Origin of the sequence: Lichenifustis flavocetrariae (assembly GCF_026130545.1) — a bacterium.
GTDB classification, from domain to species: Bacteria; Pseudomonadota; Alphaproteobacteria; order Rhizobiales; family Beijerinckiaceae; genus Lichenihabitans; species Lichenihabitans flavocetrariae.
On the sequence record NZ_JAMOIM010000001.1, the window covers coordinates 56736 to 171545 of the forward strand.

Sequence of the window (114810 nt, forward strand, 5' to 3'; positions counted from 1 at the left end):
CGACTGTACCGTGACGATCGCCCATTCGCGCACGGTCGACCTTCCGGCGGTCTGCCGCATGGCCGATATCCTGGTTGCCGCAGTGGGGCGGCCGGAATTGATCCGCGGCGATTGGATCAAGCCGGGGGCCGTGGTCATCGATGTCGGCATCAATCGTGTGCCGGCGGGTCCAGGTGATCCCAAAACGCGGCTCGTTGGCGACGTCGCGACCGCGGAGGCCATGGAGCGGGCTGCGGCCATCACCCCCGTGCCCGGCGGTGTGGGCCCGATGACCATCGCGCTTCTGATGCTGAACACGCTGACCTCAGCGTGCCGGCATGCGGGCGTCAGCGTTTGAGGGCAGGGGCGGTTCGCCGCTGCAGGGTTCGCGGCCGGGATGCCGTGCCGGAGCTAGCGGGTTCCCGCCGTGGCGTCGAAGGCGATACGTGCACGGTTGATCTCGGCAAACCGGTTTTCAGCCCAATCGACAAGGCTCGACAATGGATCGAGCACCGAGATGCCCAGGGGCGAAAGACGGTACTCGACACTGGGGGGCTTGGTCGGGAAGACATGACGGGTCGCCATGCCGTCTCGCTCCAGGTGACGCAGCGTCTGGGTCAACATGCGTTTGGAAATATCCGGCACGGTGCGACGGATCTCGTTGAACCGAAGGGGCCGACCGGCGAGCGCGATCAGGACGAGCGTCGTCCAGCGATCGCCAAGACGATCAAGCACATTGCGGATCGGGCAGCGGGTCGCGTCGAAACCGGTTTCTTGCCAATCCGAGAAACGCGCCGTCAGTGTGGTCGCGGACGTGACCAGCGGTTCCTTCCGCGTAACCTGGACTGCCACACGTGCCTCCTTCCGGGATAAAGCCAGGTCTCATAAATAGACCTGGCCCCCATTTGAGGACAAGCGAGGATCACGCCATGCCGGACCATCACCCTCTCATTCTCGTCACTGCGGCCAACGGCCAGCTCGGCCGTCTCGTGGTCGAAGCTCTGCTCGACAAACATCCTGCCGACCGCATCGCCGTCACGGTCCGCAGGAAGGATCTCGCGGAGGAATTCGCGACACGCGGCATCCGGGCCCACGTCGCCGACTACGCGCAGCCCGACACGCTCGACGCGGCCTTCGAGGGCGTCGACCGGCTCCTGTTGATTTCGTCGAGCGCGCTCGGCCAGCGTATCGAACAGCACCGCAACGCGATCGAGGCCGCCAAGCGGGCGCAGGTGAAGCTTCTCGCCTATACCAGCGTCTTGCATGCGGACGCGTCCACGCTCGGTCTCGCCGCCGAGCACCGGCAAACCGAAGCGGACCTCAACACCTCCGCCATCCCGTTCGCGCTGCTGCGTAACGGCTGGTACACGGAAAACTACACGGCCTCTATTCCGCCGGCCCTCGCGCACGGTGTCTTTCTGGGCAGCGCGGGACATGGCCGGATCGCTTCGGCCGCTCGGGCCGATTACGCGGCCGCGGCCGTCGCCGTGCTGACAGCATCCGACGATCAAGCGGGCGGCGTCTATGAACTCGCGGGCGATACCGGTTACACCCTGTCGCAATTTGCCGGTGAGGTCGCGCGGCTATCGGGCAAGCCGGTCGTCTACAAGGATCTGCCGGCGGCGGACTATAAGGCCGTTCTGGTCGGTGCCGGCTTGCCCGAACCTATAGCGGCGCTCCTTGCCGATTCCGATCTGCAAGCCTCCAAAGGCGCCCTCGACGACCGGTCGGGAACACTCGCCAAACTCATCGGGCGGCCGACCACGCCCATGGCGGAGACCATCTCGGCAGCCCTCAAGGGCTGACACGCGCATCCGTCGCCCTGCTCAAACCATCCGGAGCGTGGCGACGTTCGACACGGCACCCGCCACCGGGTGCCGCTCAAACCCAGGAGCACTTATGACAACAGCCAACCATCGCACCTCGGATTATGCCGTCGACCCGCAGTTTCTCGAACGCTGGTCGCCACGCGCTTTCTCGAGTGAAACCATGCCGGAGGCCGATCTTCTCGCCATGATCGATGCCGGGCACTGGGCAGCCTCATCCTACAATTCGCAGCCCTGGTCTTTCATCTATGCACTGCGGGATACCGAAGCCTGGCCGAAACTGCTCGGCCTGCTCAACGAATTCAATCGCAGCTGGGCCCAGCGCGCGTCCGCTTTGGTCGTCGTCGTGTCGAACTCGCTGATGTTGCCGCCCGGCAAGGATAAGCCCGTGCCCTCGCACAGCCACTCCTTCGACACCGGCATGGCGGCGGCGCAATTCATTCTGCAAGGCATGAAGCTCGGCTATCATTCCCATGGGATGGTCGGCTTCGATCTCGATCGGGCCTTCACCGAGTTGAACGTTCCCGTCGGGCATCGGGTCGAGGCGGCTTTCGCGGTCGGCCGTATCGCCGACAAGTCGATCCTGCCCGAAGCCATCCAGGCGCGGGAGCAGCCGAGCGGCCGCAGATCCGTCAAGGAAGTGGCGATTTCCGGTGCCTTCCCGGCCACGGCGGCGCCGAAGGCCTGACGCCCACGCGTTAGGAACTTTACGACGCGCGGTCACGTTCGCTCGCATGATGATTTGGAGATCCAACATGCGAACTTTTCTCATTCCGCTCATCGGCGCCACCGCATTGGCGGGCTCAACCTTGTCCACCCTCGCGCAAAACTCGACCGCCGCCGGGGCCGCGGACGGCGCGGCCGCTGGGTCCGCAGCCGCCGGACCGATCGGCGGCCTCGTCGGAGGTGTGACCGGCGCGGCCGTTGGAACAGCCGCTGGGGTGACTGGTGCCGTGCTTGGCGCACCAGCGGCTGTCGCCCCGCCCACGACGGTTCGACGCTCCACATGTGTCACAGAGCCCGATGGATCGCAGCGATGCGACTCGGTCGAGACCACGAATTAGGTGCTGGAACTCCATTACTGAATCGAGGTCATGAGTTGATCTCATAGCCTCGGTTCAGATCGATTCCGGTCCTCTCGATGTGACCGACCTTCTGCAGCCAATTGTCAGGTTTGGCCTGGCTTCAACTTGTAGAAAATGTGCCGGCCGATCTTGTCCATCTTGACGAGCCGGCGTGCCCAGCCAGGCTGCACATAGTTCGCGTGGTAATGCGTGGCGACGCCGACGTCCGAGACATAGGTTGCCCCGTCGAGAACCTCGCGTGCAACACGGGCCGCTTGGGTCCACGCGTCCGATTCGTTGACGTGGAGCGCATGTCCCTCGCAGGCAAACGAAAACTGACACGCATTGCGGCGCTGCTGGTTCTGGAACACGACGCCACAGATCGTGGTTGGATAGAGACCGCTCATGACGCGGTTCAGGACGACCTGTGCGACGGCCGCCTGTCCTTCCTCAGGTTCGCTGCGCGCCTCGAAGTAGACGGCTTCGGCAAGGCATCTCAGTTCGCTCGCAGAATTTGCCTGATCGATCAGGCCCGCGAAAGCGGGCGCCTGGTCGACGATACCCATCACCATCGTGGTCCCGGTCGCGACCTCGCCGTTCGGACCGCGCGAGAACTTGGGCAACGGTGCGATCTGCACGGGCGTCGAGCCGGCTTCGACCGGCGTCGCCGAGGCAAGCGCGACGGCGCGAGCAACGACCGGCGTGGCGCCGTCCTCATTCGGTGATGTGGTCGTACCGGCACCCGCGCCGGCCGGTGAGGCTGCGGCAAAGGACTGCCGGGTGGTGAGCGCCAAGCCGCCGGGTATCGGCTCGAAGCGCGAGACGCTATCGGGTCCAGGCACATCGGCCGTGGGAGGAAGAAGCTCGTTCGGAGGGGCGCCGAAATCGCTTTCACCGAAGGCGATCGTCGACTGCAGATACCCTGGCAGCGAGCCACGCCGGCGCAGTTTCACGTCGAAGGTCGGTCGGAGCCCGATGGCCGGATCGCCTTTCTTGCTGCGATCGACCGCGGGATACTCATGGCTCCCGGCTTTCACCACGGCCTTCGGGTCGAGTTCATCGGGGGCCGTCTCGATATCGGCTTGATCGCCGACGATGAGCCTTGCCTCCTGCACCACGGCATCGCTGCGCGGCAACACGAGATCGCGCGGCACGGCGTCGCCCGCGAGAGATCCGGGCACCAGAACGGCCGGCAGGCCTGGAACGGCGCTGTTGAGGACCATCCGGGTGGCCCCGATGGTCGGATCCTGGCCGGCATCGGCCACAAATGACACGAGAAGGCCGGCGGCCAGGCACCAGGGCGCCACGGTCCAACCAGCCCAGAACAGCTTGCTTCTCGAGCGCACCCGCAACCGGACAGCAACGCGCCTGCGGACCATTCTGCCCCTCGACTTCGAGTCGCGATGTCACCGCCCGGGCGCACCGGCAGCGACAACACGCGCCACGTTTATCGAGCCGCAGCCTTGATGAAAGGTTAACGCGCGAAGGCTTGGGCGTTCCGACACGTCACGCCGTCGTGCCCGCTTCGGGCCGTGGTGACGTTGTCGAGGAACTGGCGTGCGCTTTCCCGCCATGTGAACCGCAACGCATGGGCGCGCGCACAAGCATTCGGGATTTTCAGGGCGGCATGACAGGCGGTGAACAGATCCGCGTCCAAAACACCCGCGCCGCTCGTCGCGATCACGTCTTTAGGCCCCGGTACCGGATAGGCGGCGACCGGCAGTCCACTCGCCAAAGCTTCGAGCAGGACGATACCGAACGTGTCCGTCCGGCTCGGAAAGACAAACACATCGGCGCTTGCATAGGTGCGCGCCAGCAGTTCGCCGGTGCGGTTTCCCAGGAAATGGGCTTTTGGATAGCGAGCCTGTAGGCCGGCGCGGGCCGGACCGTCACCGACGATCACGGTGGAGCCCGGCAAGTCGAGTTCGAGCAGTGCCTCGACGTTCTTTTCCACAGCGACGCGGCCCACATAGAGGAAGATGGGACGCGGCAGGTCGAGAATGCTGGCGGCTCTCGGATGGAACAGCGTGGCGTCCACGCCGCGGGACCACCGCATCAAGCGCCGGAAACCACGTTTGCCGAGATCCTCGGTGAGGCTTTCGGTCGCCACCATCGTGCCGCAGCCCGCATTGTGGAACCAGCGCAGCGCCGCGTAGACGAGATCGCGCGGCACAGGCAACCGGGCCGCGAGATAATCGGGAAATTGCGTGTGATAGCTCGTCGTGAACGGGCGCCCTTCTCGCAGGCAGGCGGCACGTGCCGCAAGCCCGATCGGACCCTCGGTGGCGATATGCACGTGGTCGGGCCGCAGGGCCGCCAGACGGGCGGACAGCGCCCTTCGACCCGCCAAAGCAAGCCGTATCCCCGGGTAGGTCGGGAGCGCGACGGATCGAAAGCCCTGAGGCGTTATCATCTCCACCTCGACTCCGAGCGCACGGAGTTCGGCGATGGTGGCCTCCAGCGAGCGAACGACGCCGTTCACCTGCGGATGCCAAGCATCCGTCGCAACGAGAATGCGCATCAGGCGAACTCGGGCTCTGCCATCTCGGCAGCCTCGACAGCCGGTTCCAACTGCGGGCCGATCGCCATCCAGGTCAGGATTTCCAACTTGCCGTCGAAATGTTCGCCCACCGCGGTGCAGCTTTCGACGAAATCGCCGATATTGACGTAAGTAATGCCCTTGATGTCGCGAATCGTCGCATGGTGGATGTGACCGCAAATCACGCCGTCGAATTCATGCCGCGCGGCATTTTCCGCCAGCGCCTCTTCGAACGAGCCGATGAAGTTGACGGCATTCTTCACCTTGAGCTTGGCCCAGGCCGAAAAGGACCAGTAGGGAAGCCCGAGCTTGCGTCTCACACGGTTGAAATGGGTGTTGGTGAAGAGGGCGGTCTCGTAGGCCCAATCACCCAGGAACGCGAGCCACCGGGCGTGTCGGATGACGATGTCGTATTCATCCCCATGCGTCACGTGGAACCGTCGTCCGTCCGCGGTCACATGCGTGGCGTTGCGCATCATTTCGACGCCGCCCATCGTCAGACCGACGTAGTCACGCGCGAATTCGTCGTGGTTGCCGGGAATGAAGATGATCCGCGTGCCTTTGCGGGTTTTCCGCAACAGCTTCTGCACGATTGTATTGTGGGTTTCGGGCCAGTACCAGCCAGACCGTAATCGCCAACCATCGACGATATCGCCGACAAGATAAATCGTCTCGGCATCGTGGTGGCGAAGGAAGTCGAGGAATAGTTCGGCTTGGCAGCCTTTTGTGCCGAGATGCAGGTCAGAAATGAACAGCGTTCGGTATCGCGACTGAGGCTTCATGACGTTGTTTGGCCTGTCATCGATCGAGGTGAACTTATCATGATCAGCACCGCGTGGCATGTGTGTGACAATTGTCTCTGTTTGAGGAAGTCAAGCCCTTACGTGCCTTGAATGTCACAGCTGCTAGGCTCGATCCTTAAAGGAGTCCAAAGCTGGAGAAGTTGCCTTCCGTCACCGGCCAGGTAGGCAGATTTGTTCGATATTCCAAACAAAATCGTCTACTATGCAGGAACAGCACGAGATCGCGCCGACGGGGTGGTTGATGGGAGTCGAAGGCAAGGACAAGGCGCGCGCGCTCGAAGCAGGCGCGATGGCCGTGTCGGGCCAACTGGGCAAAACCGTACAACGGCTGCGCAAGGCCTATAACCTCTCCCTGTCCGAACTCGCCGACCAGTCGGGCGTCGCAAAATCGATCATCAGCCAGATCGAGCGCAACGAGACCAATCCGACGCTCGCCACCATCTGGCGTTTGGCGCAGGCGCTCGACGTTTCCATCGACCGGGTGTTGCAGGGTACCGAGGACGATGCCTTCGTGGGCAAGAGCAGCAAGGCCGAGACGCCGATGCTGGTGTCCGATGACGGGCGCTGCCGCCTTGGGATCATCGGTTGGATCAAGACCGTCGATTGGCTGCAATGGTATGACTTCTCGGCGGATCCGGGCGGCGTACTCGAATCGGAGGCGCATCAGCGGGGCTCGATCGAGTGCCTTTCCGTGCTCGAGGGTGAGCTGGAAGTCGAGGTTGCTGGAACGATCGATCGCGCCAAGGCAGGCGAAACATTGCGCTACCGGTGCGACCGACCCCATGTGATCCGCAATCGGAGCGACGAGACCGCCCATGCCACAATGGTCTGCATTCTCAAGGCGGCCGTGATGGAGTGAAGCTCGCGGCGCGGCCGGGTTGGCTCTATCCCCACAAGTCAGCGTCGGCCGGCCACACGGTCGATCCCTCGTAGCGCAGGCCGGGCTGCCGGTCCTGGGCCAGAAGCAGTGGTCCGTCGAGGTCGACGAAGCGGGCGCGCGGCGTGAGCAGCAGCGCCGGGGCCATCGCAAGTGAGGAACCGACCATACAGCCGACGAAAATGCCGAACTCGAGCGCAGCCGCAGCCTCAGCCAGGGCGAAGGCCTCGGTCAGGCCACCCGTCTTATCGAGTTTGATGTTGATCAGGTCGTAGCGCTCGCGCAGGGCGGCAAGGCCGTCGCGGGTGTGGACGCTTTCGTCCGCGCAGACCGGCACCTCGCGTGGGCGCTGCGCCAGGATCGCATCCGCACCTGCCGGCAGCGGCTGCTCGATGAGGGCGACGCCCGCCTCGGCGCAAGCGGCGAAATTCTCATCGAGGGTCTCGACCGACCAGCCTTCGTTGGCATCCACGATCAACGTGGCTTCAGGGGCCGCGGCCCGCACGGCCGCGATGCGGCGCGGATCGCCCTCGCGGCCGAGCTTCACCTTGAGCAAAGGGCGATCCGCGGCAGCCCGAGCGGCCTCCGCCATCGCGTCAGGTGTGTCGAGCGAGATCGTGAAAGCGGTCGTGGCGCTCGTCAGCCGGTGAAGACCAGCCAGCTGGTGGGCCCGGATGCCGAGCCGCTTGGCTTCGAGATCCCAAAGCGCACAATCGAGCGCATTGCGGGCGGCGCCGGCAGGCAGGAGCGCCTGAAGCCGGGGCCGATCGGCGCCATCCTCGATGGCCTGGCGCACAGAGTCGACCTGCGCCAGCACGCTGTCGATCGTTTCGCCGTAGCGGGCGTAGGGCACGCACTCGCCGCGTCCCCTGGCTCCGGCTTGGGACAGGGTCACAACGACCACGATGCTTTCTGTACGCACACCCCGGGCGATGGCGAAGGGCTTGGCAAGCCTGAACCGCTCCACCTCGACCGCAAGCGTCCGCATCTTGGTTCAGCCCCCGGACTATTTGAGACGCCCAGCCGCATGGGCCAGGATCGTATAGACCTTGCCGGTTTCGGAGGTCAGATAGCCGCGGGCCACGCTGCCGTCCGGATCCTGCGGTTCGATCTCCCGCAGGAGCCGCTCGAACTCCTGCGTGTAGCGGGAGACGGTCGCGTTGAACTCCTGGTCGGCCCGGAAGCGCCGACGGATCTCTTCGAACGTCTGCTGTCCGGCCGGCGTGTAGAGACGGCGGCTGAACACGTCGCTTTCGCCATGCCGGAAACGGTCCCAAGCCTGGGCCAGCGCCTCTTCATTGATCAGCCGCGTCACGTCGAAGGCGAGGCCGTTCAGGGCATCAGACTGGGGCAATGGCGCCGGAGCAGGAGGCTCGGGCTGCGCTTCAGGTTCTTCGGCCGAGGCCCTGGCCAGGAGATCGGAGAGCCAACCCGGCCCTCGGTCCTGGGGCGCGGTGCGGCTCGGTTGAGCTGCTGGCCGCGGTCGGCCGCTCTCGCGGAAGGCCCCGATGGCGGCTGGCGCGCGCTCAGCAGCCGTTGGGTTGATCCGTGTTGGCGCAGACGGCCGCATACCGCCGAAAGCCGGGACCAGGGCGGTTCCACCCGACTCACGCCCACCGCCGGCCGAGACAGGCCGTGCGGCTTCCGCAACGTCGATCCCCGGGGCCACGCGGCCAATCAGATCGGTCAGGGCCACCAGCGTCTTGATCTGCTCATCGAGCACACGGCGGGCCTCGCGGGCTTGATCGGCCGTCTCACGCGGCATGTCGATCGTGGCTCGCTTGAGGTCCTCGCGTGTCGTCGCCAGATCCCGCTGCAGCCCAGTCGCCATGTCCCGAACCTCATCCGAGGAGGCGCGGAAACGGTCCAGTGTCTTGCCGAACAAACTGCCGACATCGTCGACCGCCTGCTCGTAGAGGCCGTGCATCTCTTCAGCGGCATCCTGACGGGTTTGGCTCGCATGCGATCGCAGCTCGTCGAACTGCCCCGCGATGGCGTCGCGAGTCGAGCGTGTCGTATCCGCGAGGGTGCTTTCGAGCGTCCGGGCTTGCTGACCGACGCGGTTGACCGCCTCGTCCATCCCCGCCGTAAAGCCCTGCATCAAGCGCTCGATCGTGTCCACGCGCTCGCCGAGCGTGGTGAAAAGCGCCTCAAGAGTCGCCTTGCGCCGCTCCATGTCATCATCGATCTCCTGCTGGGCATGGGCAAGAGTGCGGGCCGCCGTGGTGAGCGAGCGGTGATGTGCCTCGATCGACTGCGCCACGCTGTCGGCATCATTGATCGCCGACGCCGCGGTTTCGCTGATCGCGCTGATCTGGTTGGCGACAGATCCGACGGCGCCCTGGAACCCGCGCATGCGGGCCGCCAGCGCGGTTTCGATCGCCGACAAGCTCTCGCGCGCCGAATCGATCAGATGCCCGAGCGTCGATGTGGCACCCGTTACCTCGTCGAGCAGATGCACGAGGTCCGTCCGCACGCGATCCTGCGTCTCCGACAGGGCGGCCCCATTGCGGGAGGCCGCTGTGTCGAGAAGATGCTGCAGATCCTCTCCGGCGGCCTGCAAGGCATCGGCGATTTCGGTCTGCCGCTGGGACAAGCGATCGATCAGACCCGAACTGCGTTGATCGATGGTCGTGACAATGGATTGCCCGACCTCGTTGAGCGACCGGGAGGCTTGTTCGCCGCGCGCCGACAGCAGGTCGACGAGCTCCCGCCCCCGCGATTCGATCAGCGTCCGCAAGCTGTCTGACCGCGCCGCGAGCGCGGTCTCCAGCGTGCCGCCGCCCTGTTCGATCAGGCTGGCCAGCGCTTCCATGCGACCGTCGATGATGGCGTGGACGTCGTCGAGCCGCGAGGTCAGCGCCTCGCGGATCTCCCCGGACCGCGACCCGAGCGTTCCGTCGAGCTCACGCGTCGCCACGCTGAGCATCGTGCGGAGCTCGCCCGATCGGCCTTCGAGCGCTTGTTCGATCTCGCCCGAGCGGGAGATCAGTGTGAGGCTGATCTCCGAACCTCGGGTGCCGAGCACGGTGTCGAGCTGCGATACGGTCTTGTCGAGGGCATCGGTCAGAGCTTCGACGTGGCCCGCCAGGGACTCGCCGATCTGCTGCGTCCCGCTGGCGAGCGCATTGCGGATCTCGCCGGAACGGCCCGCGAAGGCCTGGCCGATGCGGGCCTCCGAGGTTCCGAGAAGGTTCGACAGCGACGCAGTCTGTTCGGCCAGCACGGTGCGTAGCGCGTCCGACTTTTCCGTGACGGCCACCTGGAACTCATCGGCCCGACCGACCAGCAGGTTCGTAAGTTCCGCGCTGGTCCGCGTGATCGCCTCGGCATGGGTGCCAAGCGCGTGGTCGAGCATTCCGGTCGAATCCTCGAGCGCGGCTTTCAGGTCACCGACCTGCTCCGACAGGTTGGTGCCGATGGCCTGGGTCCGCTCGTTGAAGAGGCTGTGCACATCGCGCACCTGCGCCGACAGGAGTTCCGCCTGCGAGCCGAAGGCTTCCCGCAGATCATGAACGCTGTCGCCCACCGTCGACTTGATACCTGCGACATGGGCCAGCACGGCGTCGTGGATCGTATCGGTACGCGCCCCGAGTGTCGTCTCGATGTCCTGAATGCCCGATCCGAACAAACTCTCGATGTCCTTGAGCTTGGTTTCGAGGGTCTCCCGCATCCACGTTGTGCGACGCTCCAGGATGGTCGCCATATCGTCGACGCCTGTTCCGAAGGCCTGTCGCACCTCGCCCAGTTTCGTGTCGATCAATCCCGCGATCTGGGTCGACCGCCCGTCAAGCGCGGATTGCAGCGCAACCGCCTGCTCGCCGACCAGGGACTTCACCCGTGACGTCGTCGATTCGAGGGATTTGGAGACGGCGATTCCCCCTGTATCGAGCTGGCCCGCAACGGCTTCGATCCGCTGGACGATCTGCTGGTCGTAGCGGCTGATGCGCTCGTCAAGGGCCTCGATCACATGCGCGGTTCGGGTCTCAATCGCCGTGTCCATCGTGCCCAGTCTGCCGAGCAGCGCGTCTGCGAGCGAAGCGGTCCTGGTCGTGAGCAGGGTGTCGATCTCGGCTGCCCGCCGGTCGAGCGACTCGGTCATTTCCCGGCCGCCATCACCAAGCGCATGCGCCATGTCGAGCGCCCGCTGCGTCAAGGTTTCATTGAGCGCATTGGCGCGGGCTTCGAGGCTCGTGTCGACGCGCGACATGATGCCATCGAGAGAGACCTCAATGGTCCGGGCCTTGCCGCCGAGCCGCTCCTCGAAATCCGTCATCTGGGCTTCGAGCGTCTCGGAGGTTTGGCGTGCCTGTTTGGCGAGCCGGTTGACGAGGTCCTCGCCGTGGGACCCGAGCGTGGCCTCGACCGATCCGATCCGCTCGTCCACGAAGCCGACGAGATGGTCGGTATGCTCGCCCACGCGGGCGTTCAGCATGTTGCCGCTTTCGGCGAAAGCCCCTTCGATCCTGACCACATGGCCGGCGAGGTTCGAGGCCAGATTCTCCGTTTGCGTGTTGAGGCGGGTACTGAGGCGCCCTCCCTCTTCGACGAGCGTGGTTTCGAAGCGGCCGAGGCGTTCCGCCAGCGTCTCGTTAATCCGGTCGCCGTGGACGCCGATGGCCTCAACCGCTTCGGCCGCGACTGTGGCGAAACGCTGGTTCATGCTGCGGGCGCTCTCCGCGACCCCCGATAGCGCGTCACGCGAAGCCGCGAGGAACTTGTCGCGAAGCTCTTCGGCCTGGCTGCTCAGAAGGTCGCGAACGATCCCTTCGCGGCTGTCGAAGGCCTGCGCCAGTTCGTCGGCCGAGCGTTCCATGCTGTTGCGAGCCAGGGCCGCGCGCTCCTCGATGAGCGCAGCGATGCGTTCGCCAGCCTGCTGCAGCAGGTCGGTGCATTCGATCGTCAGAGACGCGATGCGGTCCTGGGTGCCGGAAATCGCGGCGTGTCTGGTTTCAAGCAGCGCATCCATGGCCTGACCCGAGGAGTTCAGCACTGCTTGAGCCACCGTAAGCCGGTCATCGAGGATGGCCGCGAAGCGGTCGCCGGCCTGGGCCAGCTCCCCGGACTTCTTCTCGATCATTTCAGCCAGCGCCATTTCGGATGATGCCAGGCTGTCGTTCGTCGCCGCCGAGGTTTCGCTGAGGACGGCAGCCACGCGCTCGCCGACCGACAGGATATCGCGGGCCCGGTCTTCCATGACGCGGCCGATATTCTGCTCCGTGATGTCGAGCGCCCGCTGAGTTTCGCCCGCTTTGCGGTCGAGTTCGGCCAGGAAGCGGCCGCTGCTGCCTTCCATGTTCTGGACCCGGGCATCGATCAGCGCCGCCAAGGCGGCTTCCGAGGTCGCGAGCGCGTCGCGAGCCGCGGAAATGCGGTCGTCGAGCACAATTCCCAGGGTCTCGCCGACCTCGGACATGGCGCCCGCTCGGACGTTCACGAGGTCTTCGAGTTGCGTCTGCGCCGTGGCGAGCGCGTCCTGGGCGGCGGTCATCGAAAGCCCGAAGCCAGCCGCGATCCGATCGCTCGTGGCCATAAGCCGGTCTTCCCGCTCGTCGATCGCGCGTTCGAAGACTTCGGCGGCGGCTCCAAGAGCCTCGCGGCTCGCCTGGGCTCGCTCATCGATAAGGCTTGCGAGCCGTTCGCCTGCGGAACGGATCTGGTCGTCCCGCTCGGCCAACATCTGGTCGAGATAGCTGCCCGCCTCGACAAGGCTCTGACGGCTGGCCTCGCTTCTCTCGTCGATCAAGGCTGCGATCCGATCCGCGATGCCGCCGAGTTCGTCGGTACGGTCGAGGAAGAATTGGCTGAGCGCACCTTCGGACAGGCCGAGCGCCTCACGCATACCCTGCAGGCGATCATCCAGGATGCCTGCGATATGGGCACTGGACTGCGACAGGTCGGCGGCCCGCTCATCGAACAGCCGGGCGGCGTCGCCATGCGATGCCTCGATGGCCTGCCGGGCGTCGGCGACGCTCGCTTCGAGCGCCGCGACGAGCCGCTGGCCTGCCTCCGCCAAAGCCGCGCCGCTCTGGTCGTTCAACTGTGCGATCGCCTCTTCGGTCGCGGCGAGCGCGCGACCCGTGCTGGCTTCGTGGTCTCCCATCAGCCCATGGATGCGGTCTTCCGTGCGTGAGAATTCCGCAACGCGACCATCGAGGATGCGCGCAAGTTCATCGTGCGACGCCCCCAGGGACTCCCGGACACCCGCGATCCTGGATTCGAGTTCGACCACGAGCCCCTGAGCGGCATCGCTCAGGACCGCATTGCTCTGATCGGTCAATTGGACGACCGCCTGTTCGGCCGCCGCAAGGGCGCGAGCCGTGCTGGCCTCATGGTCGCCGATCAGGCTGGCGATCCTGTCGCCGGAGAGTGACAGATTGGCGATTCGATCGTCGATCACGCGGGCCAGTTCGCCCTGCGACGCGCCGAGCGCCTCGCGGACACCTGCGATTTTCGCTTCGAGCTCGCTCAAAAGCTCCTGGCCGGCTGCCATCCAGGCGCCGCCGCTCTGCTGTGTCAGCTGCACGATCGACTCTTCGGCCGCCGCAAGGGCGCGTGCGGTACCGGCCTCATGGTCGCCGATCAGGCTGGCGATCCGCTCCCCGGAGAGCGACAGATCGGCGATCCGATCGTCGATCACGCGGGCCAATTCGCCTTGCGACGCCCCGAGCGCCTCGCGGACGCCTGCGATTTTCGCTTCGAGTTCGGCCACGAGCTCCTGGCCCGCCACCAACCAGGCGCTGCCGCTCTGCTGCGTCAACTGCACGATCGATTCTTCCGCAGCCGCGAGCGCGCGTGCGGTGCCGGCTTCATGGTCGCCGATCAGTCCGGTGATCCTCTCGCCGGAGAGCGACAGATCGGCGATCCGATCGTCGATCACGCGGGCCAATTCGCCTTGCGAGCTTCCAAGCGCGTCCCGGACAACCGAGACCCGCGATTCCAGTTCGGCCACAAGCTCCTGGCCGACTTCCGTCAGCGAGATCCCACTCTGGTGTGTCAGCCGTGCGATCGCCTGCTCGGTCGCCGCGAGGGCGCGCTCCGTCGTCGCTTCATGGTTGCCAAACAGGCCGGTGATCCGATCGCCAGACTGCGACAGGCTGGAAATGCGTTCATCGAGAACGCGCGCCAGATCGCCTTGCGACGTTGCCAGGACCTCACGGACCTCCGTGATCCTGCTTTCGATCTCGGCCACAAGCCCCTGGCCGGCTTCGACGAGGGTTGCGCCGCTCTGATCGGTCAGTTGCGAAATTGCCTGTTCCACCGACGCAAGCGCGCTGTCGGTACGGGCCATATGATCATCGAGGAGGCGGGTGATTTTGTCGCCGGAGAGCGACAGGTCCGCTGCCCGATCTTGGAACAGACGAACGACGTCGCCCTGCGACGCGTCGAGCGCCGCGCGAACATCGGCGAGCCTCGCTTCGAGATCGGCCGCAACCCGGCCCCCCGCGTCGAGAAGCGCATCGCGGCCTTCCTGGGTCAGGCGCGTCACGGTCTGTTCGGTGGTCGCGAGAGCATCGCCGGCTCGGATCGCGTGATCGTCGAGAACGGACGCGAGCTTGTCGTGGGCCGCGGCAAAGCGGTCGCCGCGCTCGTCGAGCAACCGGGCAAGCGCGTCTTCGGAGGCCACCAGCGCCGTATGGGTGGCCGTCGCTCGATCCTGGAAGTTAGCGACGAAGCGCTCCCCAGATTGAGCGATCGCGCGTCCGCGATCGTCGATGACCCGGGCGAAATCGTCATTGGCGGCCGCCAGCGTGCTGCCCACCGTCTCGGTATGGTGCTGGATATGCGCTTGCAGACGTTCCTGTGCGTCCAGAAGGGTCGCTTCATGTCGGTCGACGGAAGCGTCAAGCGCAGCCGCCGCATCCGCGAACACCGACCTGTGCGCGCCGAGCCGCTCGTTGAAGTCGGCCACGAGGCGTTCGCCTGCCGCCGTCATCCCGGCATGGTGGTCGGCGAAGGATTGTTCGAGATAATGCGCGATGCCGTTGAGGTTTTCCTGTGTGGCGGCCGCATTGCCGTCGAGCGCTGCGAGAGCGGCGTCGATCTTGCTGGTGAGGAGCTGCCGGCGGTCGTCGAAGGCGGCTTCGAATCGGCTGGCTTGCGACGCCGTCAACTCTGCCAGGCGCTCCACCATCTCTGCGAGTTGGTCGCGCTGATCGGCCGCGGTGCGATCGATCGCGGTCGCGACCTCAGAAGTGCCACGCCGCACTTCGTCGGCGCGCTCGTTGAGGATCGACAGGAGTGTCTGGTCGCGGGCGCTGAGATCCGCCAGATGGGCGTCGACTGCGTCGCGCAGAGCTTCTGACGAGGCCGAAATGGCGCGCTCGATGGTGGCGACGCGTTCGGCACCTTCGCCCGCCATGCGGACTTCGATGGCTTCGAGATCTGCCCGCTGATCCGTGAGATCAGCCGTGAGACCCGTGGCGATTGCCGCATAGGCCTCCCGCATGCCGGCCGCCTGTGCCGCAAAAGCGTCGGTCGCCTCCGCGTGGCGGGATGCGAGGGTGGCGAGATGAGTTTCGAACAGGCCCCGCATGGTGTCGTTCGCCAGCGTGACTGTTTGCTGCAGACGATCGACACCGTCTGCGGAGAGGTCGGCATATCCTTGTCCGGCGTCGCGGATGGTGAGGTCATGCGCTTCGAAGGCACGCGTCAGATCCGATGTGGCGGCTTCGATTGCGACGTGGATCGCCGACGACCGATCGTCCAGGAGAGCCCGGATGCGGTTCTCGGCGGCCGCAAACGTACCCTGGCGTTCTTCGAACAGGTCCGCGAGCAGGCGGTTCGAATCCGTGAAGGCGGCCCGAGCCGCGGCGGTTCTGTCCTCGAGAAGGTTGGCGATGCGGTCGCCCGACTGCTCCATCGTGTCGGCGAGTTCGCGACCCTGGATCGCGACCGTCTCGTGCAGCCGGTCGTTGGTGGCCGAAAGCCGGGAGACGAGCGTGTCGCCGTGGGTCGCGATGGTGTCGGAGATGCGCGCCCCAGCAGCTTCGAGTTCCGCCGCGACGGTGGTCCCCTGCTGATCGAAGCGCGAAACGAGGATCGCGCCCGCGTCCTTGAGCTTGGCGTCGACCTGATCGACGCGCGCGCCCAGCAGCTGGGTCACTCCCGATGTGGCATCGCTGAGCTGCGCCGCGACATCGGCGCTGGTGCGTTGCAGGTGCTCGACCATGTCGGCCCCATGCGCCTCCAGCTGGGCCGAGACGGTTTCGCTGGTTCGGCCGAGCTCGGTCGAGATCTCCCTGCCTTTGGCGTTCAACGAATCGGCAACCCGCGTTCCGATCTCCTCAACCGTGTCGGCGATGCGTGCGCCAGCATCTTCGAGCTGCCGCGCCAAAGTCTCATTGGCGGCCCCGATGGCGCTTCTCACGCGCTCGGCATTCAGCACGACGGCCTCGCGTTCGCTCGAAAGGCCATCGACGAGCGCCCGGATCCGGCGCTCGTTGTCCGAGTAGGAGCGTTCGAGATTGCCGACCTCGGTGCGCACCAGCGCTTCGAGTTCCCCTGCGCGCGCCAGGGCCCGCTCGATGCCATCGCCCATGGAGGCGACTTCGCGGCGGATCGCCTGCGACAGCGACACCACCTGCTCGGCCGCGTAGGTCTCGGGCTGAGCCAGGCGGATGGCCACCTCGGCCACCGAACGGGTCGCCAGGCGGAGTTCCTGCGCCCGGCGCAATAGGGCGAGCGTCAGGATGATAAAGATGATCGGGCCTAAGGTCAGCCCGGAGACGAGGCCCCATTCAGGGCGCGTGAATGTCGTGTGTAGCGGGCCCACATGCCCCTTCATGCGCCAGTAGATGAAATAGGCGCAGACGGCGAGCCACGCGAATGACAGCGCTATCGCGAGAACAGTCGAGCCGCCATTCGGCCCCTGGTTGAGCCCCGGCGGCAGCGGACGGGCGATGCGCATGTCGTCATTCGCCGGACGTCGCCAATCCTCGGGGATCGTCGCCCCGGGTGCGCGAGCTTCGACCGCGATCCGGTCATTGGCGGCGCCCACGAAAGCGGGCCCTTCCGACTCGAAGGTCCGGCTCTCGCCGAGGACCGGCGGGGTCGGCCCGCTCTCAGGTTCCGAAACGCCGGCTTTGCTGGCGCCCTGCAACGTGGGTGCTGCGCCAGAGGATTCCGGCACGGACTCATCGGTGCCACTCACTTTGGCGAGATTGAGAGCTTCCTCGATAGCAAGGAGCGCCGCCGCGGCGGGATCCTTGGCTTGGTTTTGCACGCTCATTCTTGCCTCATACGCAAACGGTGAAGACGCCGCCACGAAGACGACACCTTCAATGTCTCTTTCAGCACGATATCGATGCGCGCCGCCGCGCCGATACCAAGAGACATTCCATTAACCACATCGCAGTGTACTCCGACCATGGATTTGTGAACACATCCGGCCCGGTCGATCCACAAACGTCGTTAACGCGCCAAGGGCGCCGGGCGGGTTTTCAGTGATTCGAAGTCGAAGGGGCCGCAACCTTTGCTGATCGATGTGTCGCATCTCGTCGTCCAAACGGCAGGCGACGAGGCCTTGCAGCGGGAGATCCTGGCGCTGTTCGAGGGGCAGATGCGCGATGTCGCGCGGAACCTCCAATGCCTTGCCGACGTGGATCCCGCGAGCCTGCTTCTTGTGCTGCATCGAAGCCGGGGCGCGGCTCTCGCGATCGGTGCCTTCGGGTTGGGCGAGGAACTGGCCCTGGTGGAGGCAAAGCTCGCGTCTGGAACCTCGATTCTCGCGCTCACAGACGAAATCGGCGCCCTCCGCGAACGCATTGTCGAAGCGGCCGAGCATGCGTCGAGCCTTATTGCCGCGCGCCCGCACGGCGGTCTCGCCAAGGCAGCCGAAAGTGGCTAAGAGGGTCGCTTGAGGGGCTGCAGCGCAGCCTGTTTCGGATGGCGAGAAGCGGGCCGGGATGGCGCAGATTTCCTTTATCGATTCGTCGGGTCAAACACGAACGGTCGGCGGCGAGGACGGTGCCACCGTGATGGAAACCGCGATCCGCAACGGCATTCCGGAGATCGAGGCCGAATGCGGTGGCGCCTGCGCCTGCGCGACGTGCCATGTCTACGTCGATCCGGCTTGGGCCGAGAAGGTCGGCAAACCGCAGCCCATGGAAGAAGACATGCTGGACTTCGCCTGGGAGGTCCAGCCGAATTCGCGGCTCTCATGCCAGATCAAGGTCACTCCGGATCTCGACGGCCTGATTGTCCGGACGCCGGCCCGTCAGGGATAAGTGTTCCCGTAGAGTTCCGAGCAGCAGGGCTCCCGTTATGACTGAGACGATCAACACCGACGTCGTGATCGTTGGCGCTGGGCCTGTCGGGTTGTTCGCCGTCTTCGAACTCGGCCTTCTGGATATCCGGTGCCACCTCGTCGATATCTTGAGCAAACCGGGCGGCCAATGTTCGGAGCTTTACCCCGAAAAGCCCATCTACGACATTCCGGGCTTTCCCTTGGTCACGGGGCAGGGGCTCGTCGACAACCTGATGGAGCAATGCAAGCCGTTCCATCCGGTCTTCCATCATGGGGAGATGGTCGAGAGGCTTGAGACGATCGGCACCGCGGAGCATCCCGGCTTCCGCGTGACCACGGATGGCGGGCAAACGATCGAATGCAAGGCCGTTCTGATCGCCGCCGGCGGGGGGTCCTTCCAGCCCAAGAAGCCCCCGATACCGGGCGTCGACGCCTATGAGGGACATTCGGTTTTTTATGCCGTGCGCAAGATGGAAGCCTTCGCGGGCACGCGCGTCCTGATCGTCGGTGGCGGCGATTCCGCTCTCGATTGGACGCTCAATCTTCAGCCGATCGCCGAGCGCGTGACGCTCCTGCACCGGCGCGATGCGTTCCGGGCCGCACCGCATTCGGTGAATTCCATGCGTGAACTGGTCGCATCCGGCTCCATGGACCTGCTTCTGGGTCAAGTCACCGCGCTCGAAGGCGCGGACGGCCACTTGGAGGCCGCCGTGGTCAAGCACGACGACGGCACCTCCACGCGGGTCGTCTGCAACCGGATGCTGCCGTTCTTCGGCCTGACCATGAAGCTCGGCCCCATAGCCGGGTGGGGCTTGAACCTTCATGAGAATCTCGTTCCGGTCGACACCGAGAAGTTCGAGACCAGCACGCCCGGCATCTTCGCGATCGGCGACATCAACACTTATCCGGGCAAGTTGAAGCTCATCCTTTCCGGCTTTCACGAGGGTGCGTTGGCGGCGCAAAAAATTCATCGCTATGTCTATCCCGACAAACGCCTGACGTTTCAGTACACGACGTCTTCAACCAATCTGCAGAAGAAGCTGGGCGTCGCCTAAGGGAGCGGGGACCACGCAGATGCGTGGCCCGCGCCTCTGGGGGAAAGCGCGGGCCGTCGCCCTTCCGTGAAAGGGAGGAGCCGCGGCCGGCTCACAAGAGGGGGCTGGTACGGCCGCGAACTCGTGGAAAGCTACGCGGCGGAACCGAGCGGGTTTCAAATTTAATTCGAGTCATGGCCAATGCACTGGCGATGCTGAGGATGACGGCATGGATGGACTGCCCGGTAGTGTGACATCATGAGTTCCCTGCCTTCACTGACCGTGCGGGCGCAGCCCTGGCGCGACCGGGCCGGCCGTTTGTCGTGGCTAAAGGCGGTGACTTTCGCGTGTCTGTTTCTGCCTGGCCTGCTGATCGCCCTGTCGTGGGGGGCGGGCTGGCTTGGCCCCAAACCGGTCACCGACGCGATCCACAGCACGGGTGAATGGGCCGTGCGGTTTCTCATCTTCTCTTTGGCCGTCACGCCGCTGCGTCGAATTGGCCAATGGAACCGCCTGATTCTCATCCGGCGGATGCTCGGACTCGCCGTCCTGGCCTATCTGCTCATTCACTTCACGCTCTACGTCATCGACCTCCATTTCGACCTCGTCCATGTGGCGAGCGAGATCGCCTTGCGGATCTACCTCACCATCGGCTTCGTGGCCCTGGTGGGATTCTGCGTGCTGGGTAGCACGTCGACCGACGCGATGATCCGGCGCATCGGGCCGCAGCGCTGGAACCAGCTTCACAGGATCGTCTATGTCCTCGCGATCCTGGGCCTGCTTCACTTCTTCATGCAGGCCAAGCTCGATGTGACCCAGCCGACCTTGATGGCGGGGATCTTCATCCTGCTGATGGGGCAGCGGCTCCTGGCCCGCTGGAAGATGGGCGATCAGTGGGGCGCCTTGATCGGGCTGGCCCTCGCATCCGGCCTTCTGACAGCCCTTCTGGAAGCCGGCTGGTACAAGGTCGCGTCCGGCGTTCCGCCCGAGCGTGTGCTCGAAGCCGATCTCGATTTCAGCGGCATGTTGCGGCCGGCCTGGTGGGTGCTGGCCGTCGGGCTTGGCCTCGTCGTCCTGCGGCTCGCCCGCCGGTTGTGGAGTGCCCCGCCGCGGACGTCGGTTCGGCCGCCGGGATCCCGCCGGGTTCCCGTCTGAGGCCGATCAGGCCGGCGCTTCGGCCGTGCTCGGGAAGCCTTTCTGCAGGCTCTCGCCTCGGTTCGGGGCCGTGGACGACCCCTTCGGTTCGGCAAGGAACATGGCATAGGCCGGGTTATCGGTCTCCGACCAGCACGGATAGTCGAGGTCCTTCAGGAAGGCCTCGAATGCGGGATAGTCGCTGGCCGGCACCCGGATCCCCGCAAGCGCACGACCATAGTCGGCGCCATGGTTGCGATAGTGAAACAGCGAGATGTCCCAGGTCCCCGCCATCCGGCTGAGGAAATCCAGAAACGCGCCGGGCCGTTCGGGAAATTGGAAACGATAGAGCAACTCGTCGGCGACCGCCTGGGTCCGGCCTCCCACCATGTAGCGCACATGGAGTTTGGCGAGTTCGTTGTCGCTCATGTCGATGACGCCATAACCGCCGGCGGCCAGTTCCCCCATCAGCATCTGCTTTTCGGCCAAGCCACGCGACAGTTGGACGCCGAGGAAGATTTGCGCCTGTCCGGGACCGGCATAGCGGTAGTTGAACTCCGTGATAGGGCGGCTGCCGATCACGCCGATCAACTCCCGATAGCTACCCGGCCGCTCGGGAATCGAGACGGCGAGCAGCGCCTCGCGATGTTCGCCGATCTCCGCGCGCTCGGCCACATGGCGAAGCCTGTCGAAATTCATGTTCGCGCCGCTGTTGACCGCGATCAGGCTGCCCGTGCCCTGCGCCTCGCCACGCCGCTCGACATAGCGTTTGAGCCCCGCCAGAGCGAGAGCCCCGGAAGGCTCAGCAATGGTGCGCGTATCGTCGAAGATGTCCTTGATGGCGGCGCAGATCGCGTCGGTGTCGACCAGGATGACATCGTCGAGCAGCGTGCGGCACAGCCTGAAGGTTTCTTCGCCCGCCTCGCGCACCGCCACGCCATCGGCGAACAACCCGACGCTGTCGAGGCGCACCCGACGGCCTGCCGCGATCGCGGCCGCCATGCCGGCGGCATCCTCCGGCTCGACCCCGATGACCTTCACTTCCGGCCGCAGATATTTCACGAAGGCTGCTACTCCAGCCGCGAGCCCGCCGCCACCGATCGGGACGAAGATCGCCTCGATCTCTCCGCCATGCTGGCGCATGATCTCCATGCCCACCGTGCCCTGGCCCGCGATGATGTCCGGATCGTCGAAAGGATGGATGAAGGCGAGCCCCCGCTCGGCCTCGAGCGTCCGCGCATGGGCAAGCGCCTCGTCGAAAGCATTGCCGAACAGCAGCACGTTCGCGCCACGGCTCTCGACCGCCCGCACTTTGATGCCCGGTGTGGTGAGCGGCATGACGATCGTCGCCGCAATGCCGAGATGCTGACCCGCCAGCGCGACGCCCTGGGCATGATTGCCCGCCGAGGCGCAAACGACACCCCGCGCTGCCAACTCGGGAGCTAGGCGCGACATCTTGTTGTAGGCGCCCCGAATCTTGAACGAGAAGACCGGCTGCTGGTCTTCCCGTTTCAACAGGACCTTCTGGCCCAGCCGGCCGGAGAGGCGGGGCAACCCATCGAGCGCCGTCTCCGACGCGACATCGTAGACACGAGATTGAAGAATGCGTTTGGCATAGGCCTCAAGATCGAGCACCGGCGGGACGGCATGGACGCCGCGTGTTTCATGCTGGTTCATCTCGACCTCTCCCGTCTCCAACCCGGCCGAACTCGCGCCAACAGGCTCACGTGTCACGCTCCTGCGATCCGCCGAACAAAAAGGGCGCAACGTCCTTGACGCCGGGTTGCGCCGCCACGCCGAAGGGCATCGGGCGGCAGACCGCCATCGCCGAGAGGCCAACCCGCGTGGTCAGCAGACCGTTGAGCACGCCTTCCCCGAGACGCGCCGACAGCTTGGCCGCGATCCCGTGCCCCACAACCTGTTGCACCAGACTGTCGCCCACCGCCATGCCGCCCGTGACCGCCAGGTGGGCACCGACCGACTTCGCCAATTTGACGAAGCCGAAGAAGCCAGGTCGACCGCTGTAGAGTTCCGCAATCCGCCGGATGAGGCGGATGATCTGCGCGACAACGAAGATGAGGTCAAGGATGGCACGTGGGCTGATCGCCGTCACCAGCGACACGCGCTTGGCGGCCTCGGCGATCTCGCGCGAGACCTGCGTATCGATGGGGCGCAGCAGAAGCCGCTCGGCAATGTCGATGAGGTCACGCCCGTCGACGATCTCCTGCGCGGTGAGGGCCAATTCGGCGCGTGCCTGCGCCGTCGAGGGTCGCTGCGCATAGAGGCCGGCCAAGGTTGCGACCTGCCGACGCGCCGCGTCGCGATCGTCGGCCAGATGGGCGGCCGCCAGAGACGCGTGGAGCTTGGCGATATGGGACTGGCGAAAGATCCCGAGACATTCCCGCGCTCCCAAAACGCCAAGCGAAACAACCGCGAGCCCCGCCAGCGTGACGCCGATCCAGCCCAGGGCCGGCGCCCGCGCGAACAGATCCTCGATCAGCCGGTCGATCCACAAGCCGATGGCCAAGGACACGAGGGAACCGAGAGCCGACCAGAAAAGGCCACCCCACCCGAACGAGAACCACCCCCACATTCCGCGTCGCTGGGCGGCTTCGATGGCGACTTCCTCGGCGGGAAGCGCCTCGGCTTCCCGGCTGTAGGGGTCGGGTTGGAACTCGATCGTGGTGTCCGCGAAAGCGGGCCGGCCGGAGTCGGGGGTCGCGAGCGGCGGTGCCACCTGGCCCACGGGATCAAGGCGGAAGGCGCGGGGCCGCGGCGGTCGCGAGTCGGCCGTCATTCGAGCTTGTCTCCGAGCAGGAACTGAAGGGCGCGATCGAGCCGGATGTGCGGCAGGGGCCGCGGCAGACCATCGTCGCCGGCCTGCGGCACCGGCGGCCTGAAGCGGACGAAGCGATAATCGGCTTCGCTCTCCGGCACCGCGAGGGCATCGCCCCGCAAGGCCCGTCGCGGGTCGGCCGGCAACTCGCCGGGAAAGATGGCGCCCTCGGCGGAGCCGTCGAAGATTTCGCCGTCGACCTCTTCGCCCGCGAGCGGCGTCCCGATAATGGCGTCGAGAACCTCGTTCCCGTGCCGGACGGCGCCTTCGCGTGTCGCCCGCACGGCCGCCAACGCGATCACATCGATCTTGGCGCCGACATCCTCGGCGCGCGCGATCGCCCGTGCGGTGAGGACGCGCAGGATGGCTTCCAGGCGGTCATGGCTCGTGTGGTGCAGATGGTCCGCCTTGGTGGCGGCGAAAAGGATCTTGTCGATCCGCGGCCGGAACAGGGTCGAGAGCAGGGACGAGCGTCCGGCCCGGAAACTCTGCATGACGTCGCTGAGCGCGGTCTGCAGGTCACGCACGGCCGAGGGGCCCGAATTAAGTGCGCTCAGGGCGTCGACGAGCACGATCTGCCGGTCGAGACGGGAGAAGTGATCGCGGAAAAACGGCCGGATCACGTGTGTCTTATAGGATTCGTAGCGCCGTTCCATCATGGCCGCGATCGTCTCCGAACCATAGGTCCGGCCTTCCTCGACCGGAAGGGGCGCGAAGGTGAGGGCCGGCGAGCCTTCGAGATCGCCCGGCATCAGAAACCGGCCGGGCGGCAGGGTCGACAGCGCGTAGCGATCCTGGCGTGCGGCCCGAAGGTAGGCGGTGAAGCGTTCGGCTTGCTCGCGGGCGACCTGCTCCGACCCCTTGCTGTCGGGCGCAAGGCCCTGCAGCCCACCGCGCCACGCGGCCGCCAGGGTCGCCCGCCCCGAAGCGGCGCTGGCGTCGAGGGTCTCGCGCGACCATTGGGCGAAAGACTTGCCGATCAGCGGCAAGTCGAGCAGCCACTCGCCCGGATAGTCGATGATGTCGATTGTCAGCGAAGCGTTGCGGGCGCGCCATGAACCACGCCGCTCGAAGGCGATGTGCAGGCGCAGTTCAGAGATGCGTCGCGTCGATTCGGGCCACGTGCGGTCGATCGTCAACGATGCCAGATGATCCTCATAGGCAAAGCGCGGAATCGCATCGTCGGGCTGGGCCTGGAGGGTCGCGCGCGTCAAGCGTCCATCCGCGCTCGCCCGGAACACGGGAAGGCGGCCGCCTTGCGTCAAATTGTGGACGAGACTGGTGATGAACACCGTCTTGCCCGCACGCGACAGGCCCGTGACGCCGAGGCGCAATCCCGTCCCGCTCACATAATCCGCGACGCTGCGGGCCGCGATCTGGGCTTCTGTCACGAGGTTGGAAAGAAGGGTCAAAACCGGACGTCCGCGACTGCAAGAAAACAGCAACGCCCATCGGAAGCCGCCTGTGTCGCAACCATGTGGCTATGCGGTTGGGCTTTGGACAGGGGCGGCCGCGGTCAAGCGGGCCACTCGATGCCGTCTGGAGCGAGCGTCGCCGTCAATTCACCGCTTCCCGGCCGAACCTCGGACCAGGAGGAATCGAATGTGAAGATCGCCGCTCCGCCGGTCGGAAAACCGGATTGCAGCCGAGCAAGATCAGGCGCCGCTCCCCGGCCGGCAAGCTGCTGGGCCAGATCGCCCAATCCTGGGTTGTGCCCGACGATAACAACGGTCGGGTGTTCTGCCTGGACGTCCTGGAGGCAAGACAGGATCGCGCCCGCAGAGGCGGCATAGAGCGCCGTTTCCAGCCGGGTCGTGACGCCCTGATCTGCGGCGGCCGGGAATGCCAACTCCGCTGTCTGACGTGTCCGCGCCGCGTCCGAAACCAGAAGCAAGATGGGGGACGACAGCGACGCGACGAGCAACCGGCCGATGCCGACCGCAGCGCGCCGTCCTGCCGGGCTCAGTGCCCGCTCGTGATCACCTGCGGGATGTTCCGCAACGGCTTTGGCGTGTCGAAGGAGCGCGAGGGTGATCATCGAGCTGGACATACTCCAATGAGACAATCGCGAAAAGTGCTGACCGCGAAAGCACGTCGCCCATCTTTCATACCTTGCCGGCTCAAGGCGCGGCATCAAGGGACGCTTAAGAGATGTGAGAGCAATTGTATCGCGTTGAAAGCTTCACTATAAGGGCGGCGAATGCTTGACGTTCAGGCCAGAGGAGGCCAGCGTTCATGATGTGGTCAAAGGTTCTCGAGGACGACTACAGGCCGTCCGACGACGAAATGTTCATGAGCGAGCGGCATCGTGAATACTTCCGTCGAAAATTGATTGCTTGGAAAGAAGAGATACTCCGCGAGAGCAGAGATACACTCGTGGCGTTGCAGAGCGAAAACGAAAACCATCCAGACTTCGCCGACCGGGCTTCGTCCGAGACGGATCGGTCCATCGAGCTCCGCGCCCGTGATCGCCAGCGCAAGCTGATTTCCAAGATCGACGCCGCTCTTAGCCGACTCGATGACGGCACCTACGGCTATTGCGAAGAAACCGGCGATCCGATCGCGCTGCGTCGCCTGGATGCCCGACCCATCGCGACACTCTCGGTCGAGGCGCAGGAGCGCCACGAGAAACGCGAGCGGATCTACCGCGACGATTAAGCCGCGCGCCTGCCATCAGGCGCGCGTCCAAGCAGGCGCGGCGTTGCGGCTGACCCTTCTAGACTTCTGCTGAAGGTCGCTTCATTCCCGGCTTCCAAGCGCATTTGAAATCGAGCTGCGCTGATTTGAAGCTGCATCGCCTAGCATGGCGATGCTTATTCATTTTCTTTCATTCGGTTTGGGCAAGACCCACAAAAGTCTGATCTCGACAATTTCTCGGGGGATGGGCTCACGACCACGCCTTTACCGACATTTCTTTTTGAAAAGCCAGGTGCTTCGAGCTCCCTCCATCCGGTGGAAAGAGACGATTACCCCCCGGATTGATCGGTGGGCGGCATGGGCCGACCCAGGAGCTTGGCCATTTCCTCTTCCAGCGACCCAAGCGTCGGCAGCGGGGCTCGGGACTGGGCGGGAGTCGCTGCAGGGGCTCCCGCAGGCCTTGGAGGTTGCGGCCGCAGCGGAGGGTTATTTGGCCGCGACCCACTGCTTGTCGCCGCGCGCGAAGGCGGGGCCGTTGCAACCCCGGGTGATCCGGCTGCAATCGGCGCAGGTGCGGGTGGTGGTACCACCACCATTTGAGGCGGAGTCGCGACCGAAGCAGGTCCGGCATCTGTACCCGGTGGCTGCGTCTTGATGTCCTGAGAGACTGCAGCTTCCTCTCTCTGCTCGGCTCCCGGCCTGTTCGTCGCGGGCTCCCCCGATCCCCCTGACGAAGCGCGATCCATCGCCGGTTCAACCCGGCCTGGCGCCGTTGCGGCCGACGCAGGCAAGGGGGTCGCCCGCGAGAACGGTGGCCGCGGCGGGAGTGAGGTTGTCGCGCCGGTGCGAGACGACGCGGAAAACTGCGGCCGGATTGGCGCGGCCGATGCCGGCCGTGGCCCTTGAGATCCGGGCAGCGGCCGCGCGGGGGTAGGCATGTTTGCGGCGGGCGGCAAGCGGACATCTGGGGAGGAGGCCGGGGGCGCCTGCTGTGGGATCGGTGGTGAAGCAGGTTCTGGCGTGGGCGCGACGCTTTGCGGCGTGGGGACGAGTTCAGGGCCACGCGGCGCCAAAGCCGTGACGCTCGACACGTTCGGCTCGTAGTCGATGCTCGGGAGCGGACCCACGGAAGAGACCATGGGTGGGGGGCTCGACTGCGCCACCGGCGCAGGAATCCCGACGCTCGGGGTCGAGACGCCGTTTTCCTTATCGCGCGCGTTCAGCGTTGCCGGCGCACGGACGATGGCGGCCTCGATGACGACGTCGTTTGGACCGCCGATCATCAGGAGATGCTCGACATTGTCACGTCGCACCAGAACCAACTGTCGCTGCCGGTCGAGGTCGAACGCATCGACGACACCAAGGCGCGGCTGGCGAGTCCGCCCGCCTGACATGTGCAACCGTCGTCCGAACACCAGGCGGAACAAGGCAACGCCGACTGCCAGAATGACGGCAACGGCAGCCAGCAAAATGCCGATCGCCAGGAGCTTGTTGTTTGCAAAAAGATCACCAAACGACTGCATCAGGCTGTCCGACTCGCTTCCCGTTCGATCTCAAGGCGTTCGCTTAACGCTATAGCGGCTGCCCCCCGGCGTGGTAAATGAGCCGTGAGGGTGTAAACCGGATTTTTGTGCCATGGACCACACATGGGGCGAAAGGCGGGCGACAGCAAAAACTTAACTGTTCTTCTGGTTTTCTGCGCATAATCGGCGTGCGGCGATCTTCGACGTGACGGCTGCTCCTGGAGTCGGATGACTGAAACTTCCCTACGGGCCGTGGACCGTTCCGGCCGGGCCGGAAGCCCTGGTCTTGTGCTTGTTCTCGCCCTGTGCCTGGTCGCGGCGGCGGCTGCCTACTCGTTCCTACCACAGGACGATGCCGGGCGGTTGACGCTCGGCCTGCTGGCGCTGCTCGCCTTCGTCGGACTCGTGGCCCTTTTCTTCTTCGCAGTGGGCTTTCTCCAGTTCTCAGGTCATGCCGCTTCGAACGATCTGACCAAGCATGTGTCCGACACGGCCCCCGAGGGCTTGCTCGTCGTGGAGAGCGACGGTCGCATCATCTACGCCAACGAGGCCTATATGGCCATGTCGGGCGCCAAGGACGGCACCGGGGTCAAGGGCGTCGAGCGGCTCTTCTCGGGCGCGCCCGACATTTCGGAGGCTGTGTACCGCTTGGCGCAGGCCGCCCGCGACAAGAAGCGCGGCGTCGAGGAGATGCGATTGTCGCCGGCCCTCGTGGGAGACATGCCGGTCGGATGGTACCGGGTCAGGGTCCGACCCATCGTCTGGGACGGGACCAAGCGCGCCAGTCTCTGGACCGTCGCGGACGTCACGCGCGAGCGTGAGCGCCACGAGAACGTGTTCCAGGAACTGCGCCATGCCATCGATTACCTCGATCATGCGCCGGCCGGTTTCTTTTCCGCCGAACCGGATGGCCGCATTTCCTACATGAACGCCACCCTGGCGACATGGCTCGACTACGATCTCGCTCAGGTGGGCTCGGGTGGCCTCTATCTCACCGATCTCATCGCGGCCGATGGCGCCGCCATGCTCAGCGCCGGGGTTGGCGCGTCGGGAGATGTGAAGACTGAGCAATTCGACATCGATCTCAAACGGCGGAACGGCCAACGCCTTCCGGTTCGCATTCTCCACCGCGTGGCCTTTTCACAGGAAGGCAGCCCCGGCCCGTCCCGCACTTTGGTGATCAACCGGGCACCGGGCGAAGCACCGGGCGATGACCTGCGCGCCGTCGAAGTGCGCTTCGCCCGGCTGTTCCATTCCACCCCGATGGCGGTCGCATCGGTTGACGCAGCCGGCATGATCACGCGATCGAACGCCGCCTTCGCCAGGCTGTTCGGTGATCGCCTGCGCGGCGGGGGGGCTGAGTCCGGCCGCGCCATCTATGCCGGCGTGATCGACGCGGATCGCCCGGCTCTTCAAGCCGCCGTGGCGGCGGCCGTGACCGGAACGAGCGACGTCCCGCCTGTCGATGCCAGCCTCGAGGGCAAAGGCAATCGGGCCGCACGTTTCTTCGTGTCGGCCGAAGACGAGCATGTCGGCGCCCCGACGGCCAACATGTTTGTCCTCGATACGACCGAGTTGCGCACCCTCAAGGAAAGCTTCGCCCAGGCGCAGAAAATGCAGGCCATCGGCCAATTGGCCGGCGGGGTGGCGCATGATTTCAACAATGTTCTGACGGCGATCATCGGCTATTCCGACCTGCTGCTTGCCAACCACCGGCCGACGGACCCGTCGTTCCAGGACATCATGCAGATCAAGCAGAATGCGAACCGGGCCGCCGGCCTCGTGCGCCAGTTGCTTGCGTTCTCCCGTCGTCAGACGTTGCGACCCGAAGTGATCCAGCTGGGCGAGGTGTTGTCGGAACTTCACAACATGCTGCGCCGCCTTGTGGGCGAGAAGGTCGATATCGACGTCAAGCACGGCCGCGACCTCTGGCTGGTCAAGGCCGACCTCAATCAGCTCGAACAGGTGATCATCAACCTTGTCGTGAATGCCCGTGATGCAATGATCGAAGGCGGCCGGGTCACCGTGCGAACCCGCAATGTGGATGCCGCCGAATCCGCCACCTTCAATGATGTGCCGAGTGCGGTCGCGGCGGACTGCGTCATGATCGAGATCGAGGACAACGGGCAGGGCATCCCCCCTGACGTGCTGCCGAAGATTTTCGAGCCTTTTTTCACCACGAAAGAGGTGGGCAAGGGAACGGGCCTGGGCCTATCCACGGTCTATGGCATCGTCAAGCAGACCGGCGGCTTCATCTTCTGTGACAGCACGGTCGGGATCGGCACCACGTTTCGCATCCTGTTGCCGCGTTTCCAGCCGGCCGAGCAACCCGTCGTCGAGGAAACCGAGAAGAAGGAGCCCAGCAAGGCGGTCGGCGCAGACTTCACGGGCCGGGGCACGATCTTGCTGGTGGAAGACGAGGAAGCCGTCCGCGCATTCGGGGCCCGTGCGCTGACGTCGCGCGGCTATACGGTGCTCGAGGCGGGATCGGGCGTCGAAGCCCTGCAGGTTGTCGAGGACAGCGACACGCTCCCGGATATCATCGTCTCGGATGTGGTGATGCCCGAGATGGATGGTCCCACGATGCTGGGCGAACTCAGAAAGCGTGGCATCAAGGCGAAAATGATCTTCGTGTCGGGCTACGCCGAGGACGCGTTCGAGAAGAACCTGCCGGAAGGACAGGAATTCGCCTTCCTGCCCAAACCCTTCTCGCTGAAGCAACTCGTCGAGAAGGTGAAGGAAAACATGGAAAGCGGGCCGACCCCTTAGACCTTGTCAGAGCTTCGTCAGAAATCCTGCGAAGGCCATGAGGCCCTCGGGCCAGGGGCCATGACCTGACGCCGTGTTGATATGGCCGGCGGCGCCGGCATTCAGAAGTGACGAACCCCAGTGTGAGGCCAGCGCCTCCGACGCCTCCAACGTGCAATAGGGATCGTCGGTGCTGGCCACGAGTACGGTAGGGCAGGGCAGGACACGCGTCGGATAGGGCCGGAAGTCTGTCGCGATCTCCGGGATGTCGATCACGCTCGCTTCGGCGGGGGGCGCGACCAGGAAAGCCCCCGCGACGCGGCCCGGCCCCGCGACCGCCAGAACATGGGCGGCCGCGATCACCCCCAGCGAATGCGCGACGAGAACCACGGGGCGCTCAGCTTCCGCCACGGCTTCGGCGATCCGCGCGCCCCAGATCGCGAATTCCGGATGCGCCCAATCGGCTTGCTCGATCCGCCGTGCCGACGACAGCTTGGCCTGCCAGCGGCTCTGCCAATGGTCGGGGCCCGAGCCGCCGAGCCCGGGAAGGATAAGAATGTCGGCGTCACGACTTTTCATCGGATTGCACGTGTCGAGTGAGGGAGTAGTGGCGCGCCCGCGCGTCGGGCGAGGCCTAAATGGATCGTCGCCGCAGTGCAAGAGCGCGAGGCAACCTTCGGGCGCAGCCTCCGTTAACGCGTAAACAAGAGGTTTTCATCATGAAACTATCGCGTCCGATCGTGGCTCTCGCGTTGTTAGCAGGGTTGCAGACAGCCACCGCGCTCGCTCAATCCACCCAGGCAACCAGCCCAGGTCAATCCGGAGCCAGCAACACGCTCCCGCAAGCGCCTTCGGGCGGCGCCGTCGGGGGAATGTCGGGCGGCGCGGCTGCAGGTGGCGCAACGCCGAACGGTTCGGCCGCGGGGCAGCCGACCAAAGCCGAGCGGCAGGCCGACAAACAGGCTCAGAAAGCCACGCAGATCTGCAAGGGATGCTGAGCGGCACGCGGTTCAATCACCTGCGGGGGAACGGTTTTCGAGGTTCCGCCGCAACTCGCGCCGTCTCCCGGGGAGCCTTGGCCCCTCGATCAGCCTGACGATGACGCCACGGAGCGTTCGCACGTCCTGCTCGCTGAGGACGCTGCGCTGCAGGATGTTTCGGAGGTTACGGCGCATGATCGGCATCTTCTCTTCGGGTCGGAAGTAGCCGGCCTTGGTCAGTTCCTCTTCCAGGAAGTCGAACAGCGACATCACATCGTTCTTGACGGCCGGCTTGGAATGCTCGACCGGCCCGAACGGGGCGTGATCGCCACGCGCTGCCTTGAACCATTCATAGGCCACAAGCAGCACGGCTTGGGCGAGGTTGAGCGAACCGTAGGCCTGATCGACTGGAAAGGTGATCACCGCGTCGGCCAGCACGACGTCGTCGTTGTCGAGGCCGGTTCGCTCGGGGCCAAATAGAATGCCAACTTTGGCGTCAGGCGCGAGGGCCGAGACATCGTCGCTCATGGCGGCCGACGGGGTCATGATCGGCTTGCCCTGGCCCCGTTCGCGGGCCGTGGTGGCGTAGACACGATGCAGGTCGGCGATGGCGGCTTGCGTCGTGTCGAACACGCGCGCGGTTCCGAGAAGCCCAATGGCCCCCGAGGCCGCCGCTTCCGCCGCACCTTTGTGCGGCTCGACCGGCGGCCAGCCCTCGCGCGGCGCCACGAGGCGCAGGTCGGACAGGCCGAAATTCGCCATGGCGCGCGCCGTCGTGCCGATATTCACGGCGAGTTGCGGTCGCACCAGGATCACGGCCGGGGCGAGCGCCCGCGTTGCATCTGCTTGCGTCATACTCCTCCCGCTCCGCCTTCGGCCCGCCTTGGCGGGTGCTGTCACGGATGCTATGCGGGATCACGGATGGCGGCGCAATCGAGCCGCGCGGAAGAGGTCGCTCATGAACAAGATCAAGGTCGCAAACCCGGTCGTCGAACTCGACGGCGATGAGATGACACGCATCATTTGGCATTACATTCGCGACAAGCTGATCCACCCCTATCTCGATCTCGATCTGAAATACTACGACCTGTCGGTCGAGCATCGCGATGCCACGAGCGACCAGGTGACGGTGGATGCCGCCGAGGCGATCAAGCTTTATGGCGCAGGCGTGAAATGCGCGACCATCACGCCCGACGAGGCGCGCGTAACGGAATTCAACCTGAAGGACATGTGGAAGTCGCCGAACGGCACGATCCGCAACATTCTGGGCGGCGTGATCTTTCGCGAACCGATCATCTGCCAAAACGTACCGCGCCTCGTGCCGGGCTGGACGCAGCCGATCGTGATCGGCCGTCACGCCTATGGCGACCAATACCGCGCGACCGACTTCCTGGTGCCAGGCAAGGGGCGCCTGACGATCAAGTTCGAAGGCGACGACGGCACGGTGATCGAGCGGGAAGTGTTCAAGTTCCCCGGCGCGGGCGTGTCCCTCTCCATGTACAACCTGGACGACTCGATCCGTGACTTCGCGCGCGCGTCGTTGAACTACGGCCTCAACCGAAGATTCCCGGTCTATCTGTCGACGAAGAACACTATTCTCAAGAAATACGACGGCCGCTTCAAGGACATCTTCCAGGAGGTCTATGAGGCCGAATTCAAGTCGAAGTTCCTGACGCTCGGCATCACCTACGAGCATCGGTTGATCGACGACATGGTGGCCTCGGCCCTGAAATGGTCGGGCGGCTACGTCTGGGCCTGCAAGAACTACGACGGCGACGTGCAGTCCGACACGGTGGCGCAGGGCTTCGGTTCACTCGGGCTTATGACCTCGGTGCTGATGACGCCCGACGGCAAGACCGTTGAGGCCGAAGCCGCGCATGGCACCGTCACGCGCCACTATCGCGAGCACCAGAAGGGTAAGGAGACATCAACCAACTCGATCGCCTCGATCTTCGCCTGGACGCGTGGCCTCTCCCACCGGGCCAAGCTCGACGGCAATGCGGAACTGGAGCGGTTCGCCACGACACTCGAGAAGGTCTGCGTCGATACGGTCGAAGCGGGCTTCATGACCAAGGATCTGGCCCTGCTCGTCGGATCCGACCAGAAGTGGCTCTCGACGACCGGATTCCTCGATAAAATCGACGCGAACCTGAAGGTTGCGATGGCGTCGTAACGGATGGCAGGCGCAAGTCGCGCCTGCCCCCTAGCTTACGTCATCACGAACTGAGGGCAATCCAGCCCAACTCTAGGCTGGATTGCCGCGACGGCTTCGCGGCCTCGCAAAGGCGGCTGAGTCCGTCCTCTCAGACGACCAGCACGTTCTGGAACTGCCACGGATCATCCCGATCGAGATCTTCCGGGAACAGCACGCCGCGATGATCCAGGGGCGTCCACTCCGTGTATTTGCCGACGACCGGGCCGAGATACGGCATCTGCACTTCCAGGCAGCGGCGGAAATCCATTTCGTCGGCTTCGACGATACCCGCGGTCGGGTTCTCGATCGCCCAGACGACGCCGGCGAGAACCGCCGAGGTCACCTGGAGGCCCGTGGCATTCTGATAGGGCGCGATGCGCCGGGTTTCCTCGATCGAAAGTTGCGAACCGTACCAATAAGCGTTTTTGGCGTGGCCGTAGAGCAGAACGCCGAGTTCGTCGATTCCGTCGAGGATCTCGGTTTCGGTCAGGATGTGCCAGGTCTCCTGCCGCTGCCACGCGTTTCCGGCCATCTCGTGCAACGACAGCACGGCGTCGTCAGCGGGGTGATAGGCATAATGGCAGGTCGGGCGGTACACGGGCCTCCCGTTCTCGGTGACCGTGTAATAGTCGGCGATCGAGATCGCCTCGTTGTGGGTCACCAGGAAGCCGTGCTGTGGACCGGCGGTCGGGGTCCAGGAGCGGACGCGCGTACCGGCGCCGGGCTGCATCAGGTAGATGGCGCAATCCGGCCCGAAATCATGGTGCTTGCCGAGCGGCGGAAGCTGCTTTTCATGCGTGCCCCAGCCGAGTTCGGCCGGCTGCAGACCCTCCGACACGAAGCCTTCGACCGACCAGGTGTTGACGAACACACCCTTCGGTTTCGGGGTCTTGGCCCGCTGCGTGTCGCGCTCGGCGATATGGATGCCCTTCACGCCGAGCGTCTGAGCGAGCCGGCCCCAATCCTCGCGCGTGGTCGGCTCGGATGCGACGGGGTGACCGGTATCGCGCGCGATGTCGAGGAGCGCTTGCTTGACGAACCAGGACACCATGCCGGGGTTGGCGCCGCAGGTCGTCACCGCCGTCGGGCCGCCGGGAGAGGCCCGACGCAGGTCCATCATGGATTCGCGCAAAGCATAGTTCGAGCGCTGCGAAACGGTCAGCCGTGTATCGGTGTAGAAGCCCGGCCAGGGCTCGACGACCGTATCGATGTAGAGCGCGCCGAGCTCCTTGCAGAGCTGCACCATGGCGACCGAGGAGACATCAACCGAAAGGTTGATGACGAGGCCCTTTTCGCCGTTGGCGGTCAGCAGCGGCTTCAGGACGTCGACATAGTTTTCCTTGGTGAGACCCACATGCAGGAACGCGATGCCCCGCTCGTCGAGCAACGCCCGGTCGCTGTCGTCTGGCGCAATGACGGTGAACTTCGCCTTGTCGTGCGCGATGTGGCGTTCGATCAAGGGCAGGGTCCCGCGGCCGATGGACCCAAAGCCGACCAAAACGATCGGGCCGTCGAAACGGGCATGCTGGGTCCATTCAGGCATCAAGTGTCTCCGGTCAAATGAGTGTGTCGAGGCGGGTTAGCCTCAACATCTCTCCAGGGTCAAGGGTCGGAGGATCAAGACAGAGTTTCAAGAGGGCTTTGTGACAGTCGAGGTCAGGCGGCGTTCCTCTCGTCGGTTGTGTCCCCGGCTCGCCTTTGTGTCGGCATCTCTCTAAGAGAGGCAGCGTTGGGCCGGTCGACGGCACAGGCGGGAGGAGAGCATGGCGGCCGACGAATTCAAGCCCATGGAAGCGTTCGACTCGCCCGACGCCGCTGTCGATCGCCTGATCGATCTGCATCGTCAGGCTACGCAAGCCCTTCGCGTGGCGCTCGCCCGCTTCATGGAACACGGCACACCACCGGACTCTTCGGAGCGCCTGCAGTTCCGCTACCCTGAACTTCGCCTGACCTATACCCCGCGTGGGCCGATGCCACGGCTCAAACGCGCCACTGCCAAGTTCCAGGGCCCTGGAACCTACGCCACGACCATAACGCAGCCCCAGCATTTCCAGATTTACCTGCGGGAGCAGCTTCATCTGCTGGTGCGCGACTTCGATGCGAGCATTGAAGTCGGACCGAGCCTTCAGGAGATTCCGTACCCCTATGTGGTCGAACCCGGCACGGCATCCGGCCTTGCCGGCACCACGCCGGCGGATCTCGCCCGCTTCTTCCCGACGCCGCGACTATCAGATGTCGGCGACGAAATCGCCGATGGCCTCTGGGTCGCCGATCCGCAGGATCCGGCGCGGCCCTTGGCGCTCTTCGATGCGGCACGGATCGACTATTCGCTGCGTCGCCTTGTGCACTATTGCGGCTCAAGCTGGCAGACAATCCAGCCCTGGATCCTGCTGACCAATTATCATCGATATGTTGATCAGTTCGTACGCGTGGGCCTCGACCTGCTGAAAGCCGAAAACGGCACCTATGATCGCTTGGTGCTGCCGGGAGGCGTCACGGTCGAGCGCGCGGAAGCGGCCGATGCGGATCCGGCGGCCGTGATCGCGGCCTCCCCTTGGCATCGTTCGCAGATGCCGGCCTACCATCTCGTCGGGCGCGACGAGACCGGAGAACAGAACGGCACGACGCTGGTCAATATCGGCGTGGGACCGTCAAACGCGAAGACGATCACGGACCACCTCGCGGTGCTGCGCCCGCATTGCTGGTTGATGGTGGGCCATTGCGGCGGGCTGCGGCAATCGCAAACCATCGGCGACTACGTCTTAGCGCATGCCTATCTGCGTCGGGACAGGATCCTCGACGATCTGGTCCCGACCGACGTTCCGGTGCCGGCGCTTGCGGAGGTGCAACTCGCATTGCAGAGAGCCGCCGCCTCCGTCACGGGCGAGGAGCCCGAAGCGCTAAAGCAGCGGCTCAGGACCGGGACGGTCGTCAGCTATGATGACAGGAACTGGGAGTTGCGCTTTTCACAGGAGCGACGGCACATCAACCTGTCGCGGTCGATCGCGGTCGACATGGAAAGCGGCTGTGTCGCTGCACAAGGATACCGACTGCGGGTGCCTTACGGCACGTTGCTGTGCGTGTCCGACAAGCCGTTGCACGGTGAGATCAAATTGCCTGGCGCCGCCAACGCTTTCTATGAGCGTGCTGTCAGCGAGCACCTGTTGATCGGGCTCGCCGCCCTCGATGTCCTGCGTCAAGATAGGTCGGGCCTGCATTCACGCAAATTACGCAGTTTCGATGAACCGCCGTTTCGATGACGATCCCGGCGTGGAGCCGGGATCGTAGAGGTCTGCCGAGGTCAGATCGTCGTGTCGTAAACCCGAACGCGCGGGCGGTTGAGGTCGTCGGCGTTCCGCGGCGTCCCGGCGGCCGTCGGTGTCTGAAGGGGACGCTCCGGCACCGCCGACGGCGTCAAGGAGGGAGCGGTGTCGCCCGAATAGGTGCCGGTCCATCCCGTGTCGCGCCAATCCTTGACCCTGCTGTCGAGATCGACGGTTCCTTCGTCATCGAGGATGTCGGTGATCTGCGCGGCCTGCGTGTCGTCGCCCCGCACGGTCACAAGGGTGCCTCCACGATTGATCCCCTCGGCATAAGCATGCGCGTCTTCGTGGCTCACCCCGGCGTCCGTCAGGGCGCCGACGATGCCGCCGGCTGCCGCACCGACACCGGCACCGACCAGGGTCGCCGCAAGCCAACCTGCCGCGACGACGGGCCCAAGCCCTGGAATCGCCAGCAAGCCAAGACCCGCGAGAAGTCCCGCGCCACCGCCGAGCACCGTCCCGAGCGATGCGCCTGTCGCGGTGCCCGTATGCTGATCCGAGATGTAATCCTTGTGCGCGGCATCGTTCGATACGATGCTGATGCGATCATGTTGCACGCCGGCCGCTTCCAACCGGGTCACTGCGTTCGAAGCCGCCGCATAGGTGTCGAACAATGCCGTAAAGGTCTGGGTCGTCATAAGACTCTCCTCAAGTTATGGGTCTGGAAGGCAAGTTGATGAGGTCAACGCTGGCTATTGAGCCGCGATGTTGCCCTTGTAGTCGAAGCCGACTTGAACTGGCTGACCGTCGCGCGTGGCCTTCCCGCGCCAGATTCCCTGATCATCCTTGTGAAGATCGGAGACGGCCATGAGCCCCGCACCTTCCAAACGGGCTCGCGTCTGGCCTTCCGTGAAGCTATTGGCGCCCTTCTCGAGAGCCGATGCCGGTACGATCGTCGCGGTTCCGGATGCGTTGACGGCCGAGGGGGCGTTGCCCTTCGAGTTGACGGCAGCGTTCGAAGAGCCCGTCATGGCATTGGGGTCCGTCGGCTTGCCGGAATTGTCCTGAGCCAATGCCGTGCCTGTCAGCAGGGCAGATGCTGCCAAAGCAATGAGCATATTGCGCATAAAGGCCTCCTTTTGTGTGCCTCATTCAATGGAAGACCCGTGGATTGGTTCCCGTTCGGCTGCTTCGATGACGTACTCTTAAGACTGCGGCGACGCCCGGTGGGTCGACATGGGGCTTCAAAGCGAAGCCCTGTTCCCAGCCCCTGCTGCGAGGTGAAACGTGCCAAGCTGACGTCGGATTTGCTGCACGGCGTTCTACAACTTGCACGCGAACCTCGATGCGAGGGCGTTGACCCCTGCCCAGCTTGTCGTCATGACTTTCGTCGACGATCCGGCATTCATCCAGCCGGACGCAGCTTTCGTCCTCCAGCTCGAAGGTCGTGCATGACGCCTGTTTCCGGACTGACGCCCAATAGTTTTGCCTACGAGCAACAGCCCTTGGTCAAGCCGACGGGCTTCCGCGAATATGACGCGCGCTGGTTGTTCGGCTCCGAGCTCAACCTGATGGGCGTGCAGGCGCTCGGGGTCGGGCTCGGGACCTTGCTGCACGAGATGGGCGTGCCGCCCGAGGTGGTGACCGGCCACGATTTCCGGGCCTATTCGTCGTCGATCAAATACGCCCTGGTGTGCGGCCTGATGGCCGCGGGTGTGAAGGTCCACGATATTGGCATGGCACTTTCGCCCATGGCCTATTTCGCCCAGTTCGCGCTCGATGTGCCGGCTGTGGCCATGGTCACGGCTTCGCACAATGACAATGGCTGGACCGGGGTGAAGATGGGGGCACAGCGCCCCGTCACCTTCGGGCCGGACGAGATGGGGCGGTTGAAGTCGATCGTCCTTGAAGGGCGCGGACGCACCGCACCGGGTGGCAGCTACCACTACGTCGAGAATTTCGCCGACCTCTATGCCGCCGATCTGACCAACCGCCCGAAGCTCACCCGCAAGCTGAAGGTCGTGGCGGCCTGCGGCAACGGCACGGCGGGCGCCTTCGCGCCGCGCATCCTCGAAGCCCTCGGCTGTGAGGTTGTGCCGCTCGACGTCGAAGCGGATTTCAACTTCCCGCGCTACAACCCGAACCCTGAGGACCTCCACATGCTGGAGGCGATGGCCGAGGCGGTGCGGCAGACCGGCGCCGATGTCGGGCTCGGATTCGATGGCGACGGCGATCGCTGCGGTGTGGTGGACAATGAGGGCCACGAGATCTTCGCTGACAAGATCGGGGTCATGCTGGCCCGCGACCTGTCGAAGCTCTATCCCGGTTCAACCTTCGTGGTGGACGTGAAATCGACGGGCCTCTTCGCGACCGACCCCGTGCTGAACCAGCAAGGCGTCAAGGCCGACTACTGGAAGACCGGCCATTCCTACATCAAACGGCGCGTGTCGGACTTGAAGGCGCTCGCCGGTTTTGAGAAATCCGGCCACTTCTTCTTCAACACGCCGGTCGGCCGCGGCTATGACGATGGCCTGCTCACGGCTATCCACGTGCTCGACATGCTGGACCGGAATCCGACGAAGAGCATGGCGGACCTCTATCGCGACATGCCCAAGACCTGGGGCTCGCCCACCATGTCGCCCCATTGCGCCGACGAGGTGAAATATGGCGTGGTCGATCGCGTCGTGGCCCGCATTAAAACCATGGCGGCCGACGGCGCGGAGTTCGCCGGGCAGCCGATCCGGGACCTCAACACCGTCAACGGCATCAGGGTCACGGCTGCCGATGGCACCTGGGGCCTCGTCCGGGCCTCGTCGAACAAGCCCGAACTCGTGGTGGTGGTCGAGAGCCCGGTGTCCGAGGCCCGGATGCGGGCGATGTTCGCGGCCGTCGATAGCGTGATGCGCGAAGGCGGCGAGGTGGGCGCCTACAACCAGACGATCTGACGCTCGAACCGGTCCGGTTCAGGCCTCGACCATCCAAGGATCGGGGCCGCCGCCCAGGACGTCTTTGAGAAGCGGATACAGGGCAGGGTTGGCCGCGAGCACGCCGCTTCCCGCAAGGATATCGGGACCGGCCGGGTAGTCGGCCTGCAGGCCGCCCGCTTCCTTGATCAGCGCAAGGCCCGCGACCGCATCCCAGGGCCACATGTGCCGTTCGAAATAGGCGTCGATCCGGCCGGCCGCCACATAGGCAAGCATCAGCGCACCGGCGCCGAGTTGGCGAAAATTCAGGCCCGTGGCCAGCAACGCCTGCGTGTCGCCCGCAAATCGCGCGGCGCCGATCCGCGCATTGTAGCCCAGCGCGATGATGCCGTTGCCTGGGTCGGCGACCGAGCTGACCTCAACGGCACGGCCGTTGACACGGGTGCCCTGGCTTTCGAAGCCCTCGAATATTTCGTCGCGGAGCGGATCGTAGATCACGCCGCCCACGATGGTGTCATCCACGACGAGACCGATCGAAACGCACCAATTGTGCGTGCCTTTCAGAAAATTGGTGGTGCCGTCGAGTGGATCGACGACCCAAACGACCCGCGCACGCGAGGCACCCGATTGGCCGGTTTCCTCTCCGATGAAGCCGTCGTCCGGAAAAGCCTCGCCGAGACAGGTCTTGATGATCGCCTCGGCTTCCCGGTCGGCGCGAGACACGAAATCGTTCAGCCCCTTTTGCTCGACAACGAGGGCACCTCGGTCGGCGTAGAGGAACTTGAGGTGCTCGCCGGCGCGACGCGCGGCATCGGTGGCGACCGCACGGCGGCCAGTCAGGTCTGAGAACATGGGAGAGGTCGTTCCTCGGTGGCGGTGCGGGTCGACGGCAAGGCCTGCGAATCAGGCCGGTAGCCCGTAGCTCTGGAGCGCTTTGCGCAGATCCGCCGGCCCGGTGAAATGGATCGCGGCCATGCCGCTTCGTCGCGCCCCGTCGACATTGTCCTGATTGTCATCGATGAAGACGCAGTCGGACGCCTTCAGACGGTAGCGCTCGCAGAGAAGCGCGAAGATCGGGGCGTGCGGCTTGAGGAGACGCTCGTCCCCTGACACCACGACGCCGTCGAACCAGGCCAGGAACGTAAAGCGCGCAAAACTCTCGCGGTATTTTTCGGTCGAGAAATTCGTGATGGCGTAGACTTTGGTCCCGGCTTGCTTGAGCCGTTCGAGGATCCCCACCGTGCCCTCGATCGTGCGCGGGATCATCTCATGCCAGCGCCGGTCATAGGCTTCGATCTCGGCGCGCCATTCCGGAAATTGGGCGACGAGGGTGCCGACGCCATCGGCCCAGGTTCGCCCGCCATCTTGTTCGAGGTTCCAGGCCGGCGTGCAGATCGTGTCGAGAAACCACTGCATCGCCCCCGGCCGGTTCGGGAAGACGGACGCGTAGAGGTGCTTCGGGTCCCATTCGATCAGCACGTTGCCGATGTCGAATACCACGATGGTCGGAGACGAAGATGCCATGGCGGAACCCGATAGCACACCGTCGCGGACGCGTCTCCTGCCGGAACGGCCCTGGTTCAGTGTTGGCCCGGCATGACCAGCCCGTTGCGCGAGGTGATCTGAGCGGAGGTATCGGCCAGGAACTTGGTGGCGTCGCCGAGCGCGACGGCCGGCTCGCAGCGGGGCGCGCAGGAATAAGATTCGCGATCCATCCCGCGCTGAACCGTGATCGTGCTCTGGCCGGTCCTGACCGTCACGATCGCCTCCGAAAGAGCCTGACCGGTTGGATCGAGGAGGATGATGTTGGTCTCACCGAAACCCTTGCCTGTGACGATCATCAGGCCGGTCTTCTTCATCAGGGTCACGTCCGCGATGCTCGGGTTGCCCACCACCACCGTCTCGACATTGGCAGGAAGCTTGATCAACTTAGCCTTGTCGAGCGAGACGAAGACACGATCGCTTGAGCCGTCTGCCCAGGCAGGTGAAAGGCACCCCAACATCATCGCCAGCGCGATCGCCATGCGGCCCGTGGCGACCAGTTTGGATGATTTCGACTGTTCAGTAACCGGCGACATTACAGGAACCCCGGCGCGTGACCCGGCGCCTCGCGTATTCTTTCGCAAAAGGGTGAATAAGTTCTGACATCGACGAATTTGACCTAATGGCGGCAACCGTGTGCGGCGCGAAACGGAGCGGCTGTCAGGGTCCGCAGGGAAGAAGTGTGCGCAAATAAAGCTAAAGCGGATCGATCCCTTTAGGCTGAAATTTACGCTGAGATCACCACTTCGGCGCTAACCCCCGAAGTCGACGATGGCGTTAATACCCCCGCAATCGGGCCGCCTTAGATTCCGGTCATTCGCAAGAGCGATGGCCTTGTGGATTTGTGCTGTCGGAGAGTGTCATGAAGAATCTTGTTACACGCTTTATCGGAAACGAGTCCGGAGCGACGGCCATCGAATATGGATTGATTGCCGGATTGATCAGCGTCGTCATCATCGCGGCCCTGACCTCGATCGGGACCAAGCTCAATACCAAATTCAACGCCATCTCCAGCGGCCTGAACTAAGCTGACGGAAGCCGGCATCGAGCGGTCGAGATCTCCGAACAATGGCCGGGTTGCGCCCGTGACTTTGGCACAAGGGGGAATGTCACCTTTGAAGACTTGTTGAACTTTGCCTGCCAGGGTGGATCCGCCTGCGCAGGCTCGCGCCATGCGGCAAGGCGGTCCTCGCGAACGGATGCGGTCCCGTGCTCGATCTGCCCACACTCACGTTCTTTCCTCTGCTGATGGCCTATGCGGCCATCTCCGATGTGCTGACCATGACCATCGCGAACCGGCTTTCGGTTTTGCTGGTGGTCGGTTTCGTCGTGCTGGCCCTGCTGGCCGGCCTGCCGGTGGCCGTGATCGGTCTTGATCACCTCGCCTGCGGGGCCGCCGTCCTGCTTCTGACCTTTACGCTCTTTGCATTCGGATGGATTGGCGGCGGAGACGCCAAACTCGCGGCCGCGACGGCCGTGTGGCTGGGCTGGTCGCATCTCGGCGACTACGGGCTTCTCACATCCTTGCTGGGAGCCGGCCTGACACTGCTTATTCTCCAGTTCCGGCGGCTCGCCCTGCCGGAATTCTGCTGCCGGCAGGCATGGCTGATGCGACTTCACGAAAAGCACAATGGAGTGCCTTACGGGGTGGCTCTCGCGGTCGCCGGACTCGTGATCTATCCCGACACCCGCCTGTGGCAAAACGTGATGGGGCTTGTGTGAGGCTTTGGCACACCGTCGAGCATTCCGGCTCCAGTGACTTGTTAACCATGCTTTGACGTTGTTGGCCTAGCTTCGCTGCAGATCCCGTTCGGGGTTCTCGCGAAGTCAATTCTATGAATCCAATCCGCATTGCTGTCCTGGTGCTCGGAGTCGCGGCCGCTGGCGGAGCCTTGATGCTTGCCATGGCACCGAAACCGGCTCCCGTCGTCTCGCAGGCTGCGGCTCCCACCCTGGCCCCCGTTCCGACCGACCAGGTGATGGTTGCGGCCCGGGATCTCCCGCTCGGCAAGATCCTGACGCCGGCGGACCTGTCGTGGCAGGCATGGCCCAAAGAGGCGGTGGCTCCCTTCATGATCCATCGCGACGACAAGGCGATGGCCGATATCGCCGGATCCATCGTTCGCGCCGCATTCTATCCGGGTGAGCCAATCCGCCGGGAACGCCTCATCAAGGGTGCCAATTCGGGATTCCTGTCGGCCGTGCTGCCCAGCGGCAAGCGCGCCGTCGCCATCACCATCGATATGCAGGGGTCGACCTCTGCCGGCGGTTTTGTCCTCCCCAACGATCGGGTCGACGTGCTCCGCACTGTGAAAGCCTCCGCGGCGCCGGGGGCGTCGGAGACCTATGTCACGGAAACATTGCTGACCAACATCCGGGTGCTCGCCATCGGGCAGAGCGTCGAGGACAAGAACGGGCAGACGGTCGTCACAGGTTCGACCGCCACGTTGGAACTCGATCCCGTTCAGGCTGAAACCGTGGTGCTGGCACAGCGCACCGGCCAGCTCTCGTTGACGTTGCGCAGCATGCTCGACGCGGCGCAGACGGGAGATCCGGCCAGGGTTGCCGACGGAAGGACAACTGTGATCCGCTTTGGGGTTGAGGCCGATGGCGCAACGCACTAGGTCCTGTCGCCGCATCGAGCGGATGGGCACGCTTCAAGCTCGCCGCCTAATCCAGGCCGTCGCGGGGCTCAGCCTGTTGGCGTCGCCCTGCGGGCCAGCCATGAGTCAGCCGGTGATCCAGCAAGGACCTGAACAGGCCTCGATCCCGGCGCCGCCCTTCATTCAGATTGATCCGTCCCGGCCGACACGACGGCTGACGATGGCGGTTGGCAAGTCTTCGATCGTCGACCTGCCCGGCGAGGCGTCGGAGATTTTCATCGGCAACCCAGCCGTCGCCAATGCCGTGGTGCGCTCGGCCCACAAGATGTTCATCATGGGCGTCGCGAATGGTCAGACCACGATTTTCGCGCTCGACAAGGCCGGGCACCAGATCGCGACTCTTGAACTCACGGTGGGCCGCGACACGAGCGAGCTCAGCGCCATCTATCGGACGGCGCTGCCGGGCAACGACATTCGGGTCCAGACCGTCGACGACACCATCATTCTGACCGGAGAAGTGCAGTCAGCCGTGGATGCGCAGAAGGCGCAGGATATCGCCAATGCCTTCGTGAACTACACGGCCGTTGGCGGCGGCTCGGCTTCGAGCGGCAGTGGAAGTGGCAGCAGCGTCTCCTTCGGCAGCACGCAGGTGGTCAGCGGCAAGCTGATCAACGCCCTCGTGATCCGCGAGCGCGACCAGGTGATGCTGAAAGTCCAGGTAGTCGAGGTCCAGCGCGCGGTGCTGAAGCAACTGGGCGTGTCGATCACCGGAAATTGGTCGAATGCCGGACAGAAGTTCATAAGCAGCCAGCAGCCAAGTCTTAGCCCTCTCTTCAATCAAGGTGGGGCTGAATTGATGAAGGCGGGTCACCTCAATTCGACGATCGATGCTTTTGAGCGGAACGGCGTCGCCCACGTCCTGGCGGAGCCGACCGTGACGGCGATCTCCGGCGAAAGTGCCAAGTTCACAGCGGGTGGCAGCATTCCGGTGGCGAACAGCAGCACCATCGACACGACCACGGGCAAGTGCACCGTCACGACAACGCTGCAAAACTACGGCGTCACGCTCAATTTCACCCCCACGGTTTTGTCGGAAGGGCGTATCTCTCTCCACCTCGCGACAGAAGTGACCGAGCCCGACGGCACGCATGTGGTTCAAAGCGCCTGTTCCAATCAGGTCGGTTTCCGCACGCGCACCCATGAGACGACGGTCGAGCTTCCTTCCGGCGGCTCGATCGTCACCGCCGGATTGATCCAGCAGTCGAGCAAACAGGCGATCGCCGGCATTCCGGGGCTGATGAACCTGCCGATCCTCGGGACTCTGTTCCGCTCACGCGATTACCAGCGCGACGAGTCCGAACTGATGATCGTCGTCACGCCCTATATCGCCAAGACCCTGCGAGCCGATCAGGTCACGCGGCCGGACGACGGCCTCGCCGACGCCACCGACCCGCAGGCGTGGTTCCTGGGCCGGATCAATCGCATCTATTCGACAGCCGACAACCCCGAACTCATCCGCAATTTCCGCGGGCGCGTCGGCTTCATTACCGATTGATGCCCATGACCGCTCCGATCGAGATCGCACCCATGTCGGCTCCCGCTTCCCTCCGGGGTTCTGCTGTCGCGCGCCCGCTGGCGCTACTCCTGGTGTTGGCCGGGACTTTGGCGTCCGCGGGCTGCTCCAGTCCGGTCGACCGGGCGGTCGCCACGATGCCGGTCTCGGAGGATTATCGCCTCCGCCATCCTGTCGTGCTCGCCAATGCGCCGCAGCGCCTCGACATTTTCTTCGTCGGCCCCACCGGTCAACTGGATGTGCCTCAGGCGCGCCAGCTCGAAGCTTTTGCGCGGAGCTATTTGGCTGAGGGGCAAAGCGGCCTGCAGATCGCGATCCCGGAGGGGGCGGTCGACCATGCGGCGGCGGAGCGGACGTTGACGGCGGTCCGCCGGGCGCTGTTACAGATCGGCGTCAAGGGTCGCGTGAGCCTCTCGGCCTACCCTGTGCGGGATCCTGCCATCGCGTCGCCGCTGCACCTCTCCTACGCCGCGTTGCAAGCACGTCCCACCACGCGTTGCGGGGAGTGGCCTGACGATCTCGGGTCAGGGGCGACGCTCGCGACATGGAACAACAGCAGCTACTACAATTTCGGCTGCGCCAACCAGCAGACGCTCGCGGCCCAGATCGCCGATCCTCGTGACCTCGTGAAGCCGCGGGCTCTCGACCCAACGGATGTGCAATTGAGGACGCGGGCCATCCAATCGCTCCGTGGAACTTCGACGGTCACGGGTGTGGACCCCAGTACGATCTGGACCAACAACCCGATCCCGATCGGGCCGGCTGGGCAATTCTGATGCGCGGCGCTTCCACCGACACACCGCAGGAGGCCGCGTCCGAGCGGCTGAATCAGATTGCGGCCGTGCCGCGCATTTCGATTCAGGCCTTTTGCGAGACAGCCGACATGGCGGCTTTGGTGCACGAGGCTGCTGGCGAGCGCCGCATGTCCAGAGCGCACGTCAAGGTCCACACGGGGGGCGCCGCCGCGGCGGCCGAAGCCTACCGCGAAGCGCCCACTCCGAACCTCATCGTGATCGAAAGCAGTGCCGAACGATCGGAGCTTCTCGGCTTTCTGGAATCCCTCGCCGAATGCTGCGACGCCGGCACCAAGGTGATGATCGTCGGCCATCTCAACGACATCGTGCTGTATCGGGAATTGATGGCGCGCGGGGTGAGCGACTATCTCGTCGCCCCGATCCAGGTGCTCGATCTTGTTCGGGCGATCTCTCACTTGTACACGCATCCGACGGCGGCACCGGTCGGTCGGGTCATTGCGGTCGTCGGCTGTAAAGGGGGATGTGGAGCGTCCACGGTCGCGCACAACATGGCCTGGGCGATTTCACGCGAGCTCGACGTCGCGACCGTGATCGTCGACCTCGATCTTGCCTTCGGCACCGCCAGCCTCAATTTCAACCAGGACCCGCCACAGAGCATCGCCGACGCGATCTTCGCGCCCGACCGGCTCGACAGCAATCTCGTCGATCGCCTTCTGTCCAAATGCACCGACCGGCTCAGCCTGCTCTCGGCACCGGCCTCGCTGGACCAGTTGTACGATCTACAAGACACCGCGTTCGACGGCCTGTTCGACATTCTGCGCGGCTCCGTGCCCTGCGTGGTCCTCGATGTGCCGCATCAATGGACGGCCTGGGCCCGTCGTGCGCTGACTGCCGCGGACGACGTGGTGCTGGTCGCGGCGCCCGATCTCGCCAATCTGCGCAATGCCAAAAATATGGTCGACCTGTTGCGAGCGGCCCGCTCACATGATGCACCTCCTCGACTTGTGATGAACGGGGTTGGCATGTTGAAGCGGCCCGAGATCGCGGTCGCGGATTTTGCCAAGGCTGTGGAGTTGCAGCCTCTCGCCACGATCCCGTTTGAAGCCAAGCTGTTCGGCACGGCCGCCAACAACGGCCAGATGATCGGCGAAGTCGAGGCCGGCCACAAGATCGCCGGCACCTTCGTGGATCTGGCCCGCAGGATCTCGGGTCGGATCGAGGCCCGAAAAGCCAAGCGAAAGTTACTGTCGCCCTTCATGAGCAAACTCTACGGAAAATACGCCTCGTGACGTCTCGACCCCGACAAACACGCGCCTTGACGTCGGCAACGGAGCGATAGGCGACAATGTTTGGGAAACGCGCTCTCGGTCCTTCCGCCCCGGCTGCCGTTCAGCCGATAAATACTTCGCCAAAGGCGCCGGTCGAACGCCTGACCGCGAAGTCGACTCCGCGCCCGGCATCGACAAGCGCCGAGCCGATTGTCTCGACCGAACCCGTGCGCTCGGCTGACTATTATCAGACCAAGAGCATGATCTTTTCGGCTTTGCTCGAAGCGATCGACCTCTCTCAATTGACAAGCCTCGACGTTGACAGCGCGCGCGAGGAAATCCGCGACATCGTCAACGAGATCATCGCGATCAAAAACCTGGTTCTGTCGATCGCCGAGCAGGAAGACTATCTCGACGATATCTGTAACGACGTTCTCGGCTACGGGCCTCTCGACCCGTTGCTGGCCCGCGACGACATCGCCGACATCATGGTGAATGGCGCCATGCGGACCTACATCGAGGTCAAGGGGAAGATCCAGCTGACCAATGTACGGTTCCGCGACAACGCGCAACTGATGAACATTTGCCAGCGCATCGTCAGCCAGATCGGACGACGCGTGGATGAATCCTCACCCATCTGCGACGCTCGTCTGATGGACGGCTCCCGCGTCAATGTCATCGCTCCACCCCTCGCAATCGACGGGCCGGCGCTGACGATCCGCAAATTCAAGAAGGATAAGCTGACCCTCGATCAATTGACCAAGTTCGGCGCGATTTCGCCGCAGGGTGCCGAGATTCTGAAGATCATCGGCCGTGTCCGCTGCAATGTGCTGATCTCAGGCGGCACCGGATCTGGCAAGACGACGCTGCTCAATTGTGTGACGAACTACATCGACCACGATGAGCGCGTGATCACCTGTGAGGACGCGGCCGAACTGCAGCTTCAGCAGCCCCATGTCGTACGACTCGAGACGCGGCCGCCGAACCTTGAAGGCACCGGCTCGGTCACGATGCGCGACCTTGTCAAGAATTGCCTGCGCATGCGTCCCGAGCGGATCATCGTCGGCGAGGTGCGTGGTCCTGAAGCATTCGATCTTCTGCAAGCCATGAACACCGGTCACGATGGCTCAATGGGGACCCTCCACGCGAACTCGCCCCGCGAAGCGCTGAGCCGCCTTGAGTCGATGATCACCATGGGCGGCTTTTCGCTGCCGTCCCGGACCATCCGCGAAATGATCGTCACCTCGGTCGACATCGTGATTCAAGCGGCACGCCTGCGCGACGGGTCACGTCGCATCACTCACATCACCGAGGTGATGGGCATGGAAGGCGACGTGATCACGACCCAGGACCTTCTCCTCTACGACATCGTCGGCGAGGATGCGCAAGGCAACGTCAAAGGGGTGCACCGATCGACCGGTATTGGCCGCCCGCGCTTCTGGGAGCGCGCCCGATACTATGGCGAGGAGCAGCGCCTTGCGGCTGCGCTCGATCATTTCGAGACCGCTTAGAAGACCGCAATTCACGTCATCTGCCGCAGAGCGGAAAGCTGGTGTTTACCGTGATGGCCTAGAATCACATCAATTGTTGACTGTGCGAGATGCAAAGGGCTCATGGATCAGCAAGTCCTGATAAGCGTCACGCTCGGCTGCGTCGCCACGATTGCAATGGTCCTCGTCGCGTTCCCGGGATTGTTCTCCGAGTCGAAGGCGGAGCAGCGGCAAAAAACGATCCAGGCGCGCCCCATACGGCAGTCGGCGCATGAGTTGCGGGATCCCAACGCGCGCCGAAAGCAGGTCAGCGACAGCCTGAAGGACCTCGAGAACCGCACTGCCGCCAAGTCGCTCACCCTGGAGACCCGCATCGCCCAGGCAGGTCTGGAGTGGACCCGGCAGCGTTACTGGATCATTTCGGGACTGCTCGGTCTGGCACTTGGTGGCGCCGCAATGGTCATCAACGGCTCTCCGCTGATCGCGGCCGCGAGTGCGGCGAGCGGGGCTTTCGGTCTTCCCCGATGGGTTCTTTCCTACCTCCGCGACAAGCGGTTCAAGCAATTCCGTCTCGCCTTCCCGGACGCGCTCGACATGATCACCCGCGGTGTCAAGGCCGGCCTGCCGCTGGGTGACTGCCTGCGCATGATCGCGCGCGAAGCCGCGGAGCCCGTGCGCTCCGAGTTTCGTCACATCATCCAGGCGCAAGGTATCGGATTGGGGGTTGGTGAGGCGACTGACCGCATGGCGGAACGGATCCCTATTCCAGAGACCAATTTCTTTACCCTCGTGATCAACATCCAGCAGAAGTCCGGCGGCAACCTGTCGGAAGCCATGGGGAACCTGTCCCGCGTCTTGCGCGAACGTAAGAAGATGGAGGGCAAGATCAAAGCAATGTCTTCGGAGGCGAAGGCTTCGGCGGGCATCATCGGGTCGCTCCCCATCGTGGTCGGTGGCTTGGTTTGGGTCACCTCACCGCAATATATCTCGCTGCTATGGACGACCGACACCGGGCGAATGGTGATGGTGGGCTCGGCGTGCTGGATGAGCCTCGGCATCTTCATCATCAAGAAAATGGTCAGTTTCGACTTCTAGGGACCTTTTTGCGGGGGGCCACGCAAGCCCGGTCAAAGATTGAAGCTGAGGGCGCGCAAAGCGGAAGAATTTTTGCTGACGGGTCCAGAGGAGCTGGCAAGGCATCCATGTTCGAACATCTGTCCCAACGCCTGGGCGACACGCAATTCTTGTTCTCGCTTCTCGTCGCAGTGGCTGCCATGGCGACGGTGTTGACGGTCGCGATGCCGCTCTTGTCGCCGGCCGATCACTTGAACAGGCGGATGAAGGCGATCGCCACCGAGCGTGGCCGGATCCGTGCCCGCGAACGGACTCGCCTTGCATCCGAGAAGAAGGGGCTCCGGGAGAAGCCCAAGGCTTATATGCTGCGGGTCGTCGAACACCTGAACCTGCGCAAGTGGGTCGGCACCGACACGGCGCCCGCCCAACTGGCTGCCGCGGGGTTCCGTGGCAACAAGGCCGAGATCGCGTTCCTGTTCTTCAAACTGGTTGCGCCGCTCCTCTTGATGGGGCTGACGTCGTTCTATCTTTTCGTCCTATCGAGCTCGGACTGGCCGGTCATCAACCGGATCGCGGGCGTGTTGTTCGCGACCTATCTTGGCATCAAGGCGCCGGACATCTTCTTGTCCAATGCCACGCAGAAGCGGCGTGCGTCGATCAAGCGCGCCTTCCCCAACACGCTCGATCTCCTGCTGATCTGCGTCGAGTCCGGCATGTCGATCGAGCATGCGATCCGCAAGGTCGGCAAGGAAATCGGTTCCGAATCGGTGGCCATGGCCGAGGAACTGTCCTTGACGGCCGCCGAGCTGTCCTACCTCTCGGATCGCCGCCAGGCCTACGAGAATCTCGGAACCCGCACGGGAACCGAACACATCAAGGCGGTCACGTCCGCCTTGATGCAAGCCGAGCAATACGGCACGCCGATGGGTACGGCGTTGCGGGTTCTCGCGCAGGAAAGTCGCGACGCCCGCATGATGGAAGCGGAAAAGAAGGCCGCGTCCCTGCCGCCGAAATTGACCGTGCCGATGATCCTGTTCTTCCTGCCGGTCCTGTTCGCCATCATTGGCACGCCGGCTATCATTCAGGTGATGGCACTGTCGAAGTAGGCGGAAGAGATCGGGCCCGGACCGACTTGCCATCCGAGTGGATCGTTTGGCTTCTGCGAGGGGCAATCCAGCTTGGTGCCGAGGCCGACCTGGCGACCGGGCCGGCGGTCGAACCAAGGCCCTCGGATTAAGCCGCGCGAATTCGATCCCGTTCGCTCTCCTTAATGCCGGAAGTGGCGGTATCCCGTGAACACCATGGCGAGCCCGGCGTCGTCGGCGGCCCGCACGACTTCATCGTCGCGCATCGAGCCGCCTGGCTGGATCACGGCCGTGGCGCCAGCCTCGATGGCGGCCTGGAGCCCATCCGCGAATGGAAAGAAGGCGTCCGATGCGAGGACCGAGCCTTCCGTCAGCCGCTCATCGATGCCAGCCGCCCGAGCGGCATCGGCGGCTTTCAACACGGCGATGCGAGCTGCGTCCACACGGCTCATCTGTCCCGCTCCGATGCCGACCGTTGCGCCGTCCTTCGCGAAAACGATCGCGTTCGACTTCACGTGTTTGGCGACCCGGAAAGCGAATTTCAGATCGGCGAGTTCGCGCTCGGTCGGTGCTCGCTTGGTCACGACCTGAAGGGACATCGCGGCGACATCGGCCCCGTCGCGGTCCTGTGCCAGGAAGCCGCCTGCGACCGTCCGCAGAACGGTACCGGGGGCGTGCGGATCCGGCAGCGATCCTGTGAGGAGCAGACGGAGGTTCTTTTTGGCCGCGACGATCGCGATTGCGTCCTCGTCGGCGTCTGGCGCCACGATCACTTCTGTGAAGATAGCCGTGATTTCGCGGGCGACGGCGGCATCCATCCGACGGTTCAAGGCCACGATGCCGCCGAAGGCCGAGGTCTGATCACAGCGGTAGGCCTTTGCATAGGCGTCCAGCAGCGAGCCACCGACAGCCACACCGCAGGGATTGGCATGCTTGATGATCGCGACCGCGGCGAAGTCGGCAGGAAACTCCGCCACGAGTTCGATCGCCGCATCCGTGTCGGCGATGTTATTGTAGGAGAGCGCCTTGCCCTGGACCTGTCGCGCCGTCGCGACTCCGGGGCGCCGTTCGCCAGTGCGGTAGAACGCAGCCGCCTGATGCGGATTTTCGCCGTAGCGCAGCACCTCGGCCCGCTCGCCGCCAAGCGCCCGGAACATCGGCATTGTGACGCCGGCCGGCCCCATCATCCAGGTGGAGATCGCCGCATCGTAGGTTGCGGTCCGGGCGAAGGCCTTCTGGGCGAGCCTCAGCCGAGTTTCGGCCGTTGTTGCACCGTCGTTTGCAGCGATCTCATCGAGAACGACCTGGTAGTCTTCCGGATGCACCACGACGGTCACGTCGGCATGATTCTTGGCCGCACCGCGGATCATGGCCGGGCCACCGATGTCGATGTTCTCGATACATTCGGCGAAGGGCGCTTGGCGGGCGACGGTGGCTTCGAAGGGATAAAGATTCACGACCAGCAGGTCGATCGGCGCGATGTCATGCGACAGCATGGCGGCTTCATGGGCAGGGTTCTCGCGGATGGCCAAAAGGCCGCCGTGGACCTTCGGGTGCAGCGTCTTCAACCGCCCATCCATCAACTCAGGGAAGCCGGTCAGATCCGCCACGTCGCGCACCGGAAGGCCCGCCTCCACGAGCGCCCTATGGGTGCCTCCCGTCGAAACAAGTTCGATCCCCGCCCGATGCAGAGCGGCAGCGAAGTCCTGCAACCCCGATTTGTCCGAGACCGACAGGAGGGCACGTTTGATCGGGCGGGGCGACATGGGAACTCGTTTCAAGGCGGGGCGGACCGCGCGGGCCATATCACGAAGGCGATGGCAGGAAAACGCTTGTCAGGGACGCGATGCGACAAAGGCGTCCCAGCGGTGCGATGCGGCACTTAGATCCGCCAGCGTACCTTTCCAAAGGCGCTCCGGCACCTACCATAAGCTGTGCCGCGTCGCACCATAGGCGTGCGGCAAACGTTTCGACGAGGTCGTGCTTCATGCGTGATTGGCAATGAGTTTGCCCAAGTTGCTGGTGCGAGGTGCGTTGGCTTGGTCCACGCGGATAACGGCAGGGCTGTTGGGATTTCTTCTGGCCGGATGCCAGGCGCGGGTTCTCGATCCTCAGGGCCCGGTCGGCGTGGCCGAGCGCATGATCCTGCTCAATGCGCTCGCCATCATGCTGTGCATCGTCGTGCCCCTCATCGTGGCGGTCCTGGGTTTCGCTTGGTGGTTCCGGACCGGGAACCCCAAGGCGCGCCGGCTGCCCGAATGGAGCTTTTCCGGGCAGATCGAGATCGTGACGTGGTCGGTGCCCCTGATGGCCATCATGTTTCTCGGCGGGATCGCTTGGTTCGGCTCACACGAACTCGACCCGGGCAAGCCGCTCTCCAGTGAGAAGAAGCCTCTCGATGTCCAGGTCGTCTCGCTGGACTGGAAATGGCTGTTCATCCTGCCCGATCAGAAAGTTGCGAGCATCAATAGCCTCGTGGTGCCCGTGGGCACGCCGGTGCGGTTCGCTTTGACTTCGGCAAGCGTCATGAACGCGTTCTTCATCCCGAGACTTGGCAGCATGATCTACACGATGAACGGGATGGTCCAGAAGCTGAACCTCCAGGCCGACCATGAGGGGACCTACGACGGGTTGTCGAGCCACTTCAGCGGCGACGGGTTTCCCGGCATGCATTTCACCGTCCGTGCGGTGCCGCAGGCCGAATTCGATGCGTGGGTGGAAGCCGCCCGGGGGTCGGGCCCGGCACTTGACGAAAATGCGTACACGTCTCTTGCCCGCCAAAGCATGAACGTGCCGGCCGCGACCTTCCGCGACGTCGCGGCCGACCTGTTCGACCGGATCGCGACGCAGCAGATCCCGCCCGGTCCGGGACCCGACCAGACCGATCCACAATCGAAAATCTCACCCAAGGCCGGAGGCTGATCGTGCTGGGACGACTGACGCTCGCGGCGATCCCGCTCGACCAGCCGATCCCGCTCATTGCGGCGGCGTTGGTCGGGCTCGTGCTCCTGGCCGTGATGGCCTGGATCGTTTTCGCAGGGCACCTTCCCTATCTTTGGCGGGAGTGGATTACGTCGGTCGATCACAAGCGGGTCGGCATCATGTACACCCTACTCGCGCTCGTCATGCTGTTGCGCGGCTTTTCGGACGCGATCCTCATGCGATCCCAGCAGGCGCTCGCTTACCAAGCGCCTGGCTATCTGCCGCCCGAACACTACGACCAGATCTTCTCGGCGCATGGCACGTTGATGATCTTCTTCGTCGCCATGCCGTTCATGATCGGGCTCATGAATTTCGTGCTGCCGCTGCAGCTTGGGGTGCGGGATGTAGCCTTCCCCACGTTGAACTCCGTGTCGTTCTGGCTGACCGCGACGGGCGCGCTCCTGGTGAATATCTCGTTGGTCGTGGGTGAATTCGCTCGCACCGGGTGGTTGCCCTATCCGCCTTTGTCGGAGACCGCCTACTCGCCCGGTGTGGGCGTGGATTATTACCTGTGGTCGCTGCAGATCTCAGGAGTCGGCACATTGATGTCGGGCATCAATCTCGTCACCACCATCCTGAAGATGCGGGCGCCGGGCATGACCTACCTGCGCATGCCGATGTTCTGCTGGACGGCGCTGGCCTCGAACCTGCTCATCGTCGCGGCTTTTCCCATTCTCACCGCGACCCTCGCGATGCTGATCCTCGACCGCTACCTCGGCTTCCACTTCTTCACGAACGAGGCCGGCGGGAACGTGATGATGTTCAACAATCTCATTTGGGCCTGGGGCCACCCGGAGGTGTACATTCTCATCCTGCCGGCTTTCGGGATCTTTTCCGAGGTGATCTCGACCTTTTCCGAGAAGCCGCTGTTCGGCTACCGCTCAATGGTCATGGCCACGATGGCGATCTGCCTGCTCGCCTTCATGGTCTGGCTTCATCATTTTTTCACCATGGGGGCCGGCGGCGACGTGAATGCCGTGTTCGGCGTCGCCACGATGATCATCGCGGTGCCGACCGGCGTGAAGGTGTTCAACTGGCTCTTCACCATGTATGGCGGGCGTATCCGCCTCGACACGCCGATGCTCTGGGCGATCGGCTTCGTCGTGACCTTCACGATCGGCGGGATGACGGGCGTGATGCTCGCGATCCCTCCGGCCGATTTCGTGTTGCACAACTCGCTGTTTCTTGTGGCGCATTTTCACAATGTGATCATCGGCGGCGTGCTGTTCGGTGGATTTGCCGGCTATACGTTCTGGTTCCCGAAAGCCTTCGGGTTCCGATTGCATGAGGGCTGGGGCAAAGCGGCCTTCTGGTGCTGGATCGTCGGGTTCTATGTCGCGTTCATGCCGCTCTATCTGCTCGGCCTGATGGGCATGACGCGGCGCATGCAGCATTATGACGACCCAACGTGGCATCCTTGGCTGATCGTGGCGGCAGTGGGGGCGGCGATCATTCTCGCCGGGATCATCTGCCAGGTCGTGCAACTCTTCGTCAGCATCCGGCAAAGGGCATCGTTGCGCGACGAAACCGGCGACCCTTGGAACGGGCGTTCCTTGGAGTGGTCGACCGCCTCGCCCCCGCCCGCCTTCAATTTCGCGGTGCTGCCTGAAGTGCACGGCGAGGAACCCTACTGGGGCATCAAACAGCGCGCCCACGAACAGCAGCATCTCGACAATACGCCCGACTACGAACCGATCGATATGCCGCGGAACAGCCCCACGGGCTTCGTCTGCGCCTTCTTCGCGACACTCGTGGGTTTCGCGCTCATTTGGTACATGTGGTGGCTGGCGATCGTCGGCTTGTTGGGCGCCTATGCGACCTTCGTGGTCTTCGCCTGGCGCAATCGGGTTGAGGATGTCATCCCGGCCGAAACCGTCGCCCGCATCGACCAAGCCAATCGTCGTGCGAGAGCGCGAGCCCTGGAAACCCTGGAGGTGGCCTCGTGAGCTCCGCATCCACCTTCGCGGCGCCGGAGAGCAACGGACAAAAGTCGCGATCGGGCGGCGACCCCTATCAGCTGGGACGCGACGCGGGACGCGACGACGGTTCGACGGGGCGGGGCAGCGGAGGGCCTGCCCCGAAGCGGATCGTGGTCGGCTATGGCTTCTGGATCTTTATCCTCTCCGACATCATCATGTTCGCGGCTTTTTTTGCCGCTTTTGCCGTGCTCAAAGATGCGACGGCCGGTGGGCCGTCCGGCATGCAGCTCTTCGACAGGCGCAACGTCGGCGTCGAGACCGTCTGCCTGCTTCTGTCGAGCTACACCTGCGGTATGGCAAGCTTGGCGATGCTCAGGAAAAACCAGCTGTGGTTCCATGTCGCCATGCTGGCGACGGCTGTGCTTGGTGCGATGTTTCTGGGGCTGGAGTTCAAGGAATTCGCGGATCTGGTCTCCCGCGGCGCGGGGCCGAGCCGGAGCGCCTTTCTTTCAGCCTTCTTTACGCTGGTGGGATGTCACGGGCTGCACGTGACCTGTGGTCTGCTTTGGCTCCTCACCATGATGGCTCAGGTCTTCGCCAAGGGATTTCGTGACGATATCCTCCGGCGGACCATGTGCTTCACCCTGTTCTGGCACGCGCTCGACATCGTTTGGGTGGGTGTCTTTACCGTCGTCTACCTCATGGGAGTGACCACATGAGCGATCAGGCCGCCGCTTCGCAGCGCCGCCATGAGGCGGGCCGCACCCACGACAAGGCCCCGGGGGAACCGCATGAAGAAATGTCCGAGCTCACGAATGGTGTGCGCAACTACCTGATCGGCTTGGGCCTCGCGGCATTGCTGACGGCGGGTTCGTTTGTGATCTCCGAGACCGGGCTCATCTACGGTCCGGTCGTGCCGATCGCTCTCATCGTTTTTGCCATCGCTCAGATGGGCGTGCACCTCGTCTTCTTCCTGCATCTCACCACGGCCCCCGACAACCTCAACAACGCCATGGCGCTCGCCTTTGGAGTGTTGATCGTGCTGCTTCTCATTGGCGGCTCGCTGTGGATCATGTCGCATCTCAATCACAACATGGCCCCGATGGACCAGATGATGCAGATGCAGCATTGAGGTTACCGGCCGATCAGAACTGAAGACCGGGAACCGAAAAGCACCCTCTCCGATTTCTCAACGGGGCGAGTTTTATAAGAGGATGTGACTATGCGCAGATGGAAAGCCTGGATCGCAGGTGCTCTGGCGTTTGTCGGCCTTGCCGCTGTTCAGGGTGAGGCGCAGGCGCGGCCGATGACGCCGCCACAACTCGCGCCGCTTCATGCGACTCAGACGGAGCCGTCGGCTGCGGCCACCGAGCCAACCTGCTACTGGCATCGTGGTTATCGCTACGGCTGGCACCGTCACTATGGCTGGCGGCGCCATTATGGTTTTCATCGTCGATATGGATGGCGCCGGCCCTACGGGTTCTACCGGCATCGCTCCTACCGTCCGGTCCACTATGGTTGGTATCGACCGTGGAGATATCACCGGCCCTATTATGGCTGGCATCGGCATTACGGATGGCGCCGCTGGTAGTCTGAAGCGGAGGCGGGACGACCTCAATGGCTGCGAGATCTGGTGAGGTCGTCGATGCTGAGGAGAGGTCAGCCTCCATCTTAACGTGCCGTAGCGTCTCTGGCCGGGAGCGTGGGATCACGTCCGGCCTTCGGCCGATCTGATCCCACCGAAGTTCTGGCTGGATGCTTTCGCAACGGCCCGCCTCAATCGCATAACAACTGAAGTCCACACGGCGCAAAGACGAACGATCTCAACGCCAGTGTGGCCTTCAAGGCTTCCGACGTCCCGGCACCCGCTACTCGCCAGGTTGAGCCGCAGTCGTCACGCCCGTGTCGTCGTGGATTCCGGCCCAAATCCGCTTTTTTATGGCATAGAGCAATCCGATAAACACGGCGAGGAAGATGACGACCGTTAAGCCCATGCGCTTGCGCTCGACGAGCTTCGGCTCGGCCGCCCACATGAGAAAGGCCGCGATATCGTGGGAATATTGCTCCACAGTCTGCGGAGACCCGTCGGTGTAGGTCACCTGGCCGTCGCTAAGCGGCTTCGGCATTGAGATGGCGTGACCAGGATAGTAGTCGTTGTAGTACTTGCCGTCCGGAAGCTTGAATCCGTCAGGCGGGTTATCATGGTAACCGTTCAGCACAGCATGGATGTAATCCACGCCCTGCTCCGAATATTGGCTGAAAGGTTGCAGCATGAACCACAGCCCGCCGAACTCGATGTCGCGCGCCTTGGCGAGAACCGACATATCCGGGGGCAGGGCCCCACCATTCGCCGCGCGTGCGGCCTGCTCATTAGGAAAGGGCGAGGGAAACGGATCTGAAGGACGTCCCGGACGCTCAAACATGTCGCCGGCATCGTTCGGACCGTCCTGCACCTTGAAGGTCTCGGCCAATGCCTTGACTTGCCCCTCGCTGAAACTCGGGCCGCCCGCCTGCGACAGGTTGCGGAACGACACGAAATGCATCGAATGGCAGTTCGAGCAGACCTCGCGGTAGACCTGATAGCCGCGCTGCAACTGGGCCTGATCATAACGTCCGAAGGGGCCCGCGAATGACCACGATTGTTTCGGCGGCAGCGGCGCCGGAGCGGCTTCCTGCGCGCGCGCCGGAGCCGCCACGGCTAGAAATCCGGCAGCCAGGAGAGCCGGAGCGCCGAAGATCCTCAAGGGCGACATGATCGTCTTTCCGTTCCGAGTCACGAGTTCGAGCCGCATCATCCGTCCACCGATGGACTTGCAGTGGTCCGCGCCGCCACCATCGCGCCGGACGACCCACGCGTGGTCGAGAGGACCGCATCCGTGATCGTGGCAGGCAGCTTGAGGGGTGTCTCGAAAAAGCCGAGGAGGGGCAGCACGACCAGGAGATGGAAGAAATACCAGAAGGTCAGGATCTGGGACGCGGTGACGATCCCGCCGACCGGCTCCTGCGAGCCGCAATAGCCGAGACCCGCCACGGCCGCGAACCAGACCCAGAGGAACACGCGGTAGACCGGGCGGAAATTGGCGGAGCGAATCCGCGAGGTATCGAGCCACGGCAGGAAGGCCAGCAGCAGGATCGAGCCGAACAGGGCGCAGACACCCCCGAGCTTGTTCGGCACGGCGCGTAGCATCGCGTAATAGGGCAGGAAGTACCATTCCGGGACGATATGGGCCGGCGTGACCAGCGGGTTCGCCTCGATATAATTGTCGGCGTGGCCGAGATAGTTCGGCACGTAGAAGACAAAATACGAGAAGAACAGCATGAAACAGACGACCGCGAGGCCATCCTTGACGGTGAAATAGGGGTGGAAGGGCAGCGTGTCCTTCTTCGATTTCACCTCGACGCCAAGCGGATTGTTCGAACCTGGCACATGCAAGGCCCAGATGTGCAGGACAACGAGCCCGGCAATCATGAAGGGCAGGAGGTAATGCAGCGCGAAGAACCGGTTCAGCGTTGCATTGCCAACCGAATAGCCGCCCCACAGCCACACCGTGATGGCATCACCCACCAGTGGGATGGCCGAGAACAGCGAGGTGATGACTTTGGCGCCCCAGAAGCTCATCTGGCCCCAGGGAAGCACATAGCCCATGAAGGCCGTGGCCATCATCAGGAGGAAGATGATGACACCGAGGATCCATAGAATTTCGCGTGGCGCCTTGTAGGACCCGTAATAGAGGCCACGGGCGATGTGGATGTAGACCGCGATGAAGAACATCGACGCGCCGTTGGCATGCATGTAGCGCAGCAGCCACCCGAAATTCACGTCGCGCATGATGTGCTCGACGGACGCGAAGGCGAGCGTCGACTCCGGCGTGTAATGCATCGCCAGCACGACGCCGGTGACGATCTGGGCCACCAGCATGAAGGCCAGAATGCCGCCGAAGGTCCAGAAATAATTCAGGTTTCGTGGATTTGGAAAGGCCACGAAGGAGGAGTGAACGAGCCCGATGATCGGAAGACGGCTTTCAAACCACTTCAGAACCGGGTTCTTGGGAACGAAGGTCGTTGAACCGCTCATGGGCGTTTCTCTCAATCCTTATGATGCCAGTCGCCGACGCCGGCGTCAGCCGATCTTTACCTTGGTATCGGTCAGGAACACGATCGGTTCAGGGACCAGCAGGTTCTTCGGTGCCGGCCCATGCCGTACCCTGCCCGACACATCGTATTGCGACCCATGGCAGGGGCAGAGCCAGCCATCATAGGGACCTTCATGGCCGAGCGGCACACAGCCAAGGTGGGTGCAGACGCCGAGCACGATCAACCATTCCGGCTTTTGGACGCGCGACTGGTCGGTCGCCGGATCGATCAAATCGCTCAGAGGCGTGTCCTGCGCTTCCTTGATCTCTTTCGGGGTCCTGTGCCGGATGAAAACGGGATTGCCGCGCCATTTGATGGTAACGATGGCGCCCGGCTCGATCTTGCTGATGTCGACCTCGGTCGAGGCGAGCGCCAGCGTCGACGCATCGGGGCTCATCTGGCTGATCAGCGGCCACACAACAGAACCGATGCCGACGGCCCCGACGGCTCCCGTTGCAATGAACAGGAAATCTCTACGTGTCGGGGGAGTCCCCGGCGATGCGACTGCGACAGCCAAGAAATGCTCCAATCCTCACCAACGCGGCATTCTCGACGCGGCGTTTGCCTGTTCCTGGCGACCGACGCGAACTATAACGCCACGTTTTGGACGCCGCGCGATCAAGCGCGTACGACCGACCCCAAGTTTAGACCTTTTCGTCTTTGGCACCGTTCCAATCTCTTGTCCAGAGGCCGAAATGCCCTGGCGGCCAGGACCTAAGCGGTGTCGAAATCCGGGCACTATCTGCCTGCTTGAACTCCGGCCAGGAGCGCTGCACGATCTCCCAATGGCTCATGATCCGGCAGCGTTGGTGCTGGCACTCTATCAACCCGACATTCCGCAGAACGCCGGAACGCTCTTGCGGACATGCGCATGCCTCGGCGTCGCGGCTGCGCTCATCGAGCCGGCCGGCTTTCCCGTCTCAGACCGGCATTTCCGGCGTGCTGGAATGGATTACCTCGACCACGTCTCCCTCGCGCGGCATAGCTCCTTCGCGGCATTCGAGGAATGGCGATTGAATCATCGCCCGGCTCGGCGTCTCATTCTGCTGACCACAGCCGCTGCAACGAGCTATCTCGACGTTGTCTTCCGGCCGGGCGATATCCTGATGGTGGGTCGCGAATCGGCCGGCGTGCCGCCCGATGTCCATGCGGTCGCCGACCTGCAGGTCACGATCCGCATGCGGCCGCCGATGCGCTCGCTCAACGTCGCCGTGGCGGCCAGCATGGTGCTGGGCGAGGCCCTGCGACAACTGGACCGCGGTGAAGCCGCAGACACGAAGGGCCACGATGAATCCGCATGAGTCCGCACACCCGGAGAACCGCGAGACGGAGAAGAACGCGGCGCGGGCTTGGTTCGAGAGTCTTCAGGTGCGACTCATCGCAGCCTTCGAAACCCTTGAAGCGAATGAGCCGGCGGGTCCCGGCGCACCAGCCGAGCCAGGCCGTTTCGCACGGGAAGAATGGCATCGCACCGATCATACGGGAGAGCCGGGCGGCGGCGGCATTATGGCGGTGCTGAAGGGGCGTGTCTTCGAGAAAGCGGGGATACATACGTCGACCGTTTTTGGTCAGTTCGCCCCCGAATTCGCGAATCAGATTCCAGGGGCGGCGGAGGATCCGCGCTTCTGGGCGTCAGGCATTTCGCTGATCGCCCATCCCTGGAACCCGCATGTGCCGGCTGTGCATATGAACACGCGTTTCGTGGTGACCTCGAAGGCTTGGTTTGGCGGCGGCGCCGACCTGACGCCTGTTCTCGATGTGCGCCGTACCCAGGACGATCCGGATACGCTGGCCTTCCATGCGGCCATGAAACAGGCCTGCGAGGCACATCCGGCTGTCGCGCCCTATGACAAGTTCAAGGCATGGTGCGAAGACTATTTCTTTCTTAAGCACCGCAATGAGCCGCGCGGCGTCGGGGGAATTTTTTACGACTATCTCGCGACCGACCCGTTCGACGCTCCCTTCGCTTTCACGCGGGCTGTCGGCGATGCGTTCCTGGGCGTCTATCCCACCCTTGTGGTTGGAAATGCGGGAACGCCGGCTACCCCTGACCAGGTCCGCGAGCAACTGGTGCGGCGGGGCCGCTATGTCGAGTTCAATCTCCTCTACGACCGCGGTACGATCTTTGGATTGAAGACAGGTGGCAACGTCGCGTCGATTCTGTCGTCGCTGCCGCCGCGTGTGGAATGGCCGTGACGGCAGTGTCGCGGTTGTCATCCTGCCGTGCTAGAGCCTTCGACCTTGGCCGAATTTCCGGCCAGCAGCGGCGAGACCTCTCATGGAATTTGAAAAAGGAACGATCGTTCAGCTGAAATCGGGCGGGCCGGCGATGATCGTCACGGGCCAGACCGGAGACCGTGTCGAATGCCTTTGGTATGGTGATGTGGCCGATGATGTGAAGACCGGCACCGTGCCGTCATTCTGCCTGGTCGAAGCTGAAATCGAGGAAGTGGACGACCGCTGAACCGCATCTCCGCGCCAGTCGGCCTGCTCATGCGGCCACGCCGCCCTAGTTGAAGGTGGGAACGCCGGCGCTCTGTCGGACGCGACCATGGTGATGTTGATGCGAACAAGCACGTTTCGGCTCGGGGCGGCTTTCCTGTGTGTGGGGGCTTTGACGACCGCTCCCGCGATGGCCGCCGATATGGCCCATATCCGCGGCACGGTCTCGGCCGTGCAGGGGTCCCATGTGACGATTAAGACGGTCGACGGGAAAGACATTGGTCTGACCCTTGGGGCGGATTGGAAGATTGGCGGTGTTGTCGCTGCCAGCATGGCCGACATCAAGCCGGGCACCTTCATCGGCACGGCCAATGTGGCGGGACCTGATGGCAACAAGGCTCTCGAAGTGGTGGTGTTCCCCGAAGCCATGCGTGGTACCGGGGAAGGCGACTACGGATGGGACCTCAAGCCGAAAAGCGCGATGACGAATGCCAATGTCACCAGCAAGGTGGATGGCGTCGACGGCTCCAGCGTGATGCTGAGCTACAAGGGCGGCGAAAAGAAAGTCACAATTTCCCCCTCGACCCCCATCGTGACCATTGTCCCGGCCACCGAGGACGATGTGAAAACGGGGGCCAAGGTTTTCGTGGCCGGGAGCGAGACGCCGGACGGCACCATGCTGTCGGGCGGCCGCCTCGTTGTTGGCAAGAACGGTGTCACGCCGCCCATGTGATGACCCGAGCCGCGCCGGCCGGTCGCATGGGGGTCAAGCGTGGGGCGGCAGATCGTCGACGCCGAGCCGTGACTTGATATCCGCAAGAGCGCGATATTCCGCGGGGTGAGCGACGCCGTCGGCTGGGATAAGTTCCCGGCAGGCGGCGATCAGGACGTGGGCTGCCCGCCGTTGTCCGACGATCGGGTCGATCTTCTCCCAGGCAAGTTGTTGGGCCACTTCCGGGTCGAGCCGGAAATTGGCCTCATGCTCGGCAGCCGCATGGGCCACGTCGTCGCGAGAAAAGACTTCGAGCGCAGGCGTGTCACGGATGATGGCGAAGAGTCGGCGACGCTCGGCACTGGCCAATTCCCCGTCCGCATGGGCCATCAACGCGTAGGCGGCCACGAGTGCGTCCAACAACATCTCGGCAGGTGCGGTCGGGGCGTCGCGGGGCGACTCGGGGCGAACATTCGAAGACGATGTATACATCGAGGTAAACCTCCTTGGGTCAAAGGCTGCGCGCTCTTGCGTCGCGTAGATCGGAGGTCGAACGAAGATTTCGCCGGACCCCGACAGCGAGGCATGTCATCAGTGTGAGACATTGCGCAGACTGATCCGACATCGCGTCGTCGATAAAATCGATAACGCCAGAGGGGCCCGGATCAATACATAGAAACTGCCAGCGATTTCACATCCGCGCAAGCCGAGAGGCCTGAAACCGGCACCGCCGTGAATTAAACCTTGGCAAGGTCATACGAGGTACCGCAGGTTTTCGGGCCCCATCAAGGGACGTTTCGCGACGTGTCCCCGAGAACGACATCGGTCAGGCGCCGCAACGCGGCTTTAACCAACATCCCGTTCAATGCGTCCTCTCTCGTGATGCACATGGTCGAGATGTCGCGAACCGGATGTATGCGGTCCCTGCTGTTGGCGAGCATCCTGGCATCATCCGCCGGTGGATGCGCGTTGCTGCCCGGTTCCGAGGCCTTGCTCACGGATCGCGAGTGCATGACGCGCGCCATGTATTTCGAATCCAACCGGTCGAGCCCCGACGGTATGATGGCGGTCGGCACCACGGTGATGAACCGGGTGGCGGCGCCAGGCTTTCCCAAGACCGTCTGCGGTGTGGTCGGGCAGTCTGGCCAATATGCGAGCGGGGTCCTTACGAAACCCATGAACCCGCGCGAAAGCGCCCGGATCGCTGTGGTTGCGGATGCGGTTTTGGCGGGAGCGCGTCATCCACAGGTCGGTGGCGCGATGTACTTCCACACCGCGGGCCTCACCTATCCCTACACCAACATGCATTATGTCGCAGTTGCGGGCGGCAATGCCTTCTATGAGAAGCGGACGCTAGGCCGGGAGGAAACCTCGCCGCCGCCGCGAACCGAGGCTCGTCACGGGCCGCAGACGATCGACGATCTGCTGATGTCCTTCGCGGAGCCAGGGCCTGTCGCCCGGAACATCGCGGTCGCTCACGTGTCCTTTCCACGCCTCTAGGTCCGCCGCGTCCTTCCGCGTCCCGGCGGGTGCGCGCGTTTCGCACAGGCGGGCGCGGCAATGGCGCCCGACACCAAAAACCACAACGGTCCGGGCACTTAGAGGTCCACCAACGCTCAACTTAGATTTGAAATGACGATGGGCGGACTTGCTTTGTTCAACCATGCCAAAGGATGGTTTTGCTTGACCTTCCTCATCGTTTGACACCCCTGTCGAAGTCGTTCACAACAACCACAAATAGAAGCAGGCAGATCCAGAGGGCAATCCAGCTAGCAGGATCGGGCAACCCTCAACGTCCCCGAGGCGGATTAAAAACGGCGCTCCATGCACGTCCGAACGCAAGACCGACCCGATGTGAGACACGCCTGGAACGGCGATGTCATCTGGAGACGGGCATGACGGCAGTCGAGGTGGCCAGCAGGCAGCAGAACCATCGGGACGGAACGTCAAGGTCCCGGCGGTCCGACCGGATTTCCACCTTGGTCAGCCGGCAGACGGCGATCGCCGCGACCGTGCTGCTGGCGTGTAGTTTCAACGCCGGCCTCGCCTTGGTGAACGCCAACGGTGCGGCCCTGAATTCAAGCGTGGTGATCGCCTGCGAAGGTGCCTTGACCGCATCGGCTCTTGTGCTTGGCATCGATGGCCGGCGGCCCGACAAGATCAAGTGGGTCCTGCTCTGCGTGGCGATCGTGGGTTTCAACATCGCCAACGGCTTCGGCAGCGGCGCTTTCGACCCCAAGTTCATCCGCGATGTGCTGCTGATCCCGGTCTTCGTTCTTCTCGGTCTGTCCTCGGCGCCGGGGGATCTGCTCCGCGTAACCGTGAAGTTGCAGTGGCTCGTGCTCGCCGTGATGCTGTTCGAAGCGATCAGGCCGGACGATTTCGGCCGACTCTTCAACGTCATGTCCTATTATATCAACACCCGGGGATTTCAGGCGGAGTCGTTCTGGAACGGCGACTCCGACCTCTTCGTAAGCGCCACGCGGCCTGGCGAACGCTTCCTGTTCGCCTCGCTCAATATCCATCGGTTGTCGTCGATCTTTCTCGAGCCGGTCTCACTCGGAAACTATTGCGTGCTGGTCGCCATGATCATGATCGTGTGCTGGTCGTCGCTCAGCTTGAGACAGCGGGTGTTCTTCTGCATCAGCGACGCCATGATCCTTGTCGGATGCGATGGCCGCTTTGCGACGGTCTCGATCGTGCTGATGCTCGCGGTCCGGTTCGTGGCGCCATTGATGCCTCGCTTCAGCAACGTGCTCTACCTTCCGGGTATCCTCGGCGTTTCGGCGATTGTCGTGAACCTCTTCCACATTTCTCCACTGGGAGACGACTTTCCGAGCCGGACGGCAGGCAGCATCACGGCCCTCTCTCACCTCACCCCGGCAGGCCTTCTCGGCTATTCGGGTCCTTTCTCGTACAATGTCATGGATAGCGGGATCGCCTATCTGGTCTACAGCCAGTCGCTATGCGGCGCGGCGGTCATCTGGGCCTTCATAGCTCTCGGGATGCCACAGCGCGACCGTCTGGCGCAGGTCATGCTCCATGCCATTTCCCTCTACTTCACGATGAATCTTCTCATCAGCTACTCGGTCTTCTCGATCAAGACTGCCGCACTACTTTGGTTCGGCTACGGGCATATCGCACGCCATTCGGGCTACTATTTACGCGGCCGGTCCATCCCGCTCTTCACGGGCCCGACAGTCGAACGCCGCTCTGGCGAACTGATGCCGTCGGGTCGGACGGCCTGAGCTTTTGATACTCCCCAACCCAAGGAGCGAGACTTTGTGCAAGACACGGAGCAATACAGCGACCGTTTTGACCCTCGCTCTGGCGGCAAGCCTCTCGGGGGGAGCCGCGCAGGCGGCGTCATCCCCGGCTGCCTCGCTGCCGGCCTGGATCACGGGCGTGAATCTTTCGGGTGCCGAGTATAATAGTGCAAGCACGCGGATCTACTTCGATTATACATATCCCACGAAATCCGAAATAGACTATTATACGAAGAAGGGCCTCAAGCTCTTCCGCGTCCCCGTTCTCAGCAGCCGCATTCTCTCGACGAGCATGACGACCAATGGCGGGGGGCCTGATTGGAAAGCGCTGACCGGTTTTATTGCCCAAGCAGCGACAGCCGGCGCCTGGGTCGCCATCGATTTGCATCAATACGGCACTATGCCGTCCGGCCTTGTCGGCCGGAATGCCGCGGCCACGACCGAGTTCGTCGCGGCCTGGAGCGAACTCGCCAAGCGATTGAAAACGACACCGAACGTCGTCTTCGGCCTGATGAACGAGCCCAACCAGCAATCGGCCAGTGAATGGCTGAGCGGCGTTAACGCCGCTGTGGCAGCCATCCGGAAGGCTGGAGCTACGCAACTGATTCTCGTGCCCGGCTCCTACTGGAGCGGGGCACATAATTGGACAACGACCGACAATGCCGCGGTCATGGCAGGCGTGAAGGATCCGGGCAATAACTTCGCCTATGAAGTGCACCAATATCTCGACCAGTATAGTTCTGAGACCACCGCCGCGGTTGCCAAAGGCAACGGCAAAACCAGCCTCGTCGCGTTCACGAACTGGGCGCGGTCCCGTCACGTGAAAGGCTTTCTTGGCGAGTTCGGTTTTGCGACCACGGCCGATGCCATGGCCGAGGGCAGCGATCTTGTGGCCTATATGGCGGCCAACAGGGATGTCTGGCGGGGCTGGACCTATTGGGCCGGTGGGCCGTGGTGGGGGAATTACATGTTCTCGGTCGAACCGAGCTCGGCCGGCGACAAGCCGCAGATCAGCGTGTTGACCAAATATAAGTAGCCGTCAGGCTTGATGGACGGCCACACAAGGAGACGGCATGGGAGTTCGCGCCCTCAAGGCCAATTTCACGATCAACATCCTGGGCGCCTTGGTGCCTCTGGGCGTGTCGCTCGTGACCGTTCCGATCTATATCCGCCACATCGGCGACGCGCGCTATGGCGTGCTGTCGATCGTGTGGGTCCTGCTCGGCTATCTTGGGTTCTTGGATTTTGGCCTGTCGCGAGCCGCCGTGAATGCGCTGGCGCGGTTGCGAGACGCACCGCAGGCGGATCGGGCGAAGGTTCTCGTGACGACCGTCGCACTCAATCTTGCGCTCGGACTGCTCGGCAGCCTCATTCTGGCGGGTGTCGGCGGGTACCTGCTTCAGCATGTCCTCAACGTGCCGGACGATCTGAAGCCGGAGATCGCACGGGCCTTTCCCTGGGTCGTCGCCTTGTTTCCCATGGCGCTGGTCGCTGGAGTGGGCATCGGAACACTTGAATCGCGTGAGCGCTTCCTGCTCGCCAATTGCCTCCAGGTCGGCGGTACGGCGGCCGGACAGATCGTGCCGGTGCTCCTGGCAGCCCTGGTCAGCCCTTCGCTCGCCCTCATCATTCCGGCGGCCGCCCTCGCGCGTGGCCTGATGGTCGTGACAGTGCTGGTCGTGGTCTGGCGCAGCGAGGGGCCGCTTTCGTTTCGTCAGTTCGACCGCTCGCAGGCGCGCAAGCTTCTCAGCTACGGCGGATGGATCACGGTCTCGGGTGTGATCAGTCCGATCCTGGTCTCCGCCGACCAGTTCGTGATCGGGTCCACCCTGGGCGTCGCGGCCGTCGCGCTTTACGCCATTCCAATGAACCTGGTCACGCGCAGCCAGGTGTTCCCGTCGGCCTTGGCCAGGACCTTGTTTCCCCGTATGTCGCACGCGGGCGGCGAAGATGCGCGGCGGCTGGCGCGGCGCGCCCTCGGGTCGCTGACCTACGGCTATGGCGCGATCTGTGCTCCGGCCATCGTGGCAACGCCCCTGTTCTTCCATTACTGGATCGGGCCGGAACGTGCCGCTGTCGCGGCGCCGGTCGCGCAACTCCTGTTCTTCGGTGCCTGGGTCAATGGCCTCGCTTTCGTGCCTTACGAATTGCTGCAAAGCCAGGGGCGACCTGATGTGACGGGCAAGTTCCACGCGGCTGAAGTCCTGCCCTTCACGGCCCTTTTGTGGGGTGCGACAAGCCTGTTCGGGATCATGGGAGCCGCCGTGGCCTGGAGTCTCCGCTGCGCCATCGATGCTCTGTGCCTGTATGTGGCGTCGCGGATGCCGCGTGAGGACCTGGCGCGGGCCATGGTGCCGCTGCTTCTGATGCTGGCCGCGGGCCTTCTGTCGCATTTCGTCGGCGACAGACTCTGGGCGGGGCTTGCCGCGACCGTGATCATCGGCCTCTTGGCATTGACGATGGCTCTGAGCCTGGATGCGGACCTGCGTCGACTTGCCGAGAGCGTCGTCCTTCGCCTGATACGGCGGGCGCCGAAACCGCCCCTCGACGATGTTGTCTCCCGCGTCGAGCCTTCCGCATGACGACCCTCTCGGTCGCTATGGCGACCTACAACGGCGCCCGTTTTCTCCGCCACCAGCTCGACAGCCTCGCGGCGCAGGCGCTTCTGCCGGACGAGCTGGTGGTGACGGACGATGGATCGACCGACGCGACGCTCGCCCTCCTCGAAGATTTCGCGGCGTCCGCGCCGTTTCCGGTGCGGGTTCATCGCAATCGCGACCAGCTCGGCTACCGGGCCAATTTCCTGCATTGCGCGAGTCTTTGCACCGGCGACCTCATCGCTTTTTGCGATCAGGACGATGTGTGGCTGCCGACAAAGCTCGCCACCCAGGTGGCTCAATTGGACGACGCGGAGGTGCAGCTCTGCTGTCACAACGTGCTCCTGGTCGACAGTCAGGGGCAGAGCCTTGGCCGGACCTTCCAGCAATGGGACATGCCGCCACGCTTCACCTTCAGGAGCGGACCGCCGTTCTGCTTCAGCATCGGCTTCACGCTCGTCTTTCGCCGCCGCCTCTTGGCCTTCGCGTCGCAATGGCCGCTCTCGCGCGATGAGAACGAACCGCACCTGCGGATGGCGCACGACCAGTGGTTCTGCTTTTTGGCCTTGGCGCTCGGCACGATCGCCTTCGTGCCGGAGGTGCTGGCGCACTACCGGCAGCACGATCGCAACACCTCGGGGCCGCGTTCGGTCTGGGACGGGGTCTCGCCTGACGCCGCGGAACTCCTGGCGAGCCGCCGCGCGGAATATCGCCGCCTGAGCGTCGCGGCCCGCAACCGGGCGGACCTGCTGGCCGCCATGGTCGCCGCCGCCGAGCCGGCCGACCGACCGATATTGGCCACGGCGGAAGCTCATTATGCGGTCTTGCACAAGACGTTAGGGCGGCGTCGGGATTTCTACCACAGCGCCTCTGCCAGCCAGGGCCTGTGGCGGCTCTTCGCGGCCGTTTGTCATGGCGACTATCGGGTCGGGAGCCGCTGGCATTTTACGCCGCGCAATCTGATCCGCGACATGCTGCTACTCGGTGCTTTGGGCACGGCACAGCCTGGCGGCGCGCCCGAAGGCTCCAGCTAGAACACCACCGTTTTGTGGCCGTTGAGGAGCACGCGGCGTTCAAGGTGGAGCTTCACGGCACGAGCCAGCACCCGCGATTCGATGTCGCGCCCGACGGCCACGAAATCGTCCGGCGACAGGGCGTGGCTGACCCGTTCCGTCTCCTGCTCGATGATCGGTCCCTCGTCGAGATCGGGGGTCACATAATGGCCTGTCGCGCCGATGATCTTCACGCCCCGCTCGTGCGCCTGATGATAGGGTTTGGCGCCCTTGAAGCTCGGTAGGAACGAGTGGTGGATGTTGATGATGTGGCCGAACAACTGCCCCGACAGGTCGTTCGACAAAACCTGCATGTAACGCGCCAGCACGATGAGATCCGCACCCGTCTCGCGGTAGAGCGCGAGAAGGCGGGCTTCCTGCTCGGACTTGTTGTCCTTGCTGACGGGCCAGACATGATAGGGAATGCCGGCCGCCTCGGCCGCCGTTCGGGTTGCATCGTGATTCGACACGATCGCCACGATCTCGGCCCGCAGCCAGCCGACGCGGATCTGATAGAGCAGGTGCTCGAGGCAATGGTCGAATTTCGAGACCATGATGATGATGCGCGGCACTTCATCGGCGCGGGTCAGCATCACATTCATGCCGAAATCGGCCACCATCGGCGACAGCACGGCTTCCAACGAATGCCGATCGACCGTCCCGGGCGCGATGAAGGCGATCCGCATGAAGAAGCGGTTGCTCGAGCGATCCCAGAACTGGGCGCTCTCGGCGATGTTGGCGCCGATCACCGCGATGGCGCTCGTCACGGTCGCGACAATGCGCGGGCGGTCCTGGCACGACAGCGTCAGAATCCAGGTGTGGTCCGTCATGGTCGATGTTCCCCGATTGGCTCGCTTCTAGCAACCAGCGGGGTTCATTCGCAATCGCGAGACCGACCAAGCCTGCTCGCGGGCTGACGTTCGGTGACTAAAGCCCAAGATCCGACAGTCCCGGATGGTCCGACGGCCGGGGTCCGCCCTGGTCCCAGTGGAACTTCCGATCTGAGGCCCCGATGGGGAGATCGTTGATGCTGGCGTGGCGGGCCCGCATCAAACCGTGGGCGTCAAACTCCCAGTTCTCGTTGCCATAAGCCCGGAACCACTGCCCCGCCTCGTCATGGAACTCATAGGCGAAACGGACCGCGATGCGGTCCTGGGTGAAGGCCCAGAGTTCCTTGATGAGGCGGTACTCATGCTCACGCGCCCATTTCCGGGTGAGAAAGTCGATGATCGCGGGTCGGCCTTCGAAGAACTCACTCCGGTTCCGCCAGCGGCTGTCGACCGTATAGGCGAGGGCGACACGCTCCGGGTTGCGGCCATTCCAGCCATCCTCGGCGGCGCGGACCTTGATGATGGCGCTCTCTTGCGTGAATGGCGGGAAGGGTGGGCGTTGTTCGGCCATGGAACACCTCGTTGGAAGGCTTGAGCGGTGGCTCAGCCTCGCTTGCCTTTCAGATCCTTCATGATCTCGCGACCGGCATTGTATCCCGGAATCCCCGACACCCCACCCCCGGGGTGCATCGACGAGCCGCAAATGTAGAGCCCCTGTATGGGAGTGCGGTAATCCGCATAGCCCGAGACGGGACGTTGGAAGAACAATTGGTCGGCCGACAACTCGCCATGGAAGATGTGGCCCTGCGGCAGGTTGACGATGTTCTCGATGTCCGGGGCAATGAGCAATTGCGCTTCGATCACGTCGTTGGAGAAGCCCGGAGCGTAGTCCTCGATCGTGTCGAAGACGGTCTTCTTGAACTTCTCCTTCTCGGTCGCCCAGTCCGCGCCCTTCAACTTGTAGGGGGCATGGCCGCCGAACAGGTTGACGACGTGCTTGCCCTCGGGCGCGAGCGTGGTGTCGACGATTGTTGGCACCACCGGGGTGATGAAGGGGCGGGACGAGTACCAGCCGTGCTTGGCGTCGTCATAGGCGCGCTCCAGATAGTCGATGTCGGGCGCGATATGCATGTAGGTCGGATAGGAGAAGTTGCCGAGCGCGCCCTCCTGCCGGATGCGGTCGAGGATGCGGTATTGCGGCGGCCGCTCGCACGCGATGTTCATCTTGAAGGCGGTCGAGAAGGTTCGGAAGTTCTTGATCTCGCGCGTCACCTGGGCCGGCAGGTGCTGCTCGCCGACAAGGTCGAGGTAAAGGATCTTGGCGCTGGCGTTCGAGATGATGGACTTTGCCGCATAGGTGTCGCCCTTGTCGGTGATCACCGACGTGGCGCGGCCCCCCTGGATGCGGACCTCCTTGATCGCGGCACCCGTGACGATATCGACGCCTTTTTCACGGGCCGAGGCCGCAAGGGCCTGCGTGATCGCCCCCATGCCGCCCTTGATGAAGCCCCAGCCCCCCGCGCCCTCGTGCTCGCCCATGATATGGTGCATGATCACATAGGCCGAGCCGGGCGTCTTCGGCCCCGCGAACGTGCCGATCGAGGCGTAATAGGCCAACACCGCCATCACGCGGTCGTCCTCGAACCATTCGCGGAGGAAGTCGTAGGCGCTCATCGTCAGCATGTCGGCGATGCGGTACATCTTGCGGCCGATCTTGCGGTACCTCCACAAGAGCGAGGCACCGTCCTTGAATGTACGCCAGTCGCGCTTGGTCGGGTCGACCGGCGTTTCCCAGAGAAGCTTGCGGACGATGTCGGCCGCCTCGTTCAGGTAGCGGTCGAATTCTGGATAGATCTGGGCGTCGTGCTTCGAGAATTTGGCGAAACTCGCCTGCGTCTTCGGAATGCTCTCCGAGAACAGGATGTAGTCGTCGCCGGCCAGCGGTGAAATCATATCCGAGCAGGGCAGCACTTCGAGGCCATGTCGCTTGAGTTCGAATTCCTTGATGATGCGCGGATGCAGCAGGCTCATCAGGTAGGAGAAGATGGAGGCCCTGAAACCCGGCGCGATCTCTTCCGTCACAGCCGCGCCGCCGACGACGTCACGCCGTTCCAACACCAGAACCTTGAGACCGGCGCGTGCGAGATAGTTGGCGCAGACGAGGCCATTATGTCCCGCCCCGATGATGATGGCATCGTAACTCTTGCCCACGGTCGTATCGGCGGCAACGGTCATGCACTCGTCTCCCAACGGCTGAGGCGTTTCGGGTTCGCGAGGGGGCGTCGCGTGTAACCCTGATCGGGCCGATGATAAGCCGCCTATTTTGAAACGTCTGCCAAAGAGTTGCACGCGGACGTCCCGCCTCTCGACGGTTTTAAAGACTGTCTTGCGCCCGCGCCGTCAAATGCGCGCAAATCGGCCGACGGCTCTTAACCACTTGGAAAGAACTCAGACGCTGCTCGGCTCCAACGGCGCTATGGAGACTGGAGGGAGGCCTCTCCCGGTCCAGGAGTTGGTTCATGCGTACTCGTTTCCTCGCGGCCTTTGGTGTAGGTCTCACCCTCGCGGCGCTTCCCGTCATGGCCCAAGCTCAAGACATGTCTGGCTATGACGAAGAGAGCACCCTGCCGCCTGTTTCCGGCACGCTGCATCTTCGTCCCGATGCTTACGGCTATGATGGGCATGGGATGGATGAGCGGCGGGGATGGCAGCGGCGCCGTTTTGTTCGCGCGGAGGATCCCCGGGTGTTCGCCGGCTCGCAATGGCGCGGCGGTGAGGCGGCCTATCAACAAAGTGCCGTGCAGGGTTATGCGCCGCGATACCGGCAGGCTTATGTCCCGGCAACCCGCTGGGCCACAAGCGGCACCGGCCTCGTGGGCCTGATCGGCAATTCCGGAAATCCATTCGCGGGCGGCGGCACAGGTTGGGGCACGGCCGATAGCGCCACCTCCGGTCCGGGCTACGCCACCGGTGGTGGCCTTGCCGGATGGGCGACCGAGCGCCCGCTCCGTGCGGTCTATGGTGAACCCGACGTGATGGCCGGTGCCTATCAGCAAGCCGGATACGGCGCCGCGCCGCAGCTTGGCTATTATAGCTCGGGCGCGCCTTCCACTATGCCTTACTACAGCTCCGGGTCGTCGGCCGGTGCCTATGGGTCTCCGGGCGGTCTGCCGGCTTACCGGTCCGGCTCCTACGGGGCGGGGCCACGGGTGATCGTCCTCCGCCGTCATGCCGTGGTCTACCGAGGTTGCACCTGCGGACCGCGCATCGTCCGGGTCGGACACAGGCGTCGCCACCTGGTTTGGCGCTGAGCTGACTCATCTAACCGAAGAGCCATTTCGTTCCTTGCGAGCGAAGCCAGCGGCTATTTAGTTTGAACCAATTGAGAGGCCGACGCAGGCGGCGTTTCGAGCATTTCCCTGGCTACGACCATTCCGGCCGCCTCGGGATGAAGGTCGTTGAGGTCCGATCAGGTTCTTGCCCCGGCAACGCGCTCCAGCGCTGCCGGGGCAATCGCCTCATTTTCCCCAGCGCAGCACGGCCGGATCGAGGCGGCGGGCCACCTCGATCAATCCCTTGCGGGTTTCGGGATGGAGCGGCGTGACAGGCGCGCGCGGGTCTTCGCAGGCGATGATGCCACCTTCCTTCATGAGGCTTTTCGCGGCCAGGAGACCGCATTGGCGGTTCTCGTAGTTGATGAGCGGCAGCCAGCGGTTATAGCGCTCCATCGCGTCTTCGCGACGGCCGGCCAGATAGGCATGGACGATGGGGCCGATGCCGTCCGGGTAGGCCCCGCCCGTCATCGAACCGGTGGCGCCGCCGTCGAGATCGGCCATCAACGTGATGGCTTCCTCGCCATCCCATGGACCGACGACCGCGTCGCCCCCGAGCGCGATGATCTCCCGCAGCTTGTTCGCCGCTCCGGGCACCTCGATCTTGAAATAGGAGACGTGCTCGATTTCCCGCGCCATGCGGGCCAGGAAATGCGCCGACAGCGCCGTGCCGCTCACCGGCGCGTCCTGGATCATGATCGGGATGTCGATCGCCTCCGAGACGGTTCGGAAGAACCCAAAGGTGCCGACCTCCGGCACCCGGATCGTCGCGCCATGATAGGGCGGCATGATCATGACGAGACTCGCGCCGAGGTCCTGCGCCCGGCGGCTTCGCTCCGCGCAGATCTTGGCGCTGAAGTGGGTTGTCGTCACGATCACGGGCACACGGCCCGCAACGTGTTCGAGCATGACGCGGGTGAGGGTCTCGCGCTCCTCGTCGGACAGCACGAACTGCTCGGAGAAATTGGCCAGGAGGCAGAGACCATCCGAGCCGGCGTCGATCATGAAATCGAGGCAGCGCTTCTGGCTCTCGATGTCGAGCGCACCGCGCTCGTCGAAGGTCGTGGGCACGACGGGGAAAACCCCGCGCAGCGGATGCGTGACCATGGTGGTGTGACTCCCTGTTTTATGGCCTAACGATCAGGCCGCTGGATCTGCCGCGGCGCGGAGCTGTAGCATCGTCAGAGCAGCCGCACAGGCGTTGGACACATTGAGGCTCTTGATCGGCCCAGGAAAATCGAGCTTGGCGATCACGTCGCAATTCTCCCGCGTCAATCGTCGCAGTCCCTTTCCCTCGGCGCCGAGTACCAGCGCGGTCGCTTTGGCGACCTCGACCGTCTGCAGCGGCACGGCGCCCTCCGAATCCAGGCCAATCCGGGTGTAGCCGCGGTCTCCCAATGCCTCCAGGGCGCGCGCCAAATTGACGATCGTGATGATGGGGACATGTTCAAGCGCGCCGGAGGCCGCCTTGCCGAGCACGCCCGTCAGGTCGGGGGCATGGCGCTCGGTGGTGATCAACGCCGCGGCCCCGAAAGCCGCGGCCGTGCGCAGGATGGCGCCGACATTATGCGGGTCGGTGACCTGATCGAGCACCAGCACCAGCCCTTGCTCCGGCAGGTCGTCAAGATCCAGCGCCGCGAGCGGGCGGGCTTCGATCAGCAGTCCCTGATGGACGGCATCGCGCGGCAGCCGGGCCGCGAGATCGTCGTTTGACACGATGACAGGCTGCAACTCGCGTGCGGCGATCTCGGCCGCGAGCCGCCCTACTGCCGCATCGGTCGCGAGAAGCCGGACGATCGTGCGGCGCTCGGACCGCAAGACCTCGCGCACAGGGTGAAAGCCCCACAGCGTGACGAGATCGGGGTCGCCCCGATGGCGGTCGCGCCCGTGCGAGGCGCGGTTCGTCCGAGGCTCGTTTTTCGGAGACTCGGTTCTCGGCGCGCGTGGCGGCTTCGAGTCGGAAGTCCTCCCCCCAGGCGTTCGTTCCGAAGGCTTGCCGAACGAAGAGCGCGTTCCAGGTGATCCGTTCTGCTTGCGTGTCACGTAACCTCGGAGGCGGCGGGTCCGACCCTCATGATCGAAGTCTGGACGCAGCGCGTTTCCTCAAAGCGCAACGGATGTCCGAAAGCAAGGTCCACGGCATGGAGCGAGTGCCGGACGTTATTCATGGCCTATTCAGGGCGCGGACCTATCTTGGAGGGATGGTGCCCGGCGCGCGTACCGCCGCCATAGCGGTTCTTGGTCTTGTGATATCCTCGATCGGGCCGCTCCGGGCCGAGAGCGAGCGCGTGCACGCCTGCATGTCCCCCAACCAAGCGCGTGAGCTTCTGATCACGCAGCGCCTTATCGCGCCCTTCCGGGCCTTTGGCGAGGTGTCACGCAATCAGCCGGGCGGTGACGCGGTCGGGCTACAGCTTTGCCTTTATGGCGACGTTTTCGTGTATGACGTGACGGTGCTGCGGCGTGACGGGCGTGTCTCACACACTATGGTCGACGCCCATAGCGGTGCGATCCTGGCCGCTCCCCACGGCGCCAAGTAAACGGGAGTGACGGGTGCGGCTTCTTGTTGTCGAGGACGAGCGGGATCTGAACCGGCAGCTGGTGACAGCACTGGAAGGCGCCGGCTACGTGGTCGACCGTGCCTTCGACGGTGAAGAAGGTCTGTTTTTGGGCGAGACCGAGCCCTACGATGCGATCGTGCTCGACATCGGCCTGCCGAAGAAGGACGGGATCTCGGTGCTCGAATCGCTCCGGGCGGCCGGAAAGATCACGCCTGTCCTGATCCTGACCGCACGTGACCGTTGGTCCGACAAGGTGCGTGGTTTCGATGCCGGGGCCGATGACTATGTCGCCAAGCCTTTCCACATGGAGGAGGTTCTGGCGCGCATTCGCGCTCTGCTTCGGCGGGCCACCGGCCACGCCACCGTCGAACTCGTGGCCGGCCCGGTGCGTCTCGACACGCGCGCCGGACGCGTGGTGGTCGATGGCAACGCCATCAAATTGACCAGCCACGAATATCGGCTTCTCTCCTATCTGATGCATCATGCCGGACGCATCGTCTCGCGCAGCGAACTCGTCGAGCATCTGTACGACCAGGATTTCGACCGCGACTCCAACACGATCGAAGTCTTCGTGGGGCGATTGCGCAAGAAGCTGGGCGTCGAGGTCATCCAGACGATGCGCGGCCTCGGCTATCTGATCGAGGCCACCGAGCCGAACCGCGAGGGACCACGTGCCGGCAAGCGCGAGCCTTAGCGCCTGGCGCCGCGTGGCCTTGTCGCGATGGTTGGGGCGGCGCTCCATCGCGACCCGGTTGTTCCTGTCCGCGGCCTTCTGGAGCAGCGTGATCCTGCTGATCGCAGGGTTGATTCTCTCGGCCATCTACCGGCAGACCTCGGAAGGAGATTTCGACGCCCGCCTCGGCGTTTACTTGCGGGCTCTCGTGGCGGAGCTTGCGGCCCCCGGCGACGATCAGCGCACCGAGATCGGACAGCTCGGCGAACCGCTGTTCGACCTGCCGCTCTCCGGCTGGTATTGGCAGGTCACCCGTCTCGACACGCCGATGCCCGACATCCGCGCCTCGAATTCACTCTTCGCGGAACGTCTCCCCAAACTCGTCGACGCCGGGGTCGAGCCGGGGATGGATGGCGCCCGAAAGGCGTTCGCGAAAGGTCCTGACGACCGACGGCTGCGGATCGTCGAGCGCTTGATCGATGCCGGCGAGCAGGGACGCTTCCTGGTCCAGGTCGCCGCCACGCCGGACGACGTCGAGCGGGACATCGTGCGATTCGAACTCGCGGTCGGCCTGACATTTTCGCTGTTGGCGTTGCTGCTCGTCGGCAGCACGGCCCTCCAGGTCCGATTCGGACTTCGGCCGTTGCGGCGTCTGCAGAATGGCGTCGCCGCCATTCGTCGCGGCGAAGGGGAGCGGATCATGGGAAGCTTTCCCCGTGATATTCTCCCCTTGGCCAGCGAACTCAACCTGCTCATCGCCTCCAACCGTGAGATCGTCGAGCGAGCCCGCACGCATGTCGGCAATCTCGCCCATGCTTTGAAGACGCCGTTGAGCGTGATCCTGAACGAGGCCGATACGGCACCGCCGGACAGCGAAGCCCTCGCCGAAAAGGTTCGGGAACAGGCGGGGATCATGCGTGAGCAGGTCAATTATCATCTTGAGCGCGCGCGCGCGGCCGCGCGTTCGAGCGTGATCGGCACGGTCACCGACGTGCAACCCGTCGTCGACGGGTTGATCCGCACCTTCGACAAGATCTATCGCGACCGTGCGGTGGTCTTCACGGCCGAAGTCCCGCCCGGCCTGCGTTTTCGGGGTGAGCGGCAGGATTTCGAGGAAATGGCCGGCAATCTCATCGACAATGCCGGAAAATGGGCCGCTGAGCGCGTTTCGGTGACGGTGGAGCCGGCCCGGCAGGGCGACCTCGTGGCCGGCGTTGCCGTCGTGGTCGAGGACGACGGACCGGGATTGACGCCGGACGAGCGCTCCGTCGTGACGCGGCGCGGGCGGCGCATGGACGAAACCAAGCCCGGGTCGGGATTGGGCCTTTCGATCGTCGTCGATCTTGCCGGTGTCTATGGCGGAATGCTCACGCTCGACGAAAGTCGGCTTGGTGGACTTCGCGCCACGTTGCTTCTTCCCTAGAACCGATGCAAAGATTTGGTGACATCCACGAGGAGCTTGGTGTGACCGGCAAGGTATTGAGGTTGAAGACGAGCATGATGCGCAAGGCCGGCGCTGCTGCGGGTTTGGCCTGCCTGGCTTTCGCGACTGCGGCATGCTCCGTGGCGACCTCGACCTATCATGACGCGTCCACTGCGGCAGGATCCATCGTCGGCAGTCTCGGCAGTGCGCCTCCACCTTTAGTGCCACAGGACGCGGCGCTGCCGCCACCCGCCCCCTCCATGGGCAGCTTCCTTGAGGGACCCACCGGCACGCGTCTCGTCGACGCTGACCGGCAGCGTGCCTTCCAGGCCGAGCAGGCTGCGCTGGCCTCGGGCGATCGCAAGACCTGGCGGGGCGTCAAGGGAAACTATGGCTTCGTGACGCTGAGCGGCGCCCCGACACCCGCCGGCTGCCAGGATTTCAGCCACACGATCTACATCATGGGCCGGCCTGTCACAGGCAAGGGCACCGGCTGCAAGGCACCGGACGGAACATGGACCATCACCGGATGAACCGCTCGGCTTCGATCGCGGCCGGCGAACCCGCCAGACGGGACTGAGCGGACCAGATGGTCTGGATCCTCATCGCCCTCATGACTGGCGCCGCCGTACTTTGCGTGGTCTGGCCCTTGTCGAAGGCGAGGGGCCGGACCTTCGCGATGACGGGCGATGACCTGCCGTTCTATCGCGATCAATTGCGGGCACTCGATCGCGATGTCGCGGCCGGACTCGTGCCGGCCAGCGAGGCAGAAGGGTCGCGGGCCGAGATCGGACGCCGGCTGATCGCCGCCGCCGACCGGACGGCAACGCCGGCCCACGCCTCTGCCAACCGCATCCGGCTGCTGGCGATCGCCGCAGCGGTAGCCTTGCTCGTGCCCGGTCTCAGCCTCTGGCTCTATTTGCGAGTGGGTGCCCCGCAACTTCCGGATCTCCCGCTCACCGCTCGCCTCGCGGCGCCAAATCCCGACGACCTTGGCGCCGCGATCGCGCGGATCGAGACCCACCTGATTTCGCATCCCACTGATGGAAAGGGCTTCTCGCTTCTCGCACCCATCTATGTGCGCCTCGGACGATACGCCGATGCGGTGCGGGCTTATGAGCGGACGCTCGTTCTACTTGGTGAGACGGCCGAGCGGCGCGCCGCTTATGGCGAGGCCTTGACGCTGCAGGCGGATGGAGTCGTGACGGCCGAAGCACGCGACGCGTTCCAAAAGGCACTGGACGACGACCCTAAGTCCCCGCAACCCCGGTATTTCCTCGGCCTCGCGGCGGAACAGGATGGCGACAAGCCCCGCGCGAAGGCCTTGTGGACCGCATTGGTGGATGAGTCTCCAGAGGACGCCCCATGGCTGCCGGAGGTCCGTGCCCGCTTGGCGGCGCTCGACCAAGCGGCGCCCGTTAAGCCAGCGACGCGCCTGCCTGCGCCGACCGGTGAGGCCGCGGCGTCGATCGCGGCTTTGCCGGCCGGTCAACAGCTTGCCGCGATTCATGGCATGGTGGATGGGCTTGCGGCCCGCTTGCAGCAGAACGGCCAGGACAAGGAGGGCTGGCTCCGCCTCGTGCGCGCCTATACGGTGCTGGGAGAAAAGGATAAGGCTGCGAGTGCGCTCGCCGACGCCCGCCGCAATCTGGCGGCCGATGCTGCCGGCCTGTCTCAACTTGATGGCCTTGCACGCGAACTTGGCCTGGGAGGACAAGGATGACCCGCAAAGGGCGACGCTTGACGTTGATCGGCAGTGCGGTCGGCATTGCCGGCGTCGCGGCTGCGCTCGTGCTGTTCGCTCTGCGCGACAGTATCGTTTTTTTCTACGCGCCCACAGAAGTGATCGGCAAGGCGCTTGGCCCGGGAACGCGGCTGCGGCTCGGCGGACTCGTCGAGCAAGGTTCGGTCAAGCACATCAATGCCTCGACGATCCGGTTCACCGTCACCGACCTGTCCAAGACCGTGGACGTGACTTTCACGGGTCTGCTGCCGGACCTGTTCCGCGAAGGGCAGGGGGTTGTGGCCGAAGGCACGCTCGATGGCCCGACCTCGCTGCGAGCCGATGCGGTGCTGGCAAAGCACGATGAGCGCTATATGCCGCGCGAGGTGGCCGACAAGTTGAAGAAACAAGGGCTTTGGCGTGAAGGCGAACAGGCCTCCGCGCAGCCGGTCGCCGGACGCGCGGCCATGAATGCCGCTCCGGCCCCGTGAGGCGCGCGTGATCACCGAAACCGGCCATTACGCCCTGGTTCTCGCTTTGGCGCTGGCCCTCGTCCAATCGGTGCTGCCCATCTGGGGCACGACCCGGCGTGACCCTTCGCTTGTCGCCACCGCGGTGCCGGTGGCGCTCGGGCAACTGCTCCTCGTGGCTTACGCGTTCGGGGCGCTCGTCTACGACCATGTGGTGTCGGATTTCTCGGTCCTGAACGTGGTCGAGAACTCGCATTCGACGAAGCCGCTGATCTATAAGCTTTCCGGCGTGTGGGGGAACCACGAAGGGTCGATGCTCCTCTGGGTGCTGATCCTGGCGCTCTTCGGCGGTATGGTGGCGGGCTTCGCCCGGAGCATGGCCGATGACCTCCGGGCCAATACCCTGGCCGTGCAGGCCTGGATCTCGTCCGCCTTTCTGTTGTTCATCTTGCTGACCTCGAATCCCTTCACCCGGATGCTACCGCCTCCGATCGAGGGGCAGGATCTCAATCCGATCCTGCAGGACCCCGGCCTCGCGATCCATCCGCCGCTCCTCTACCTCGGCTATGTGGGCTTTTCGATCGTGTTCTCCTTCGCGGCCGCCGCGCTCATCAGCGGACGCATCGACGCCGCCTGGGCCCGCTATGTGCGGCCCTGGGCCCTTCTCGCCTGGATCTTCCTGACCCTTGGCATCGCGATGGGGTCCTATTGGGCCTATTACACGCTCGGCTGGGGCGGCTTCTGGTTCTGGGATCCGGTCGAGAACGCCTCGCTCATGCCCTGGCTGGCCGGCACGGCGCTGCTCCACTGCACAGCCGTGATGGAGAAGCGAGAGACGCTGAAGAGTTGGACGCTGTTCCTGGCGATCCTGACCTTTTCGCTGTCGTTGCTCGGCACCTTCCTGGTGCGCTCGGGTGTGCTGACATCGGTTCACTCCTTTGCCAACGATCCGACCCGGGGCACGTTCATCCTGCTCATCCTGGTGGTGTTCATCGGCGGCTCGCTGGCCCTCTATGCCTGGCGCGCGCCGGTTCTGAAGCAGGGCGGGCTTTTCGCGCCCGTGTCGCGCGAGAGTGCGCTGGTTCTCAACAACCTGCTTCTCACAACCTGCTGCGCCACGGTCCTGACCGGGACGCTCTACCCGCTCGCGCTCGAAGCCGCGACAGGCGACAAGATTTCGGTCGGCGCGCCGTTCTTCAACCTCACATTCGGGCCCTTGATGGTGGCGGTGCTGCTCGTCGTGCCGCTCGGCCAATCGCTCGCCTGGAAGCGAGGCGATCTCCTGGGCGCCGCGCAGCGCTTGACAGCGGCTGTGGCCGTCGGGGCTGTGGCCTGCGCGCTGCTTCTCGCGTTCCGGCACGGCGGTCCCACGCTCGCGCCGCTCGGTGTCGCCCTCGCGGTCTATGTCGTCGTCGGTGCCTTCACGGAGATCGCCCGGCGTAGCGGCCTGCCGGGCGTATCCCTGACGACCGCGCTGTCGCGTCTCGTCGGTCTCCCGCGTTCGGTGTGGGGGACGGCCTTCGCGCATGCGGGGATCGGATTGACGCTGCTCGGTCTTGCAGCGACCGGCTGGGGTGTGGAGCAGATCCGGTCCATCAAGGCCGGGGATGTCGTCGACCTCGGACCCTATCAAGCCGCAGTGATCGGCACCGAAACGCATCCCGGTCCGAATTACACCGAAGCGGCCGTGCGGGTGGATCTTCGCCGGGGCGGCGCGCTCGTGACCACGGTCACGCCTTCGCGGCGCAGCTTCGCGACACGGCAGTCCACCGTGAGCCAAGCCGGCATCGCCACGCTCTGGTTCGGTCAGGTCTACATCAGCCTTGGTGACAGCCATCCGGACGGATCGGTCGATGCCCGGCTGTTCTGGAAGCCGCTCGTCACCTTCATCTGGATCGGCGCGCTGATCATGGGCTTCGGTGGACTGCTGTCGCTTAGTGACCGGCGTCTGCGTATCGGCTTCGCGCGCCGCGCCCTGCGGGCCGCGCCGATGCATCCTCATCCCGCGGAATGAACGGGATGCGCAGGTCGGCCGTGTTTGTGCTGCTTCTGTGGCTCAGTTCCGTGCCGGCGTGGGCCGTCCAGCCAGACGAAGTGCTGGCCGATCCCGCGCTCGAAGCGCGGGCCCGCGCGCTCTCGGTCCAGTTGCGCTGTCTCGTCTGCCAGAACCAGTCGATCGACGATTCCGCCGCTCCCCTGGCGCGCGATCTCAGGCTTCTGGTGCGAGAACGGCTGGAAGCCGGCGATAGTGACGCGCAGGTCAAGACTTATCTCGTCAGTCGTTACGGCAACTTCGTCCTTCTGAAGCCGCCGTTCATCCCCGAAACGCTGCTACTGTGGGTCACTCCACTTTTCGTCCTTGTGGCCGGGGCGGTCGCCATTGTGGCCGGCCGCCGGCTGACCAGGTTACCCGCGCCGACGTCTTCGCTCGAACCATCCGAAGAAGCGAAGCTGGCGGCTCTGATGCGAGACCCGAACGCGGGCTGAAACCTTGCGTGCGATCGTCAAAGGACTGATCGGCCAAGGCGTTGAAATCTGGCGTTCGTTACCAACAATTCACGCCGGGGAAATGGTCACGTAACGCGCCATATCCCATGTTCCTGCCCATGAGATCGGCAACGCGCCGTGGCTCAGACTTTCCAGGAGATGAGGATGTTAATGCCTGATCACAATCAGTCTTCCGACAATTCGCGCTTGTCCGGCCTGCGCCGACGTATGCCCGTCCGAACCGCGCTGCTCGGCGCCGTGGCGGTTGCGGCCGTGGGTGGAGGGCTCGCCCAGTCGACGCTCTTCGGTAACGACCAGGCCTATGCGCAGCAGATCAAGCCCCAGGCGACCCCTGACCAGATCGCACCTGGTTCGTTCGCCGACGTGGTCGACCGCGTGAGCCCGGCCGTCGTTTCGGTCAAGGTGAAGATCACCGAAGACGCGAGTGACGACGACAACAGCCAGCCGGCCATGCCGAACATTCCCAAAGGTGACCCGCTGGAGCGCTTCTTCCGGCAGTTCGGCCAAGGCAACATGCCGCATGCCAAGCCGCGCACCGGCCAAGCCCAAGGGTCCGGCTTCTTCATCTCGGCTGATGGCTATATCGTTACCAACAATCACGTCGTCGAACACGCGACCGACGTCAATGTGACGATGCAGGATGGCCAGACGCTCCCGGCGACCGTGATCGGCACCGACAAGAAAACAGATCTCGCCTTGCTGAAGGTCAAGTCCACCGACAACAAGACATTCGCCTATGTGCCATGGACGGATCATACACCGCGGGTCGGTGACTGGGTGATCGCGGTCGGCAATCCCTTCGGGCTCGGCGGCACGGTGACGGCCGGCATCGTTTCGGCTCGCGGCCGCGACATCGGCGCTGGCCCCTATGACGATTTCCTGCAGATCGACGCCCCGGTGAACCGTGGCAATTCCGGCGGTCCGACCTTCAACACGGCCGGACAAGTGGTCGGGGTCAATACCGCCATCTTCTCGCCCTCCGGCGGTAGCGTCGGCATCGGCTTTGCGATTCCGGCAGAGGTTGCCAAGGATGTCGTCGCGTCGCTCAAGGAGCATGGGTCGGTGGCCCGCGGGTGGATCGGCGTGCAGATTCAGCCGGTGACCTCGGACATCGCGGACTCCCTTGGCCTGAAGGGCACCAAGGGGGCCCTGGTGGCCGAGCCGCAGAAGGGCTCTCCGGCCGCTGACGCGGGCGTCAAGTCGGGTGACGTGATCACCTCGGTCAACGGCGACACGATCGATGGACCACGTGAACTGGCCCGCAAGATCGCCAGCATGGGACCGGACAAGAAGGTCGATCTGACGATCTGGCGCGACGGCGGCGAAAAGACGCTGTCGATGACACTCGGCACCCTGCCGACCGATAAGGAAGCCAAGGCCGAAACGACCTCGCCGTCCGATAGCGATCGGTCGCAGCTCACTTCCTTCGGTATGACACTCGCTCCGGCCTCGAGCATCGCGGGCGCCGGCAAACAAGGCGTCGTCATTTCGGACATCGATCCCGACGGCACAGCGGCCCAGAAGGGCCTTAGCACCGGGGACGTGATCCTGGATGTCGGCGGGAAGAGCGTTACTCGCCCCTCCGAGGTCAAGCAGGCCTTGGAAGACGCCAAGAAAGACGGTCACCGCGCGGTGCTGCTGCGCGTGAAGACGGGGGACAACACCCGCTTCGTCGCGCTCGCGGTGTCTTCCGCCGGCTAAGGCCGACATAGGGAGGCGGCTTCCAGGCCGCCTCCTGTCCATCTTCGGATTGCGGATTCCATCTGCCCTTTTCCTCCCGTGAGTCTTATCATGTCCTCCATGCGAATCCTCATCGTCGAGGACGATCGAGAAGCATCGTCCTATCTTGCCAAAGCGCTGGGCGAAGCGGGTCACGTGGTTGACGTGGCTTCGGACGGAATGGCGGGCCATGAACTCGCGCAGGAAAGCACTCACGATGTGCTGATCGTCGACCGGATGCTGCCCCGGCTCGATGGGCTGTCGCTGATCGCACGGCTTCGCGGCGAGAAGAACGAGACGCCTGTCCTGATTCTGTCGGCCCTCGGTCAGGTCGATGATCGTGTGACCGGTTTGCGGGCAGGTGGGGATGACTATCTCACCAAGCCCTATGCGTTTTCCGAACTCCTCGCCCGAGTCGAGTCGCTTGGCCGCCGCAAGGTGACTGATCCGGCCGAAAGCACCATATATCGGGTTGGCCCGCTTGAACTCAATCGGCTTTCACACAAGCTCACGCGGAACGGCAAGGAAATCGTCCTCCAGCCGCGCGAGTTCCGGCTGCTCGAATATCTCATGAAACACGCCGGTCAGGTGGTGACCCGGACGATGCTGCTCGAGAACGTCTGGGACTATCATTTCGACCCGCAGACCAACGTGATCGATGTCCACATCTCCCGATTGCGTGCCAAGATCGACAAGGGCTCGGATGCGCCGATGCTGCAGACCGTACGCGGATCGGGCTACATGATCCGCGACGGCGCCCGCTGAACGAGGACGCGTTGCGGGTTTAGGCGTCGCCGACGGATCGCTCGAAAGACCAGCGCCGGTGCCGGCCCGTTTGGAGGAAGCATTGGCGTCCTTGCCCGATTTCACCCCTGCTGCCGGCCATCTCGATCGGCCGAGGACGTGGTGGCAGAGGTCGGTCGTTCGCCTGGCCGCCTTGTTCCAACGCCTTCGTCATCGGGTGCGTCGCGGCATCGTGGCGCTCCGGGCGACCCAAAGGGAGTTGCGGCGAAGCCCGGAGCGCAACGCACTCTCGCTCTCCAAGGTCTTCCGCACCACCGCGTTCAAATTGTCGGTCGCTTATCTGGTGATCTTCGCCATCGGTTCGGCTTTCGTGCTCGGCGGCGTGGCCTGGAACGTCAATGGCCTTCTGAACGAGCAGATCACACAGACCATCCAGGCAGAAATCACGGGCCTGGCCGAACAATATGAGGTGGGTGGCATCCGGCAACTCGTCGAGGCGATCGACCGGCGGACCCGGCTGCCTGGCTCATCTCTCTATCTTGTCACCAATTACGCGGGCGAACCCATCACCGGCAATGTCGGCACCCTGCCGGCCGGCGTCATCGAACGCACCGGGCTTCTCGTCGAAACGCCCTACGGCAAGCCGAACGAGACGAAGATGACCCATCTCGCCGTGGCTCGCATCTTCCAGCTGCCCGGAGGGTTTCGGCTTCTCGTCGGACGCGATCTCGAAGAGCGTGAAAACCTGCGCACCGTGATGACCCACGCTCTGGTCATCTCGCTCCTTTGGCTCGTGGCGATCGGTCTTGTCGGCGGCCTGTTCGTGGCTCGTCGGGTGCTGCGTCGTGTCGACGCCATGAACGCGACGGCCCGCACCATCATGGCCACGGGCGACATGACGCGTCGGCTCCCCATCGCCGGAACCGGCGACGAGCTCGATCGTCTCGCCGCCAACCTCAACGCGCTGATCGCCCGCATCGGCACCCTTATGGCAGGCATGAAGGAAGTGTCGGACAACATTGCCCACGACCTGCGCACGCCCCTCACAAGGTTGCGCAATGGCGCCGAGGAGGCTCTGCGCCACGAGGGCGACAGCGAGGACTATCGCGCGGCGTTGAACAAGGTCATCGCCGAGTCGGACGGCCTGATCGGGATCTTCAACGCCTTGCTGATGATCGCGCGAGCCGAGGCCGGTTCCGGGCGCGAGGGCATGACGGCTTTCGATGCCGGCGAGGTGGCGCGCGATGTCGCGGAACTCTACGAGCCTGTGGCGGAAGACCAGGAAATCGCCTTCGCGGTGGAGGCTGCTGATGGCCTTCATGTCCGCGGCAGCCGCGAGCTCCTCAGCCAAGCTTTGGCCAATCTCGTCGACAACGCCTTGAAATACGGCCTGCCGGAGAGCCATTCCGGCCCGGGGGAGCAGGAGAGAGGCAGCATCGCGGTCACGGCGCGGCGCGAGGGTCGGGACGTCACGATCAGCGTCGCGGACCATGGGCCAGGGATTGCCGAAATCGACCGCGCGCGTGTCTTCGACCGTTTCGTCAGGCTGGAGGGGGCGCGCTCCCGGCCGGGATCGGGCCTGGGCTTGTCGTTGGCAGCCGCCATCGCGCGCCTCCATGGCGGCACGCTCGAGATCGGTGACAATGCGCCAGGCTTGCGGATTACACTTCGTCTCCCGGCGGTGGACAATGGCATCCTGGCTCTGCCGGGCCTGGCGCAGGGCAAAGGAGAGGAAGGACGGCCTTGAGACCCGAGGTGGCCTCTGGACACGATGGCCGGCTCTGCGATCTGCTCCGCACAGCGCCCGTGGTGTCCGATGGGGCAGTGGCCGACGATCGCCTGACGGTGTTGGGTCAGTCACTTCCGGAGAGCTCGTCTCTGAAAGGCCTGCTCGATCAAAGCCGTGCTGCCGCCCTGCTGCGGGCCGTGGCGGATCATTCGCCATTCCTTTGGCGACTGATCGACGCCAATCCTGAGAGATGCGCCAGGTTGCTCCAAACAGCACCCGAAACGGCCCTGGATGGCTGTCTCTCAACCCTGCACGAGCAACTGAGTGTCACGGCGATCGATGTCGCCGGGGCCATGCGAGCACTGCGGCTGGCGCGGCAAGAGGTGGCGCTTCTGGTGGCCCTGGCCGATCTCGGTGGTGTCTGGAGCCTCGACCAAGTCACGCAGGCGCTGACCCGTTTCGCCGACCAGGCCGTGGCCGGCGCCTTGATGATTCTGATCCGCGAAGCGTGCCGGAGTGGCAAGCTCCGTCCCGACGCCAGTCCCGACACCTGCGGCCTCGTTGTCCTGGCGCTCGGCAAGGGAGGTGCCTTCGAACTCAATTATTCGAGCGATATCGATCTGGTTGTCCTGTTCGACCCGCGTGCCACCGCTCTCGCCGACTCAACAATCGCGGGCCCATTCTACGTGCGTCTGACGCAGAGCCTGGCGCGCCTGCTGCAGGAGCGGACACAGGATGGCTTCGTGCTGCGCGTCGATCTGCGCTTGCGTCCTGATCCGGCATCGACCGCCGTGGCCGTCTCTTTACCTTCCGCCTTCTCGTACTACGAGACGCTTGGGCAAAACTGGGAGCGCGCCGCCTTCATCAAGGCAAGGCCGGTGGCAGGCGACAAGGCCCTTGGTGCGCGCTTTCTCGCCGATCTCGCCCCCTTCATGTGGCGCAAATATTTCGACTTCGGGGCCATCGCCGACATTCACGCGATGAAGCGGCAGATCCACGCGGTGCGCGGGCAGGGGACCATCGCGATCGCCGACCACAACATCAAGCTTGGCCGTGGCGGGATTCGCGAGATCGAGTTCTTCGTTCAGACGCAGCAGCTCATTTTTGGGGGGCGGCGTCCGGCGCTCCGGGGTAGCCAGACTTGCGCCATGCTTCGTGCGCTTGCCGCCGATGGCTGGATTGATCAAGTGGCCGTGGAGGACCTCTCCGCCGCTTATCGTTTTCTGCGGACGGTTGAACATCGCCTGCAAATGGTGGACGACCAACAGACCCAGCGCCTTCCGGCCGCAGGGAAGCCTCTCGCCCATTTTGCGCGATTTAGCGGCTTCGACGATGCGCTCGCTTTTTCCGAGGCCCTGTTGGAGCATCTTCGAAAAGTCGAGCATCATTATGCGCGATTGTTCGAACATGCTCCGGCGCTTGATGCCGCTGCGGGAAGCTTGGTTTTCACCGGCACGGAGCATGATCCCGAAACGCTCGAAACCTTGAGCACCATGGGGTTTGATCGCCCCGGCGACGCGGTCGAGTTGATCCGAGGATGGCATTTCGGGCGTCGTGCGGCGGTGCAGAGTGCCCGTGCCCGTGAGGTCTTGACCGAACTCGTGCCGGTCCTGCTCGCGGCCTTTGCCGCCGCCGGCGATCCGGATGCCGCCCTTGCGGCCTTCGACACGATGCTGGGCCGGATGTCCTCCGCCGTGGAACTCCTGTCCCTGTTACGCTCCAACGAAACGTTGCGCCTCCTCTTCGCCGATATTCTCGGTGCTGCGCCACGACTTGCCGCAACGGTTGCGCAGCGGCCGCATGTTCTCGACGCGGCGATCGATCCGGCACTCCTGACCGAAGGCACTGAGGCGAAAGAAGCGCGGATCGACGCCATGCTGGCCGCAGCGAGCAGCACCGAAGAGTGTCTCGACCGGATGCGGGATCTCGCACAGGAAGAGTGGTTTCTCATCGGCATTCGGGCGCTCAGCGGTGCGCAGGACCCGACTGCGCTGGGCGAGGCCTACACGTTTTTGGCCGACATCCTGATCCGGGCTGCCCTCGCCCGGTGTCTCGCCGACATGCGGCGCGACCATGGGGTCCTTCAAGACGGGGCCTGCGTGGTTCTCGGAATGGGACGGTTGGGCTCCCGAGAGTTGACCGCGACCTCCGACCTTGACCTCATCCTCGTCTATCGCGCGAATCCCGGGCATCCGACGAGCGACGGTCCCCGCCCTCTCGATGCGGTTCGATACTACACGCGCCTGACCCAACGCTTGATCGCAAGCCTTACGGCTCCGACCCGGAGAGGTCGTCTCTACGACGTCGATCTCCGGCTGAGACCCTCCGGCGGGCAGGGGCCGCTGGCGACGAAACTCAGCGCCTTCCTGACCTATCAGATCACGGAGGCCCAGACTTGGGAGCATATGGCACTGACCCGCAACCGGGTGATTGGCGGCGACGCGACGCTTGCCGCCGAACTTAACGCGGCCATCATGGACGTGCTCTGTCTGCCGCGATCGCCGCTCACGTTACGCGACGATATCGTGGCCATGCGAAGCCTCGTCGCCGAACAGAAGAGTCCTTCGGGCCTCTGGGACATGAAGCTGGCGCCCGGCGGGCTGCTCGACATCGAGTTCCTGGCACAGTTCATCCTGCTGCGCTCCGCGAACCTGCACCCATCGCTGTGCCAGCGGAATCCGGCGACGATCCTCCGTCTCGCGGGCAAACTCGGTGTGATTGACGCGGAGACCGCCCTGATCCTCGTTGAGGCCTATGAGCTTCAGACCACTCTCACGCAATTTATTCGCTTGACGACCGGTGAACTCGGTTCAGGGCTCCACGGCGTCAAATCCGAGTTGTTCTGCCGCGCTGCGAACCAGCCCGACCTGCCTCATCTTGAAAGCCTGTTGCAAGACACACGGAATGGCGTCCGCCGTTTGTTTCGAACTCTATTGACGGACGAGGCGGATATGGCCGCCGTACCTTGATTCGGGTCTCCTCGTTGAGGCAATGTGTCACATACGACTTACGAGATGCATCGCGACCCACCCGATCAGGGCCCACCAGGGAATCGTGAGAGCGAGCCCCAGGACCACCAAGCCCACGTAGAGAATCGTCATAAAACGGTTGACCATGGCTCTGCTTCGGCTTGTGTCTTGCCGGAGTGTGCCGAAATCGGACACAGGCGGCGTCATACTGGTGACACCGCAAGCGTCATGCCCTGGTCCGCCTGCCGTCTTGTTGCGCATCATGTGGAGAAAACGGCACAGGGTGCGGCAGGATGCACAGAACATGAACGAGCACTTGTGCTCCCATGCAAAAAAAGCGAACCTGTCATGCGAATGATAAAAAGGGGAGATACGGGGGATATGACGACCATCGCGTCCATCTGGCTAATCGGATTGGCCGTCATGACCTTCTTGGTAGCCATTGCACCCGAGATGGACTTCGGAGACTGACTTCGCGCGAAGGCTGCGGCGATTGGTGTCTCTGGGGGCAATAAAGGAGATATCACGGGGCTATTGTCATCCCCCGTTTGGATGATAAGTCGCGCGCTGCATTTATATGCCATAAGATCCACGATCACCCCTTCGTGGAGCATGGCGTGGGCGGGTTGATCTGTAGGCCGGTGCGACCTCGCACGTATCTGGTAAGACTTTGGACTGTCTTCTGCATTGTCATTTCGCCTGAGTCGCTGACACTCGCCTCTGCGCGGTCCGGGCCAGGTGTGACGGCCGAGGCCGGCATGGTGGTCAGCGCCCAACATCTCGCGAGCGACGCCGGCCTCGAAGTTCTCAGATCCGGCGGGAACGCTGTCGATGCCGCTGTCGCGGTCGGTTACGCGCTCGCGGTTGTGTACCCTGCAGCCGGAAACCTCGGCGGCGGCGGTTTCATGACGATCCGCTTCGCCGATGGGCGGGCGACGTTCCTCGACTTCCGGGAAAAGGCGCCGATCGCCGCGACCCGCACCATGTTTCTGGACCCGGATGGACATGTCATCCCTGGCCTATCGACCGATTCGTGGTTGGCTGTCGGGGTGCCAGGCACGGTGGCGGGGCTCGAGGCAGCGTCTCAGCGCTATGGCCGTCTTGGCCGCCACACGGTGCTGGCGCCAGCCGAACGTCTCGCCCGAGACGGGTTTGTTCTCACGGATGGCGATGCCGTCTTGTTCGCGGCGGAAACGCCCGGTCTCGCCAAGGATCCCGGTGCGCGTGCGATCTTCACGCGGGACGGGCAGGCCCTGAAGGCCGGGGATCGACTTGTCCAGCCGCAATTGGCCCGCTCGCTCGAACGGATCGACAGCGATGGGGCGGCAAGTTTCGTCCAGGGTCCCCTGGCGCAGGCGGTTGCTGCGGCCAGTCAGCTCGGCCATGGCCTGATCACGCTTGATGATTTCGCCCATTATCGGGTGCGTGAGATGACCCCGATCTCATGCATGTATCGCGCCTACCAGGTGATTTCGGCACCGCCACCAAGTTCCGGCGGCGTCACGCTCTGCGAGATCCTCAACATCCTCGAAGGTTATGATCTCAAGGCGATGGGTTTTCACAGCGCCGCGGAGTCGCATGTCCTGATCGAGGCGATGCGCCGCGCCTATCGCGACCGCAATCAGGAACTTGGCGATCCGGACTTCGTGGTCAATCCGCTGTCGCATCTGCTCGACAAGTCCTATGCGGCAGCGCTTCGCGCCACCATCCTGCCCGACGCCGCTACACCATCCGCGTCTCTACCCTTCGCTCCTGCCTCGACTGAGGGGCAGCAGACCACGCAGTTTTCGGTGGTGGATGCCGCCGGCAATGCGGTCTCGGTCACCTACACGCTCAACGGTTGGTTCGGAGCCCATCGGGTCGCGGGCGACACCGGCATTCTGATGAACAACGAGATGGACGACTTCACGGCCAAGCCCGGCACCGCAAATATGTTCGGCCTCGTTCAGGGCACCGCGAATGCGATCGCGCCGGGTAAGACGCCGCTGAGTTCGATGAGCCCGACCATCGTGGCTCGCGACGGGCATCTCGCCATGGTGACGGGAAGCCCCGGCGGATCGCGCATCATCACGATCACGGCCGAGGTGATCATCAATGTCGTCGATCACGGCATGACGCTCGAGGCGGCAGTGGATGCGCCGCGCCTGCATCACCAGTTTTTGCCGGACCGCGTCGACCTGGAGCCGGAAGCGCTTACCCCGGACGTCCGCAACAAGCTCGCGGGCAGCGGTTATACGTTCAGGGATGTTACGCCTTGGGGACATGCGGAGAGCATTTTGGTCGGCGGCGAAACGCTCAGTGCGGCTGAAGGCGCGAGCAGTCTTGGTGGTGGCCTTGTCCTGTTCGGCGTCAATGACCCTCGCGCGCCTGCGGGTTCGGCGGCCGGCGAATGAGCGCGTCGATCACACCCCCCGTGGGTTTGGAACGCCTGCCGACGCTGCCGATCTTCTTCAAGCTCGCGGGGCGGCGCGTCGTCATCGCGGGAGGCACCGAGCCTGCCGTGTGGAAAGCTGAAGTGCTTGCCGCAGCGGGCGCGTTGGTCGATGTCGTGGCGGAGCAGCCGTGCGACGGGCTCGAAGCGCTCGCAGAGGAACTCGGTCCCAAAAGCCTGCGCCTGATCCGCCGAAGCTGGCAGGCGGCAGATCTCGAAGGGGCCGCCCTGGCGATTGGGGCGATCGAGGAGGAGGGCGAGGCCGAGCGGTTCCGTCAGGCGGCGGGTGCCAAGGGTGTGCCGGTCAACATCATCGACAAACCAGCTTACTGCGAGTTCCAGTTCGGGACGATCATTGCGCGCTCGCCGGTCGTGATCGCCATCACGACCGATGGGGCCGCACCCGTCTTCGGTCAGGCATTACGGGCCCGTATCGAAGCCATTCTGCCTTCGGGATTACGCGCTTGGGCACAAGCCGCCAAGGACTGGCGACCGCTGGTGGCGGAACGCAATTGGGATTTTCGCCGCCGCCGCCGGTTCTGGGAAGTCTTCACGGATCGTGTCTTTCAGTCGGAAGACCGGGCGCCGACAGCCGCCGACCTAACCGCATGTTTCGCAGAAACCGACGATGATCGAGACCAGTTGGAAGGTAGGATCACGCTTGTAGGCGCCGGGCCAGGCGATGTCGGATCGCTTACCTTCGCGGCAACCCGCGCGCTTCAGAGCGCCGATCTCGTCATCTATGACGCGGATGTGCCCAGTGAAACGGTCAATCTGACTCGCCGGGAGGCGCGAAAGATCGCCGTCCCCGAGAGTGAAACGGAGGCCGCCGCGTTTCTCCTCGATGAGGTCCAAAAAGGTAGGCGCATCGTGTGGCTCGGGACGGGCGACCCGGACAATTGCGCGCATTGGGACCGTCGAGCCGCGGAACTGGAGCGTAATGAGGCGCCCTGTAGCCGACTCTCTGGCCTCGGCCGATGTCCCCGTTGTAGCGGCCGGTGCCGGATGTGACCGATCCATCCGGCAATGGCCGCCGAGCGGTCAGGCGGGGGCCTTGACGGCCTGGAGAAGACCGTGGCTGGCATGTCCCCCTTTTCGCCCTGCTTGGGCTGCCAAGCCGTGATCTTGCGAAAAACTCCGCTTTTCCGGATTGACGCTCTTGCCACCTTTGCGTCCTGCCTGAGAGGCCAAGGTCGGATTCTGTGAAAAGCTACGCTTCTCGTTCGGAACACTTTCCCCGCCCTTGCGTGCGATGGCGCGCCGCTTTTCAATATCCATGGACGCAAAACCGCGGCCGGAGGTTTGCACTGTCTTTCGAGCTTCGGTCATCGCAGGTTCTCACTCCTAAGCTCCCCCCCGGCAATTGAACGCCGTGCTTCGGGACGGGTTCCGGGCCCTGAGCTTCGATGACGGAGCTTGAAGGTCGCCTTCGGCGAACCAACGATGAGACAGCCGGGCCTTTGCCGAGAGCGGGCGCCGCAGAGATGAGGATCGGATGACGAACGACGCGACACTGGACCTGACGCTCGATCTCCTGCGGCGCCTTGTCGCCTTCGATACGGAGAGTTCGAAATCCAACTTGCCTTTGATCGAGGCGGTTGCCGACCATTGCCGGGCTCATGGGGTGCCGATCGAGATCGCGCCGAATCAGGACGGCACGAAGGCTGCGCTTTTCGCCACGATCGGGCCTCAGGTGGATGGCGGAATCGTGCTGTCCGGCCATACAGATTGTGTTCCCGTCACGGGCCAGCCGTGGTCGAGCGATCCCTTCACGATGCGGGAAGCCGATGGTCGCCTCTACGGCCGGGGCACGTGCGACATGAAGGGATTTGATGCGATCGCCCTCGCCATGATCCCGGAGTTCAAGGCGGCGGCTTTGACGCGACCCATCCACATCCTCCTGAGCTATGACGAGGAGGTGAACTGCCTCGGCCCGATGGACCTGATTGCCCGTTTCGGCGTTTCGCTGCCGAAGCCCGGGGCCGTGATCGTCGGCGAACCCACGCTCATGCAGGTGGCCGACAGCCATAAGAGCGTCTGCACCTACAGGACCACCGTCCACGGTGTCGAGGCGCATTCGGCCAAGCCGGCCCTCGGCGCAAGTGCGGTGGCGGCCGCCTGCGACCTCGTTGTGGCCTTGGGTCGCATCGGTACGGCCTTCGAAGCGGACCCCGACAGATCGGGGCGATTCGATCCCGCCTACTCGACCGTTCACGTCGGCATGATCGAAGGCGGCACCGCCCGCAACATTCTTGCCCGCCAGTGTAGTTTCTCATGGGAGTACAGAGGGCTACCAGAGGCGCCGCTGGACGCCGCCTATCGCGCGCTTCAGCTCTACGCCGCAACCGAAGCGCTCCCGCGCCTCAACCGGTATACCGACAAAGGAACGATCGAGACCGAAATCGAAGTGGAAGTTCCTGGGCTGCGTGCCGAACCAGGCTCGGTGGCCGAGAGCCTCGCGCTGCGCCTCACGAGGTCCAACGGAACGGTGGCGGTGCCCTTCGCCACAGAGGCAGGGCGGTTTCAGGCGGCCGGTGTGCCGACCGTCGTCTGCGGTCCCGGCAGCATCGATCAGGCGCATCAAGCCGACGAATACATTGCGATCAGTGAACTCGAAAACGGGATCGCGTTCATGCGCCGCCTTGCCGACGCGTGCCGTTGATCGGCCCCTGGCACCGGGTGGTCAAACCTCGCCTCCCTCCTAGTTTCCTTTTGGAGCGATACGAAAAGGAGGACAAGCGATGGAAACGTTTGCGGTGCGGCACGGTGCATGGATCGTCATCGGTGACGGCAAGAAGGCGCTGGTGCTGCACAATGAAGGCGACGCCGAGCTGCTCAACCTGCGCCGAGTCTCGGTGCGCGAATCGGACAATCCGGCCACACGGGATCAAGGCTCGGATCAGCCCGGACGGGCGTCGGCATCTGTCGGTACCGCTGGGAGCGCGATGGAACAGACCGATTGGCACCAGATCGAGGCGGATCGTTTTGCGGCGGCACTCGCTGAGGACATCAACACAGCGGCGCGTGAGCAACTGTTCAAGGAGTTGATCGTGGTGGCGCCTCCCAAGACGCTGGCAGAGTTGCGGCGGGAGTTCGGCAAGGACACCCAGAAGCGGATCGTCGGCGAGCTCGCCAAGGACTACACCCATCACACCATCCCCGAAATCGAGTCGCTGCTGCTCACGCATCGGCCTCATTGAGGCATCAACCCACCGGCGCGTCACGACCGGAAGCGCGTCGGATTGGTCAAGTCATCCCGCCGGCTACACGGAGAACCCAAATGGCCAATCCTGGACAGGCACCTGGCGCTGACGCGGAGGAACCGATCGAGAGCAGGCGTGCGACGCTGAAGCACGCGGACCCGTCCGAACCGGTAATGCCGGACGGAGAAGAGATGCCTTCTCCCGGTCTGTCGAATTTTGGCGAGCTTGCGCCGGAGGCCGCACGTGCGTCTCCGTTGGATGACATCGCCGAAGCCGAGCGCGAACAGGCACCGCGGGACTAGTCCCGCAGTGGCCATCGGAACGCGTCAGGACAGCAATGCTTCGCTCACGATGGCGGCCAACCGACCTCGAAGAGGCCGGCGCGCAACTCCTGGTGCCCTCACATCACTCATTGCCTATGTGGGGGCACACTCCCCTCGCAGAGTTTCATCACGTTGCATCCGCGCGTTGTGGCCCGGCATGCCCCAGCCCTGCAGGCTGATCCATGTCCGCCGATCAAGGTGGAAATTGTCGCAGGCCACCAACCCGCGCCCGGCCCGCCCAGCCCGCATGCCCGACCCTGCATAGGTGAAGCCGCAGCGTTCGAGCACACCCCGTCCGCTTCGGTCGCTGGCCGCCGGTGATGCTGTGAATCCTGGCCCAACCCCGATCAAAAAGGCCGTATGCACCACCGCCTGCACGGCTTCGGTCATCAGCCCTTCGCCACGACGACGGGGAACAAGATCATAGTCGAGTTCAAACATCCCTCTGGAGGTTGGAGAGGGGGTCATATGCACCATGCCAACGACATCGCGTGTCGCTTTGGCTTCGAGCATGAAGTGAAGGCCGTCACCTCTTTGATTGTCGGTCTGCCAGGCCGCAATCCCGGCGCTGCCGAACATCCGCGTGCCAGCCCTCTCGGCCAGGGGCGGATTGATGCTGAGGTCCCCGGCGGTTCGGTTTTGCGGCGTGTCGAATGCGTCTTTCATCATCGGCCAGCGCAGCCAAAGCCGCCGTGTCTCGAGGCGAAACACCTCGTCGCGGACGATCTCGGGAAACATGGTCAGCTCCCAGTCCAGCGGGCCCGCCATTGCGGCACCCGGAACGAACGAAGGGGGAGATGGCATCCATCTCCCCCTTCGGCTGCCTGCGCAGCGGCTTGGACTTGAGCTTATCGAGGCTTATGCCTCAGCTTGGCCTTCTCGAAACGAAGACCCGTCCACCGGAGATTTGGATGCCGGTGGGGGCCCTTCGCTTCAACTCCCACCTATTCTGCTGCTTGGGCCGGAACGATCGCTACATAGGCGCGACCATTTGCTTTGGTTTGAAATTGGACTTTGCCGTCCGAGAGGGCGAACAAGGTATGATCCTTGCCGCAGCCGACATTGGCGCCGGGGTGCCATTTGGTCCCGCGTTGGCGCACGATAATGTTGCCGGCAATGGCGGCTTCGCCGCCGAACATTTTGACGCCAAGACGGCGACCGTCGGAGTCGCGCCCGTTGCGGGATGAACCGCCTGCTTTCTTATGAGCCATGATTTGCTCCGTAACCGTTGTGGGCGAGCGCCGATCGACGCATCAGCTCCGTTGAAATCCGTATGCCATGAAACGGGCCCGATGCGAACCCGTTCCCTTCGTGATCGAGCCGGTTAGGCCGCGCCCACCTCGGTGGGCATCTCGTCGGCCGCGGGCGCGCTCTTGCGCGACGGCGTCTGGCCACCCGTGAGGATCTCGGTGATCCGCACGATGGTCAGGTCCTGCCGATGGCCGCGCTTGCGGCGCGAGTTCTGCCGGCGGCGCTTCTTGAAGGCGATCACCTTCGGGCCACGCTTCTGAGCCACGATCTCGGCGGCCACGCTGGCGCCTTCGACCATCGGCGCTCCGAACGCGGTTGTCTCACCGTCGAAGAAGCTCAGCACCTCGCCAAACGTCAGCACCTCTCCGGCCTCGCCGGGCAGGCTCATCACGGTAATCTCGTCATTGGCGGCGACACGGTATTGTTTGCCGCCGGTCTTGATAACTGCGAACATCGTCTTCCTCGTGTTCCATCCGGCTGTTCGACGCGGGTTGCATCGCAGCCAGCTTCTTGGCAGTGGACCAGGTTTTTGCCCCGTGCGATGAGACGCCTGCATTCAGGCGAGCCGAAGCTGAGCTTGACGCTCGTCGGGGCAGAGGCTGCTTACGGCAGGGCGCGGCGAATTGTCAAGGTGCGGAGCGTGTTCGATTCAATAGCGCATGCCGCCTATGGGGGACTAGGATGACGGCTGTTTCCGCGTTTCCGATTACGCCGGCCAGTCCCGATGGCACCGTCGATCTCGTGGCCCTGCGTCGTCTCGTTGCGACGCTGGTCACCGCGAAGGTCGATTCGATCGGCCTCCTCGGCAGCACCGGCTCCTATCCCTATCTTGCGCGGACGGAACGCCAGCGGGCCCTCGACGTGGCTTTGGACGAAGCGGGCGGTGCCGTGCCCGTTCTGGTCGGGGTCGGCGCGCTTCGCACCGACGAAGCCGTACGGCTTGCGCAGGATGCCCGCGCGGCGGGCGCCGCCGCCGGGCTGCTGGCGCCGGTCTCCTATACGCCTTTGACCGACGACGAAGTGTTCGAGCATTTCGCGACGGTGGCGCGGGAAAGTGGGCTGCCGCTCTGCATCTACGACAATCCGGGAACGACACACTTCACGTTCAGCCCCGAACTCATCGGGCGCCTGAGCCAACTCGACGGCATCGTCGCCGTGAAATGCCCCGCGCCGGCTCCTGAATCCGTTGCAGGCCACGTCCGCAACCTGCGCGGCATCGTCCGAGATGCATTTTCGCTGGGCTATAGTGGCGACTGGAATGCGGTCGAGGCGCTGCTGGCAGGGGGAGAGGTCTGGTACAGCGTGGTGGCAGGCCTGTTTCCTGCGACCGCCATGACGCTCGTCGACGCCGTTCGGCAGGGCGATGCCGACGAAGCGCGGCGCCTTAATACGCGACTTGCGCCGTTGTGGACCCTGTTCAAGAGCTTTTCCAGCCTGCGGGTGATGTATGCGGCTGCCGATCTGATGGGGTTGTGCCGCGCCGAGCCTCCACGGCCAATTCTCCCTCTCTCGATCGAAGCGAAGCGGCAGGTGGCTGAGACGCTCAGAGAGCTGGATTTGATCTGACCTCTCCGCGCAATCCGACCGAGGCGGCGCAAAGCTGCCCCCGGGCGCCAGCCCCGGGGCAGCAGACCTACGCTGGGATGATCAGTCGGATCAGGACCGCGTCGTGGTCTTCACGTCGACGCTCGCCTTGATGGCGTTGGAATAGGGGCAGATGCCGTGGGTGGTCTCGGCCAGCTTCTCGGCTTCGTCCTTCGCCATGCCGGGGAGGTAGACGTCGAGGTCGGCCGTGATGCCGAAACCGCCTTCGGAACGCGGACCGATCCCGATGGTGGCCGTCACCGTCGACCCATCCGGCACCTTGGTCTTGAGCTGCTGGGCCGCCACCCGCATGGCGCCGAGATAGCAGGCCGAATAGCCGAGCGCGAAGAGTTTCTCGGGGTTCGCACCATCGCCGCCGGGTCCGCCCAATTCCTTTGGCACGGTGAGTTGCAACGCCATCGTGCCGTCTTCGAGGCCCGTCTTGCCGTCGCGACCGCCGCCGCTCGCGGTCGCTTTCGTCTTGTACTTCGCGTCTACAGACATGGATGCACTCCTTCGGGTTGTTGGTCGCCCTTCGGCTTCGCGAGCAGAAGGCGCGGATAGCGCGTTCATCCTGGTCGGACGAACAGGTTTACGGCGCCTCGGACGAGACGTCGGTTCGGTGGCCGTCGAGGGCTCCCATCAAAGTGGAGCGCAGGCGCAGAAGGTCATCCCTCAAGGCCGCAAGTTCGTGCTCCGGTCGTCCCATGGAACAGGCCAGTGTCTTGGGCAGGTGCCGCGCCCGTTCGCGCAGCCGATCGCCCTCAGGCGTGAGGCAGATGCGCAACTCCCGCTCGTCGACCGGGTTGCGGCGACGCACGATTAGGCCGGCATGTTCCAACCGCTTCAGCAAAGGCGTCAGCGTGCCGGAGTCGAGAAACAGGCGCATGCCAATTGTTTTCACCGTGAGGTCGTCTCCCTCCCAGAGGACAAGCATCACGAGGTATTGTGAATAGGTGAGGTTGAGCGCCTCGAGCAACGGCGCATAGGTGCGGCCGAGCGCATGGGTCACCGAATAGAGCGCGAAGCACAATTGGCTTTCCAAGCGCTGCAAGGGAGCAGCCTCATCGGTTGGCGTCAGCTTCTGTTCACGGATCATGCAAGACAGATAGCGCGCAATTAGATTGCTCGCAATATATTATTTTTCAGCTGAAGGATCGCTGTTTGGTCAACCTCTGCTGACGTGCAATCCTGTCAGGCGTGTCAAACCGAAAGCATCGACGGTCGCGCCGATCGCCATGCACCCGATGAGCAGGAAGGCCACCCGGAACTGCCCCGGCGTCGCGACCGGGGAGCCCGACGGCAGCAGGATCTGGCCGACGCGCAGCGCCAGCACCCCGATCACCACGCCAAGACCAAGCGAAATCTGCTGCACGGTGTTGAACAACGTATTGGCGTTGCTCATGCCCGCATCCGGAACCTCGGCGAACGCGATGGTGTTGATCGCCGTCAACTGCATCGACCGGGCCACCCCGCTGACGAAGAGGATCGCGATCGTAACAGGGAGCGGCGTCCCGAACGTGATGATGGCGCAGGCCGCGATGGTGCCTGCCGCCAACAGGCCATTGCAGATCAGCACGGTTCGAAAGCCCCAGCGCCGCAGGATGCGGCTTGTCAGCGGCTTGATGACCAGATTGCCGATGAACAAGGGCAGCAACAGCAACCCGGACGTGAACGCGTCGTAGCCGAATCCGACCTGGAACAGGAGCGGCAGAAGAAACGGCACCGTGCTGATGACGATCCGAAACAGCGAGCCTCCGACGACGCTGGCCGAGAAGCTGCGCACCCGCAGCACCGAGAAATTGAGAAGCGGATTGGTGCGTTGGCGCATGGTGCGCACCGCAAGGACACCTGACACGATGCCACCCGCGAAACAGCCGGCCGTCAGCCACCAATCGACCTGGGCCGATCCCAGCAGTTCGACGCCAGTCATTAGACCCAGGCACGCGAGGCCGGTCAGGACAAAACCCGCCCAGTCGAGAGGCGGCGCGGTCTCCTGCCTTCCGGTCGGCAGGTGCCACACGGCCAACACCAAGCCGATGATCCCGAATGGGATGTTGATCAGAAACACCCAGCGCCAGCTGAGATAGGTGGTGGCGAAGCCGCCGAGCGGCGGCGCGATGATGGGCGCGGCCAGCGCCGGCCAGGTCAGGGTCGCGATGGCGCGCATCAGATCCTTCTTGGCCGTGGCGCGCAGCACCGCCAGCCGGCCGACCGGAACCATCATGGCGCCCGCCGCACCCTGCAAGATCCTGGCGCCCACGAAGAACGTGAGGTCGTTGCTGACCGCGCAAAGCAGCGAGGCCGCCGTGAAGCTCGCCAGGGCGGCCGAGAAGACGAGCCGAATGCCGAACCGCTCAGCCACCCAGCCGCTCAGGGGCAACAGCACCGCGACCGTCAGCAGATAGGCCGACATCCCGACGCCGAGATCCACGGGCCGTACGTGAAACGTCACGGCCATCTGGGGAATCGCGGTCGCGATGACGGTACCGTCGAGAAATTCCATGAAGAAGGCGCCTGCGACCAGCAAGGCGAGGATGTTCGGGCTGCGGACGGAAGACATGGGAGCGGTCTGCTGCATGACGGATGCGTCGCTTGAACACGTGGGCCCGCATCGGCACAAGTCCAATCGCGTCTTTCACCCGGTCCGGGTTTGGCGCTACAAGGGGTTATCGAGCGACCTTGGGTGACCGGGGGAACGAGACCTGCACGCCACGAAGGCAGGTTCAAAAATGGGTCGGAGGTCATCTTATGAGCGCCATCGCGTTTCCGCTGCCTGAGGCGTCGATCCTCGTGCGTCGTGACGCCATTCTGCGTGGCCTAGCCGAACTGGTGCCGCCCGAATGCCTCGTGACCTCGGAAGACGAACGCCGTGCCTTCGAGACCGACGGGCTGACGGCCTATCGTCGCATGCCGCTGGCGGTCGCGCTGCCGCGCAACACCGAGGAAGTCTCCGCGATCCTGCGCTTTTGCCATGAGAACGGCGTGAAGGTCGTGCCGCGCGGGGCTGGAACCTCGCTTTGCGGTGGCGCGATCCCGCAGGAAGACGCGATCGTGCTCGGCATCGCGAAGATGAACCGCATTCTCGAAGTGGACTATGGCAACCGCATCGCGCGCGTTCAGGCCGGCGTCACCAATCTGGCCATCACGGGTGCCGTCTCGGCCGAGAATTTCTTCTATGCTCCCGATCCGTCGTCGCAGCTCGCCTGCACCATCGCGGGCAATATCGCGATGAATTCGGGCGGCGCGCATTGCCTCAAATACGGAGTGACCACCAACAACGTGCTCGGTGTGCGCATGGTGATGATCGACGGCACGGTCGTGGATCTCGGGGGCGCGCATCTCGATTCAGGCGGGCTCGACCTGCTTGGCATCGTGGTCGGCTCCGAGGGACAGCTCGGCGTGGTCACCGAGGCGACGGTGCGCATTCTGCGTATGGCCGAGGGGGCGACGCCTGTGCTGTTCGGCTTCCCGAGCGTCGAGTCGGCTGGCGCCACCGTGGCGGCCATCATCGGGGCGGGGCTTATCCCGGTGGCCATCGAATACATGGACAAGCTCGCGATCGAGATCTGCGAGGCCTTCGCGCATGCCGGCTACCCGCTCGACGTCGAGGCGATGCTGATCATCGAAGTCGAGGGCTGTGAGGCGGAGATCCAAGCGCAGCTCGGACGCATCGTCGAGATCGCCAAGACGCATGGAGTCTCGGTCGTGAAGGAAAGCCGCTCCGCGATGGAGACCGCGGCGATCTGGAAGGGCCGCAAATCGGCCTTCGGGGCGACGGGCCGCATCGCCGACTACATCTGCATGGACGGGACCATCCCGACGGGCCGGCTGCCGGAGGTCTTGAAGCGCATCGACGAGCTCTGCGCCCAGCATGGGTTGCGGGCCGCCAATGTGTTCCATGCCGGCGACGGCAATCTGCATCCGCTCGTGCTCTACAACATCAACGATCCCGTCGAGCAGGAAAAGGCCGAGACGGTCGGCAACGAGATCCTGAAACTCTGTGTCGAGGTCGGCGGCTGCCTCACGGGCGAGCACGGCGTGGGTGTGGAAAAGCGCGACCTCATGACCTTCCAGTTCGATACTGTCGACCTCGACCAGCAGATGCGTCTTCGCGCCGCCTTCGACCCGGCTTGGCTGCTCAATCCCGCCAAGGTGTTCCCGCTTGAAGGTCGGATCGCCGCGTGAGCCCGCTCGGTCCCACCACCGAAGCCGAAGCCGCCGCTTTCATCTCCGAGGCGCGCCGGGCAGGGAAGCCCCTGGTGTTTCAGGGCGGCGGCACGCGGGCCGGGCTCGGGCGCCCGATCAATGCCGCGCAGGTGATGACGTCGCGTGGTCTCACCGGCATTACGCTGCACGAGCCGGCCGAGCTGGTGATTTCCGCGAGGGCCGGGACGCCGCTTGTGGAGGTCGAGGCCAAGCTCGCGGCGGCGGGCCAGGTGCTTCCCTTCGAACCCGTCGACCTGCGCCCGCTCTACGGCACCACGGGTGAACCCACGGTCGGCGGTATCGTGGCCGGCAACTGGTCGGGGCCGCGACGGGTCGCGGTTGGGGCCGCGCGCGATCACCTGATCGGCGTGCGCTTCGTGAACGGGCGCGGCGAGGCCGTCAAATCCGGCGGCCGGGTGATGAAAAACGTGACGGGCCTCGATCTTGTGAAGCTGCAATGTGGCGCGCATGGCACGCTCGGGTTCCTGACCGAGGTGACATTCAAGGTTCTGCCGAAGCCCGAGAGCACCGCGACGCTCGTCTATGGCGGTCTCGATGATCGGCGCGGCGTCGCGCTCCTCACGGATGCGCTGACATCTCCGTTCGAAGTTTCGGGCGCGGCGCATCTGCCGCCCGGCACCGGCGGGGCCGGCGCCCGCACCTTGGTGCGACTTGAGGGCTTTTCGCCCTCGGTCGATTATCGCTGCAACGCTCTCCAGAGCCTCCTGGCGGAGTTCGGGATGCCCGTTCGCCTCACCGGGCCAGACGCGCTGGAGCTCTGGACCGAGGTGCGCGATGCGCGCTTCCTGGCCGAGCCGCGCGAGCATGCGGTCTGGCGTCTGTCGACACCGCCCACGTCCGGACCCGGCCTTGTGGATCGCCTGCGCAACGAATTGGATTTCGTGCATTTCTACGATTGGGGCGGCGGGTTGATCTGGCTCTCCACGGCTGCGACGGGCGATGCGGGCGCCGCCGCGATCCGGCAGGCGCTCGGCCCCGACGGTGGCCATGCGACGCTGCTCCGGGCGCCGGATGGTCTTCGGGCCGCGACGCCTGTGTTCCAGCCGCTGGCGCCCGCTCTCCTGGCGCTGACCCGCCGTATCAAGGCGAGCTTCGACCCCGACGCGATCCTCAATCCTGGCCGCATGTACGCCGAAGCCTGACCGGCCGCGTCCCCGTTTCAAGGTTCCCGCCTCCCGATGCAGACCAATTTTGCCCTTGCCCAGCTGGCCGACCCGCATACGCGGGAATCCGAGAAGATCCTGCGATCCTGCGTCCATTGCGGCTTCTGCACCGCGACCTGTCCGACCTATCTGCTGCTGGGTGATGAGCTCGATTCGCCGCGCGGCCGGATCTATCTCATCAAGGACATGCTCGAAGGCGCCAAGCCCGCGACGCCCGAGGTCGTGAAGCACGTCGACCGTTGCCTGTCGTGCCTCTCCTGCATGACGACGTGTCCGTCCGGCGTGCATTACATGCACCTCGTCGACCACGCCCGCGCCTATATCGAACAGACCTACCGGCGTCCGCTATTCGACCGGGCCTTGCGCCGGCTGCTCGCGGCGGTGCTGCCCTACCGCAACCGCTTCCGGTTGGCGCTGCTCGCGGCGCGGATCGCCAAGCCCTTGATGCCGCTTGTGGCAACCCTTCCTGCAGTCGGGCCGCGCCTGTCCGCCATGCTTGATCTCGCGCCAGCCGGCATCCCGCCGCGCTCAGGCCAGGAACCGGGCCGGAAGCTTCTTCCTCTGCAGATGCAGGGCAAGCGTGGCCGCGTGGCCATGCTGACCGGTTGCGCCCAGTCGGTTTTGAAACCCGCCATCAATGAGGCCGCGATCCGGCTTCTCAACCGGCGAGGGATCGAGGTGGTGCTTCCCAAAGGCGAAGGCTGCTGCGGCGCCCTCGTCCACCACTTGGGGCAGGAGGCCGCAGGTTTGGACTTCGCCCGCCGCAACATCGATGCCTGGATGCGCGAGGTGGATGGGTCCGGGCTCGACGCCATTCTGATCACGGCCTCGGGCTGCGGCACGACCGTCAAGGACTACGGTTTCATGCTGCGCGACGACCCCGCCTATGCGGCCAAGGCGAAGCGGATCTCGGCGATGGCCCAGGATGTGACGGAATATCTCGGCGGCCTCGAGCTTCCACCTGCGAGCAACCCCACAGGCCAGACGGTCGCGTATCATTCAGCCTGCTCGATGCAGCACGGCCAGAAGATCACCGACCTTCCCAAACGTCTGCTGAAAGCCGCGGGCTTTGCGGTGAAAGACGTGCCGGAAGGCCATATCTGCTGCGGCTCGGCCGGCACCTACAACATCCTCCAGCCCGAAATCGCCGGCCGTCTGCGCGACCGAAAGGTCGCCAATATCGAGCGCACGAAACCCGACCTCATCGCGGCCGGCAACATCGGTTGCATGACGCAGATCGGCAAGGGCACCACCATCCCGATCGTCCACACGGTCGAGCTGCTGGATTGGGCGTATGGCGGGCCGAAGCCGGAGGGAATGCAGGGCATCGAGACCGTGGGATCGAACAGCGCGTCGCGCGCTTCGGCGCATTAGCAATGTGGTTCACGCCCGTCGTCGCGTGCGAAATCACAGTTTGATGGACGTCCGGTCGCGGGGATAGCATCAACTGGAGAGCAACGCCCTTGGGATACACGATTGATCAGCCTTTGCGAGCCGTCGCTTTGAAGAAGGTGTAGCAGAAGGTGCCACCGGGTTCCGCGGTCCGCTCTAACGCGGCGATCCCTTCGTCGAAACGGCCCGGTGTGATGAGATCTGCGGCGATTGCCGGTTCGCGGATGCTCGCGATCATGGCCGCGAATGTCCTTCGAATGAAACCTTCCGCCAGCCGTGGGCTATCCGCGTCGACATAGACGGGGCAGGGGGTCACACAAATATTGTCGAAACCTGCAGCCTCAATCAAGGGACGGAGCCTGCGTCCGATGCCGGCATCGCCACCAGCGCGCCGCTGTAACTCCACCTGACAGTCGATCGCCTCGTGCGCCGCGGCATGGTCTGGATGAAAGAGCGCCGAGCCGTGATCGCCCTCGATCACTGTGACCGTGCCGCCAGGTTTGAGGACGCGCCTCACTTCGTTCAATGCTGCCGCCGGCTGGCAGAGGTGCTCCAACAGAAAGCACACGAAAGCATGGTCGAAGCTTTCGTCGGCGAATGGCAGCGCCATGACATCGGCCTGCTCGACGCGTGCGTTGGTTAATTTTTCCGCAGCCAAGCGTTGACGTGCCTGGGCCATGGACGCCTGGGATATTTCAACCGCGACGATCTGCGCCCCAGGATTGTTGCGGGCCAACGGCACCGTCTGGGCTCCGATGCCACAACCCGCTTCGAGCACGACGCTGCCGTATGGGAAGATGATCCCGGCGTGCAGCCACTCCTCCAAGGCCCCGGCCTGATCCTCAAGGCGCCGGTGCTCGACCGCATCATAGCCATGAACATATTCGCGCCGCATCGTTCGATCCTCCCTGCCTGTCACCAAACTGTGCGCAGGCCGGGCGCGGGTCTTGAACGAAATTGCAGGGCTCAGGCGAGTGCGGCGCGATAGCGGCCCGGCGTCACCCCGAACTGGCGAACGAAGGCACGCGTCATGTGGCTCTGGTCGGCGAACCCGCACCGCAACGCGACCTCCACGATCGCCAGACCTTCGGCCAGATATCGGCGCGCCAGCCGCACCCGTCGCTGCACGAGGTAGGCATGCGGCGTCACCCCGACGTCGCGCGTGAAACCGCGCACCAATTGGAACCGGCTGAGACCTTCGAGGGCCGCAAGCTCGGCGAGGGTTGTGACCCGCTGGGGTGCATCGTCGATGCGCTGACGTGCTTTGGTCACGGCCGGCAAAGGACCGTGCGGCGGCCTCGGCCGACTTCCGTATCGCCCCATGAGATGCGCGAGGCATCGGATCAACTCCTGCTCGACCGAAAACATATCGGGCACCGTCTCGATCAGCTGAGCGAATGCATGATCGAACCGTGTGGAAAGCACGGGATCAGATAAGGCCGGCCGGGTGATTTCAGTCTTGTCGCCGATCTCGCGGTGGACGACGCCGGGGTCCAGGTAGAGAATGCGCCAGCCACGCGGAAGGCCCTGGAGTGGACGTCCATCGTGGATTTCGCCGGGGTTCACCGTGATGATGTCTCCGGCGTCGGACTGTACGGCGCCGATGCCGCTCCAGGATCGCTGGGCGCCGAAATCCATCACGCCGATGCCGAATCCGTCGTGGGCGTGCCTCGGAAAGACGTGATCGGTCAGCAATGTCATGGGCTCCACCCCACGCAACACCGATTTATGCTGCACGACGCGATGAATCCGACCGCTCATGCGCCGGTTTTCCCGATCACCCCCGCGCCGCCTCGTCCGCCGCCAGCTTCCGCGCCAGCACCTTGTCGATGCGCCGGCCGTCGAGATCGACGACTTCGAACAGCCAACCGAAAGCTTCCACCGATTCTCCTGTCGCCGGCAGGTGTTCGAACTGGTCCACCACGAAGCCCGCAACCGTATGGTAGGTGCGTCGCTCGGGGAGGGTGATGTGGAAGCGCTCGGCCATTTCGTCGACCGGCATGGAGCCGGCCAGGAGCCAGGACCCGTCGCCGCGCTTCACCGCATCCGGCTCGTTCTCGCCCTCATCGGCCTTGAAGGCGCCCGCGATGGCGTCGAGCAGGTCGGCGGGTGTCACGAGCCCCTCGAAATGCCCGTATTCGTCATGCACCAGCACGATCGGGACAGGCGCGGTGCGCAGGACGTTCAGGACGTCGAGCGCCTGCAGGGTGTCCGGAATGACTGGCACCTCGCGGATGAAGTCCTTGAGCGCCCAGGGTTCGCCTGAGAGCAGCGCCGGCAGCAGTTCGCGCAGTTGCACCACGCCGACGACGTCGTCGATCACGCCCGACATCACCGGCAACCGCGAATGATGCGCCGCGACCAACCTTCTGACGATCTCTTCGTCGCTCAGCGTCGCGTCCAGCCACTCGACATCGGTGCGCGGCGTCATCACGGCGCGGGCCGAACGGTCGCCGAGGCGCAGCACGCCGGCGATCATCTGGTGCTCCGCGCCTTCGATCACGCCCGAAGTCGCGGCTTCCGTGACGAGCGTCTTGAGCTCCTCTTCGGTCACGGCCGAGGGCGGAGCCGAGGATTTACCGAGAGCCGCGAAGATCAGGCGTGTCGACACGTCCAGAATGACGGTGACCGGCGCCGTGATCCCGGCCAGGGCCCGCATGGTCGGCGCGACCGCGCAGGCGATCGGCTCCGGCTCGCGCAAGGCGAGCTGTTTCGGCACGAGTTCGCCGATCACGACCGACAGATAGGTGATGATCACCACCACGAGGCCATAGCCGAGCGGGTTGGCAATATTGGTGGAGAGGCCGCGATCTGCCAGCCAATGGCTCAGAATGTCGCCAAGGCCCGCCCCCGAATAGGCGCCCGCCAGAATGCCGATCAGCGTGATGCCGATCTGCACCGTGGACAGGAATCGACCGGGCTCCTCGTGCAGTACCATCGCAGCCTGGGCGCCGCGACGCCCAGCATCGGCCATCACTCTGAGCCGGGCGCGGCGCGACGACACGATGGCGAGTTCCGAGACCGCGAAAACGCCGTTGAGCAGGATCAGCACAAGGGCGATGAAAAGTTCGAGCACGTGGGTCCGGTTGTCACGTCGCGCAACGGGCGCTTCCCTCGTCTGGCCGAGACAGGACAGGGGGACCGCGCCAACGTCGCAAACGAGTCGGGTCCTGCACTCCTCGTGCGGCCCGACAGGCTTTGTGTTTACCCGCCGCCAAACAGCTTGTCGAGCAGGGAGCGGTTATCCGCCTTGGCGGTCCCTCGCGGATCGGGGATGGGCTCGGGCGGCAGCAGGACGTCGGGGTCGGGTCGGCGTGTGGCTTGAGGCGGCGCAGGAGGCGGAGAAGCGGCCGGCACGATCGGCAGAAGAGCTCCGGCCTGCGCCGGCTTTGGCGCCGATGCGCCCCCGTTGAGCATGCTGGCGACCGCGCCGAGCAATGGGTCGGTGCTGGCCTCTGCCGCGGGCGCCGGCCGCCACAAACCGCCAATCAGCGGCGACGGTGCGGTCGTGCGAAGCGCCGCCGTCATGAAGCGGCTCCAGATCTCGACCGGCAGGGTTCCGCCGGAGGATTTCTTGGTGGGGGAACTATCGTCGTTCCCGAGCCAGATCCCAGCCGTCAGAGCGCTCGTGTAGCCGACGAACCACGCGTCGCGCCAATCCTGGCTCGTTCCGGTCTTGCCGGCGGCCTGCCAGCCGGGCAGGTCCGCCTTGCGGGCCGTACCGGTCAGCAGGGTCTCGCGCATCATGGCGTTCATCATGGCGACCGACGTTTTGTCGATGACGCGGCCGTAGCCGGTGCCCTTGCGCTGGTAGAGAAGCTGCCCGCTCGTGCGTTTGACGCTCATGATGATATGCGGCTGCACGCCCATGCCGCCGTTACTGAACGGCACATAGGCGGTCACGAGTTCCAGTGGAGATACTTCGGAGGTCCCGAGCGCGATCGAGGCATTCGGTTGCAGGTCGGACGTGATGCCCAGGCGGTGCGCTGTGGCGATGACGGCTTTCGGGCCGACTTCGACCCCCAACCGAACCGCCACCGTATTGAGCGACTGCGCCAGTCCCGTCGTCAGTGTGACAGGCCCGGCATATTGGCGGGAGTAATTCTCCGGTTGCCAGCCCTTCACGTTGACGGGCGCGTCGTCGCGGACGCTGTCGGGTGTGAGACCGCGTTCGAGGGCCGTGAGATACACGAAGGGCTTGAAGGCCGACCCCGGCTGACGTTTGGCCGCGACCGCCCGGTCGAATTGACTCTCCGCATAATTGCGTCCGCCGATCAGCACCTTGATGGCCCCGCTCGGATCGAGGGCGACGAGGGCGCCTTGGCTGACGCCGAATTTTGCCCCCTTGGCGTCGAGTGCGTCGGCCAGGGCGCGCTCGCCCGCCGCCTGCATCGCGGGATCGACCGTGGTGGTGACCACGATATCCGTGTCGAAGGCCCCGACCGTGTCGTCGAGCGTGTCCATCACGTAATCGGCCACGTAGTTGACCGAGCCATCGCCCTTTTCGTGGGCCACGACGGCGGGTTTGACGAGAGCTTGGCGAGCGGCATCACGCGTGATGAAACCTTCGTCCGCCATGGCGTCGATCACCTGCGCGGCGCGCTCGGTCGCCCCTTGTGGATTGCGGTTCGGCGCGAGTTTCGTCGGGGCCTTCATGAGCCCGGCCAGAACGGCCGCCTCGGGCAAGGTCAGGTCTTTGGCGTTCTTGCCGTAGTAACGGTGCGCCGCCGCCTCGACCCCATAGGCGCCCGAGCCGAAGTAGACGCGGTTGAGATAGAGTTCGAGAATCTGGGTCTTGCTGTACCGGTGCTCCAGCCACAGGGCCAGGATGGCTTCCTGCACCTTGCGGGAAAGCGTGCGCTCCTGGTTGAGGAACAGGTTCTTGGCCAATTGCTGGGTGAGCGTCGAGCCGCCCTGAACGGCGCCGCCCGATGCGTTGCGGACGATCGCGCGGAGGATGCCGACCGGATCGATGCCCCAATGCGAATAGAAGCGCCGGTCCTCGATCGCGATGAAGGCTTGCGGCACGTAAGGCGGCAAGTCGCGCAGCAGAACCGCCGCGCCGCCGGTGTCCCCGCGATTGGCCAGAAGGGTGCCGGTGCTGCCCATGATGGCGATATTCGGCGGGCGCTTGGGTATCGACAGTTGATCGATCGGCGGCAGGTCGCGGGCCTCGTAGACCACGAGGCCTCCGACGCCGGCCACGCACCACAGGCCGAGCACCACGGCCCAGTAGCCGAGGCGAGACACGAGCGAGCGTCGGCGCCGGCGTGGTGCGCTCGTCGCGGCCGCGGATTTCTGCTTGCGCCCATTGCCCCGGCGCGTCACCGGGCCGACCACATCCGCCAGGGAAGGCGCCGCGTCAAAGCCCGGCTCCCGGCGCTCGTTCGCGATTCGGCGCGGCCGGTCGCCGGGAAGCAGCCTGTCATCCGAGGAGATCGCCACATCGTCCGGCGACCGCGTCGGCACGGAGATGCGGGGTTCGCGGCGTGCGCCATCCCCCGACCTGCTCCCCTCATGCCCGCTGCCCTTGTCCATGCTCCCCCGGCCTTCGACCGCTCGGGACCGACCTTCAGGCTAATGGCGGCGGATTAAGGGCCGATGAACTCTATGGGAGCCTCAGCGATGCGCTCCGCGGCCGAATCGCGTGACCTCTTCGATCTCGCTTCGCGACACGCCGATATCATGCAGCATCTCGTCGCTCAGGAGATGCATGGAATGGTTTGCCTTACGGAGGCGCCAGGCAAGGGCGAGCCTTCCCGCGAGAGCCCCGATGACATGGAAGGCACCACCCGCGGTGCGCGGACGGACACTTGTGGGAAAAGACAGAGTGGACATGACAGAATTCCTCGTTCGATGTTCGGAAGATAAGGAGGCTCCTTGCATTATGAAAACGAATGTTCATTATCTCTGACATAACGCGCCTTTATGAGAGCGGCATGGTTCGCAATATCGATACGGCCCTGATCCGGGCCTTCACCACTGTGGCCGACACGGCCAGCATGACGGCCGCCGCCGAGGCGCTGCATCTCACGCAAGCCGCCATCAGCCAGCAGATCAAGCGGCTGGAGGAGGCCTTCGGGACCACGCTGTTCGACCGTGACCGCAAGGGGCTGGCGCTGACCAACGACGGCGAGCGGCTCTACGCCAGAGCCAAGCGATTGCTCGGCATGAACGACGAGATCTGGGCCGAGATGACAACGGCGGCTTTCGACGGCGAGGTCCGCCTCGGCGTTCCCTACGATCTTGTCGGGAATTACATGCCGGCGATCCTGAAGGCTTTTGCTTCGGCCCATCCAAAGGTCGAGATCACCCTGACCTGCATGACCTCGCCCGATCTCATCGAAGCGCTCGCGGCCGATCGGCTCGATCTGGTCATCGCCGAGGAGCCTTTCGGACGCTCACGTGGCGAGTGCATCTTGACCGACCGCCTGGTCTGGGTGGGCGCGAAGGGCGGCGACGCCTTCCGCAGGCGACCGTTGCCCATTTCGCTCGGCTGCGAGACCTGTGCGTTTCGTCCGGTGCTGTTCGAGGCGTTGAAAAAAAGCAGCTTGCCGTGGCGCACGGTGGCCGAGAGTGACGGCACTTTCGCGATCAGCGCGACGGTACAGACCGATCTCGCCGTCACGGCGCTCCTGGCCAGCACGATCGTACCCGGCCTCGATGTGCTATCGTCCGGATCGGGCCTGCCGCCACTTCCGAATTTCACTGTCAACTTGCACCTGCCACCGACCGGCACGAGCCCGGTCGTCCAGGCGCTTGCGGAAACCGTGAGACAAGGATTTCTAGGCCGTCAGCGGCAGGCCGCCGCCTGACCTCAGGTGGAGCGACGCCGGCCGGTGACCTCGATCTCGATTTTCATACGCGGATCGGCCAACCCGGCGACGATCATTGTGGCGGCGGGCTGAACCGGCCCGAACCGCTCCCGCAGCACCGGCCAGCACGGCTCGAAGTCGGCGCGCTCAGGCAGAATGTATCGGACCCGCACGATGTCCATGAGCCCGAAGCCCGCCTGCCGCAGGGCGGTCTCGATGTTGTCGATCGTCTGCCGAGCCTGCTCGACCACGTCCGTCGAAATGGCACCTGTCGCATAGTCGAAGCCCGTCGTGCCGGACACGAAGATCCAGTCCCCCTCGACCACTGCTCGCGCATAGCCGATCTGGGCTTCGAAGACCGAGCCGGAGGAGACAAACTGGCGTGTCATTGAAAACCTACCCGCGATGGAGCATCGTGACTGCGACCCGACAGATCCGTTGGAGCAGCCGGGACGACAATCTATAGGGTACCCTCCTAGAGAACCGCGAAAAAGTGCCAGCCTATTCAAAGATTCAAGTTGCGTGGGTTAACTTTTTGTTCATAAATTAGTGACGTAGCGGAAAGTTCTTCTGTGGAGCGCCGCAATACTTCTTGTAATGCGTTGTCTGCGGGTGATCTATGACGATCTGCCTCCGTGAAGTACTTAGCTTATTTGTATTGCAATTTATGCTGGCGGGTTGTGTCTCGGCCGATGCTGGCAATACAACAGCATTTAAAGATGCTGTTGCGCAGCAATCCTCGTCGGAGCCAATGCTGAGGCCGGGGGATCGCGTTCAAGTCACTGTCTTTGGGGAAACCGCCATCACCGGGTCTTACGATGTGGCTGCGTCGGGGACGATCCAAGTTCCTTTGGCGGGCTCCGTCGAAGCTAGTGGTCAGACCGCGCAAGAACTTGAAACCAAGATCACTGCCGCTCTTCAGCGCAAATACTTGCGAGACCCGAAGGTGACGGTTGCGATCCTGACGCTGCATCCCTTCTACGTATTGGGGGAAGTCGAGAAGCCGGGGGAATATCCCTATCGCAGTGGTCTCAATCTGTGGCGGGCTCTTGCGGTCGCGGGTGGGCAGACCTACCGCGCCAGTTCGTCGTCGGTCCTGATCCAGCATGCCGGCGAAACCACCACGGCCGAATATGACCTGACGCAAGACGTGATCGTCAGACCCGGCGATCTGATCCGCGTCCCCGAACGCTGGTTCTGATCCGCGCGTTCGGGCCCTCCCGCAACGTCACTCCGCCGCTATGAGCCGCATCCGGAGAGGCCCGAATGAGCGCCCGGTGGCTCGTCGTCATCTGCATCTTAGGCCGCCCGGACCCTGGGTGGACGGAGGAACGTGCCATGCCGTCTGCGCAAGAGGCGACGGAGTATCTGTCTCCCAAGATCATGGCGGACGCCCATCCACGATGGCGCGCTGCCGATAGCCAGGCGGGTGCCGCCTGGGGAGGGTTTCTGGCTTGGCCGTCGCTTGGCGTCGGCGCACTCGTCGACAGCAATCCCTCGCAGGCGCATGGGCCGCATGCCACCACGCTCGGCACCAGGATCACGCCGACGGTCGTGGTCGAGCGCGAGAGCGGCGTGCATGCCACGGCCTTCTATGGCTGGGCCGACGCCCAGCTCTACCCGGCGCGTCCCGA

The 114810-nt window shown here is 64.1% G+C and carries 104 protein-coding genes (2 of these 104 running past the window's edge); 63 read left to right on the forward strand and 41 right to left on the reverse strand.

The features are described from left to right. Window positions 1-337 carry the 3' portion of a bifunctional methylenetetrahydrofolate dehydrogenase/methenyltetrahydrofolate cyclohydrolase FolD gene (folD, locus tag M8523_RS00280; RefSeq protein ID WP_282582822.1) on the forward strand. It extends 554 nt beyond the left edge of the window, so 337 of the gene's 891 nt are visible here — the last part of the coding sequence; its start codon lies off the left edge, out of view; its stop codon occupies window positions 335-337. A 53-nt stretch (window positions 338-390) separates the two neighbouring features. On the opposite strand, the gene M8523_RS00285 is transcribed toward folD, so the two are convergent. Then, window positions 391-831: a winged helix-turn-helix transcriptional regulator gene (locus M8523_RS00285; RefSeq protein WP_282582823.1), complete on the reverse strand. Its 441-nt coding sequence runs from the start codon at window positions 829-831 to the stop codon at window positions 391-393. Window positions 832-908: 77 nt separating this feature from the next. Here M8523_RS00285 and M8523_RS00290 point away from each other — a divergent pair, with 77 nt between their 5' ends. From M8523_RS00290 to M8523_RS00300, 3 genes are all read left to right on the forward strand, one after another. Continuing rightward, window positions 909-1784 (forward strand): NAD(P)H-binding protein, encoded by an 876-nt coding sequence (locus tag M8523_RS00290; protein ID WP_282582824.1) that lies wholly within the window; start codon window positions 909-911, stop codon window positions 1782-1784. Between the two features lie 94 nt (window positions 1785-1878). Further along, window positions 1879-2493: a nitroreductase family protein gene (locus M8523_RS00295; protein ID WP_282582825.1), complete on the forward strand. Its 615-nt coding sequence runs from the start codon at window positions 1879-1881 to the stop codon at window positions 2491-2493. Window positions 2494-2560: 67 nt separating this feature from the next. After that, complete coding sequence (locus M8523_RS00300; protein ID WP_282582826.1) at window positions 2561-2869, forward strand: hypothetical protein; 309 nt, start codon at window positions 2561-2563, stop codon at window positions 2867-2869. 104 nt (window positions 2870-2973) lie between these two features. Here M8523_RS00300 and M8523_RS00305 read toward each other — a convergent pair whose 3' ends face one another. From M8523_RS00305 to M8523_RS00315, 3 genes are all read right to left on the reverse strand, one after another. Beyond that, entirely contained in the window at window positions 2974-4248 is a 1275-nt protein-coding gene (locus M8523_RS00305) for a cell wall hydrolase (protein ID WP_282582827.1), read from the reverse strand. 95 nt (window positions 4249-4343) lie between these two features. Further along, on the reverse strand, window positions 4344-5390 hold the full coding sequence (locus M8523_RS00310) for a glycosyltransferase family 4 protein (RefSeq protein WP_282582828.1): 1047 nt from the start codon (window positions 5388-5390) through the stop codon (window positions 4344-4346). Next, window positions 5390-6190, reverse strand: a complete 801-nt coding sequence (locus M8523_RS00315) for a UDP-2,3-diacylglucosamine diphosphatase (protein WP_282582829.1) — start codon at window positions 6188-6190, stop codon at window positions 5390-5392. Before M8523_RS00315 ends, M8523_RS00310 begins: the two co-directional genes overlap by 1 nt. Before the next feature lie 262 nt (window positions 6191-6452). Here M8523_RS00315 and M8523_RS00320 point away from each other — a divergent pair, with 262 nt between their 5' ends. Next, window positions 6453-7070, forward strand: a complete 618-nt coding sequence (locus M8523_RS00320; protein WP_282583395.1) for a helix-turn-helix domain-containing protein — start codon at window positions 6453-6455, stop codon at window positions 7068-7070. A 25-nt stretch (window positions 7071-7095) separates the two neighbouring features. Here the strand turns inward: M8523_RS00320 and dgcA are convergent, their stop codons facing one another. Both dgcA and M8523_RS00330 read right to left on the reverse strand, forming a co-directional pair. Then, entirely contained in the window at window positions 7096-8076 is a 981-nt protein-coding gene (dgcA, locus tag M8523_RS00325) for an N-acetyl-D-Glu racemase DgcA (protein ID WP_282582830.1), read from the reverse strand. An 18-nt stretch (window positions 8077-8094) separates the two neighbouring features. Beyond that, entirely contained in the window at window positions 8095-17319 is a 9225-nt protein-coding gene (locus M8523_RS00330; protein ID WP_282582831.1) for an apolipoprotein A-IV repeat region-like domain-containing protein, read from the reverse strand. A 243-nt stretch (window positions 17320-17562) separates the two neighbouring features. Here M8523_RS00330 and M8523_RS00335 point away from each other — a divergent pair, with 243 nt between their 5' ends. The 4 genes from M8523_RS00335 to msrQ all read left to right on the forward strand — a co-directional run bounded on the left by M8523_RS00335 (window position 17563) and on the right by msrQ (window position 20525). Then, complete coding sequence (locus tag M8523_RS00335; protein ID WP_282582832.1) at window positions 17563-17937, forward strand: hypothetical protein; 375 nt, start codon at window positions 17563-17565, stop codon at window positions 17935-17937. A gap of 58 nt (window positions 17938-17995) precedes the next feature. Beyond that, window positions 17996-18316 (forward strand): 2Fe-2S iron-sulfur cluster-binding protein, encoded by a 321-nt coding sequence (locus M8523_RS00340; RefSeq protein ID WP_282582833.1) that lies wholly within the window; start codon window positions 17996-17998, stop codon window positions 18314-18316. 37 nt (window positions 18317-18353) lie between these two features. Continuing rightward, a complete protein-coding gene (locus tag M8523_RS00345) occupies window positions 18354-19391 on the forward strand; it encodes an NAD(P)/FAD-dependent oxidoreductase (protein ID WP_282582834.1) in 1038 nt (345 codons plus the stop codon). A gap of 237 nt (window positions 19392-19628) precedes the next feature. Continuing rightward, window positions 19629-20525: a protein-methionine-sulfoxide reductase heme-binding subunit MsrQ gene (msrQ, locus tag M8523_RS00350; RefSeq protein WP_282582835.1), complete on the forward strand. Its 897-nt coding sequence runs from the start codon at window positions 19629-19631 to the stop codon at window positions 20523-20525. Between the two features lie 6 nt (window positions 20526-20531). On the opposite strand, the gene ilvA is transcribed toward msrQ, so the two are convergent. The 4 genes from ilvA to M8523_RS00370 form a co-directional block, all read right to left on the reverse strand. After that, on the reverse strand, window positions 20532-22181 hold the full coding sequence (gene ilvA, locus M8523_RS00355; RefSeq protein WP_282583396.1) for a threonine ammonia-lyase, biosynthetic: 1650 nt from the start codon (window positions 22179-22181) through the stop codon (window positions 20532-20534). Between the two features lie 46 nt (window positions 22182-22227). Further along, window positions 22228-23301 (reverse strand): YcjF family protein, encoded by a 1074-nt coding sequence (locus M8523_RS00360; protein WP_282582836.1) that lies wholly within the window; start codon window positions 23299-23301, stop codon window positions 22228-22230. Beyond that, complete coding sequence (locus M8523_RS00365; protein ID WP_282582837.1) at window positions 23298-24752, reverse strand: YcjX family GTP-binding protein; 1455 nt, start codon at window positions 24750-24752, stop codon at window positions 23298-23300. The genes M8523_RS00360 and M8523_RS00365 overlap by 4 nt, the downstream gene beginning before the upstream one ends. Window positions 24753-24856: 104 nt before the next feature. After that, on the reverse strand, window positions 24857-25390 hold the full coding sequence (locus M8523_RS00370; RefSeq protein ID WP_282582838.1) for a SixA phosphatase family protein: 534 nt from the start codon (window positions 25388-25390) through the stop codon (window positions 24857-24859). 188 nt (window positions 25391-25578) lie between these two features. Between M8523_RS00370 and dksA the strand changes: the two genes are divergently transcribed. Beyond that, entirely contained in the window at window positions 25579-25998 is a 420-nt protein-coding gene (gene dksA / locus M8523_RS00375; RefSeq protein WP_282583397.1) for an RNA polymerase-binding protein DksA, read from the forward strand. A 1730-nt stretch (window positions 25999-27728) separates the two neighbouring features. After that, entirely contained in the window at window positions 27729-30269 is a 2541-nt protein-coding gene (cckA, locus tag M8523_RS00385) for a cell cycle histidine kinase CckA (protein WP_282582839.1), read from the forward strand. Window positions 30270-30275: 6 nt separating this feature from the next. Here the strand turns inward: cckA and M8523_RS00390 are convergent, their stop codons facing one another. Next, window positions 30276-30827 (reverse strand): RBBP9/YdeN family alpha/beta hydrolase, encoded by a 552-nt coding sequence (locus M8523_RS00390; RefSeq protein WP_282582840.1) that lies wholly within the window; start codon window positions 30825-30827, stop codon window positions 30276-30278. A gap of 140 nt (window positions 30828-30967) precedes the next feature. Here M8523_RS00390 and M8523_RS00395 point away from each other — a divergent pair, with 140 nt between their 5' ends. Beyond that, window positions 30968-31246: a hypothetical protein gene (locus M8523_RS00395; RefSeq protein ID WP_282582841.1), complete on the forward strand. Its 279-nt coding sequence runs from the start codon at window positions 30968-30970 to the stop codon at window positions 31244-31246. A gap of 12 nt (window positions 31247-31258) precedes the next feature. Here M8523_RS00395 and M8523_RS00400 read toward each other — a convergent pair whose 3' ends face one another. Then, complete coding sequence (locus M8523_RS00400) at window positions 31259-32083, reverse strand: RNA methyltransferase (protein WP_282582842.1); 825 nt, start codon at window positions 32081-32083, stop codon at window positions 31259-31261. 103 nt (window positions 32084-32186) lie between these two features. Between M8523_RS00400 and M8523_RS00405 the strand changes: the two genes are divergently transcribed. Continuing rightward, on the forward strand, window positions 32187-33401 hold the full coding sequence (locus tag M8523_RS00405) for an NADP-dependent isocitrate dehydrogenase (protein WP_282582843.1): 1215 nt from the start codon (window positions 32187-32189) through the stop codon (window positions 33399-33401). A 130-nt stretch (window positions 33402-33531) separates the two neighbouring features. Here the strand turns inward: M8523_RS00405 and M8523_RS00410 are convergent, their stop codons facing one another. Further along, a complete protein-coding gene (locus M8523_RS00410) occupies window positions 33532-34965 on the reverse strand; it encodes a homospermidine synthase (RefSeq protein ID WP_282582844.1) in 1434 nt (477 codons plus the stop codon). Between the two features lie 220 nt (window positions 34966-35185). On the opposite strand from M8523_RS00410, the gene M8523_RS00415 reads away from it, so the two are divergent. Further along, the gene (locus tag M8523_RS00415) at window positions 35186-36682 is read left to right on the forward strand and encodes an AMP nucleosidase (protein WP_282582845.1); all 1497 of its coding nucleotides are present in this window, start codon (window positions 35186-35188) and stop codon (window positions 36680-36682) included. Window positions 36683-36723: 41 nt separating this feature from the next. On the opposite strand, the gene M8523_RS00420 is transcribed toward M8523_RS00415, so the two are convergent. Beyond that, window positions 36724-37383 (reverse strand): general stress protein, encoded by a 660-nt coding sequence (locus M8523_RS00420; protein ID WP_282582846.1) that lies wholly within the window; start codon window positions 37381-37383, stop codon window positions 36724-36726. Window positions 37384-37437: 54 nt separating this feature from the next. Beyond that, window positions 37438-37812, reverse strand: a complete 375-nt coding sequence (locus M8523_RS00425; RefSeq protein WP_282582847.1) for a PepSY domain-containing protein — start codon at window positions 37810-37812, stop codon at window positions 37438-37440. A gap of 324 nt (window positions 37813-38136) precedes the next feature. Between M8523_RS00425 and M8523_RS00430 the strand changes: the two genes are divergently transcribed. Beyond that, entirely contained in the window at window positions 38137-39630 is a 1494-nt protein-coding gene (locus M8523_RS00430) for a phosphomannomutase/phosphoglucomutase (RefSeq protein WP_282582848.1), read from the forward strand. 18 nt (window positions 39631-39648) lie between these two features. Here the strand turns inward: M8523_RS00430 and M8523_RS00435 are convergent, their stop codons facing one another. Genes M8523_RS00435 through M8523_RS00445 form a run of 3 tightly spaced genes read right to left on the reverse strand, consistent with a single transcriptional unit; the run spans window position 39649 to window position 41687 of the window. After that, window positions 39649-40461: an inositol monophosphatase family protein gene (locus M8523_RS00435; protein WP_282582849.1), complete on the reverse strand. Its 813-nt coding sequence runs from the start codon at window positions 40459-40461 to the stop codon at window positions 39649-39651. A gap of 51 nt (window positions 40462-40512) precedes the next feature. Further along, window positions 40513-41133, reverse strand: coding sequence for an HAD family hydrolase (locus tag M8523_RS00440; protein ID WP_282582850.1), 621 nt, complete (start codon window positions 41131-41133; stop codon window positions 40513-40515). 56 nt (window positions 41134-41189) lie between these two features. Continuing rightward, entirely contained in the window at window positions 41190-41687 is a 498-nt protein-coding gene (locus M8523_RS00445; RefSeq protein ID WP_282582851.1) for a pilus assembly protein N-terminal domain-containing protein, read from the reverse strand. 326 nt (window positions 41688-42013) lie between these two features. Between M8523_RS00445 and M8523_RS00450 the strand changes: the two genes are divergently transcribed. The 9 genes from M8523_RS00450 (at window position 42014) to M8523_RS00490 (ending at window position 51020) form a co-directional block, all read left to right on the forward strand. Beyond that, window positions 42014-42178, forward strand: a complete 165-nt coding sequence (locus M8523_RS00450; RefSeq protein ID WP_282582852.1) for a Flp family type IVb pilin — start codon at window positions 42014-42016, stop codon at window positions 42176-42178. A gap of 182 nt (window positions 42179-42360) precedes the next feature. After that, on the forward strand, window positions 42361-42873 hold the full coding sequence (locus M8523_RS00455; RefSeq protein WP_345894206.1) for an A24 family peptidase: 513 nt from the start codon (window positions 42361-42363) through the stop codon (window positions 42871-42873). 113 nt (window positions 42874-42986) lie between these two features. Beyond that, window positions 42987-43775, forward strand: a complete 789-nt coding sequence (gene cpaB, locus M8523_RS00460; RefSeq protein WP_282582853.1) for a Flp pilus assembly protein CpaB — start codon at window positions 42987-42989, stop codon at window positions 43773-43775. 22 nt (window positions 43776-43797) lie between these two features. Then, window positions 43798-45309 (forward strand): type II and III secretion system protein family protein, encoded by a 1512-nt coding sequence (locus M8523_RS00465; RefSeq protein ID WP_282582854.1) that lies wholly within the window; start codon window positions 43798-43800, stop codon window positions 45307-45309. A 5-nt stretch (window positions 45310-45314) separates the two neighbouring features. Next, window positions 45315-46103 (forward strand): CpaD family pilus assembly protein, encoded by a 789-nt coding sequence (locus tag M8523_RS00470; RefSeq protein ID WP_282582855.1) that lies wholly within the window; start codon window positions 45315-45317, stop codon window positions 46101-46103. Further along, window positions 46103-47371, forward strand: a complete 1269-nt coding sequence (locus tag M8523_RS00475; RefSeq protein ID WP_282582856.1) for a CpaE/TadZ family protein — start codon at window positions 46103-46105, stop codon at window positions 47369-47371. The genes M8523_RS00470 and M8523_RS00475 overlap by 1 nt, the downstream gene beginning before the upstream one ends. A 56-nt stretch (window positions 47372-47427) precedes the next feature. After that, window positions 47428-48861: a TadA family conjugal transfer-associated ATPase gene (locus M8523_RS00480; protein WP_282582857.1), complete on the forward strand. Its 1434-nt coding sequence runs from the start codon at window positions 47428-47430 to the stop codon at window positions 48859-48861. Between the two features lie 102 nt (window positions 48862-48963). Further along, window positions 48964-49935, forward strand: coding sequence for a type II secretion system F family protein (locus M8523_RS00485; protein WP_282582858.1), 972 nt, complete (start codon window positions 48964-48966; stop codon window positions 49933-49935). 107 nt (window positions 49936-50042) lie between these two features. Then, entirely contained in the window at window positions 50043-51020 is a 978-nt protein-coding gene (locus M8523_RS00490) for a type II secretion system F family protein (protein ID WP_282582859.1), read from the forward strand. 161 nt (window positions 51021-51181) lie between these two features. Here the strand turns inward: M8523_RS00490 and purH are convergent, their stop codons facing one another. Further along, window positions 51182-52765: a bifunctional phosphoribosylaminoimidazolecarboxamide formyltransferase/IMP cyclohydrolase gene (gene purH / locus M8523_RS00495; RefSeq protein WP_282582860.1), complete on the reverse strand. Its 1584-nt coding sequence runs from the start codon at window positions 52763-52765 to the stop codon at window positions 51182-51184. Between the two features lie 235 nt (window positions 52766-53000). Between purH and cyoA the strand changes: the two genes are divergently transcribed. The 5 genes from cyoA (at window position 53001) to M8523_RS00520 (ending at window position 57491) form a co-directional block, all read left to right on the forward strand. Continuing rightward, window positions 53001-53921, forward strand: a complete 921-nt coding sequence (gene cyoA / locus M8523_RS00500) for a ubiquinol oxidase subunit II (protein WP_282582861.1) — start codon at window positions 53001-53003, stop codon at window positions 53919-53921. A 2-nt stretch (window positions 53922-53923) separates the two neighbouring features. Further along, window positions 53924-55927 (forward strand): cytochrome o ubiquinol oxidase subunit I, encoded by a 2004-nt coding sequence (gene cyoB, locus M8523_RS00505; protein ID WP_282582862.1) that lies wholly within the window; start codon window positions 53924-53926, stop codon window positions 55925-55927. Between the two features lie 71 nt (window positions 55928-55998). Next, the gene (locus tag M8523_RS00510; RefSeq protein ID WP_282583400.1) at window positions 55999-56619 is read left to right on the forward strand and encodes a cytochrome (ubi)quinol oxidase subunit III; all 621 of its coding nucleotides are present in this window, start codon (window positions 55999-56001) and stop codon (window positions 56617-56619) included. Beyond that, entirely contained in the window at window positions 56616-57032 is a 417-nt protein-coding gene (gene cyoD, locus M8523_RS00515) for a cytochrome o ubiquinol oxidase subunit IV (protein WP_282582863.1), read from the forward strand. The genes M8523_RS00510 and cyoD overlap by 4 nt, the downstream gene beginning before the upstream one ends. 90 nt (window positions 57033-57122) lie before the next feature. Next, window positions 57123-57491 carry a hypothetical protein gene (locus tag M8523_RS00520; protein WP_282582864.1) on the forward strand — a complete coding sequence of 123 codons (369 nt, stop codon included), beginning with the start codon at window positions 57123-57125 and terminating at the stop codon, window positions 57489-57491. 277 nt (window positions 57492-57768) lie between these two features. On the opposite strand, the gene M8523_RS00525 is transcribed toward M8523_RS00520, so the two are convergent. Genes M8523_RS00525 through petA form a run of 3 tightly spaced genes read right to left on the reverse strand, consistent with a single transcriptional unit; the run spans window position 57769 to window position 60551 of the window. Then, the gene (locus M8523_RS00525) at window positions 57769-58653 is read right to left on the reverse strand and encodes a cytochrome c1 (protein WP_282582865.1); all 885 of its coding nucleotides are present in this window, start codon (window positions 58651-58653) and stop codon (window positions 57769-57771) included. Between the two features lie 38 nt (window positions 58654-58691). Continuing rightward, entirely contained in the window at window positions 58692-59975 is a 1284-nt protein-coding gene (locus M8523_RS00530) for a cytochrome b (protein ID WP_282582866.1), read from the reverse strand. A gap of 45 nt (window positions 59976-60020) precedes the next feature. Beyond that, the gene (gene petA / locus M8523_RS00535) at window positions 60021-60551 is read right to left on the reverse strand and encodes a ubiquinol-cytochrome c reductase iron-sulfur subunit (protein ID WP_282582867.1); all 531 of its coding nucleotides are present in this window, start codon (window positions 60549-60551) and stop codon (window positions 60021-60023) included. 268 nt (window positions 60552-60819) lie between these two features. On the opposite strand from petA, the gene M8523_RS00540 reads away from it, so the two are divergent. The 4 genes from M8523_RS00540 to M8523_RS00555 all read left to right on the forward strand — a co-directional run bounded on the left by M8523_RS00540 (window position 60820) and on the right by M8523_RS00555 (window position 63209). Continuing rightward, a complete protein-coding gene (locus M8523_RS00540) occupies window positions 60820-61335 on the forward strand; it encodes a tRNA (cytidine(34)-2'-O)-methyltransferase (protein WP_282582868.1) in 516 nt (171 codons plus the stop codon). Further along, window positions 61322-62230: an oxygen-dependent coproporphyrinogen oxidase gene (hemF, locus tag M8523_RS00545; RefSeq protein ID WP_282582869.1), complete on the forward strand. Its 909-nt coding sequence runs from the start codon at window positions 61322-61324 to the stop codon at window positions 62228-62230. Before M8523_RS00540 ends, hemF begins: the two co-directional genes overlap by 14 nt. Before the next feature lie 82 nt (window positions 62231-62312). Further along, window positions 62313-62498 (forward strand): YodC family protein, encoded by a 186-nt coding sequence (locus M8523_RS00550; RefSeq protein ID WP_282582870.1) that lies wholly within the window; start codon window positions 62313-62315, stop codon window positions 62496-62498. A gap of 99 nt (window positions 62499-62597) precedes the next feature. Next, window positions 62598-63209, forward strand: coding sequence for a hypothetical protein (locus tag M8523_RS00555; RefSeq protein ID WP_282582871.1), 612 nt, complete (start codon window positions 62598-62600; stop codon window positions 63207-63209). 33 nt (window positions 63210-63242) lie between these two features. Here M8523_RS00555 and M8523_RS00560 read toward each other — a convergent pair whose 3' ends face one another. Then, a complete protein-coding gene (locus M8523_RS00560) occupies window positions 63243-63680 on the reverse strand; it encodes a TerB family tellurite resistance protein (protein WP_282582872.1) in 438 nt (145 codons plus the stop codon). A 312-nt stretch (window positions 63681-63992) separates the two neighbouring features. Between M8523_RS00560 and M8523_RS00565 the strand changes: the two genes are divergently transcribed. The 5 genes from M8523_RS00565 (at window position 63993) to M8523_RS00585 (ending at window position 70085) form a co-directional block, all read left to right on the forward strand. Further along, a complete protein-coding gene (locus M8523_RS00565; RefSeq protein WP_282582873.1) occupies window positions 63993-64688 on the forward strand; it encodes a cell wall hydrolase in 696 nt (231 codons plus the stop codon). 395 nt (window positions 64689-65083) lie between these two features. After that, entirely contained in the window at window positions 65084-66436 is a 1353-nt protein-coding gene (locus M8523_RS00570) for a hypothetical protein (RefSeq protein WP_282582874.1), read from the forward strand. Between the two features lie 34 nt (window positions 66437-66470). After that, a complete protein-coding gene (locus M8523_RS00575; protein ID WP_282582875.1) occupies window positions 66471-67490 on the forward strand; it encodes a glycoside hydrolase family 5 protein in 1020 nt (339 codons plus the stop codon). A 37-nt stretch (window positions 67491-67527) separates the two neighbouring features. After that, entirely contained in the window at window positions 67528-69036 is a 1509-nt protein-coding gene (locus M8523_RS00580; RefSeq protein WP_282582876.1) for an oligosaccharide flippase family protein, read from the forward strand. After that, window positions 69033-70085: a glycosyltransferase family 2 protein gene (locus M8523_RS00585; RefSeq protein ID WP_282582877.1), complete on the forward strand. Its 1053-nt coding sequence runs from the start codon at window positions 69033-69035 to the stop codon at window positions 70083-70085. Before M8523_RS00580 ends, M8523_RS00585 begins: the two co-directional genes overlap by 4 nt. Here the strand turns inward: M8523_RS00585 and purU are convergent. The 3 genes from purU to M8523_RS00600 all read right to left on the reverse strand — a co-directional run bounded on the left by purU (window position 70082) and on the right by M8523_RS00600 (window position 73168). Then, entirely contained in the window at window positions 70082-70933 is an 852-nt protein-coding gene (gene purU / locus M8523_RS00590; protein ID WP_282582878.1) for a formyltetrahydrofolate deformylase, read from the reverse strand. The two genes, M8523_RS00585 and purU, sit on opposite strands and share 4 nt — an antisense overlap. Before the next feature lie 97 nt (window positions 70934-71030). After that, the gene (locus tag M8523_RS00595; RefSeq protein WP_282582879.1) at window positions 71031-71504 is read right to left on the reverse strand and encodes a nuclear transport factor 2 family protein; all 474 of its coding nucleotides are present in this window, start codon (window positions 71502-71504) and stop codon (window positions 71031-71033) included. Between the two features lie 32 nt (window positions 71505-71536). Next, window positions 71537-73168, reverse strand: a complete 1632-nt coding sequence (locus M8523_RS00600) for a phytoene desaturase family protein (RefSeq protein ID WP_282582880.1) — start codon at window positions 73166-73168, stop codon at window positions 71537-71539. 284 nt (window positions 73169-73452) lie between these two features. On the opposite strand from M8523_RS00600, the gene M8523_RS00605 reads away from it, so the two are divergent. Further along, a complete protein-coding gene (locus tag M8523_RS00605; protein WP_282582881.1) occupies window positions 73453-74244 on the forward strand; it encodes a hypothetical protein in 792 nt (263 codons plus the stop codon). Between the two features lie 207 nt (window positions 74245-74451). Here M8523_RS00605 and M8523_RS00610 read toward each other — a convergent pair whose 3' ends face one another. Together M8523_RS00610 and M8523_RS00615 are read right to left on the reverse strand one after the other, a co-directional pair. Continuing rightward, entirely contained in the window at window positions 74452-75372 is a 921-nt protein-coding gene (locus tag M8523_RS00610) for a dihydrodipicolinate synthase family protein (protein ID WP_282582882.1), read from the reverse strand. A 33-nt stretch (window positions 75373-75405) separates the two neighbouring features. Further along, window positions 75406-76308 (reverse strand): TrmH family RNA methyltransferase, encoded by a 903-nt coding sequence (locus tag M8523_RS00615; protein WP_282582883.1) that lies wholly within the window; start codon window positions 76306-76308, stop codon window positions 75406-75408. A 74-nt stretch (window positions 76309-76382) separates the two neighbouring features. Between M8523_RS00615 and M8523_RS00620 the strand changes: the two genes are divergently transcribed. From M8523_RS00620 to M8523_RS00685, 14 genes are all read left to right on the forward strand, one after another. Then, window positions 76383-76805 carry a PepSY domain-containing protein gene (locus M8523_RS00620; protein WP_282582884.1) on the forward strand — a complete coding sequence of 141 codons (423 nt, stop codon included), beginning with the start codon at window positions 76383-76385 and terminating at the stop codon, window positions 76803-76805. 13 nt (window positions 76806-76818) lie between these two features. Continuing rightward, on the forward strand, window positions 76819-77520 hold the full coding sequence (locus M8523_RS00625) for a response regulator transcription factor (RefSeq protein ID WP_282582885.1): 702 nt from the start codon (window positions 76819-76821) through the stop codon (window positions 77518-77520). Continuing rightward, on the forward strand, window positions 77498-78922 hold the full coding sequence (locus M8523_RS00630; RefSeq protein WP_282582886.1) for an ATP-binding protein: 1425 nt from the start codon (window positions 77498-77500) through the stop codon (window positions 78920-78922). The genes M8523_RS00625 and M8523_RS00630 overlap by 23 nt, the downstream gene beginning before the upstream one ends. A 41-nt stretch (window positions 78923-78963) precedes the next feature. Then, window positions 78964-79455, forward strand: a complete 492-nt coding sequence (locus M8523_RS00635; protein ID WP_282582887.1) for a hypothetical protein — start codon at window positions 78964-78966, stop codon at window positions 79453-79455. A 56-nt stretch (window positions 79456-79511) separates the two neighbouring features. Further along, complete coding sequence (ccmI, locus tag M8523_RS00640; RefSeq protein ID WP_282582888.1) at window positions 79512-80645, forward strand: c-type cytochrome biogenesis protein CcmI; 1134 nt, start codon at window positions 79512-79514, stop codon at window positions 80643-80645. Further along, window positions 80642-81136 (forward strand): cytochrome c maturation protein CcmE, encoded by a 495-nt coding sequence (gene ccmE / locus M8523_RS00645; RefSeq protein WP_282582889.1) that lies wholly within the window; start codon window positions 80642-80644, stop codon window positions 81134-81136. Before ccmI ends, ccmE begins: the two co-directional genes overlap by 4 nt. A gap of 7 nt (window positions 81137-81143) precedes the next feature. Further along, window positions 81144-83129, forward strand: coding sequence for a heme lyase CcmF/NrfE family subunit (locus tag M8523_RS00650; RefSeq protein ID WP_282582890.1), 1986 nt, complete (start codon window positions 81144-81146; stop codon window positions 83127-83129). 5 nt (window positions 83130-83134) lie between these two features. Continuing rightward, the gene (locus M8523_RS00655; protein WP_282582891.1) at window positions 83135-83602 is read left to right on the forward strand and encodes a cytochrome c-type biogenesis protein; all 468 of its coding nucleotides are present in this window, start codon (window positions 83135-83137) and stop codon (window positions 83600-83602) included. Window positions 83603-83773: 171 nt separating this feature from the next. Continuing rightward, the gene (locus M8523_RS00660) at window positions 83774-85324 is read left to right on the forward strand and encodes a Do family serine endopeptidase (RefSeq protein WP_282582892.1); all 1551 of its coding nucleotides are present in this window, start codon (window positions 83774-83776) and stop codon (window positions 85322-85324) included. A gap of 99 nt (window positions 85325-85423) precedes the next feature. Beyond that, window positions 85424-86107 carry a response regulator transcription factor gene (locus M8523_RS00665; RefSeq protein ID WP_282583401.1) on the forward strand — a complete coding sequence of 228 codons (684 nt, stop codon included), beginning with the start codon at window positions 85424-85426 and terminating at the stop codon, window positions 86105-86107. An 82-nt stretch (window positions 86108-86189) separates the two neighbouring features. After that, the gene (locus M8523_RS00670; protein WP_345894207.1) at window positions 86190-87833 is read left to right on the forward strand and encodes a sensor histidine kinase; all 1644 of its coding nucleotides are present in this window, start codon (window positions 86190-86192) and stop codon (window positions 87831-87833) included. After that, window positions 87830-90784 (forward strand): bifunctional [glutamine synthetase] adenylyltransferase/[glutamine synthetase]-adenylyl-L-tyrosine phosphorylase, encoded by a 2955-nt coding sequence (locus M8523_RS00675; protein WP_282582893.1) that lies wholly within the window; start codon window positions 87830-87832, stop codon window positions 90782-90784. Before M8523_RS00670 ends, M8523_RS00675 begins: the two co-directional genes overlap by 4 nt. Before the next feature lie 758 nt (window positions 90785-91542). Continuing rightward, window positions 91543-93177, forward strand: coding sequence for a gamma-glutamyltransferase (gene ggt / locus M8523_RS00680; protein WP_282582894.1), 1635 nt, complete (start codon window positions 91543-91545; stop codon window positions 93175-93177). After that, the gene (locus tag M8523_RS00685) at window positions 93174-94226 is read left to right on the forward strand and encodes a siroheme synthase domain-containing protein (protein WP_282582895.1); all 1053 of its coding nucleotides are present in this window, start codon (window positions 93174-93176) and stop codon (window positions 94224-94226) included. Before ggt ends, M8523_RS00685 begins: the two co-directional genes overlap by 4 nt. Before the next feature lie 30 nt (window positions 94227-94256). On the opposite strand, the gene M8523_RS00690 is transcribed toward M8523_RS00685, so the two are convergent. Then, the gene (locus M8523_RS00690; RefSeq protein ID WP_282582896.1) at window positions 94257-94544 is read right to left on the reverse strand and encodes a con-10 family general stress protein; all 288 of its coding nucleotides are present in this window, start codon (window positions 94542-94544) and stop codon (window positions 94257-94259) included. Window positions 94545-94710: 166 nt separating this feature from the next. Here M8523_RS00690 and argE point away from each other — a divergent pair, with 166 nt between their 5' ends. From argE to M8523_RS00705, 3 genes are all read left to right on the forward strand, one after another. After that, entirely contained in the window at window positions 94711-95877 is a 1167-nt protein-coding gene (argE, locus tag M8523_RS00695; protein ID WP_282582897.1) for an acetylornithine deacetylase, read from the forward strand. 79 nt (window positions 95878-95956) lie between these two features. Continuing rightward, a complete protein-coding gene (locus tag M8523_RS00700; RefSeq protein ID WP_282582898.1) occupies window positions 95957-96415 on the forward strand; it encodes a host attachment family protein in 459 nt (152 codons plus the stop codon). Window positions 96416-96495: 80 nt separating this feature from the next. Then, window positions 96496-96720 (forward strand): hypothetical protein, encoded by a 225-nt coding sequence (locus M8523_RS00705; RefSeq protein ID WP_282582899.1) that lies wholly within the window; start codon window positions 96496-96498, stop codon window positions 96718-96720. 114 nt (window positions 96721-96834) lie between these two features. Here M8523_RS00705 and M8523_RS00710 read toward each other — a convergent pair whose 3' ends face one another. The 3 genes from M8523_RS00710 to rplU all read right to left on the reverse strand — a co-directional run bounded on the left by M8523_RS00710 (window position 96835) and on the right by rplU (window position 98446). Next, entirely contained in the window at window positions 96835-97545 is a 711-nt protein-coding gene (locus M8523_RS00710; RefSeq protein WP_282582900.1) for a GNAT family N-acetyltransferase, read from the reverse strand. Window positions 97546-97685: 140 nt separating this feature from the next. Beyond that, window positions 97686-97952 carry a 50S ribosomal protein L27 gene (gene rpmA / locus M8523_RS00715; RefSeq protein ID WP_282582901.1) on the reverse strand — a complete coding sequence of 89 codons (267 nt, stop codon included), beginning with the start codon at window positions 97950-97952 and terminating at the stop codon, window positions 97686-97688. Between the two features lie 113 nt (window positions 97953-98065). Continuing rightward, window positions 98066-98446: a 50S ribosomal protein L21 gene (gene rplU, locus M8523_RS00720; RefSeq protein WP_282582902.1), complete on the reverse strand. Its 381-nt coding sequence runs from the start codon at window positions 98444-98446 to the stop codon at window positions 98066-98068. A gap of 227 nt (window positions 98447-98673) precedes the next feature. Here rplU and M8523_RS00725 point away from each other — a divergent pair, with 227 nt between their 5' ends. Further along, on the forward strand, window positions 98674-99558 hold the full coding sequence (locus M8523_RS00725; RefSeq protein ID WP_282582903.1) for a dihydrodipicolinate synthase family protein: 885 nt from the start codon (window positions 98674-98676) through the stop codon (window positions 99556-99558). A 90-nt stretch (window positions 99559-99648) separates the two neighbouring features. Here M8523_RS00725 and M8523_RS00730 read toward each other — a convergent pair whose 3' ends face one another. From M8523_RS00730 to M8523_RS00740, 3 genes are all read right to left on the reverse strand, one after another. Next, complete coding sequence (locus tag M8523_RS00730) at window positions 99649-100080, reverse strand: organic hydroperoxide resistance protein (protein WP_282582904.1); 432 nt, start codon at window positions 100078-100080, stop codon at window positions 99649-99651. Between the two features lie 88 nt (window positions 100081-100168). Beyond that, complete coding sequence (locus M8523_RS00735; protein ID WP_282582905.1) at window positions 100169-100675, reverse strand: MarR family winged helix-turn-helix transcriptional regulator; 507 nt, start codon at window positions 100673-100675, stop codon at window positions 100169-100171. A 69-nt stretch (window positions 100676-100744) separates the two neighbouring features. Beyond that, window positions 100745-102157 (reverse strand): MFS transporter, encoded by a 1413-nt coding sequence (locus M8523_RS00740; RefSeq protein ID WP_282582906.1) that lies wholly within the window; start codon window positions 102155-102157, stop codon window positions 100745-100747. Between the two features lie 170 nt (window positions 102158-102327). Here M8523_RS00740 and M8523_RS00745 point away from each other — a divergent pair, with 170 nt between their 5' ends. Genes M8523_RS00745 through glcF form a run of 3 tightly spaced genes read left to right on the forward strand, consistent with a single transcriptional unit; the run spans window position 102328 to window position 106343 of the window. Beyond that, a complete protein-coding gene (locus tag M8523_RS00745; RefSeq protein WP_282582907.1) occupies window positions 102328-103764 on the forward strand; it encodes an FAD-linked oxidase C-terminal domain-containing protein in 1437 nt (478 codons plus the stop codon). Beyond that, window positions 103761-104948, forward strand: coding sequence for a glycolate oxidase subunit GlcE (glcE, locus tag M8523_RS00750; protein ID WP_282582908.1), 1188 nt, complete (start codon window positions 103761-103763; stop codon window positions 104946-104948). The genes M8523_RS00745 and glcE overlap by 4 nt, the downstream gene beginning before the upstream one ends. A 36-nt stretch (window positions 104949-104984) precedes the next feature. Next, window positions 104985-106343, forward strand: coding sequence for a glycolate oxidase subunit GlcF (gene glcF, locus M8523_RS00755; protein ID WP_282582909.1), 1359 nt, complete (start codon window positions 104985-104987; stop codon window positions 106341-106343). A 106-nt stretch (window positions 106344-106449) separates the two neighbouring features. Here the strand turns inward: glcF and M8523_RS00760 are convergent, their stop codons facing one another. From M8523_RS00760 to M8523_RS00780, 5 genes are all read right to left on the reverse strand, one after another. Continuing rightward, entirely contained in the window at window positions 106450-107256 is an 807-nt protein-coding gene (locus M8523_RS00760) for a methyltransferase domain-containing protein (protein WP_282582910.1), read from the reverse strand. A gap of 71 nt (window positions 107257-107327) precedes the next feature. After that, window positions 107328-108122 carry a helix-turn-helix transcriptional regulator gene (locus M8523_RS00765; RefSeq protein WP_282582911.1) on the reverse strand — a complete coding sequence of 265 codons (795 nt, stop codon included), beginning with the start codon at window positions 108120-108122 and terminating at the stop codon, window positions 107328-107330. 16 nt (window positions 108123-108138) lie between these two features. Beyond that, window positions 108139-109437 carry a hemolysin family protein gene (locus M8523_RS00770; protein ID WP_282582912.1) on the reverse strand — a complete coding sequence of 433 codons (1299 nt, stop codon included), beginning with the start codon at window positions 109435-109437 and terminating at the stop codon, window positions 108139-108141. A 128-nt stretch (window positions 109438-109565) separates the two neighbouring features. After that, window positions 109566-111899, reverse strand: coding sequence for a transglycosylase domain-containing protein (locus tag M8523_RS00775; RefSeq protein ID WP_282582913.1), 2334 nt, complete (start codon window positions 111897-111899; stop codon window positions 109566-109568). Between the two features lie 81 nt (window positions 111900-111980). After that, window positions 111981-112199: a YjiS-like domain-containing protein gene (locus M8523_RS00780; RefSeq protein ID WP_282582914.1), complete on the reverse strand. Its 219-nt coding sequence runs from the start codon at window positions 112197-112199 to the stop codon at window positions 111981-111983. 101 nt (window positions 112200-112300) lie between these two features. Here M8523_RS00780 and M8523_RS00785 point away from each other — a divergent pair, with 101 nt between their 5' ends. Further along, complete coding sequence (locus tag M8523_RS00785; protein WP_282582915.1) at window positions 112301-113176, forward strand: LysR family transcriptional regulator; 876 nt, start codon at window positions 112301-112303, stop codon at window positions 113174-113176. A gap of 2 nt (window positions 113177-113178) precedes the next feature. Here M8523_RS00785 and M8523_RS00790 read toward each other — a convergent pair whose 3' ends face one another. Next, entirely contained in the window at window positions 113179-113565 is a 387-nt protein-coding gene (locus M8523_RS00790) for a RidA family protein (protein WP_282582916.1), read from the reverse strand. 230 nt (window positions 113566-113795) lie between these two features. On the opposite strand from M8523_RS00790, the gene M8523_RS00795 reads away from it, so the two are divergent. Then, a complete protein-coding gene (locus M8523_RS00795; RefSeq protein ID WP_282582917.1) occupies window positions 113796-114377 on the forward strand; it encodes a polysaccharide biosynthesis/export family protein in 582 nt (193 codons plus the stop codon). Between the two features lie 137 nt (window positions 114378-114514). Next, a protein-coding gene (locus M8523_RS00800; protein ID WP_282582918.1) for an outer membrane beta-barrel protein crosses the window boundary here: on the forward strand, window positions 114515-114810 show its beginning. It continues 910 nt past the right edge of the window; the window shows 296 of its 1206 coding nt (coding positions 1-296); its start codon is at window positions 114515-114517; its stop codon lies beyond the right edge, outside the window.

Coding starts and splice junctions, on each gene's coding strand:
- M8523_RS00705 (WP_282582899.1), top strand. CDS start 96,496: ATGGCCAATCCTGGACAGGCACCTGGCGCTGACGCGGAGGAACCGATC.
- M8523_RS00390 (WP_282582840.1), bottom strand. CDS start 30,827: ATGAAAAGTCGTGACGCCGACATTCTTATCCTTCCCGGGCTCGGCGGC.
- M8523_RS00665 (WP_282583401.1), top strand. CDS start 85,424: ATGCGAATCCTCATCGTCGAGGACGATCGAGAAGCATCGTCCTATCTT.
- M8523_RS00760 (WP_282582910.1), bottom strand. CDS start 107,256: ATGCGGCGCGAATATGTTCATGGCTATGATGCGGTCGAGCACCGGCGC.
- M8523_RS00415 (WP_282582845.1), top strand. CDS start 35,186: ATGGCGGCCGACGAATTCAAGCCCATGGAAGCGTTCGACTCGCCCGAC.
- M8523_RS00795 (WP_282582917.1), top strand. CDS start 113,796: ATGACGATCTGCCTCCGTGAAGTACTTAGCTTATTTGTATTGCAATTT.
- hemF (WP_282582869.1), top strand. CDS start 61,322: ATGAATCCGCATGAGTCCGCACACCCGGAGAACCGCGAGACGGAGAAG.
- M8523_RS00435 (WP_282582849.1), bottom strand. CDS start 40,461: ATGTTCTCAGACCTGACTGGCCGCCGTGCGGTCGCCACCGATGCCGCG.
- M8523_RS00725 (WP_282582903.1), top strand. CDS start 98,674: ATGACGGCTGTTTCCGCGTTTCCGATTACGCCGGCCAGTCCCGATGGC.
- M8523_RS00710 (WP_282582900.1), bottom strand. CDS start 97,545: ATGCCATCTCCCCCTTCGTTCGTTCCGGGTGCCGCAATGGCGGGCCCG.
- M8523_RS00440 (WP_282582850.1), bottom strand. CDS start 41,133: ATGGCATCTTCGTCTCCGACCATCGTGGTATTCGACATCGGCAACGTG.
- ggt (WP_282582894.1), top strand. CDS start 91,543: ATGGTGGTCAGCGCCCAACATCTCGCGAGCGACGCCGGCCTCGAAGTT.
- cyoD (WP_282582863.1), top strand. CDS start 56,616: ATGAGCGATCAGGCCGCCGCTTCGCAGCGCCGCCATGAGGCGGGCCGC.
- M8523_RS00540 (WP_282582868.1), top strand. CDS start 60,820: ATGGCTCATGATCCGGCAGCGTTGGTGCTGGCACTCTATCAACCCGAC.
- M8523_RS00595 (WP_282582879.1), bottom strand. CDS start 71,504: ATGGCCGAACAACGCCCACCCTTCCCGCCATTCACGCAAGAGAGCGCC.
- M8523_RS00340 (WP_282582833.1), top strand. CDS start 17,996: ATGGCGCAGATTTCCTTTATCGATTCGTCGGGTCAAACACGAACGGTC.
- M8523_RS00600 (WP_282582880.1), bottom strand. CDS start 73,168: ATGACCGTTGCCGCCGATACGACCGTGGGCAAGAGTTACGATGCCATC.
- M8523_RS00765 (WP_282582911.1), bottom strand. CDS start 108,122: ATGAGCGGTCGGATTCATCGCGTCGTGCAGCATAAATCGGTGTTGCGT.
- M8523_RS00450 (WP_282582852.1), top strand. CDS start 42,014: ATGAAGAATCTTGTTACACGCTTTATCGGAAACGAGTCCGGAGCGACG.
- M8523_RS00310 (WP_282582828.1), bottom strand. CDS start 5,390: ATGCGCATTCTCGTTGCGACGGATGCTTGGCATCCGCAGGTGAACGGC.
- M8523_RS00305 (WP_282582827.1), bottom strand. CDS start 4,248: ATGGTCCGCAGGCGCGTTGCTGTCCGGTTGCGGGTGCGCTCGAGAAGC.
- rpmA (WP_282582901.1), bottom strand. CDS start 97,952: ATGGCTCATAAGAAAGCAGGCGGTTCATCCCGCAACGGGCGCGACTCC.
- M8523_RS00300 (WP_282582826.1), top strand. CDS start 2,561: ATGCGAACTTTTCTCATTCCGCTCATCGGCGCCACCGCATTGGCGGGC.
- M8523_RS00780 (WP_282582914.1), bottom strand. CDS start 112,199: ATGTCCACTCTGTCTTTTCCCACAAGTGTCCGTCCGCGCACCGCGGGT.
- M8523_RS00730 (WP_282582904.1), bottom strand. CDS start 100,080: ATGTCTGTAGACGCGAAGTACAAGACGAAAGCGACCGCGAGCGGCGGC.
- purU (WP_282582878.1), bottom strand. CDS start 70,933: ATGACGGACCACACCTGGATTCTGACGCTGTCGTGCCAGGACCGCCCG.
- M8523_RS00315 (WP_282582829.1), bottom strand. CDS start 6,190: ATGAAGCCTCAGTCGCGATACCGAACGCTGTTCATTTCTGACCTGCAT.
- M8523_RS00620 (WP_282582884.1), top strand. CDS start 76,383: ATGTCCGAAAGCAAGGTCCACGGCATGGAGCGAGTGCCGGACGTTATT.
- M8523_RS00290 (WP_282582824.1), top strand. CDS start 909: ATGCCGGACCATCACCCTCTCATTCTCGTCACTGCGGCCAACGGCCAG.
- M8523_RS00550 (WP_282582870.1), top strand. CDS start 62,313: ATGGAATTTGAAAAAGGAACGATCGTTCAGCTGAAATCGGGCGGGCCG.
- M8523_RS00360 (WP_282582836.1), bottom strand. CDS start 23,301: ATGACGGCCGACTCGCGACCGCCGCGGCCCCGCGCCTTCCGCCTTGAT.
- dksA (WP_282583397.1), top strand. CDS start 25,579: ATGTGGTCAAAGGTTCTCGAGGACGACTACAGGCCGTCCGACGACGAA.
- M8523_RS00520 (WP_282582864.1), top strand. CDS start 57,123: ATGCGCAGATGGAAAGCCTGGATCGCAGGTGCTCTGGCGTTTGTCGGC.
- M8523_RS00410 (WP_282582844.1), bottom strand. CDS start 34,965: ATGCCTGAATGGACCCAGCATGCCCGTTTCGACGGCCCGATCGTTTTG.
- M8523_RS00330 (WP_282582831.1), bottom strand. CDS start 17,319: ATGAGCGTGCAAAACCAAGCCAAGGATCCCGCCGCGGCGGCGCTCCTT.
- M8523_RS00775 (WP_282582913.1), bottom strand. CDS start 111,899: ATGGACAAGGGCAGCGGGCATGAGGGGAGCAGGTCGGGGGATGGCGCA.
- cyoA (WP_282582861.1), top strand. CDS start 53,001: ATGAGTTTGCCCAAGTTGCTGGTGCGAGGTGCGTTGGCTTGGTCCACG.
- M8523_RS00570 (WP_282582874.1), top strand. CDS start 65,084: ATGACGGCAGTCGAGGTGGCCAGCAGGCAGCAGAACCATCGGGACGGA.
- M8523_RS00470 (WP_282582855.1), top strand. CDS start 45,315: ATGACCGCTCCGATCGAGATCGCACCCATGTCGGCTCCCGCTTCCCTC.
- M8523_RS00530 (WP_282582866.1), bottom strand. CDS start 59,975: ATGAGCGGTTCAACGACCTTCGTTCCCAAGAACCCGGTTCTGAAGTGG.
- glcF (WP_282582909.1), top strand. CDS start 104,985: ATGCAGACCAATTTTGCCCTTGCCCAGCTGGCCGACCCGCATACGCGG.
- M8523_RS00700 (WP_282582898.1), top strand. CDS start 95,957: ATGGAAACGTTTGCGGTGCGGCACGGTGCATGGATCGTCATCGGTGAC.
- M8523_RS00735 (WP_282582905.1), bottom strand. CDS start 100,675: ATGATCCGTGAACAGAAGCTGACGCCAACCGATGAGGCTGCTCCCTTG.
- M8523_RS00660 (WP_282582892.1), top strand. CDS start 83,774: ATGCCTGATCACAATCAGTCTTCCGACAATTCGCGCTTGTCCGGCCTG.
- M8523_RS00790 (WP_282582916.1), bottom strand. CDS start 113,565: ATGACACGCCAGTTTGTCTCCTCCGGCTCGGTCTTCGAAGCCCAGATC.
- M8523_RS00740 (WP_282582906.1), bottom strand. CDS start 102,157: ATGCAGCAGACCGCTCCCATGTCTTCCGTCCGCAGCCCGAACATCCTC.
- ccmE (WP_282582889.1), top strand. CDS start 80,642: ATGACCCGCAAAGGGCGACGCTTGACGTTGATCGGCAGTGCGGTCGGC.
- M8523_RS00560 (WP_282582872.1), bottom strand. CDS start 63,680: ATGTATACATCGTCTTCGAATGTTCGCCCCGAGTCGCCCCGCGACGCC.
- M8523_RS00490 (WP_282582859.1), top strand. CDS start 50,043: ATGTTCGAACATCTGTCCCAACGCCTGGGCGACACGCAATTCTTGTTC.
- argE (WP_282582897.1), top strand. CDS start 94,711: ATGACGAACGACGCGACACTGGACCTGACGCTCGATCTCCTGCGGCGC.
- M8523_RS00525 (WP_282582865.1), bottom strand. CDS start 58,653: ATGTCGCCCTTGAGGATCTTCGGCGCTCCGGCTCTCCTGGCTGCCGGA.
- dgcA (WP_282582830.1), bottom strand. CDS start 8,076: ATGCGGACGCTTGCGGTCGAGGTGGAGCGGTTCAGGCTTGCCAAGCCC.
- M8523_RS00785 (WP_282582915.1), top strand. CDS start 112,301: ATGGTTCGCAATATCGATACGGCCCTGATCCGGGCCTTCACCACTGTG.
- M8523_RS00295 (WP_282582825.1), top strand. CDS start 1,879: ATGACAACAGCCAACCATCGCACCTCGGATTATGCCGTCGACCCGCAG.
- M8523_RS00425 (WP_282582847.1), bottom strand. CDS start 37,812: ATGCGCAATATGCTCATTGCTTTGGCAGCATCTGCCCTGCTGACAGGC.
- M8523_RS00655 (WP_282582891.1), top strand. CDS start 83,135: ATGCGCAGGTCGGCCGTGTTTGTGCTGCTTCTGTGGCTCAGTTCCGTG.
- M8523_RS00585 (WP_282582877.1), top strand. CDS start 69,033: ATGACGACCCTCTCGGTCGCTATGGCGACCTACAACGGCGCCCGTTTT.
- M8523_RS00475 (WP_282582856.1), top strand. CDS start 46,103: ATGCGCGGCGCTTCCACCGACACACCGCAGGAGGCCGCGTCCGAGCGG.
- M8523_RS00555 (WP_282582871.1), top strand. CDS start 62,598: ATGCGAACAAGCACGTTTCGGCTCGGGGCGGCTTTCCTGTGTGTGGGG.
- msrQ (WP_282582835.1), top strand. CDS start 19,629: ATGAGTTCCCTGCCTTCACTGACCGTGCGGGCGCAGCCCTGGCGCGAC.
- cpaB (WP_282582853.1), top strand. CDS start 42,987: ATGAATCCAATCCGCATTGCTGTCCTGGTGCTCGGAGTCGCGGCCGCT.
- cckA (WP_282582839.1), top strand. CDS start 27,729: ATGACTGAAACTTCCCTACGGGCCGTGGACCGTTCCGGCCGGGCCGGA.
- M8523_RS00430 (WP_282582848.1), top strand. CDS start 38,137: ATGACGCCTGTTTCCGGACTGACGCCCAATAGTTTTGCCTACGAGCAA.
- M8523_RS00420 (WP_282582846.1), bottom strand. CDS start 37,383: ATGACGACCCAGACCTTTACGGCATTGTTCGACACCTATGCGGCGGCT.
- M8523_RS00485 (WP_282582858.1), top strand. CDS start 48,964: ATGGATCAGCAAGTCCTGATAAGCGTCACGCTCGGCTGCGTCGCCACG.
- M8523_RS00345 (WP_282582834.1), top strand. CDS start 18,354: ATGACTGAGACGATCAACACCGACGTCGTGATCGTTGGCGCTGGGCCT.
- M8523_RS00320 (WP_282583395.1), top strand. CDS start 6,453: ATGGGAGTCGAAGGCAAGGACAAGGCGCGCGCGCTCGAAGCAGGCGCG.
- M8523_RS00685 (WP_282582895.1), top strand. CDS start 93,174: ATGAGCGCGTCGATCACACCCCCCGTGGGTTTGGAACGCCTGCCGACG.
- M8523_RS00400 (WP_282582842.1), bottom strand. CDS start 32,083: ATGACGCAAGCAGATGCAACGCGGGCGCTCGCCCCGGCCGTGATCCTG.
- M8523_RS00580 (WP_282582876.1), top strand. CDS start 67,528: ATGGGAGTTCGCGCCCTCAAGGCCAATTTCACGATCAACATCCTGGGC.
- M8523_RS00610 (WP_282582882.1), bottom strand. CDS start 75,372: ATGGTCACGCATCCGCTGCGCGGGGTTTTCCCCGTCGTGCCCACGACC.
- M8523_RS00605 (WP_282582881.1), top strand. CDS start 73,453: ATGCGTACTCGTTTCCTCGCGGCCTTTGGTGTAGGTCTCACCCTCGCG.
- M8523_RS00690 (WP_282582896.1), bottom strand. CDS start 94,544: ATGACCGAAGCTCGAAAGACAGTGCAAACCTCCGGCCGCGGTTTTGCG.
- M8523_RS00370 (WP_282582838.1), bottom strand. CDS start 25,390: ATGTCCAGCTCGATGATCACCCTCGCGCTCCTTCGACACGCCAAAGCC.
- M8523_RS00395 (WP_282582841.1), top strand. CDS start 30,968: ATGAAACTATCGCGTCCGATCGTGGCTCTCGCGTTGTTAGCAGGGTTG.
- purH (WP_282582860.1), bottom strand. CDS start 52,765: ATGTCGCCCCGCCCGATCAAACGTGCCCTCCTGTCGGTCTCGGACAAA.
- M8523_RS00445 (WP_282582851.1), bottom strand. CDS start 41,687: ATGTCGCCGGTTACTGAACAGTCGAAATCATCCAAACTGGTCGCCACG.
- M8523_RS00465 (WP_282582854.1), top strand. CDS start 43,798: ATGGGCACGCTTCAAGCTCGCCGCCTAATCCAGGCCGTCGCGGGGCTC.
- M8523_RS00745 (WP_282582907.1), top strand. CDS start 102,328: ATGAGCGCCATCGCGTTTCCGCTGCCTGAGGCGTCGATCCTCGTGCGT.
- ccmI (WP_282582888.1), top strand. CDS start 79,512: ATGGTCTGGATCCTCATCGCCCTCATGACTGGCGCCGCCGTACTTTGC.
- M8523_RS00480 (WP_282582857.1), top strand. CDS start 47,428: ATGTTTGGGAAACGCGCTCTCGGTCCTTCCGCCCCGGCTGCCGTTCAG.
- ilvA (WP_282583396.1), bottom strand. CDS start 22,181: ATGAACCAGCATGAAACACGCGGCGTCCATGCCGTCCCGCCGGTGCTC.
- rplU (WP_282582902.1), bottom strand. CDS start 98,446: ATGTTCGCAGTTATCAAGACCGGCGGCAAACAATACCGTGTCGCCGCC.
- M8523_RS00405 (WP_282582843.1), top strand. CDS start 32,187: ATGAACAAGATCAAGGTCGCAAACCCGGTCGTCGAACTCGACGGCGAT.